The sequence below is a fragment of the Cellulomonas sp. JZ18 genome (genome assembly GCF_009720485.1).
In the GTDB taxonomy this organism is placed as follows: domain Bacteria; phylum Actinomycetota; class Actinomycetes; order Actinomycetales; family Cellulomonadaceae; genus Cellulomonas.
In genome coordinates this window covers 3,735,122-3,848,451 of the sequence record NZ_CP045245.1, presented here as the reverse complement: position 1 = coordinate 3,848,451, position 113,330 = coordinate 3,735,122, and the positions used below count along the sequence as shown (strand labels likewise).

The window sequence follows — 113,330 nt, the reverse complement described above, 5'->3', positions numbered from 1 at the left end:
GGGCCCGCGCGACGTCACCGCGAACGTGGTCGCCCCCGGGTACGTGGAGGGGACGGACCTGTTCGGCGGTCCCCTCACCGAGGAGCGCCGCGCGAGCCTGGTGGCGCGCACGCACCTCGGACGCGTGAGCCGTCCGGAGGACGTCGCCGCCCTCGTCGCGTTCCTCGCCTCACCGGCGGCGCGCAACGTCACGGGCCAGACCCTGCACGTCGACGCCGGGGCGCACACGACCCGGTGACGCCACGGCACGAGGGGCGACGGGGCGCGACACCCGCACGGAAAGCCCTCGTCGCCGCGCCGCACGGCCGTGATAGACCGGTCCGGTGAGCGAACCCACCACCCCCGACGTCCCCGCGACGCCGTTCCACGACCTGGACGCGTACATCGCCCTGCCGCGCCTCGGCGGCCTGCGCCTCTCGCCCGACGGCACGCGCCTCGTCACGGCCGTGCAGACCCTCGACCGCAAGCGCACCGCGTGGGTGACCGCGCTGTGGGAGGTCGACCCGGCCGGTGAGAAGCCCGCGCGGCGCCTGACCCGCAGCGCGAAGAGCGAGTCGTCCGCGGCGTTCACGCCGTCCGGCGACCTGCTGTTCACCAGCGCGCGCCCCGACCCCGACGCCGAGGACCCGGACGCGGACCCGAAGGCCGCGCTGTGGCTGCTGCCGGCCGACGGCGCGGAGGCCCGCGTCGTGGCGTCCCGCGCGTCCGGCGTGGGCGGCGTGCAGGTCGCGACGGACGCCCCGACCGTGCTGGTCGTCTCCGACGTGCTGCCGTCCGCCGCCGACGACGAGGCCGACGCGCGCATCGCCAAGGAGCGCAAGGACAAGAAGGTCGCGGCGATCCTGCACGACTCGTACCCGATCCGGTACTGGGACCACGACCTCGGCCCGGCCACGCCGCACGCGTTCGTCGCCACGGTCTCGGACGAGGTCGCCGCGCCGGTCGCCGGCGAGCGGGACCCGCGCCTGGAGCTGCGCGACGTCACGCCCGACGCCGCGGGGGCGCTGCGCGAGCAGCACCCCGTCCTCACGCCCGACGGCCGCACGGTCGTCACGTCCTGGGGCCGCAACGTCGCGCGCGGGAACGTGCGCACCGACCTCGTGACGATCGACGTCGCCACGGGGGAGCGGGCCGTGCTGGTGTCCGACCCCGACGCCGACCTCGGCGACCCGCTCGTCTCGCCCGACGGCCGCTGGGTCGCGTACTCCCGCGAGACGCTGTCCACGCCGCACGACGCCCCGCGTTACGAGCTCTGGGTCGTCGCGCTCACCGGCGGCGAGCCGCGCCGCCTGGGTGCCGACTGGGACCGGTGGCCGGGTGCGAAGGTGTGGCTCCCGACGTCCGACGGCCTGGTCGTCGTGGCGGACGACGACGGCCGCGCGCCGATGTTCCACGTGGAACTGAGCTCGGGCGCCGTGACGCGCCTCACCAGCGACGACGCCGCCTTCGCCGACGTGCAGGTCGCTCCCGACGGCCGCACCGCGTACGCCCTGCGGACGTCCTACGAGGCGCCCGCGCACCCCGTCCGCATCGACCTCGCCGCCGCGCTCGAGGGCGGCGCCCCCGTCGCCGCGACGCCGCTGCCCGCCCCGGCCCCGCTGCCCGCCCTGCCGGGCCGGCTCGAGGAGGTCGAGACGACGGCGGAGGACGGCTCGCGCGTGCGCGCGTGGCTCGCGCTGCCCGAGGGCGCGTCGGCCGACGACCCCGCACCGTTCCTGCTGTGGATCCACGGCGGCCCCCTCGGGTCGTGGAACGCGTGGTCCTGGCGGTGGAACCCGTGGCTGCTGGTCGCGCAGGGCTACGCCGTCCTGCTGCCCGACCCGGCGCTGTCGACCGGGTACGGGCAGGAGTTCATCCAGCGCGGCTGGGGCGCGTGGGGCAAGGCCCCGTACACCGACCTCATGGCGGTCACCGACGCCGCGCTGCAGCGTCCGGACCTCGACGAGACCCGCACCGCCGCGATGGGCGGCTCGTTCGGCGGCTACATGGCCAACTGGGTCGCCGGGCACACCGACCGGTTCCGGGCGATCGTCACGCACGCGAGCCTGTGGGCCCTCGACCAGTTCGGGCCGACGACCGACGCGTCGTACTACTGGCAGCGCGAGATGACGCCCGAGATGGCGCTCGAGAACTCGCCGCACCGGTTCGTGGGCGACATCGTCACGCCGATGCTCGTCATCCACGGCGACAAGGACTACCGCGTGCCGATCGGCGAGGGCCTGCGCCTGTGGTACGAGCTGCTCGCCGACTCCGGCCTGCCCGCGGACGACGAGGGCCGCACCCCCCACCGGTTCCTGTACTTCCCGGACGAGAACCACTGGATCCTGACCCCGCAGCACGCGAAGGTCTGGTACCAGACCGTCGAGGCGTTCCTCGCGACGCACGTGCTCGGACGGACGGGGGACGACGCCGTCGCCTACCCGGAGGTCCTCGGCTGACGCCGTCGGCCGACCCACGACGCCCCGTCGCCCGCCGTGCGCGGACGGCGGGGCGTCGTCGTCCCGCCGCCGGGCCCCGCCGCCGGCGTCAGTGCGCGGCGCCCTCCAGCACCCGCTTCAGCAGCTCGAGGTCGGCCCGGACGAGCCCTGCGTCCCGGGCGAGGTCGGCGTCGGTCATCCCCGGCGCCCGGCGCAGCGTGAACACGACGTCGCACGCGGTGGCGCCGTCGGCGACGGCACGCAGCGGCACGTGGACGGTCTCGCCCGACGGCGTGAGCACCTCGTGGTCCAGCACCCCGAACGGGTTCGGCGGGGCGAAGCGCACCCGCGCGGGCCCCTCCGGCGTGCCGACCCACCAGTCCCCGTCGCGGTGGACGACGGACGAGCCGAGGCCCGGCGCCCAGCGCGGCAGGTTCGCCGGGTCCGCGGCGAACGCACGGACGTCCTCGGCCGACCGCTCGATGCGCACGGACAGGTGCAGCGTCCCGGTGTCCACGCCGACCAGCATGCCCGGCACGTCCGACACGCCGCCACGGCGGAGCGGACGTCCGGCGGGGTCTGGCGGGAACCGGGCGAAAGCGGACAGTATCGACGTGTCCGTCCGTCCAGCAGGGGGAGGAACGACATGCCGTACGTCACCGCGCACGACGGGGCGCAGATCTTCTACAAGGACTGGGGCGACGGGCCGCCGGTGGTGCTGAGCCACGGGTGGCCGCTCAACGCGGACGCGTGGGACGCCGCGGCGCTCTTCCTCGCCGAGCACGGCCACCGCGCGGTCGCGCACGACCGACGCGGCCACGGCCGCTCGACCCAGACCTGGCACGGCAACGAGATGGACACGTACGCCGACGACCTCGCCTGCCTGCTCGACCAGCTCGACCTCACGGACGTCACGCTCGTCGGCCACTCGACCGGCGGCGGCGAGGTCGTCCGCTACGTCGGCCGCCACGGCACCGCCCGGGTCGCCCGCGTCGTGCTGGTCAGCGCCGTGCCACCGCTCATGGTCCGCACCGACGACAACCCCGAGGGCCTGCCCCTCGCCGTGTTCGACGGGCTGCGCGCGGGCGAGCGGGCGAACCGGTCGCAGCTGTACCGCGACCTGGCGGACGGTCCGTTCTTCGGCCACAACCGCACCCACGACGTGCCCCAGGGCTTCCGCGACGCGTTCTGGCTGCAGGGCATGGCGTGCGGCCACCGGGCGGCGTACGAGTGCATCGCGGCGTTCTCCGCGACGGACTTCCGCCCGGACCTCGCCAAGGTCGACGTCCCGACGCTCGTGATCCACGGCGACGACGACCAGATCGTGCCCTTCGAGGTCGGCGGGAAGCGCACCGTCGACCTCGTCGAGGGCGCCACGCTGACTGTCTACGAGGGGAGCGGGCACGCGCTGCCCGACACCGACCGCGACCGCCTGCACGCCGACCTGCTCGCGTTCGTCGACGGCTGAGGGAGCACCGCCATGTCCGACCCGACCGGCACCACGGCACCTGACACGATCGTCCTCGTCCACGGCCTGTGGATGACACCCCGCAGCTGGGAGCACTGGGTCCCGTACTACGAGGCCAAGGGGTTCACCGTCCTCACGCCCGGCTACCCCGGGTTCGAGGTCGAGGTGGAAGGGCTCCGGGAGGACCCCGAGCGCATCGCCCGCCTCACGGTCCCCGAGGTGGTGGACCACCTCGCCCGGGTGGTGGAGTCCACCCCGACACCGCCGGTCGTCATCGGCCACTCGTTCGGCGGGACCCTCACGCAGCTCCTGCTGGCCCGAGGGCTCGGCTCGGTGGGTGTCGCGATCGACTCCGCGCCGACCGAGGGCGTCCGCGTGAGCCCGCTGTCGCAGGCGCGCTCGCTGCTGCCCGCCCTGCGCAACCCCGCCAACCGGCACCGCGCGGTCGCGTTCACCCCGGAGGAGTTCCGCTACGCCTTCACCAACACCCTGTCGGAGGAGGAGTCGCTGCGGGTGTGGGAGCGGTACGCGATCGGCGCCCCCGGGCACTGGATCTTCGAGTACGGCCTGTTCGCGAACGTGAAGCCCGGCCGGCAGGAGACCTGGGTCGACTACGACGCCGACCGCGCGCCGCTGCTGTTCGTGGCGGGGGAGAAGGACCACATCATGCCGCCGTCGGTGAACCGGTCGAACGCCCGGCACTACCACCGGTCACCGGCCGTCACGGACTACGTCGAGCTGCCCGGCCGGGACCACTGGACGTGCGGTGCACCCGGCTGGGAGGAGGTCGCGGACCTCGCGCTCGAGTGGGCCCTGGACCACGCACGCGTCGACCGTCCCTGGGCGACCGTCTGACTCTCGACGTGCGGGCCGCCCCGGTCGCCGCAAGACTTCCCGCACCACGACCGGGGCGCCGTCCCGGTCCGAGCTGAAGGAGCGGACATGGGCATCGGAGGCGGCATCGCACTCCTGGTCATCGGCGCGATCCTCTCGTTCGGTGTCGCCGACCGGATCGACGGCGTCGACCTGACGGTGATCGGGTACATCCTCATGGGCGGCGGCCTGATCTGGCTGATCGCGGCGATCGCCCTGAACGCGCAGCGCAGCAACACGACGCACCGCGAGGTCGTCGAGCGGCACGACAACCCGCCGGCGCCGCGCGCCTGAGCCGACCCGGCACGCCACCCGACGGCGCGCAGCCGTGACACCGACGCCGGTCGGGAGCGCCCGCAGGGGTGCCGTCCCGACCGGCGTCGTCGTGCCGTGGCCGGGCGGCGCGCCCGGTGCGTCCGAGCGGTGGGACGCACCGCGGCAGCGCGCGCGGCTGTCGGTGGGCGCCGCCACACTGACGACCCGACGGGACGGACCCGACGGACCGGACCGGGGCGACGCGACGCGGTGAGCGCGCGGCGGCCGCGGACGGCGTACGACGCAGGGGGCAGCGGATGAGGATGGACCACGGGGAGGCCAGGCAGGCCAAGGCGCACGCGGCGACGGTGGCCCGCGAGCTCGCGGAGCGCCGCGTCCGGGTCTCGGACGCCGGGCCCGCCGAGGCGCCGCTGGCGATCGGCGTCGCCGTCGACGGGCACGGCGGCTACGGCGTCGCCGTCCGCTACCGGCTCGGGCTGCCCGGCATCCGGTCCATCGCCCGCCGGCTGGTGGACGAGATCGGGCCGCCCGTCGACGTCCGGCGGACGGGGCGCATCCGCCCGATCGCGGCGGGCGACCGGCCCGTGCGCCCCCGCCCTCCCGTGGTCACCGCCCAGGCGCTCGGCGAGACGGGCCGCGTGCGGCCCCTGCGGCCCGGGGCCTCCGTCGCGCACGTCGGTGTCAGCGCGGGCACCCTCGGCGCGTTCGTGCTGGTCGACGGGCGCCTGCACGCGCTGTCCAACCACCACGTCCTCGCCGGCGCGCCGGGTGCGCAGGTCGGCGACGTCGTCGTGCAGCCGGGACCGGCCGACGGCGGCGTCGCGTCCCGGGACCGGATCGGCACGCTCGCGGCGAGCGTGCCGCTCAAGCGCGGTGCCACGGCGTACGTCGACGCGGCCGTCGCGCTGCTCGACGAGCAGGAGGTCGACCCGACGTACCCGGTCGGGCGGGTGACGACCACCGCGCGGGCCGTCGGCGGGGAGCAGGTGGGCAAGGTCGGACGGACCACCGCCGTGACGACCGGGCGCGTCACCGCCATCGAGCTCGACGACGTCGTCGTCGGGTACGGGGACGAGCTGGGGGAGCTCGCGTTCGACGACCAGATCGAGGTGGAGAGCACCGGGTCCGCGCCCTTCTCGCGCGGCGGCGACTCCGGCTCGCTCGTCTACCGCGAGGACGGCGTCGCGCTCGGACTTCTCTTTGCCGGGTCGGAGTCCGGGGGTCAGAATGGAGTTGGACTGACGTACGTCAACCCGATCGACGCCGTTCTCGGCGCGCTGGACGCCACGCTGCTCGCCTGACGCGGGTCCGTGCCCGCCGCCGGGGACCGGAAGGTGGACCCGTGGCGGACCTGGGCGAAGCACGCCGCGCGAAGGACGAGCTCAAGGCGGCCCTGGCAGGACGGCAGGACGTGACGGCGGTGGGCATCGCTCCGGACGAGGACGGCTACGGGCTGCTCGTCCGCCTGCGCGGCGACACCGTGGCGGCGCAGGCCGACGGCGTGCCGCGTGAGGTGCGGGGCGTGCACGTCCGGGTCAGTCCGGGCGGCACGGTGCACGCCCAGCGCCGCCAGGGCTGAGCCCGCAGCCGCCGCTGCACCGGGCGCCCACGCGCTCGCGGCGCGGGCGGCGACCCGTGCGCGCACGACGACGCCCGGCACCCCTGGTCGTGGGTGCCGGGCGTCGTCCGGCGGGCCGTGCCGGTGTCGTCAGCGGACGATGCAGGGCGAGCCGTTCAGCGTCACCGCCGTGGCCGCCTTCGGCGTGCCGGAGCCGATGAACCCGAACGACACCGCGTTGTGGTGCCCGATCGTCGCGTTCCAGGCGGCGTTCCGCACCGTCACCGTGTCACCGGTCTGCGTCGCGGTCGAGCTCCACGACTGCGTGACCTTCTCGCCGTTCGTGAAGCGCCACGTGAGCTCCCACCCGTTGACCGGCTCCATCGTCGCGTTGAACACCGTGACGTCGCCCTGGAACCCGCCCTGCCACGCGTTGGTGACGTCGATCTCGACCTCGCAGCGGGCGTCGGCCGGGACGGTCGGGGTCGCGGTGGGCGTGGGCGTGGGCGTGGGCGTGGGCGTCGGGGTGGCGGTGCGCGTGGGCGTGGGGGTCGGCGTGGGGGTGCGCGTCGCCGTCGGGGTCGGCGTGGGCGTCCGCGTCGCCGTCGGCGTCGGGTTCGGCGTGCTGCCGCCGCCGCCGAAGTCCACGTCCGAGCAGTTGTAGAACGACTCGGGGCTGTCGGTGCGCTCCCAGATCGAGAAGATCACGTGCTTGCCGGACTTGTTCGGCAGGGTCGCGTCCCAGGCGTACTCGGGGCCGGTGGGGCCGCCGTTGCGCAGCGGGGGGTTCAGGACGCGGTCGAACGGCACGGGCTCGAGGTCGTCCCAGCCGATCGGCTCGTCCTGGTTCCAGCCGTCCTTGGTGATGTACTGCGTCCACCAGCCCGGGTGCGGCACGGTCGCCGCGTACTGGAACGTGATCCGCTGGCCCGGCTGCACGCGCGTGGTCGGCCACGACGAGCTCGGCGTGTTGAACGCGTCGAAGCGCGAGTCCGGGCCGCAGAGCTTGCCGTCGGGGATCGTCTCGTGCCGGCCGTCGATGGTGCCGAGCAGGTTGCCGAACCAGTTGTAGAAGCCGTAGCTGTTCGACGCGAGGGCGTTCTTGCACGCCGGGTTCGTCGGCAGCATGTTGCCCGCCTGCCCGGCGGCCTGGCCGCCGGCGAGGCCGTCGACGTAGCACTGGTACGTCCGGGTGGCGGGGTAGGTCAGGCCGCCGTGGGCCTGGGCGGCCGTCGGCAGGGCGACGAGCGCCCCCGCCAGCACGGTCGTCGCCGCGAGCCCGGCCAGGGCTCGGCGGGCGAGGCGGTGTCGGGTGGTCATGGGTGTCCCTCTCGCAGGGGCGGCGTCGTCGCCGCGGTCGGGGGTGGGCCACGGCCTCCGGACGGGGGAGACGTGTGCCGACAGGCTCATGAGCGCACCCGTGGCCGACAAGCCTCCGAAACGTTTCCCGCTGCAGGAGCGTCCCGCGTTCGCGCACGAGGGTGATCTCACCGACCTCTCACGGGTCGGTCTCGGCGTCCGGTGCCCGGAGGGTCGATGATGTCCCGGTGACGCGTCGGGGCACGACTGCCAAGGGTGCGCACCGGGGCGGGCTCTCGGCTGCGGACCTCGGTGGCGTGCGCGGGCTGGCGGTCGCCGCGCACCGCTTCGACGCGTGCCGGGACGTCGACTCGGTGCTGGAGGCGGCGGCGACGATCGCCCTCGACGTGCTCGCGGCGGACACCGCGGCGCTGTGCCGCATCTCCCAGGACACGTGCCGCATCGTGCGGGTCGAGCCGCCTCCGGAGGACCCGCGCTCCCTCGCGTTCGTCGCCGCGACGTACCGCGCGGAGGACAGGCCCGCGCTGCGCGGCCTGATCCGCGACCGCGCGAGCTGGGTCGCGCACGCCTTCGACGAGCGCGGCCGCTCGGTCCTGCCCGGCGACGAGTCCGCGGGCGACCGGGTCGAGGTCGAGGCGCTGCGCGAGCTCGGGGCGGCCTCCGCCCTCAGCTCGCCGATCGTCGTCAACGACTCGGTGTGGGGGCAGATCACGGTCGTGCGCTCCGTCGAGGCGCCGCGCTTCGACGTCGACGACGTGGCGACCGCGGAGGTGCTCGCCGCGCTCACGGCCGGCGCGATCGCCCGCGTCGACCTCGAGCACCAGGTCCGGCACATGATCGCCGACGACCCGCTGACGGGGCTCGCCAACCGGCGCGTCGCCGACCAGGCCGCCGACGCCGCGCTCGCCTCGGGCCGCGAGGTCTGCATCGTCATGTGCGACGTCGACGGCCTCAAGCGGGTCAACGACGAGCTGGGCCACGACGCGGGCGACGACCTGCTGCGCGCCGTCGCCGACGTGCTGCGACGGGCGTCCGACGCCCTGCCGGGCACGACCGCCGCCCGCATCGGCGGCGACGAGTTCTGCCTCGTGACGGTCGGGCAGCCGCGCGCCGCCGTCACCGAGACCATGGCGGCGACCGTCGCGAAGTTCCCGCTGCCGCACGGCGCCGCGATCTCCTACGGCATCGCCTCCACGGCCGTCATGGGCGCGGTCGGCGCCCGCTCGCTGTTCCGCCGTGCCGACCAGGCCCAGTACCAGGCGAAGCGCCGCCGTGCCCGCGCCCGCGCCCGCACGCTGCCGGCGGTCGCCGACCCGACCGTCGCCGTGGAGCGCCTGGTCGCCACCGGGGCCGTCGCCATCGGCGCCGCCCAGCCGGGCGTCGTGCCGCGGCTGCTCGCGCTCGCCGGTGCCGCGACCGAGACGCTCGGCGGCGACGAGTGGGCGGTGCTGCGCCGCGCCGGCGAGGGGGAGCCCGCGACGGTCGCGCGCGGCGGCAGCCCCGCCGACGCGGGCGAGACGCAGTCCCTGACCGTCGAGCGCGGCGAGTGGGTCGTCGAGATCGCCGCGTCGAGCGCCGCGTCGGCGGGCCCGCAGGTCCGCACCGCGCTGTCGGTGCTCATGGCGATCGCCGTCGGCGACGCGCACTGACGCAGGCCGGCCCGTCCTCGGGCCGGCCTGCGCGCGTCAGCCCAGCAGCGGCAGCGTGAGCACGTCCGGCGCGCCGTCGACGACGCGCACCGGCACGCCCCAGTCCTGCGCCGCCAGGTGGCAGGCCGGGTGCTCGATCGACTCGTCCGCGTCGCAGCTCGCCGCGCGGGCGGTGACGTGCAGGACGCCCTCGCCGACGGCCGGGTCGATGCGCAGCGTGCGCGTCAGGTCCACGTCGTCGCCCGCGCCGTCGAGCAGCAGCCCCGGCGGGGTCGACGAGACGCGCAGCGACGTCGACGGGCCCCACCGCGTGTCGAGCTTCTGCCCGGGCGCCGGCGTGAACACGACCTCGAGCGTGAGCGCGCCGCCGGGCACCTCCGTCACCGGGCGCTGCGTGCGGTGCGCGCCGCCGTCGACCTGCTCGCCGGCGGCACCCGCGGGCAGCGGGACGCGCGTCAGGCGGTGCGCGGCCGACTCGACGACCAGCACGTGCCCGCCGTCGGCCGGCAGCACCAGGCCGCTCGGCTCGGCGAGGCCGGTCGCGAGCGTGCTGACCTCACCGGGGCCGCCGCCGTCGGCGCCGGGCGTCCAGCGGCGCAGCGCGCCGTTGTAGGTGTCGGCGACGAGCACCGAGCCGTCCGGCAGGGCGGCCACACCCAGCGGGTGCTGGAAGAGCGCCTGGTCGGCCGAGCCGTCGCGGTGGCCGAAGTCGAACAGGCCCGTCCCGGCGGCGCTGTGCACGAACCCGTCCTGCGGGTCGAACCACCGCACTGCCGACGTCTCCGCGTCGGCCAGCCAGAGCCTGCCGTCGGCACCGCGGGACAGGCCGGAGGGCTGGGCGAACCACGCCTCGTCGGGGTGCCCGTCGACGAGGCCCTCGTTCATCGTGCCCGCCATGCGCGCGACGACCGCGAGCTCGGGGTCGAACGACCACAGCGTGTGGTTCCCGGCCATCGCGACCACGAACGCCCGCAGCTCGGGCGACCACGCCACGTCCCACGGGGACGACAGCTTGACGCGGGTCGCCGCGAAGCGGTCGCCGGACTGCGGCTCGGCCGGGTCCGCCGTCGCCCCGTCCTCGGGCGGGAGGACGTTGTCGACCGCGCCGACCATGTACTGCTGGCCCGTGCCCGCGACCGTCGTCACGTGCCCGTCCGTCAGCCGCACCCCGCGCAGCGCGTGGTTGACGGTGTCCGCGACGAGCACGTCGTACCCGAGCCGCTCGCGCAGGTCCTCCGGCACGAGGCACAGCCCGTTCGGCTCGCTGAACCGCGCCTCGTCCGGGCCGCCGTCCACGAGCCCGCGCTCGCCGGACCCGATGCGCCGCACGAGCGTCTCGCCGTCCGCGGCGAGCTCGGTGAGCGCGTGGTGCCCGGCGTCGGCCACGAGGAGGTTCCCGCCCGGCAGCTCGACGGCCTTGGCGGGGAACCGCAGCGTCGAGGGCTGCGGCTGCGGCGGCACGTACGGGCCGGACCCGCGGTGCAGCGTGCCCTTCGCCTCGTGCTCCGCGACGAGCTCCTCGACGAGCGCCTCGACGGCGTGCGCGTGCCCCTCGCCGGCCATCTGCGCGACGACGTAGCCCTCGGGGTCGATCACGACGAGCGTCGGCCACGCGCGCGCGGTGTACGCCTGCCACGTCACGAGCTCGGGGTCGTCGAGCACCGGGTGGTGCACCTCGTACCGCTCGACGGCCGCCGCGAGCGCCACCGGGTCGGCCTCGTGCACGAACTTCGGCGAGTGCACGCCGACGATGACGAGCACGTCGCGGTGCCGCTCCTCGATCTCGCGCAGCTCGTCGAGCACGTGCAGGCAGTTGATGCAGCAGAACGTCCAGAAGTCGAGGACGACGACCTTGCCGCGCAGGTCGGCCAGCGTCACGGTCTCGCCGCCGGTGTTGAGCCAGCCGCGCCCGACGAGCTCGGACGCGCGGACGCGGGGCAGGCGGGTGGTCGTCTCGGTCACGCCCGTAGTCTCCCACCGGTTCACCCCCTGCCGGGTGCCGGGACCACTGCCGGTCGCCCGATATGTCCGGTACGGTGACGGCGCTGCGGCGCAGGTCACGACCCGCGGCGTCCGCACGACCCCGGGGGAGGACGTCGGTCATGGCCGATCCGCGCGCGCTCACGGTCTCCGCGGCCGTCACGTCCACGAACGCGGTCCGCTACCTCGGCGACCAGATCGACTCGATCCTCGCCCAGACCCGCCTGCCCGACCAGGTCGTCGTGGCGGACGCGGGGTCGACGGACGGGTCGCAGGAGCTGGTCCGCGCGTACGTCGAGCGCACGCGGGCCGCGGGCCTGCCCGTCGAGTGGACGATCCTGCCGTCGCAGCCGACGCCGCTCGACGCCAACATGGCGCGGACGTACGCGGCGTGCACCGGGGACGTCGTCGTGGTGTGCGACCACGACGACGTGTGCCTGCCGGACCGGTTCGCCCACGCCGTCGAGATGTTCGCGGCCCGCCCGGAGCTGCTGCTCGTGCACTGCGAGGCGGAGATCGTCGACAGCGACGGCGCGACGGTCTCGACGTCGATGCTGCGCACGGAGGGCGTGACCGCGGACGAGCTCGCGCAGTACCGGGCGGGCGAGGGGTTCCGGGTGCTCGTGCGGCGGTTCCTCGCGCACGGCGCCACCGCCGCGCTGCGCCGGGACCTGCTCGACCTGGTCCCGCCCGTCCCGCACGGCTTCCGCACCGACGCCTGGCTGGCGCTGCTCGCGGCCGCGACCGGTGGCGTGGCGCTCGACGAGCGCCCCGGGCTGCGCTACCGCACGCACCCGACGAACACCTCCGGGGGCGTGCGCCGGCGCGGCGTGGGGGAGAAGCTGCGGATGCTGCGCGAGCCGGGCGGTGAGCGCAACGCGCGGCTGCTGGCACGGGCCGAGGCGCTGGTCGCCGGCCTCGACGCCATCCGCCCGCACGTGCAGGACTGGGCCTACGAGCTCGCGGTCGACAACCTGCGGCACGAGCGGGTGCGCTCGCGGTACCCGCGCAACCGGCTGCTGCGTGCGCCGCACGTGCTGCGCACCGCGTCGGGCGGCGCCTACGACCGGCTCGCCCGCGGGCGCAAGGACGTGCTGCTCGACCTGCTGCAGCCCATCGGCTGAGCGCCCGCCGCCGCGGCGGGACGCGCACGCGACGGGCGGCGGGACGCGCACGCGACGGGGCCCGGGTGCAGCGGAGAGGTGCTGCACCCGGGCCCCGGGTGGTGCGTGACCTGGCGTCCGGCTCGTGCCGCCGGACGGTCAGGCCGTCAGGGTCACGCCGCCGAGCAGGTGGCCGTCAGGCCGGACGGCGAGCCCGAGCCGATGAAGCCGAAGCTCGTCGACGCGTTCGCCGCCAGCGTGCCGTTCCAGCCGACGTTGCTCAGGACGTTCCCGGACGCCGTCGCGTTCCACGACTGCGTGATGGTGGCGCCGTTGACCGTCACCTTCCAGCCGCGGACACCGGACGTGCCGGCCGTCACCCGGACGTCGGCCTGGTAGCCGCCGCCCCACGAGTTGGTCACCGAGACCGTGGCCGTGCAGGCGCCCGTGGGCTGCTGCGTGGGCTGCTGGGTGGGCTGCTGGGTCGGCTGCTGGGTGGGCTGCTGGGTGGGCTGCTGGGTGGGCTGCTGGGTGGGCTGCTGCGTCGGCTGCTGCGTCGGCGCGGTGCCGCCGATGTTGATGTCCGAGCAGATGTAGTACGGCTGGTCGAGGTGGCTGGCCTGCCAGATCGTGAAGAGCACCGCGCGGCCCGAGCGGCCCGCGAGGTTCACGTCGGTCTGGTACAGGCCCGTGGTGCCGTAGCGGCCGGTCTCCTTGACCAGGGTGATGTCGTCCCAGCCGAGCGCCTCGCGGGTCGGGTCGAAGCCCGGCTTGGAGACGTAGATGCGCATGTAGTCGGCACCGTGCTTGGCGCCGTCGGTCAGCGTCAGCTGGAAGCTGGTCGGGACGGTCTTCATCGTCCACGCGCCCGGGGTGTCGAGCGACGCGTACAGGCCGTTCTGCGTCCGGCCGCCGGAGCAGAGCTGGCCGTTCGGGATGACCTGCTCGTGCCGGCCGCCGACGCCCTCACGGAAGAGGCCGTTCCAGTTCCACATCGTGTTCGGGTTGGCCTGGAACGCCTGCCAGCACATCGGGTCCTGGGTGGCCATGGCGGGGTTCAGGTGGTCGTCGCCCCAGCGCTCCCAGCAGCCGTAGTTGCGGCTGGGCGGGTCGGTCACGGAGCCGTGGGCGGCGGCAGGGGTGGCGGCGAGGGTCATGCCGAGGCCGGCCGCCAGCATGGCGGCGGGCAGGGCGAGGGCGATCCGGCGCAGCCGGTCACGCACACGGGTGGACATGCAGGTTCTCCTGTCCGCAGGGGGATCGGGGCCCGTCGTGACGATTCGACATCGATGTCGAAGCCGCGGCGGACGTCCGGGGGTCCGCATTACCGTGCGGGAGCGATCCCGCGTGCGGGAGGGGTCGAACCGTTTCAGGAGCGCGCGACCGTCGAGTCGGTGCCCGGGGGAGCGGCGTGTCGCGGACCTCGGCCCGCCGGACGGGCAGGGGGCGCGGTGTCGACGGGGGGACGGCGCGCCCACAGCGGCACGCGCTCCGGACGCGGCCCCACCCCGATCGCCAGGGCCGGCAGCGCCGTCAGCACCGGCACGCGCCGCACGAGCGCGAGCAGCCACGGCGGCGGCCCGCTCGCCCGGCCCTCGACCGCGGGCACCAGCAGCCGCGCGTGCACGGCCCGCTGCACGGCCTGCACCACGACGGTGGGCAGCAGCCGCCGACGCCGCACCCGGGCGAGCACGCGGTCGCCGGCCGGACCGCGCAGCGTGCCGCGGCGCAGCGGGCCCGCGAGCAGCCGCGCCGCCGCCACCGCGTCCTGCACCGCGAGGTTGATGCCGACCCCGCCGGCCGGGGACATCGCGTGCGCCGCGTCCCCGATGCACAGCACACCCGGCGCGTGCCACCGGCGCAGCACGTCCATCCGCACGTCCAGGTGCTTGACGTCGTCCATCGAGGCGATCGCGCCGACGTCGTCCGTGACCTCGGGCACGAGCGCGGCCACCTCGGCGCGGAACGCGTCGAGGCCGCGGGCCCGCAGCGCGGCGTCGGTGCCCTTGGGGCCGAGGTACGCGAGCTGCAGGTACCCCTCGCGCGGGATCGCCACGGCCGCGCGCCCGCGCGTCAGGCGCGGCAGCAGCGACTCGCCCACGTCGCGGCGGGTCGGCACGCGCACCCACCACACGTCGAAGCCGACCCGGTGGCGCCGCGCGGGCAGCCCGACCGACCGGCGCACCACGGACCAGCGGCCGTCGCACGCGACGACGAGGTCCGCGCGCAGCCGTCGCGGGCCGTCGGGCGTGCGCAGCTCGACACCGGTCACACGGTCGCCCTCGCGCAGCACACCCGTCACCTCGTGGCGCACCCGCAGGTCGAAGGTCGGCTCCTGCGCGGCGGCCTCCGCGAGCAGGGTGAGCAGGTCCCACTGCGGGACCATCGCGACGTACGGGTGCCGCAGCGGCAGCCGGTCGAAGTCGGCGAGGACGGCCTCGCCGCTGCCCGTCGGCACGGTCACGCGCGCCACGCGCGAGTGCGGCAGCGCGGCGAACCGCTCGCCCAGGCCGAGGTCGTCGAGCATCGCCAGCGTCGTCGGGTGCACCGTGTCGCCACGGAAGTCGCGCAGGAAGTCGGCGTGCTTCTCGAGCACGGTCACGTGCACGCCGGCGCGCGCGAGGAGCAGGCCGAGGACCAGCCCGGCGGGCCCCGCGCCGACCACGACGCACGTGGTCCTGCTCGTGTCGTCGCTGGACGTCATCGCGCCGCCTCCCGTCGCCGGACCCCTGGGGGCCAGCCTGCCGCGCCACCGTGCGCGGCGCGAGGGGCGCGGCCGCCACGCCGGTGCGAGGTCGCGGGTCCCGGCCCGTCACGGGTGCCGGACCCGCGACCTGGCGCACGACCCGCGACCTCGCACCGGCGGACGCGGTCAGGCCGGGGTCACGCCCCCGTGCACGTCGCCGTCGGTGTGCCCGCGGAGCCCGACGCGAGGAAGCCCGCCGTCGTCGAGGCCCCTGGGGCGAGCGTGCCGTTCCACGCCGCGTTCGTCAGCGCGCCGCCCGACGCCGACGCGTTCCACGCCTGCGTGACGGTGGCGCCGGCGACGGTGGCCCGCCACCCGGTCGTGCCGGACGCGCCCGCGGTGACGGTCAGCTCGCCCTGCCAGCCGCCCGGCCACGAGTTCACGACGCGCACGGCCGCGGTGCACGCGCCCGTGCCGGGCGTCGGGGTGGGGGTGGGCGTGGCGGTCGGGGTGACGGTCGGCGTGGGAGTCGGCGTCGGCGTGGGGGTCGGCGTGCGGGTCGGCGTGGCCGTCGGCGTCGGGGTCGGCGTCGGCGTGACGGTCGGGGTGGGCGCCGGACCGCCCACGCTGATGTCGCTGCACAGGTAGTAGGGCTGGTCGCTGTGGCTGGCCTGCCAGATCGTGTAGAGGATCGCGCGTCCCGACCGACCGGTGAGGTCGACGTCCGTGCGGTACTCGCCGGCGGGCGCGTAGCGGCCCGTGACCTTCAGCAGCTGCATGTCGTCCCACGCGGGCGCCTCGCGGGTGGGGTCGAAGCCCGGCTTCGTCACGTACACGCGCAGGTAGTCCGCGCCGTGCTTCGCCTGGTCGGTGAGCGTGAGCGTGAAGCGCTGCGGCACGGTGGTCGCGACCCACGGGCCCGGGACGTCCATCGCGTCGTAGCGGCCGCCCTCGGTGCGGCCGCCCGAGCACAGCTGCCCGTCCGGGATGAGCTCCTCGTGCCGGCCGCCGATGCCCTCGTGGTAGAGGCCGTTCCAGTTCCACATCGCGTTGGTGTCCGCCTGCCAGGCCTGCCAGCACATCGGGTCCTGCGTCTGCATGGCGGGGTCCTGGAAGCGGCCGCCCCACACGTCCCAGCAGCGGTAGTTGCGGGTGGGCGGGTCCGTCACCGAGCCGTGCGCCGCCGCCGGGGCGGCGGCGACCACGGTCGTCGCGGCGACGGCCAGCGGCACGGCGAGCGCGAGCGTGCGCAGCCGGTTCCTGCGGTGCATGCGGGTCTCCCGTCGGTCGGGACGCGCGGGGCGGCGCCGGGAGGCCGGGTGCGGCGACGGTGCCGACCCGTCGGCTGCGGGCGCGTCGGGCCCCCACGGTCCCGGTGCGGCCGGGCGGGCGGGAAGGCCCTGAAGCGTTTCGTGCGCAAGCGGTTCGACGGGCGTGACGTGGGGTGACGGCGCGACGCCGCGGTCGCGCGCGCTCGAGCCTCAGACCCGCCGCAGCACGTGCACGCGCGGGTGGTGCCCCTTCGCGAAGACGCGCGTGACGGACACCGGCCGCCACAGGTCCGCCGCGTCGCGCACGACCCGCTCCATGACCTTCACCTCGTGCGTGAGCACCACCAGCCGGGCGCCGGGCGCCGACACGGCGTGCGCCACCCGCAGCAGGTCGGCGTGCAGCGCGGGGCTCGCCGCGTGCGAGCCGTGCAGCGTCCCCCACGGCGGGTCGGCCAGGACGACGTCGGCGGCCGCGGGCCGGTCGCCCACCGCGAGGTGCGCGGCCACCGCGGCACCGACCGCGTCCGCGTCGGTGGCGTCGCCGCGCACGAGCGACGTGCGCGACGCCCGCCCCAGCAGCCCCGCCGCCTCGAGGTTCGCGCGCGCGGCGTCGAGCGCCGGCTCGGCGAGGTCCACGCCCAGCGCGGCCGCGGCCGGACCGGCCAGGAGCCGCTCGGCCAGCAGCGTGCCGGACCCGCACATGAGGTTGAGCACGCGGTCGTCGTCGTGCACCCCCGCGAGCCGGGCCATCGCCGCGGCGATCGTGGCGTTCGCGGCCCCGGGGAAGTCGGCGACGCGCCACGTGCGCGCGGAGAGCGGCCGGGGGCCGACCCGCACGAGCACGTCCCACCCGGGGTCCACGTCGGGCGCCTCGCCGGTCCGGGGGCCGCGGCGCACCCGCAGCACGAGGTCGCCGTGCTCCGGCTCGTGCCGCAGCCCCGTGGCCTCGTGCAGCAGCTCCCCGAGCCTGCGGAACGCCGCGGAGTCGCTGCCGGCCGCCTCGAACCGGAAGGTCGACGAGCCGGCCACCCGCAGGGACGCGTACACGGCGTCGACGACCCGCTGGAGGTGCTCCGGGCTCGTGATCGAGCGGGGGCGCGGCACGTCGAGGTGCACGACGACCCACGCGGCCACCGCGGTGCGCAGCCGGGCGACGGGGGCGAGCGCGCCGGGCAGGCGCAGCTCGAGCGCGTCGTCACGCCCCGGCACGTCGCGCAGCCCGCGGGCGCCGGGCAGCGCCTCGCCGACCTCCGCGGCGAGCACGTCGCGCAGGCCGGGCAGGAAGGTCAGCTCGACGGCCGCGGGGACGGGCGCACGGTGGACGGAGCGCGTCGTCGTCGCGCGCGGGGAGCGGGCGGGGCGGGCGTCACCCGCGGACCGGCCGCCGCGCTGGGGTCGGCCGCCGCGTTCCGACCGCCCGGCCTGCTCGGACCGGCGGCCGCGCTCGGACCGTCCACCCTGCTCGGGCCGGCCGCCGCGCTCGGACCGTCCACCCTGATCGGACGGCCCGCCCTGGCCCGGTCGTCCGCCCTGGCCCGGTCGTCCGCCCTGGCCCGGTCGACCGCCGCGCTCGGGACGGCCACCCTGCCCCGGGCGGGGGCGGCGGCCGCCCTGCCCGGCGCTCAGGCCGGCACCGGCACGCCTGCGCCCACCGCGCGCAGGACGAAGGCCTCGGTCTGGGCGACGGCGTGGTCGCGCTCGGGGCCGTCGACGTCCGGCAGGTTGCGGCCCGTGAGGCACGCGTTCACGAGGGGCACGGTGGTCGCGAGGTCCTGCTCGGGGAACGCGCCGGAGGCGATGCCGGCCTCGAGGATGCGCCGCAGGATCTGCTCGACCACCACGACGTGCTCGCGCACCCGCTGCTGGGCGCCGCGGGAGAGGACGGACCGCAGCTCGGGCCCGGGGGCCACGTGGTAGACCCGGGTCAGCGACGCCTGCGCGCGGACGTAGGCGCGCAGCTGCTCCACCGGGTCCTCGATGTCGTCCAGGGACGACTGCAGCGTGACGGCGTACTGCTCGGTCTCGTGCGTGATGAACCCGAGCAGGAGCGCCTCCTTGTCGGGGAAGTGGTTGTAGACGGCGGTGCGTCCCACGCCCGCGGCGGCGGCGATGTCGGCGAGCGTGATGCCGTCGAACCCGCGCTCGGCCATGAGCGTCGACAGCGCGGCGAACAGCCGCAGCCGGGTCTGCTCGCGGTGCTCGTGCAGCGACGCGCCGATGATCTTGGGCATGCTGACAGTCTCGCACATCGTGTCAGGAAAAGCCGCCACGCCGGTGGTCGTGCGTCCGTTGGTGTGATGTCCCTCACGTCCGGGCTGTCGCATTCGCGTACGATGCGAGGGCGACACACGCACCGTCCCCGCCCGCCGTCGTCCCTCGGCCGCCGTCCACCCCCGTGGCGGTCGACGCCGGGCCCGCACCAGCACGGAAGTCACCCATGAGCCGACACGTCCGGGTCGCCACCGGCGGCGCCGACCGGGCCTCCGAACCCGCCCCGCGCGGCTTCGGCCCCGGCATGGTGGGGCGTGTCCGCGAGGCGCACGAGCGCTTCGTGCTGGCCGGGGGCGAACCGGGGCACGGCGTGCGGCCGGTCGTCGCGGAGTCGTGGCGCCGCAGCCGGCGGGTCGGCGTGGACCCGGAGCTGCCGAACCCGCCCGTCGACCTGTCCGACCCCGAGCTGCACCGCCTGCGCGCGGCGCACCCGATCTCGGGTGCGGTGCCGGTGGTGCGCCGCCTGCTCGTGGAGCCGGCGTCCGGCTGGGTCGCCACGTTCGCCGACGAGACGGGCCGGATCCTGTGGGTGGACGGCGACCGCGACCTGCGCCGTCCCCTCGACCAGGTCGGTCTCGTCGAGGGCGCCGCGTGGCGCGAGGACGCCGTCGGCACCAACGGCATCGGCACGGCGCTGCAGACCCGCCGGCCGCTGCAGGTGCTGAGCACCGAGCACTGGGCGCGCGTGGTGCACCCGTGGAACTGCGCGGCCGCACCCGTGCGGGACCCGTCCGGCCGGCTCGTCGGCGTGCTCGACGTGACGGGCCGCGAGGAGACCGCGTCGTGGATGGCGCTCGCGCTCGTGCGGGCCACGGTCGCCGCCGTCGAGGCGACCATCGCCTCCACCGTGCCGCAGCCGCCCGTGACCCGCCTCGAGGTGCTCGGGACGCACGGCGGCACGCTGCACACGCCCCAGGGCCGGCGCCGCCTCACGTGCCGCCACGCCGAGATCCTCCTGCTGCTCGCCGAGCACCCCGGCGGCCTCACGGGCGACGAGCTCACGGTGCTCCTCTCCGAGGCCGAGCTGTCCGAGGTCACCGTCCGCGCCGAGATCTCCCGCCTGCGCCGCCTGGTCGGCCCGCTGCTGTCGGAGTCGCGCCCCTACCGCCTCACGTCGCCGCTGCAGACCGACGTCGACCACGTGCGCGACGCGCTCGCCGTCGGGGACGTGTCCGGCGCGCTCGCGGCCTACCCCGGACCGGTGCTGCCGCGCTCGAGCGCGCCGGGCGTGCAGCGCGTGCGGGACGCGCTGGTCGGCTGGCTGCGGGCGTCCACGCTCGCGTCCCGGGACGTCGACCTCGTCGCCCGATGGACGGGCGGCGACGAGGGCGCCGACGACTGGGAGGCGTGGCAGACGCTCGCCCGCATCGCCCCCATCGGGTCCGCGGCCCACCTGCGCGCGCACACCCGCCTCGCGCAGCTCGACCGCACGCTGCGCTGACCGCACGTCGCGTCCCCGCGAGCGGGCGAAGCGGTTGCGCGAAAACGCACAGACGGGTGCATACGCCGTGCAACGGTCGTGCAACGGTCCGCTGGCTAGCGTTCCGCGCAGTGGCACCACCGCACCGGACCTGAGGGGGTTCCGGGGCACCGGTGCCCGGTCGGGCGGCGCGCGGGAGGGGGCGCGTCGCCCGACCCTCTTTCCCCGGCCCGGCGGGCGTCGTCGTCGACGACCGCCGACGGCCCGGCACCTCTGCCGACGCCGCGGCCCCTGCCGCTACCGTGACGGCGTGGACACGCCCGCGCCAGCCGCCCAGACCCCCGAGCCGCCCGCGATCGCGCCCGACGACAAGGACTGGACCTGGGTCGTCGAGCAGCGCTGCCCCGAGTGCGGCTTCGCCGCGTCGGACGTCCCGCCGGAGGCCGTCGCCGGCACGGTCCGCGACCTCGTGCCGCGCTGGGTCTCCGCGCTGCACCGTGACGACGCGCGCGAGCGCCCCGAGCCCACGACGTGGTCGACGCTGGAGTACGGCGCGCACGTGCGGGACGTCATGCGCATCTTCGGCGAGCGCGTGCAGCTCATGCTGGACGAGGACGACCCGCTGTTCGCCAACTGGGACCAGGACGCCACCGCGCGAGAGGACCGCTACGACCTGCAGGACCCGCAGGTCGTCGCCGGCGAGCTCGCGGCCGCGGCGGACGTCACGGCGGCACGCTTCGAGGCCGTGACGGACGGGCAGTGGGACCGCCCGGGTCGGCGCAGCAACGGGTCGCGGTTCACGGTGCGCACGCTCGGGCAGTACTTCCTGCACGACGTCGTCCACCACCTGCACGACGTCCGGGCCTGACGACCCGCGGCCGACCGGCCCGCGACCGACCGATCCGGGCCGCCCGCCACCGACCGCTGCGCGGACGCCGGCGGACGCGCGACCGGCGCGTCGTCGGCGCGTCGCCCGATCGGCCGTGCGGGGAAACACCGGCGTGACGATCGCCCGCTAGCGTCCGCGCATGACGCCGCCGGCCCCGGTCCCGCCCGCGCTCGACGGGCTGCACGTGCTCGCGCTGCCCGCCGGCACGGACGTCGTCGGCCTCGCGCGCGCGTGGTTCGCCGACGCCCGCTGGGAGCGTGAGCCGGGGCTCGCGCAGCCGGCCGCACGCCCCACCGGCGCGCGCTTCCGCGGCATCGCCGTCGAGGCGGCACCCGTGGTCGGCGCGCTCGCCGTCGCGCCCGGGGTCGTGCTCGTGGGCCCGCACCCGTGCGACGCGGCGACGGCGCGGGCGCTGGGCCTGCCCGCCCGGGACGCGGACCTCTACGGCCTGCCGGTGCGCACGCCGGCGGAGGCGCAGGTCCCCGCCGGGCTGCTCGCGGGGTGGGCGACCGCCGCGGCGCGCCGCACGGGCGGCGGCATCCTGCCGGCCGACCGCGCGTCCGTCGTCGTGCCGGACCCCGCGGCGGCGCTCGACCTGACGCTGTGGTCGGCCGTGCCGGTCGCCGCGCAGGACGTCGTGCCCCTCGTGCGGCCCGCGCTGTCGGGCAGCCGCCTCGGTCCCGCGTCGGTCCCCGCGGACGGCGCCCCCGGCTTCACCCTGACGGCGACGTTCCCGTACGACGGCGCGGTCGTGGTGCGCCTCGCGCGCGCCGCGCAGGTGCCGCTGGTGCTCTCGGGGCTGGACTGGCGGGAGCACGGACCGTGGGGGTACCACGTGACCTGGGAGCCACCGGACCCGCTGCAGCTCCAGGCGGAGCCCCCGTCGCAGCAGCACGTGGTCGCGCGCACGCGGGTGGCCCCGGCCGTCGCACGCGTCGTCGGCACGCTGTGGCGGGCCGCGGGCGGGACGGTCGTCGACGCGGGCGGGTTCGTCGTGGGGCGCGCGGAGCTGGACGAGCGGGCGGGCGCGGCCCTGCGCTGAGCCGGGCGGTCGCGGGAGCCGGGCGGACGTGCGGCCCCGTCGTCAGAGGAAGGGGTCGGAGCCCGCCGGCACCAGGTCGACCTCGACGCGCGGCGACGCCCCGCCGCCCTCGGTGAAGATGACCCCGCGCAGCGGCGGGACGTCGTGGTAGTCCCGCCCCCAGCCCAGCACGACGTACCGGTCGTCGACGAGCTGGTCGTTCGTCGGGTCGGCCTCCAGCCAGCCGTGCCCGGGCAGCCACACGGACACCCAGGCGTGCGACGCGTCGGCGCCCCGCAGCTTGGCCCGGCCCGGCCGCGGCCGCGTCTCGATGTACCCGGACGCGTACCGCGCGGGGACGCCGTGCAGGCGCAGCGCCGCGATGACGAGGTGCGCGAAGTCCTGGCAGACGCCCGTGCCCTGGGCCAGCAGCTGCGCCTGCGTCGTGTGCACGGTCGTGGAGCCGGAGCGGTAGGTCAGCTCCGTGCGGACGCGGTGCAGGAGGTCCAGGACGACGTCGGCGAGGGGCCGGTCCTCGGCGAACGACGGCGCCGCCCACGCACGCATCTCGTCGACGAACGTCACGTGCACCGACGGCAGGACCGCCTCGCGCAGCGCGACCAGGCCGGACGCGTCGGTGTGCAGCGTGCCGAGGTCGCCCGCCGCGACCGCCCGCGCCACGCCGCGCCAGCGCACGTCGGGCAGGTCCGCGCGTGCGGGCGCCACGCGGCTGACCTCGAGCGTCGAGCGGGACGTGACCACGAGCCGCGTGTGCGGCGCGGTGACACCGAAGTACGTCGTCGTGCTGCCGAACCAGTCGACGTGCGTCTGGGTGTCCGCCGGCACGGGGTCCACGGTCAGCGACGTGGTGACCAGGCGCTGGTCGGGCAGGTCGCGCGGCGTCATGGTGGTGCGCCCGTAGGAGTCCGTGACCGGCGCGGGGTACTCGTACGTCGTGCGGTGCACGAGGTCGTAGGCGCGGCCCGCCGGGCGGGCGGCGTCGTCGGTCGTCGTCACGCCCGTCCTCCCGCGTCGTCGTGCTCGTGCAGGTTCGTCGCACCCCACAGGTCGACGAGGGCGCGGCTCGCGGCCGGCCGCACGAAGTGCACGCGCTCGATCTCGTCGGACGCGGCCCGCAGCCGCCACAGCATCGACTCGAGCGCCTCCGCGAGCCGGACCCGGCGGCCGTCGTCCGACACGACCTGACCCACGACCACCGTGTCGAGCTCGGCGACGAGCTCCGCGACGCCGTGCAGCAGGTGGTCGCGCTGCCCGGCCGACCGCCACGGCGCGGGCACGGCCTCGAGGTCCTCGAGGAGGCGGTCGAGCTGGAACGCGAGCGAGCGGGGGTTCGTGCGGTCGTGCACCAGCAGGTCCAGGACGCTGGCGACGCCCGGTGCGCCCTGGTGCCGCCGGCGGTACGTGATGCCCGACTCGTTGGCGAGCAGCACCGACTCCAGCAGGAGGTCCTCGACGTCGGCCGAGCGGCGCACGACGAGCGTGGCGGCGAGCATGTCGACGAGGTTCTGCGCCCGCTCGATGCGCCGGCCCGCGTCGAGCAGGTACCAGCCGACGTCGCGCGTCAGGCCCTCGGCCGCCACGCCGGACAGCGCGAGCAGGTCGGTCAGCACGCGGTCGAGCGTCGGGCGCAGGCCGGCCGTGACGGCGGCGGCCTGCTGCGCGGCCCGGTCCTGGGCCTGCTCCGTGGCGTGGTCCGTGACCCGGCCCGTGACCCGGCCCGTGGCGTGGTCCGTGGCCTGGTCCGCGGTCGGTGCCGTGGTCTGCTCCGGGACCAGGCCGAGCGCGTCCGCGGGGCGCGGGCGGGAGCGGCCCCGCTCGTCGCGCAGCGCCCGCTCGATGCGGGCGATCGGCTCGAACGTGTCGGTCGAGAGCTGGTCCCGCACGGCGGCCGCGGCGCCCGCGAGCCGGTGCACGGCCCCCGCGACGCTGCCCGGCGTCGCGCGGTCGACGAGCAGGTCGCGCAGCGCCGGGACGCCTGCCCCGATGCGCTCGTCGTCGGCGACGTCCGGGTGCCCGGCGGCGCCGGCCGTCCCGGCGGCGTCCGGCAGCGCCGCGGGCGTGAGCGCCTGCAGCAGCACCGCGAGCGCGCGTCCTCCCGCCGACCCCGGCGTCCGGTGGTAGTCGTCCCACCGGTCCGCGACCGCGCGCAGCACGCGCACCCCGCCCTCGGCCCGCTCGGCGTAGCGGCCCACCCAGTACAGGTTCTCCGCGCTGCGCGGCGAGATGCCGGCGCCCACGGCGCGGCCGACCGCGGCGACGGCGTCCTCGCGGACCGCCACGTCCGGCGGCGCCGTCGGCTGGCTCGCGAGCACCCAGACGTCCTTGGCCGTCGCGCCCCGCGACGACGAGACGACGGGTGCGTCGGCCACGCGGGCCAGCCCACCCGCCATGACGGTGTACGTGCCGGCGTGCGCGACCGCGTACGCGCGCAGCACGGCGGCGCGCGGGCCGAGGTCGGCCGGTCCGACGCCCGCCGCGCCGGGACGGTCCGACCCGACGCCCCCGTGCGGGCCCACGGTCGGGCCGACCGGCTCCTGGCCGACCCACGCCCACGGCTCCGCCCGGATCCGGGCGGCCAGTGCGTCCCGCTCCGCCGCCGAGAGCGACCAGCCGAGCACGGTCGTCACGTCCGACCCCTGCGCGGTGGGCTTCACGACGAGCCGGTCGAGGTACGCGAGGACGTGCCGCAGGGCGGGCTCCTCACCGCACCACCACGTCGGTGCCGACGGCAGCGCGAGGTCCTGGTCCAGCACGGCGCGCGCCAGGCGCGGCAGGTACGCCAGGAGCGCGGGACTCTCCAGCACGGACGCACCGAGCGGGTTGACGACGCTGACGGACCCGCCGCGCACCGCCCGCACGAGGCCCGGCACGCCCAGGCGCGACCCGGCGCGCAGGTCGAGGGGGTCGCACCAGTCGGCGTCGACGCGGCGCAGGATGACGTCGACCGGCTCGAGCCCGTCGATGCCCTCGAGGTGGACGCGCCCCTCGCGCACGAGCAGGTCGCGTCCCTCGACGAGGGGGAGCCCCAGCATGGACGCGAGGTACGCCTGGTCGAACGCGGTCTCGCTGCCCGGGCCGGGAGAGAGCAGGACGATGCGGGGGTCGTCGGACGCCGTGCGCGGCGCGACGTCCCGCAGCGCGCGTCGCAGCGCGTGGAAGAACGGCCCGAGGCGCGCGATCGGCGCCTGCCGGTACACGCCGGCGAGCACCTGCGCGGTGACGCGGCGGTCCTCCATGGCGTACCCCGCACCGGACGGTGCCTGCGTGCGGTCGGCGACGGCGCACCAGCCGCCGGACGCGTCCCGGACGAGGTCGGTCGCGGTGAGCACGAGCTCACGCCCGCCGGGCGTGCGCAGGCCGTCGACCGCGCGCAGGAACCCGGGGTGGGCGAGCACCGCGGTCGGGGGGAGCAGACGGTCGTCGAGCAGGCGGCGCGGTCCGTACAGGTCGTGCAGGACGGCGTCGAGCAGCTCGGCGCGCTGCACCAGCGCCGCGTCGAGGGCGGCCCACTCGGTCTCGTCGACGACCACGGGCAGGGGGTCGAGACGCCACCGCCCCTGCCCGCCGGGCAGGTCGGCACCGTAGGTGACGCCGCGCTCCGCGAGGATCTGCTCGGCCTCGCGGCCGGCCCGCGCGAGGTCGTCCGCGCTCGGTGCGTCGACCGGGTCGGGCAGCCACGTCCAGTCCGGGGCGTGCGCGACCGCCGGTCCGTCGCCCACCAGGCGCGGCGACGAGAGCAGGTCGGTCACGCGGGCAGTCTGACGCACGCGCACCGGGACCGTCGCCCCCACCCGCCGCCCCGCCCGATCCGCCCGATCCGCGCCCCGCCCCGACCACCCCCACCCCCACCCCCTTCTCGCCCCCCACCCGCCCCTCCACGCCGAGTTCGGCAGTTCTGTGCCGAGTCAGCGACCTCTGGGTCGCGAAGTCGACGTGGAACTGCCGAACTCGGCGGGGGAGGAGGGGGGCTGGGGTGGGGAGGGGGGCTGGGGTGAGGGGCTGTGGGGGCTGGTGCGGGGGTCACGGCGCGTCCCGTGCTCGGCGGGTGGGGGTGCGGCTCATGCTGGAGCGTGCACGTCCACGCCCCGACCTCGTCCGCCGGCTCGTCCGCCGCGACGGCCGCCGCCGTCCCGCGCGCCCGCGTGCTGCTCACGGTCCTCCTGCTCGCGTCCCTCGCCGCCGCGCTCGCAGGCGCGTGGTGGCTGTGGCCCGACCCGGACGCCGCCCCGCCGCGCATCGACACCGCCGGCCCGGGCGTGACCTACGTGCGCGCGGACGTCGTGGAGGTCCACCCCGACGCGACGGGCATGGACCAGGCGACGATCCGGCTCGCCGACGGCGAGGAGGTCGACGCGCACGTGCCCCCGAGTACGTGCCCGAGCTCGCCGCCGGCGACACGCTGCGGGTCGCGCGGATGGAGGTGCCGGAGACGGCGCTGGACCCGCTCGGCGACCCCGACGTCATGACGACGTCGTACGTCTTCGTCGACTTCGTGCGCGGACCGCCCATCGCGCTGCTCGCCGGGGTCTTCGCGGTGCTCGTGGTGCTCGTCGCGCGCTGGCGTGGGCTCGCGGCGCTCGCGGGCGTCGTCGTGGGGCTCGGCGTGGTCGCGTTCTTCACGCTGCCCGCGCTGCTGCAGGGCCGGCCGGCGGTGCCCGTCGCGCTCGTCACCAGCGTCGTCATCATGTTCGCGGTGCTGTACCTGGCGCACGGGGTGTCGGTGCGCACGTCGACGGCGCTGCTCGGCACGCTCGTCGGGCTGGCCGCGACCTGCGCCATCGCGGCGTGGGCCGGCGGGGCCGCGCACCTGACCGGGCTGTCGGGGGAGTACGCGCTCGACCTGCTGGCGTCCGCGCCCGAGGTGCGGCTGCGCGCGGTGCTGGTGTGCGGGATGGTGCTCGCGGGGCTCGGCGTCCTCAACGACGTCACGATCACCCAGGCGTCCGCGGTGTGGGAGCTGCACGCGGCGCGTCCGACCGCGTCGGCGCGCGACCTGTTCGGGCAGGGGATGCGGATCGGCCGCGACCACATCGCGTCGACCGTCTACACGATCGTCTTCGCCTACGTCGGCGCGGCCCTGCCGATGGTGCTGCTGGTGAGCCTGGCGGACCGGTCGTTCCTGGAGCTGCTCACGGCGGGGGAGATCGCCGAGGAGGTCGTGCGCACGCTCGTCGGCTCCATCGGCCTCGTCCTCGCCATCCCCGCGACGACGGCCCTGGCGGCCCTCCTCGTCCGCCTCGCCGCCCGAGGCGCGACCGCGACCCCGCCCGACGCGGTCCCCGCCGCAGCCCCCACCGCCCGCTGACTCACCCCTCCCGCAGGACGACCCCGTGGTCGTGCAGCGGTCCGGCGTCGGATCCGTGCACGACCACGGGGTCGCGGGGTGGGGGGCTCGTCAGCGGGGGTGGTCCGGCAGGGTCGTGACGTCGACGAGGCCTCGGCGGACCGCGCCCACCAGGCGGCGCGGGACGGCGACCGTGCGGCCGTCGACCGTGAGCGGCACCAGGTCGACCGGCGTCGCGACCCACTGCGCCCGGCGTGAGCGCGTGCGCGAGCGGGACGTCCTCCGCTTGGGGACCGCCATCAGCCCTGCCTCGCCTTCCACCGCGGGTTGCGCTTGTTGATCACGTAGGTCTTGCCGCGGCGGCGCACGACGATGGACCCGTCCTTCTTCTTCAGCGACGCGAGCGACGCGCGGACCTTCATCGCGTGCCCCCCGTCCCACGGCCGTAGCGGCGCTGGAACTTCTCGACGCGGCCGGCGGTGTCCATGACGCGCGCGCTGCCGGTCCAGAACGGGTGGCTCGCGCTCGAGATCTCGACGTCGATGACGGGGTACGTGTTCCCGTCCTCCCACTCGACGGTCGTCGACGACGTGGCGGTCGACCGCGTGAGGAACGCGAAGTCGGCCGACTTGTCGCGGAACACGACGGGCCGGTAGTCGGGGTGGATGCCCTTCTTCACGGGTGGCTCCTGGGGCTCGGGGCGACGGCGGGCGCCGTCACCAGCTCGACTTGGTGACGCCGGGCAGCTCGCCGCGCAGCGCCATCTGGCGGAAGCGCACGCGGGACAGGCCGAACGTGCGGAGGTGGCCGCGCGGGCGGCCGTCGGCGAGGTCGCGGTTGCGCAGGCGGACGGGGGAGGCGTCGCGCGGCTGGCGGTGCAGCTCGGCGCGGGCGGCCCGGCGCTGGTCCTCCGTCAGGTGCGGGTTCACCGACGCGGCCCGCAGCTCGGCGCGACGGGCGGCGTACCGGGCGACGACCTCGCGGCGCTGCGCGTCGCGGGCGATCTTGCTCTTCTTGGCCACCTCAGCGCTCCTCGCGGAAGTCGACGTGCCGGCGCACGACCGGGTCGTACTTGCTCAGCACGAGGCGGTCGGGGGTGTTCCGGCGGTTCTTGCGCGTCACGTAGGTGAACCCGGTGCCCGCGGTGGACCGGAGCTTGACGACCGGCCGCAGGTCGGCCCGCTTCCCGGCCATCAGAGCTTCTCCCCGCGGCGCAGGATCTCGGCGACGACGGCGTCGATGCCCCGGCGGTCGATGACCTTGATGCCGTCGGTCGAGACGCGCAGGCGCACGTGCCGACCGAGCGAGGGCACCCAGTACCGCTTGCGCTGGACGTTCGGGTCGAAGCGACGGGACGTGCGGCGGTGCGAGTGCGAGACGGCGTTGCCGAAGGACGGCACCTTCCCGAGCACCTGGCAGTGACGGCTCATGGACGACGACAGTAGTTATTGATTATCGTTCGCGTCAACGTCACCCGCTCGCCACCCAGGAGGAGGCCCGCCGTGGGTCCTGTCCGCACGCCCGTCGTCGTCCTGTCCTCGATCGACCCCGTCGAGCGCGACGCCGTCGTCCTCGGCCTGCTGGTCGACTCCCCGCGCGTCGTCGCGCTGCGCCACGACATCCACGACGACGAGGACGGCGGGAGCCTGCGCCGCGTCGTCGCGGACGCGTCCGGGGTCGTCGAGGACGAGACCGTGCCGCTCGAGCACGCCTGCCTGTCCTGCGCGGTGCGCGAGGACGCCGTGCCGACGCTCGCGCGTCTCGCCGCCGACGGCCGGTGGGACGCGATCGTCCTGGCGCTGCCCGTGAGCGCCGAGTCGCTGCCCGTCGTCCGCGCGCTCGGGTGGGCGATGCGACCCGGCGAGCCGCTCGCGCGCCTGCGCCTCGCCGACGCCGTCGCCACCGTCGACCTCGCCACGTTCGAGGACGACCTGCTCGGCGACGACCTGCTCGTCGAGCGCGGCCACGCCCTCACCGAGGACGACCGCCGCGCCGTCGGCGAGGCGCTCGCCGCGCAGGTCGCGCACGCCGACCTCGTGCTCGTCACGGGGGACCGGCGCGACCACCCCGTCGCCTCCGACCTGCTGGACCACGTCCGCGCGGCCGACGGGCGCCGGCAGGACGGACGCTACGGCGCCGGTCTCGCGGACCTCGTCGCCCACGAGCACCGCCCGGCGCGGGCCGAGCGCCGCCTGGACCCGGCGTACGCCGCGCCCGTCGCCGGTGCCCCCACCGACCACGGCGTGTGGTCCCTGGACCTGCGCACGCCCCACCCGTTCCACCCCGAGCGGCTGCTGCACGGCGTGCACCGGCTGGGCGACGGGCGGCTGCGCAGCCGCGGGAGGTTCTGGGTGCCCAGCCGCCCGGACACGCTGTGCGCGTGGGACGGCGCCGGTGGTCAGCTGAGCGTCGGCGCGGCGGGGCCGTGGGGCGGGCGGCGCCCGGACACGCGGATCGTCGTCGTCGGCACGGGGGACGAGGCGCCCGCCCTGCGCGACGCCTTCGAGGACCTCGTCCTCAGCGCGGCCGAGATGCGCGCCGGCCTCACCCCGTGGCTCGGCCGCCCCGACGTGCTGGAGCCCTGGCTCGGGGCCCGCACCTCGGCGTGAGCCCGGGGTGCGCGGAGGTGGGCCGCCGCGCCGGCGGCCCACCGTGTCCGCGTCAGTCGGTCGTGACGACCAGCGGCTCGTACCCGCCGAGCGCGGGCGCGACCGTCACCGTGACGTCGTCGGGGTCCGCGACAGCGAACGCGAGGTCGAAGCTCACGGTCTGGCCGGGGTCGAGCGTCACGTAGGGGCCGGCGGCGTCGATCTCGCGCGTCAGGTCGACGACCTGGGTGGCCTGCGCACCCCCCGACATGGCCGTGGCCTCGAGCGTGCTGGGCGTGTACGACCGGCGCGTGCCGTTGGTGACCTGGACGCGCACCCGCACCGGCACGCCCTCGTCGACGCCCTGCGCCTCGCGGGACGGCTCGAACTCCTGCGGCTCCTTCACGAGGACGAACAGGCCGTCGCCGTACTGGTAGGGGCGCCCGAACGGGACGGTCGAGCCCGCCTGCGTGACCTCGGCGGTCGGGGTGGCGGCCTCGCCGGCCTCGGCGCTGGAGGTGCACGCCGCGGTGCCGGTCAGCAGGGCCACCAGGAGCGCGGCCGCCGCGGCGCGCGCAGGCCGCGGCGCGCGCGGGGAGAGGGGGCGGTGCGGGGTGCGCGCGCGGTGCGCACGGCGGGAAGGTGGGTCACGGGGATCTCCTCGGAACGTGTCCGCCGGTGAACGCGGGCAGTCCGGGGAAAAGGCCGTCCTTTTTCCGGCCCCCGCCGGTCGGCGCGAATGTAGCAGCGCCGTCCGGGGCGGCGGCCGGCCCGTCCACGCCGCGGCACGGGGCTCCGTCGGGGCCCCGATGCCCCAGATCACGGCCGCGCAGCGCGCAACCGACGATCGGGTGAACAGGTGCAGGGGAATGGTCCGGAATGCAACTGTGCGATGCGTCGGGGAAATGCGCCGGAAACAATGGCGCCCCTGCTGCGGACCCCCGGAGACGTTCGTCACACGTCCGCGACGACGAGCGGTGCGTAGCCGTAGATGGCCGGGATGACCGTCAGGCGCAGATCGTCCGGGCGGTCCACCGCAAAGCCGAGGCGGAACGACACCTCACCGCCCGGCGGCACCGCGAAGGCGGGCCCGGATAGCTCGACCGCGTGCTGCGGGTCCGCGACCTGCGGTGCCTGCGTGCTCCCCGAGGACGCGGTGACGGCGAGCGTGCTGGCGCGGTAGGTCCTCTCGGTCCCGTTGGTGACCGTGACCTCGACGAGGACGGTGGTCCGGCCGGGGTCCGCGCCGGACGCGAGGGGCGACGGCGTGAACGGCTGCGGTGCGCCGACCTCGACCTCGAGGCCGTCCGCGTACGCGAACGCCGTCCCGAACGTCGTGTGGCCCGCGTCGAGCACCTCGGGAGAGGCCGCACCGGCGGGTGCGGCCGCCGTGCCGGCGGTCGAGCCCAGCCCGGACCGCACGACGAGGACGACGGCGAGCACGGCCACGACGAGGCCGACCGCGCCCCACACCCGGGCACGGCCCGTCCCGGTGCCGGTGCCCTCGGGGTCGTCGGGCCCGGCCGGTCGGGCCGGCGCGACGGGCGTCGCGCCGGTCGCGGGGTGCGCTGCCGGGCTGTGGGCGCGGGACGTGGTCACGACGGTGTGCCTCCTGGACGACGGCGCGCCGCCGCCGCCGGGCTGGCCGGCGGCGGCGGTCACGGGGCGGGCACCGGCCGGTGCGTCGGCGGGTGCGCACGACGCCGCGGCACCCGGTCCGGCTGGGCGTCCCGGGGCGACGTCGGCGACGACCGTAGCGACGCCCGTGGAGGCCTAAACGTTTGCGGGGACGCCCCTCTCACGCACGTCTCAGGAGCCGGGCGCGACCGGGCCCGTCAGGCGGCGAGGTCGCGACGGCGGTGGACGGCCAGGGCCGCGGCCGACAGCAGCACGGCGACCGCGCTCACGGCCAGCACCGCACCCGCGTCGAACGCCTCGGCCGGTGCGGCCGGGACCAGGGCGAACGGCACCGCGTCGAGCACCGCGCGCGGCAGCCCCAGCAGCCCGCCGTACAGGCCGGCGACGACGCTCGCGACGACGACCAGCCACAGCGTCCACGTCGGCGCGCGCAGCGCGTGCACGAGCGCCGCGAGCGCGGCGAACCCGGCGACGACGGGCAGGTGCACCAGCGAGGCCAGGGCGAGGTCGCCGACCAGGCCGGCGTCGTCGGTGACGGCGACCGCCCCCGCGCCGAGCGCCGTGCCGGACAGCACCAGCAGGACCGCGGCCGCGGCGACCGCCACCACCAGGTGCGCGCCGAGCCAGGCCGGCCGGCTGACCGCGGCCGCCAGCACGGTCGCGGCCCGCCCGCGCGCCTCCTCGCGGCCCGCGCGCAGGACGGCCACGACCGCGAACACGGTGACGGCCATCGCGAGGAAGCCCAGGAAGGCCGACAGCATGCCGAGCACCACGTCGTCGCCGGTGGCGCCGAACACGTCCGCGAGGGCGGGGTCGGCCTCGAGGCCGTCCACCACGCCCTCGACGAGCGACCCCGTGAGCACGGCCATGACGGCGAGGCCGACCGCCCAGCCGACGAGCGCGCCGCGCTCCAGGCGGGCCACGAGCGCGAGCGGGCTGCGCAGGGCCGCCGACGCCCGCGCGCGCCCCCGGCGCTCGGGCAGCAGGCCCGCGCCGACGTCGCGCCGACGCCCCAGCACGAGAGCGACGGCGACGAGCGCGGCGGCCAGCGCGAGCACGAGCAGCAGCGGCCACCAGCGCTCGTCGACGAACGCGCGCGTCTGCTGCGCCCAGCCGATCGGTGACGCCCACGACAGCGCGCTGCCGCCCTGCTGCCGGGCGTCGCCGACGCCGCGCAGCACGTAGGCCAGCGCGACGGCGGCGGACGCCAGCCCGTTGGCGGTCCGCGCGCGCCAGGTCAGCTGCGCCGTCACGGCCGCGAGCCCGGCGCCGACGAGCCCGACCGCGCCCACGCCGGCGCCGACGGCGAGCGACCCGGCGAGGGGCAGGCCCGCCGCGAGCATCCCGGCCACCAGGGCCACCGCGACGGCGGCGTCCGCGACCACCGCGAGCACCAGCGCCGCCACGAGCGGCGCACGCCGCCCGACCACGCCCGCGAGGACGAGGTCGAGCCGGCCCTGCTCCTCCTCGGCGCGGGTGTGCCGCACGACGAGGAAGGACGACATGAGCGCGACCGCGACGGCCAGCATGCCGAGCATCTCGTTGGCGACCATCGGACCGACCGTGTAGTCGTCCAGGCCGTAGCCGGGTCCGCTCAGCAGCGCACCGGACGGCTCCCGCATGATCGCGGCGCGTCCCTGCCACGCGGCCGGGTTCGGGTACACCTCCTGGAGCGACGTGGCGACGAGCGTGAGGAACCCGCCGAGGGCGGCGACCCACACGGCGAGGCGGACCCGCTCGCGGCGCAGCCCGACCCGCACGAGCGTGCCGACGCCGGTGAGGTCGTGCGTGCGCTCGGCGACCGGGGCGGGTCGCTGCAGCACGGCGGTCACCGCGCCACCCCCGCGTACTGCTGCACGAACAGCTCCTCGAGCGACGGCGGCGTCGCGACGAGCCCGCGCGCACCCGCCCGGGCCAGCGCTGCCAGGAGCTGCGGGAGCGCGTCGTCGTCGACCGCGAGCTGCACGCGCCCGCCGTCGCGGCGCACGTCGTGCACGCCGGGCAGGGCGGCGAGGGCGGCTGGGTCGGCGTCGGTCGTCGCGCTGACGCTCGTGCGGTGCAGCGCGCGCAGCTCGGCGAGGGAGCCCGTGAGGACCGTGCGGCCCTCGCGGACGATGGTCACGCGCTCGCACAGCCGCTCGACCTCGGCGAGCACGTGGCTGGACAGCAGCACGGTCCGCCCGGCGGCGGCCGCCTCCGCGACGCACTCCTGGAACACGAGCTCCATGAGCGGGTCGAGGCCCGACGTCGGCTCGTCGAGCACGAGCAGCTCGGCGTCGCTCGCGAGCGCCGCGACGAGGGCGACCTTCTGCCGGTTCCCCTTGGAGTAGGTGCGTGCCTTCTTGGTGGGGTCGAGGGCGAAGCGCTCGAGCAGCTCGTCGCGCCGACGGCGGTCGTGCCGGCCGTGCAGGCGCAGCAGCAGGTCGACCGTCTCGCCGCCGGTGAGCTGCGGCCACAGCGTGACGTCGCCCGGGACGTACGCGGTGCGGCGGTGCAGGGCGACGGCGTCGGCCCAGGGGTCCGCGCCGAGGACGCGGGCGCTGCCGGAGTCGGCGCGGATGAGCCCGAGCAGCACGCGCAGGGTGGTGGTCTTCCCGGCGCCGTTGGGGCCGAGGAAGCCGTGCACCTCGCCGGCCTCGACCGTGAGGTCGAGGTGGTCGAGGGCGCGGACGGTGCCGAAGGACTTGGTCAGGTCGTGCACGTCGACGACGGGCATGGCGGGTCTTCTCTCAGGACGACGGGGTGGGGTCGGGGGCGGGCGTGCCCCCGGGCGGGTCCGTCACGTACATGAGGTAGGCGTCGAGCATGCGCCGGTCGGTCATGAGGCCCTCGGTGTAGAGCTCGAGGGCGGGCAGCGCGACGGCGTCCATGTGGGCGCGCAGGCGGGCGCCGAGCTGCGTGGGGTCCTGCGCGGGCTCGAGCGTGAGCGCGACGAGCAGGCCGCCCATCGCCTGCTGCGTGAGGAACCGGGCGCGGGCGCGCTCGTCGCGGCTGGGGCGGACGGTGCCGGCCGCGACGCCGGCGCGCAGGTACTCCTCCGCGTCCGCGACGAAGGCGTCGACGAACGTGCGGGCGAGCTCGCCGCCGTGCTGCACGCTGCGCAGGACGTACGCGACCAGCGGCGCGAACGACTCGACCTGCGCCAGGTCGACGAGCAGGTGGTCGGGACCCGACGGGCCGACCGCGTCCGCCTTGTGCGAGGCGATCGTCGCGAGCACGTGCGCGTCGCACTCCGCGCGCAGGCGGTCCTTGGAGCCGAAGTGGTGGAGCACGAGGGGTGCGCTGACGCCGGCGTCCTGCGCGATGGCCCGCAGGCTGACGCCGAACCCGTCGCGGCCGAACCGCGCGATCGCGGCGTCGCGGATGCGCGCGCGGGCGGTGAGGTCGTCGGACGGGGTGGCTGACCGCATGTTCAGTAGGCTAACCACGCGTTCAGCCCGGTGGCAAGGGGGTGGTGCTCAGGCGCTCCTCAGCGCGTCGCCGGGGGAGTGGCGGGCGTCGCCGTCAGCGGTCCTGCTCGCGGGCCTTCCGCGAGCGCCGGTCGTTCTCCTTGCCGATCGCCTCGACGAGCTCGTCCTTGGTCATGCGCGAGCGGCCGCTGATCTCGAGGCGCGACGCGACGTCGTAGAGGTGCTTCTTGCTCGCGTTCGCGTCGACGCCGCCCGCGGTCGGGGCGTCGCCGTCCGGGCCGCCGCCCTCCGCGCGGGAGTCGGAGGGACCGTTCTCCTCCTTGGGCTCCCAGTGGTCGCCCACCTTCTCGTGCGTGTGCTTGAGCGACGCGTAGGCGGCGCGCGCGGCCCGCTGCTCGTCGCCGTCGTACGACTCCATCGCCGAGTCGTACGTCTTCGCGAACGTGCGCTGCGCCTTCTCGTCCGAGCGCTGCAGCGTCGACGGGATCTCGTCCTGCTTCGCCTTCCCGGAACGTGCGGTCTTCGGCATGGTCGCCTCCTCGGGTCGCACCGACCCGACGATCGTCCCGCCGTCCGTCGGGCTCCGCACCCGGACATGCGTCAGGGCCAGGTCGGACGACGTCCTGACCTGGCCCTGGAGGGAGCGGGTGACGGGAATCGAACCCGCGCTGTCAGCTTGGGAAGCTGAAGTTCTACCATTGAACTACACCCGCGCGACGGCCCCGAGGGGACGTGCGCCGACGATCCTACCCAATCCACGGCGCCGGTCGCGACGCGCGTGGCAGGCTCGTCGCGTGCCCGCCGTCCTGCGCCCCTACCACCCGTCCGACCAGCCCGGCCTGTACCGGGTGTGCCTGCGCACGGGCGACGCGGGGCGCGACGCGACGCCCCTGTACCGCGACCCGGACCTGCTCGGGCACCTCTACGCCGGGCCGTACCCGCTGGCCGACCCCGGGCTGACGTTCGTGGTGACGGACGAGCAGGGGGTCGGCGGGTACGTCGTCGGCACCGCCGACACCGCGGCGTTCGAGGCGTGGACCGCGACGCACTGGTGGCCCGGCCTGCGCGCGCGCTACCCGGAGCGCCCCGACCCGCACGACGGCAGCGAGGACCACGTGCTCGTCCGCCAGCTGCACCACCGTGAGCCGCCCGACGTGCCCGACGGGTTCCCCGCGCACCTGCACGTCGACCTGCTGCCGCACCTGCAGGGGCAGGGCTGGGGGCGCCGGCTCCTCGGCACGCTCGCCGACGCGCTGCGCGAGCGCGGCGTGCCGGGCCTGCACCTCGGCGTGGCGGCGCGCAACACCGGCGCGATCGCGTTCTACGAGCGGATCGGGATGCGGCGGCACGCGTCGCACGGCTGGGGGCACCGGATGGTCCTGCCGCTGCGCTGACGGGTCCCGACGGCCCGCGCGCTCACGCGGCCACCCCGGCGGTGCGGTCCGGATGGCGGGACCGGCCGTCGCCGACCCCGTCATCAGCGGCGTCGACGGCGTCGGTCCGTCGCACGACCACGGGGTCGTGACGGCGCTCGTCCACCACGTGGACGAGGGGCTCCCGGTGTCAGAGGCCCGTGCGCTGCCAGGCCGCCGCGACGCCGGCCTGCCGGAAGCCGAGGGCGACGTTGATCGCGAGCATGTGGTCGTTCTCCTGCGCGTTCCACGTGTGGATTCGCCGCTCGCCGGGCCGCCACGCGGTGAACGCGTCGAGGTTGACGGCCTTGACGAGCATCCCGAGCCGGTGGCCGCGGTGCTCGCGCAGCACGAGCGTGTCCTGCTGGAACGCGAACGGCACGTCCGGCCGCGGCACCTGGAGCCAGGTGAAGGCGGCGAGCCGGCCCGACGGCACGTGCTCCGCCGCCGTGAGCAGCACGTGCTGGTGCCGCTGGGCCATGCGGTCGAGCAGCGTCCGCACCCGCTCGGCGTCCCAGCGGTCCTCCTGCAGGTCGAGCCCGCCCAGCGGGACGTCGGTGCTCATGCGGGTCCAGAGCTCGGCGAGGTCGCCGAGGCGGTCCGCCGGCAGCTCGTCGTGCCACGTGTGCGTCCGGTAGTCGTCGCCGGCGTGCGCGCGGGCGTCCGCGAGGAGCGCGGCCCGGTGCCCCGGGTCGCCGGGGAGCTCGAGGACGGAGTACCGCTCGACCTGCTCCAGCACGTAGCCGCGCGCGAGCGCGAACCGCACGGCGCGCGCGTCGGCCGGGGCGCGGCCCGTGCCGGTCGGTGCGGTCAGGGCGCCCGGTCCCGGCTCCGGCTCCGGGCTGTGGCCCGACCACGTGTGCAGGGTCGTGCGACCGCCGGCGCGCGCGTGCTCCTCCACGGCGGCGAGCAGCGCCGAGCCGACGCCGCGCCCCTGGTGCTCGGGGAGCACGCACACCTCGACCTCCGCCGTGTGCGTGTTCGCCGTGCGGGGCAGCAGCGCGCGGGCGAAGCCGACGACGTCGTCCGCGCCCGGCGCGTCGGGACCGTCGAGCACCGCGACCCACACGGCGACGTCGCGGTACGGGTTGGGCCGGAGCGTGGGCAGCAGCACGGGGACGGGGGAGTGCAGGTCGTCCCAGCCCCACGTCGCGAGCTCGACGCGGCGGGACACCTCGGCGACGCCCGCGTAGGGCCACGCGTCGGCGTCGTCGGGCGACGCGGGTGCGGGCGGCGCGGGCAGGACGCGCCAGGGCCGTGCGACGACGTCGGTGCCGGTGGTGCTCATCCCGCCAGCGTGGCCCGCGGACCGGGTGCCCGACGAGCTGTTTTCGCCGACCCGGCACGGGCGGCGCGCCCTGTGGTCCGCGGCCCGTGCACGCTGCCGGTCAGCGACGGACGCCGCCCGTCAGCCGCGGACGGTGATCGTGAACGCGCCCGTGCGCTCCTCGCCCGGCTCGAGCTCGAAGACGCCCGTGCCCGGCACGCCCGCGTCGTGCAGCGTGAACCCGTCGTTGACGTTCGTCGCGGGCTCGACGGCGAAGTAGCAGCGGCGCCGCGGCGCGTACAGGACGAGGTGCTCGTACACGGGGTCCATGCCGATCTCGACGGTGACGCCGTCGTCCTCGTAGTCGACGCGGACCGGTGCGCCGGGCACGAGCCCGGTCACGACGTCGTCGACGAACGCGGTCCCGAGCGGGCGCGGCGTCCGGTAGTCGGCGCGCAGCGGCAGCTCGCCGGCCGCTCCGGTGGCCATCGCCGCCGAGAGCCGGTACCCCGCCGACGCGGGCACGTGCACGACCGGACCCGCCGTCAGCGGGTACTCCGCGGCCGGGGCGCCGACGGGCAGCAGCGTGCGCCGCAGGTACGGGTGGTGGCCGAAGCCGGCCGGGAACGGCTCGGTGTCGGCGTTGCGCACGGTCGTCGTCACCGTGAGCGTCGGCCCGAGCAGGGCGTACGTCACGGAGGCGACGAAGCGCCACGGGAAGTTCACGCCGACGAGCTCGGAGGAGTCCAGGCGGAGCGCCACCGCGCCGTCGGTCCGCCCGACCACGTCCCACGCGGCGTACCGGGACGCGCCGTGGATCGCCGTGCCGTCCGCCGCGTTGCGCTGCAGCTGCCACCTGCGGCCGCGGTACGGCAGCACGCCGCCGCGGATCCGGTTGGACCAGGGCACCATCGGGAAGCTCGCGGTCTTCTCCGGGTCGCCCAGGTGCGTGCGCCGGGTCGGGCGCAGCAGGTCCTTCCAGACGCCGTCCGCCGTGCGCACCCGCCCCGCCGCCAGGCACGCACCGGTCGCGGGGAGCACGTCGAGCTCCCACACGTCGCTGCGCACCGTGACGACCCGCGGGTCCGGCGGGACCAGCGGGGACGGCCCCCCGCCCGCCCGCGGCTGCGGGCGGACGAGGGGTGCGTCGAGCGTGTCGATCGCTTCGATCAGCGTCATGTCGGTGCCCCCGGGCGGCGTGACGGTCGGTGTGGACCGCGTCAGAGCGTGACCTCGACGCGGACGGTGCTGCCGGCCGGCGCGTAGGGCACGAGGTTGCCGTCGACGGGTGCGCCGTCGACCACGAGCCGCCCGCGCGAGCCGCGCGCACCGGAGTTCGTCACCGTGATCTCGTACGTCGCGCCGCGGGCGACGCGCGTGACCGTGAACGACGGCACGTCGGGGCCGATCTGCGGGTCGACGACCAGGCCCTCGTAGTCCGGGCGCACCCCGAGCAGGTGCTGCGAGACCGCGACGAAGTTCCACGCCGCCGTGCCCGTGAGCCAGGAGTTCTTGGCCTCACCGGCGCGGGGCGCCTCCTTGCCCGCGATCATCTGCGCGTACACGTACGGCTCGAGCCGGTGCACGTCGCTGATCTCCTCGCGGTATGCCGGGGTGATGCGCCGGTAGTAGTCGAAGGCGCGGTCGCCGCGGCCCAGCACGGTCTCGGCGATGATCACCCACGGGTTGTTGTGGCAGAAGATGCCGCCGTTCTCCTTGTACCCCGGCGGGTACGTGGAGACCTCGCCCAGCTCGATCTGGTACGTCGTGTACGCGGGGTACTGCAGCACCAGGCCGTGCGGCGTGCCGAGCATCTCGCCGACCGCGTCGAGCGCCTGCACGGCCGGGGCGTCGGCGTCGTCCGGGCCGTCGCCGACGCCGATGCCCGCCATGACGGCGAAGCCCTGCGGCTCGATCCAGATCTTGCCCTCGGGCTTGGCGTCGGTGCCGACGGGGTTGCCGAAGTAGTCGTACGCGCGCAGGAACCAGCGGCCGTCCCAGCCGTGCTCGAGGACCGCCTGGCGGACCTCGTCGACGACCTTGCGGGCCTGCGACGCGACCTCGGTCAGCCCGCGGCGCTCGGCCAGCTCGGCGTACTCGGCGCCGTAGAGCACGAACTGCGCGGCGATGAACACGGACTCGGCGACCCCGCCGCCCTTGTTCTCGGTGGTCTGGAACGACTCGCCCGGCTCCGTGGAGAAGCAGTTGAGGTTCAGGCAGTCGTTCCAGTCGGCGCGCCCGATGAGGGGCAGGCCGTGCGGGCCGCGGTGGGTGACCGTGAACTCGAAGGAGCGCGTGAGGTGCTCGAACAGCGGCACCTCCGAGCCCGGCTCGTTGTCGAACGGCACCGGCTCGTCGAGGATCGAGAAGTCGCCCGTCTCCTTGACGTACGCCGCCGTGCCGGCGATGAGCCACAGCGGGTCGTCGTTGAAGCCCGAGCCGATGTCGTTGTTCCCGCGCTTCGTCAGCGGCTGGTACTGGTGGTACGCGGAGCCGTCGGGGAACTGCGTCGACGCGATGTCGATGATGCGCTCGCGCGCGCGCTCGGGCACCAGGTGGACGAAGCCGAGCAGGTCCTGGTTCGAGTCGCGGAAGCCCATGCCGCGGCCGATGCCGGTCTCGAAGAACGACGCCGAGCGCGACATGTTGAACGTGACCATGCACTGGTACTGGTTCCAGATGTTGACCATCCGGTCGAGCTTCTCGTCGGTCGAGCGCACCGAGTACGTCGAGAGCAGGTCCGTCCAGTAGCTGCGCAGCGCCTCGAACGCGGCGTCCGTCTGCTCGGTGGTCGCGAAGCGGCCCAGCAGCGCGTGCGCGCGCTCCTTGTTCACGACCTGGTGGGCGTCGTCCGCCCACTTCGCGTCCTGCGGGTTCTCCAGGTAGCCGAGCACGTAGACGAGGTCGCGGGACTCGCCCGGGGCCAGCGTGACGCGCACCGAGTGCGAGCCGATCGGGTACCAGCCCGACGCCACCGAGCTCGCCGACGCCCCGGCGCGCGGCACGGCGGCCTCCCCCAGCCCGTTGTACGCGCCGACGAACGTGTCGCGGTCCGTGTCGAAGCCGTCGGCGCGCGTGTTCACGCCGAACACGGCGTAGTGGTCGCGGCGCTCGCGGTACTCGGTCTTGTGGTAGATCGCCGACCCGTGCGGGCCGTCCTGCTCGACCTCGACCTCGCCGATCGAGAGGTTGCGCTGGTAGTTCGTCTGGTCGTCCTGGGCGTTCCACAGGCAGAACTCGACGAACGAGAAGAGCGTGACCGTCTTCTCGGCGTCGGACGTGTTGGTGACGGTGACTTTGTGCACCTCGGCGTCCTCGCCGAGCGGCACGAAGAACAGCGTCGAGACGCGCAGGCCGCCGCGCTCACCGGTGATCCGGGAGTACCCGAGGCCGTGGCGCGTCTCGAAGTGGTCGAGGTCCGCCTTGACCGGCAGCCACGACGGGGTCCAGACGTCGCCCTCGTCGTGCACGTACAGGTAGCGGCCGCCCGCGTCGGCGGGGATGTTGTTGTAGCGGTACCGCGTGAGGCGGCGCATCTTCGCGTCGCGGTAGAACGCGTACCCGCCGGCCTGGTGCGACAGCAGCGAGAAGAACCGCTCCGACCCCAGGTAGTTGATCCAGGGGTAGGGCGTGTGGGGCGTCGTGATGACGTACTCGCGGGCCTCGTCGTCGAAGTGGCCGAAACGCATGGCATGCCTCTCGCGTGCGCCGTCGCACGTGGCCGTCGGCACGGGTCGGCACCGAGCGGTGCGGCCCAGGTCAGCGGCCCTGCTCGGGTACCTGGTCGTGATGTCTGTTCTGGTCCTGCGCCGGTGCGCGAGAGCGCTCCCACGCGTGTCGTCCGACAGCATAGCCGCCGGTGCCCCGGCCCGGAACGGGTCGGCAGGTTTCACAGCCGGGGGCGACGGGGACGCGCGGCGCCGGCCCGGGGGCGCGACCGGCCCGGCCGAGCCGGTGCACGTCACGCGCGGAGCGCCGCTGACCTGCGCAGACGGACGATCCGGACGTACCGGGAGGGGTCCGGCGGGGCCGGTGTGAAGTCGGGTGTGAAAAGGGTCCGGGACGGCACGGGAGGCGCTCTCCGCAGCCCGAGCATCGAACGAGCGCCCGCCCCCGGACCCACGAGCGTCCGGACCGCCGCCCGCCGTCGCGGTGCCGCGGGAGAGGGCGCGCCCACCCGAACCTGGAGGACCACGTGCCCAAGAGGCTGCCCGCGTCACGTGCGCGGACCACCCGACGCCCGAGCGGGGCCGCACACGCGGCCCGCACCGGCGCCGCCACGCTGACGACCCTCGGACTCGCGCTCGCGTCCGTCGTCGCGGTCCCCGCGGCGGCGCTCGCCGCGCCCGCGCCGGCCGCGCCCGACCGGGTCTTCGCCGTCGGCGACACGGTCGCCGGCACGGTGCCCGACGGCGTCTGCGCCGTCACGACGACCGTCACGGGCGGCGCCGGCGGCCGCGGCGCCGCGGGTGCCGACGGCCGCGGCTCCAACGGTGGGGCCGCCCGCATCACCGCGACGTTCGACGTCCTGCCCGGCACGCCCTACAGCGGCACGGTCGGCGGCGGCGGGCAGCAGTACCGCGGCCGGATCGGCGGCGACGGCGGCGTGAACGGCGGAGGTGCGGGCGGCACGGCCGCGTCCGACCACGGCGGCGCCGGGGGCGGCGGCTACTCGGTCCTCTTCCTCGGCACGCCCGACCCCCAGGCGCCGGCCGTCCTCGCGGGCGGTGGCGGCGGCAGCGGCGGCGGGCACTCGGTGACCCAGGACGGCTTCGGCGGCGACGCCGGCCTGCCGTCCGCCGCGGGCACGGTCGTCGCGGGTACCGCGGGCACGGCCGGGTACGAGGGCCCGGGCATCGTCGTCGGCGGCGGCGAGGGCGGCGGCACCACCGGCCCGGGCGCCGGGGGCGCGCACAGCACGGACGCCTCGCTCGACGGCCTGCCGGGAGTGGGCCGCACCGGCGGCGCCGGCGCGTACGACCCGAACTTCGACGCCGGCGGCGGTGGCGGCGGCGGCTTCTTCGGCGCCGGCGGCGGTGCCTCGACCGTCATCCAGAACAGCCAGAACGGCATCAACACCGTCGCGGGCGGTGGCGGCGGTGGCGGGTCCAGCGCGGTCGGCGCCGGCGCGCGCGACGTCTCCTCCACGGCCGTCGGGCGGGTCACCGGCGTCGGCGCGGGGGCGAACGGCTCCATCGTGCTCGACTGGGTCGAGTGCGCGTACGACCTCGCGGTGACCAAGCAGGTGGCCGTCGAGGGCGCCCCCGCCGGCTCCACGCGCGCACCGGTCGGGTCCACGCTCGTGTGGACGGTCACGGTGCGCAACGCCGGCCCGGCGGCCATGACGCGCGGCGACGTCGTCACGCTCGCCGACACGGTGCCGGGCGCGGGCCGCACGAGCATCCGCTCGATCGCCGTCAGCGGCGGCGCCAACGACGCGCTCGAGCGCGGTCCGGTCACCTGCGACGCGGGGGTCGGCGACCCGATGCCCGACGCCCTGGTGTGCGCGCGCCCCTACGCCCCGAGGGCGGTGACGCGGACGGCGTGCGCGGCCTCGACGTCGGCGAGACGCTCACGGTCGTCTACGCCCAGCAGGTCACCGACGCGCCCAACACGGTCCTGACGAACACGGCCTCCGTGACGGACCGCGGCGACGACGCGGACGACGCCGCGACCGCCTCGGTCACGGTCGTCGGCCCGCCGGTGGCGCAGGACGACGAGGACCTCGAGAACGCGATCGGCTCCGTCGTCCGCGTCCCGGTCCTCGACAACGACCGCGCGGTGAGCGGCGCGCTCGTGCCGTCGTCGGTCGTGCTGTGGGACGCGGCGGCGGGCGAGCCCGCCGGCACGGAGCTGGTCGTCGAGGGCGAGGGCACCTGGCGGGTCGACACGACCACCGGTGAGATCACGTTCACGCCGCAGGACGGGTTCGAGGTCGACCCGGCGCCGGTGACGTACCGCGTGAGCGACGAGGACGGGCTCACCGCCACCGCGACGGTGACCGTGGGCTACGTGCCCGAGGCCGTCGCCGACGAGGACCTCGGCAACGCCATCGGGGACGTCGTGACGGTGGACGTGCTCGCCAACGACCGCGGCGACCTGGACCCGACGTCCGTCGTCCTGGTGCGCGGCACCCAGCGCGTGACCGAGCTCGTCGTCGAGGGCGAGGGCCGCTGGACGGTCGACCCGCGCACGGGCGCCGTGACGTTCACGCCCGAGCCGGACTTTCTCACCGACCCCGCTCCCGTGACCTACGAGGTCACCGACAGCACCGGTGACACCGTCTCCGCCACCGTCACGGTCGGCTACGTGCCGGACGCGACGGACGACACCGACCTCGGCAACACGATCGGCGAGACCGTCACGGTCGACGTCCTGGCGAACGACGCCGGCGACATGGACCCGACGTCCGTCGTCCTGGTGGACGGCGCCTACCGCGTCACCACGCTCGTCGTCGAGGGCGAGGGCACGTGGACGGTCGACCCGGCGACGGGTGCGGTGACGTTCACGCCCGAGGACGGGTTCACGGGCAACCCCGCGCCGGTCGGCTACGAGGTCACGGACACCACGGGCGACACCGTCGCCGCGACCGTCACGGTCACGTACCAGCCGGTCGCCGACCCCGACGAGAGCCGCGGCAACGAGCTCGGCACGCCGGTGACCGTCGACGTGCTGCCGAACGACGCGGGCGCGCTGCTCGCCTCGACCCTGCGCCTCGTCGACCCCGCCACGGACGAGCGCGTCACGACGCTGCGCGTGCCCGGCGAGGGCGTGTGGACCGTCGACACGACGGCCGGCACGGCGACGTTCACCCCGAGGACGGCTTCTGGGGCAACCCGACGCCCGTGCGCTACGAGGCGCAGGACGCCGCGGGCGGCACGGCCGGTGCGCAGGTCGTCGTGACCTACCTGCCGCGCGCGCTCGACGACGTCCGCGAGGGCGTGCCCGCCGGCACCCCCGCCACGGTGGACGTCGTCGGCAACGACCGCGGCGCGCTCGACCCGACGTCGGTGCGGCTGCTCGACGCGTCGGGCGCCGAGGTGCTGACGCTCACGGTGCCCGGCGAGGGCACGTGGACCGTCGACGCGCGGACCGGGGCGCTCACGTTCACGCCGGCCGCGGGCTTCACCGGCGACCCGTCGCCCGTGCGCTACCGGGTCAGCGACGTCGAGGGGAACCCGACCGAGGCCGTCGCGCGCGTCGCGTACGCCGCGGCGACCCCCGCGCCGACGCCCGGCGCGACGCCGGCGGCGGCACCGACGTCCCCGCTGGCCGTGACCGGTGGGGCGGGCCTCGGGCTCGCGGCGCTCGCCGCGCTGCTCGTGCTCGGCGGCGCCGGGGCCCTGGTGCTGCGGCGCCGGGGCGCGGAGGGCTGACGTCCTGACCGCCTGACGCGCGGGCCCCGGTGTCGAGCAGCGGCACCGGGGCCCGCGTGCGTCCGGCGTGGCGCGGTGGCGGGCGGTGGGTGCGGCGACCGGGTCCCCGCGCCGGGCCGGCCGCCGTGGGGCTCAGCCGCCGTGCGGTGCCCCGTCGGCGGCGTCCGCGTCGAGCAGCCCGTGCGCGCGGGCGGCCGCGAGCGCGGAGGACCGGGACGTCGCGTCGAGCTTGCGGTACAGCGTGCGCAGCTGGGACTTCACGGTGTGCGGGCTCACGACGAGCTCCGTCGCGATCTGCGACGTCGAGCCCGTACGGGCGAGCGCGCGCAGCACGACCTCCTCGCGCGGCGTGAGCTCCGGGGCGGCGGCGGCGTCCGGCAGCACCGCCGGCAGCGCGGCGGCGAGGACGTCGGCGTGCGGCAGGCCGTGCGCGGCCGCGAGGGCGGCCAGCCGCGACCGGTCGCGTGCCGGCAGGAGCACGAGCGGCAGGCGCAGGTGGTGCACCCGCAGCAGCGCGAGCGCGCGCGCCAGCGCCGGGACGGCCTGCTCCTCGGGGCCCTCCGCCGCGAGCGCCGCCGCCTCGAGCAGCGCGTGCTCGGTCTGCGTGCGCAGCGACGCACCGCCGGTCGCCCCCGCGGCGGCCAGCGACACCACCGCCTGCGCGGGCCGCCCCGCGACCAGCTCCGCGCGGGCCTGCGCGACGGCGAGGGCGGGGGTGACCGGACGTGCGTCGGGCAGCGCCGCCAGGGCCGCCAGCGGACGTCCCGCGGCCGTCAGGAGCAGCGCGTGCGTCGCGTCGAGCAGGGCACCGGTCGCCCGGTGCGTCGACTGGCGGCGGGCCTGCGTGCGCCGTGTCGCGGCGAGCCGCTCGAGCGCCGTCTCCGCGCCGGACGTCAGCAGGTCGACGTGCGCCTGGACGTGCGCGAGGAGCGGCCAGTGCTCGATCGTCTCGCGGTGCGGCGCCAGCCGGTCGAGGTGCGCCTGCGCGCGGGCCGGGTCGAGCGCCTCGAGCGCCAGGACGGCCTCGGCGACCTGGTGCAGGGCACCGGTGTAGCCGTCCACGGCGCCCTCCGGCCAGCGGCGCGCCCGCACGTCGGCCGCGTACCCCTCGGCCGCCTCGAGCGACCCCGTGAGCGCGTGCACCCCGCCGAGCAGCGACAGCGCACCCAGGTGCCCGAGGTCGTGCCGGGCCTCGGCGAGGGCGCGCTCGGCCGCCGCCACCGCGTCGTCGGGGCGCCCGTCGTACAGGTACGCCATCGCGGTGTGCAGGTACGCGGTGTTCAGCAGGTCCTCGACCTCGGTGCGGTCCGCCGGGGCCAGGTCGTCGAGGAGGGCGAGCAGGTCGTCCCCGGCGTGCGCGGCGGCGCCCGCGCGGCCGGTCACCCGCAGCGCGACGGTCTCGATGAGCCGCATCGCGACCCGGTCGGGCGCGCTCGCCCGGCGGCGCTGCGCGCGTGCCGTCGCCGTCGCGAGGCCGAACAGCGCCACCGCACGCGCCCGCGACCGGCGGTCGGCGTTGTGCCCGAGCGCGAGCAGGAACAGGATCACCGGGTGGCGGCGCAGCCGCACGAGGCCCAGCGGGGCGACCGTGCGCCGCACCGTGCCGGCGTGCTCGGCGAGGAACGCGCGCCAGTGGTGGCGCAGCACCGCGGTCACCAGGTCCAGGTCCTCGGCGTCGACGGCCGCCTCGACCGCCTCCACGGGGCGCGCGTGCGCGTCGGCCCACACCGCGACCGCGCGCCGCAGGGCCCGGAAGCGGGTGGGGTCCTCGCGGCGCAGCCGGGCGCGCAGCGCGTGCCGCACGACCGAGGTGTACGTGAGGGCGCGGCCGCCGGGCACGTGCGTCCACGTGCCGAGGCCGAGGTGCGCGACGCGCTCGAGCAGGGCGTCGGCGTCGTCCGTGCCGGTGAGCGTGCGCGCGAGGTCCGGCGGGACGACGTCGGCCGTCGCGGTCGTGGCCGCGAACTCCCGCGTGGGCGCGTCGAGCGCGTCGACGGCGGACGTGACGAGCTGCTCGAGCGCCTGCCGCGGGTCCACCTCCGTGCCCGCCTCGCGCTCCAGCAGCACCGCGCGGACGGCCAGCGGGGAGCCGTCGGTGGCCTGCCGCACCGCCGCCGCCCGGTCGGCGTCGACCCCGAGGACCTGGGCCGTCTCCTCGACCGTGAGGGCGAGCGCGGCCCCGTCGAGCACGAGCGTGTCGAGCACCAGGCGCACCTGCGCGGACTCGAAGGCCGTCACCGAGCGGCACGCGACGACGACGCGCACGTCCGGCACGCCCGCGACGACGTGCACGAGGTCGTCGACGACGTCCTCGTCCAGCCGGTCGGCGTCGTCGACGACGAGCGTCACCGGTCCGAGCCGCGTGAACGCGCGCGTGAGGAAGCCGCGCAGGTCCGTGACCTCCGCGAGCGACGCCACCGCGTCGCCGAGCGGGCCGTCGGACGCGACGAGCCCGGCGTCGACGAGCGTCGCCGCGACCTGGCCCCAGAAGGCCAGCCGCCCGGGCGAGGGCGCCGCGACCGGCACCCAGGCGCCGCGCAGCCCGGGGTCGGCGGACGCACGCGCCCACTCGGCGAGCAGCACCGTCTTGCCGCCGCCCGCAGGGGCGCGCACGACGGTCAGCGGTGCGCCCCGGTCGAGCGCGGCGACCAGCCGGGGGCGCGGCACGGCCCAGGACGGCAGGCGCGGTGCGCCGTGCAGCGCCGGCACGTCGCGCGCCGGCCCCGGGGGCACGTCGCTCATGCGCGCCCCCGCCCGGCGGCGACCGGCCGCTCCCGGGTCGCGTCGCCGGGGCCGGGGCCGGGGCCGGGCCGGGGACCGTGCCGCGCCGTGCGAGCCGCACGCCGACGAGCAGCGCGAGCACGGCGACACCGGCGGCCGTGACGAACAGGGCCGGGTAGCCGCCGAGGTGCGCCACGACCGTCGCCGCGACCGCCGGTGCGAGGGTCTGCGGCAGGTTCGTCGCCACGTTGTACAGGCCGAGGTCCTTGCCCGCGCTCGCACCGCCCGCCGGCAGCACCTCCGTGACGAGGGCCGTCCCGGACGCCATGTGCGCGCCGAACGCCAGCCCCTTGAGCACCGCGAAGACGGCCATCCCGCCCGTCGTCGGCACCGCGAGCGGCACGAGCAGCGCGACCGCGAGCAGGCCGCACGCGCCGACCATGAACGGGGTGCGCGTGCCGGCCCGGTCGCTCCACCAGCCGGTCACGACGACCGCGACGAGCACGGCCACGAGCGTCGTGGCGGTGAGCACGCCCGTGAGCGCGGTGGCCGCCTCGGGCGGCACGCCCACGTGGTCCGTGAGCACGTACAGCTGGAACGCGTAGACGAGCTGGTACGCCAGGACGAACAGCAGCCGGGAGACGAACGCGTCGGTGAACCGCCGCTCGGTGCGCGGGTCGACGAGCAGACCGCGCCAGAACGGCCCGCGGACGGGGTCGGGCGGGCGCGCGGACGGGTCGGCGACGGCGAGCCGGCGGCGGCGCGCGTCGACGACCACGAACACGGACGTCGCGACGAGGACCGCGACGGCCAGCCCTGCCCACACCGGTGCCGGACGCCCCGCGGACGCCCCCGCCGCGAGCACCGCGACGGCGCCGCCCGTGACCGCACCGAACCCGATGAGCGCGACGGCGCGGCCGCGTCGCTGCGGGGGACCTCGTCGGGGACGACGGCCGAGGTGGCGACGTCGAGCCCGTTGAGCGCCACCTGCGCGACCACCCAGAGCACCGTGACCGCGGCGAGCGTCGTCGCACCGCCCAGCGCGAGCAGCCCGGCCGCCGCGACGAGCGCCCCGGCGACCGCCCACGGCACGCGCCGCCCCCACCGCCCGCGCGTGCGGTCGCTGAGCGCCCCCACGAGCGGCTGCGCCGCGATGGTGCACGCGAACGACACGGTGCTGACGAGGGCGAGGTTGCCGACCTTCGCGGCCGGGTCGAGCGCGGCGACCTGCGCCGGCAGCAGCACCGCGACGACCGCGCCGTAGCAGGCGGCGAGCGCGGCGGCGACGAGCGCGAGGGATCCGACGAGGGGGACCCGCTGCGCGGCCTCCCGGCCGTCGGTCCCCACCACGCCGCCACGGTAGCAACCGGTTCGACGGGCACCGCGCGGCGTCCCCGGGGTGTCGGCACGCCCGATCGGGTGGCGTCGCGGGTCCGCACCCGGGGGACGCGGACGGCCGCGCACGGGGACGCGGACGGCCGCGCACGGTGGGCGGGCGGGGCCACTACCGTGGGCGCGTGCTGCTCTCCGACCGCGACATCCGCGCCGAGCTCGAGTCCGGGCGCGTGGCCCTCGACCCGTACGAGCCGGCGATGATCCAGCCGTCCAGCATCGACGTGCGGCTCGACCGGTACTTCCGGCTGTTCGACAACCACAAGTACCCGGTGATCGACCCCGCGGCGGAGCAGCCCGACCTGACGCGGCTGGTCGAGGTCGAGCCGGGGGAGCCGTTCGTGCTGCACCCGGGGGAGTTCGTGCTCGGCTCGACGTTCGAGCGCGTGACCCTGCCGGACGACGTCGCGGCCCGCCTCGAGGGCAAGTCGTCGCTCGGGCGCCTCGGCCTGCTCACGCACTCGACGGCCGGGTTCATCGACCCCGGCTTCTCCGGGCACGTGACCCTCGAGCTGTCGAACGTCGCGACGCTGCCGATCCAGCTGTGGCCCGGCATGAAGATCGGCCAGCTCTGCTTCTTCCGCCTGTCGTCCGCGGCGGAGAACCCCTACGGGTCGCCGGCCTACGGCTCGCGCTACCAGGGGCAGCGGGGGCCGACGGCCTCGCGGTCCTGGCAGGGGTTCCACCGGACGGAGGTCTGACGCGTGGCCGACCTGCCGCCGCTGCCCGTCCAGGACCCGACGCTCGCCGAGCGGCACCTGCTCGCGCTGCCCGACGGGGTCGAGCCCGACGAGGTCGAGGTGCTCGCCTCCAGCCGGTTCCGCAACGTGCGCTGGGAGGACGCCCCCGCGCCCGAGGCGTCCGCGCGCACCGGTGTGCTGCCCGCGGTGACCGCCGCGCTCGGCATCCGGGCCGTGCCCCGCGGCGCCGCTCCCGCGGCCGTGCGGGCGCTGCGGCTCGCGCGGCTCTCGTCGCTCGCCGGTCCCTACGCGGTGGGCGTCGAGGACGCGGTCGCGCTGGGGCTGCCCGGCACGACGCGGACCGTGTGGGTGCTCTCCGCACCCCGCGAGCGCGGCGACCGGCCGTGGCCGGGTGGCGACCGGGACGGCCTGAAGCGCGCCTTCCCCGACGGGCTGCCGGTGCGGGAGGAGGAGCGCGTCGTGCAGTGGCTCGTGGCCGCGGCGCGCCGGCTCGGCGGCGCCGTGCGCACCCAGACCGGCGCGATCCTCACCCCCGACCCCGACGCGTCGACCGACCTGACCGTCCTGACGCCGCGCTGGCTCGAGCCGGACGAGGTGCTGGGCGTCGTGCAGCGCGTGCAGCCGCGCGCGTACCTGTCGGTGCCGACGCCGGGTGCGTGGCAGGGACCGGCGTCGCGCACCGGGCGCGGTTCGCAGGGGGCCGTGGGCGGCTCGCCCGAGGCGGGCGGGTCGGGCCTGCGCGCCGCGCTGGAGCGGTACGGCGTCGCGGACGAGGCCGAGCGGCACCGGCTCATGGCGGAGGCCGACGCGTACGACGAGCTCATGCTCGCGGCACCCCCGCCGTCGGAGGCGTTCGGGGTGCTCGTCGACCTGGGCGTCGACGGCATGCTCGCGGTCGAGGTGGCCGCCACCGAGCAGCTGCCGCCGCTGCTGGAGGGCCTGCCGTGGGTGGCGGACGGGGTGGTCGCGTACCGCGTCCGCTGGGAGCCGCGCGAGATCGAGCAGCTGGAGCAGGAGCGCCCCACGCTGGAGCACCGGGTCGCGCGCAGCCGGTCCGCGCCGCTCGTGTCGGCCATCGCGCGCGTGCTGCACGCCGAGCTCGGCGGCGAGATCGCCGACGAGGCCGACTTCCTGGTGGACCCGGCGGACCTCTGACGCCGGCGGGTCCGGGTCGCACGTCCGGGAGGGCGCGCCCTCGGGATGCCGCCTCGCTCGCGCGCCGGTAGACACGAGGCATGGGAGCTCTCGTGCGTTCTGCAGCGCTCGGTCTGGCCGCCGGCGGACGGGCGGCCGTCGGGGTGGCGGTGCCCGTGCTCGCCGCGACGGAGGGCAGGCGGGGCGTCGGTCCCGCGCTCGCGCGCACGCTGGCGCGGGCCGCGCTCGTCGGGGAGACCGTCACGGACAAGCTGCCCGGCCTGCCGAGCCGGCTGGTCCCGCCGATGCTGACCGGCCGGCTGCTGTCCGGCGCCGGCGGTGCCGTCGCGCTCGCGCTCGTCGAGCGACGCCGCGTCCCGGCCGTCGTGCTCGCCGGCCTGGCGGGCGCGGCCGGCGCCTTCGCGGGCGCCGTCGGGGGCGCGTCGTGGCGGGAGTGGGCGGCCGACCACGGCCCGTCCTTCCTGAGCGGCCGCGCCGCGGGCTTCGCCGAGGACGCCGTCGTGCTGTCGACCGCGAACAAGCTCGTCGCCACGTCGCGCTGACGCCCGGCTCGCCCCGAGCCGACCCCAGCCCGGCACCCGCGCACGCCGGTCCACGGCCGGGAGGAAGGGCCGTCCGGGGTCGACCGGCCCAGGGCAGGGTGCGTGCCGGCGCCCGTCCGACCCCGTCCCGATCCCGCCCCACCCACCCCGCACGCGAGGACAGGAGGCCCACCATGGCCGACCAGTACACGATGACGGACCCGATCTCGCAGTACCCGCAGCCGGAGATCCCGGAGCAGACGCTGGACGGCCCGGGGCTCGACGCCGACCTGACGCCGACCGCCGACCACGGCTTCGACACCTACCGCGGCAGCGGGCGGCTCGAGGGACGCAGGGCGCTGGTGACCGGCGGGGACTCGGGCATCGGGCGGGCGGTCGCCGTGGCGTTCGCCCGCGAGGGCGCGGACGTCGTGCTGTCGTACCTGCCGCAGGAGCAGGAGGACGCGGACGTCGTGCGCCGGCTCGTCGAGGAGGCCGGGCGCCGGTGCGTCCTGGCGCCCGGCGACGTGTCGGACGAGCAGGTGGCCCGCGGGCTGGTGCGCACGACCGTCGACGAGCTCGGCGGCATCGACGTCATCGCGAACATCGCGGGCCGCCAGCAGCACGTCGAGGACCTCGCCGACCTGACGAGCGAGAGCTTCGACCAGACGTTCCGCACCAACGTGCACGCGCTGTTCTGGATCGTGCAGGAGGCGCTGCCGCACCTGCCCAAGGGTGCGTCGATCATCAACACGAGCTCCATCCAGGCGTACCAGCCGTCGCCCAACCTCGTGGACTACGCGACGACGAAGGCCGCGATCAACACGATCTCCAAGGCCCTCGCCGGCCAGCTCGCGCCGAAGGGGATCCGCGTCAACGTCGTGGCGCCGGGGCCGGTGTGGACGCCGCTGCAGGCCGCGGGCGGTCAGCCGCCCGAGGCGCTGCCGGAGTTCGGTGAGCAGACGCCGTACGGCCGCGCGGGTCAGCCGGCCGAGCTCGCACCCGCGTACGTGTTCCTCGCGTCGCAGGAGTCGAGCTACGTCAGCGGCGCGACGATCGCGGTGACGGGCGGGATGCCGACCCCGTGACCGACGACCCGGCGCTGCCGGACTCGCTCACCGCGGACGAGGGCATCCCGGGGTCCGGCCGACGCGACGCCGACGACCCGCGGCCGCCCACGCCCCGCACGGACGGGTACGTGCCGCTGCGCGCGTACGCGGCGATCGGGGACGGCCGGACGGTCGCCCTGGTGGCGGACGACGGCCGCATCGACTGGTTCCCCGTGCCCGTGCTCGACACGCAGCCGGCGTTCGCGGCGGTCCTCGACCCGGTCGGCGGCGGGTACGTCGAGCTCGCCCCGACCGTGCCGTTCGAGGTCGCCCGCGCCTACGTGCCGGGCACGAACGTGCTGGTCACCCGGTTCGTGACGGCCACGGGCGAGGCGCGCGTGACCGACGCGACGACCACCGGCGTGGCCGGCCGGCTGCCGTGGTGCGAGCTGGTGCGACGCGTCGAGGGCGTCACGGGGAGCGTCCCGATGGCGTGGCGCGTCGTGCCCGGGACCATGCTCGGCACGGCGTCCCCGTGGGTGCGGCGCACGCGGCGGGGGCCGGTCATCACGCTGGACGGGGTCTCCGTGGTCGTCGCGACCCTGGGGGAGATGACGACGCACGTGGACGACCGGGAGGTCGCCGGCGTGCTCACCACCGCGCCGGGGTCCCGGCACGTGCTCGGCCTCGCGGGCACGCAGGACGAGCCGGTGTACGTGCCCGACCCGGAGGAGATGGACCGCGGCATCGAGCGGACCGTCGAGAACTGGCGCACCTGGACCCGCGAGTTCCACTACGGCGGGCCCTGGGCGCAGGCGGTGCAGCGCAGCGCGCTCGCGCTCAAGCTGCTCATCCACTCCCCGACGGGCGCCGTCGCGGCCGCCGGCACGACCGCGCTGCCGGAGTCCTGGGACGGCGGCAAGAACTGGGACTACCGGTACGCGTGGGTCCGGGACGTCGCGTACGTCGTCGACGCGCTCACGCGGTTCGGGCTGCGTGAGGAGACGCACGCGGCGATGGCCTGGACGCTGCGGACCGTCGCCAAGCACCCCCCGACGGTGTTCTTCACGCTCGACGGGGAGCTCGCGCACGGGCGCGCCGAGCGGGACGTGCCCGGGTGGCGCGGCATCGGCCCCGTCGTCGACGGGAACCGGGCCTCGCGTCAGCTCCAGCTCGGCACCTACGGGGACCTCATGGGCGTGGTGCGCACCTACGTCGACGCGGGCAACCTGCTCGACGCCGAGACGTCCCGCGTGCTCACCGGCGTCGCGGACCGCGCCTGCGACGCCTGGCGCCGGCCGGACGCCGGCATCTGGGAGCTCACCGACGAGCACCGGTACACGTCCTCCGCCCTGGGCTGCCGGCACGCGCTGCTGTGCGCGGCGCACCTCGCGGAGGAGGGGCACCTGCCCGGCGACGCGGAGCGCTGGCGCTCCGAGGCGGAGGCGATCGCCGCGTGGGTGCGCGCCGAGTGCTGGTCGGACGCGAAGCAGGCCTACGTCATGCACCCGGGCACGGACGCGCTCGACGCGTCGGTGCTGCTCTTCGTCGACCAGGAGTTCGACACCCCCGAGCGGCTGTCCTCGACGCTCGACGCGATCCGCCGCGAGCTCGGCGCCGGGGCGCTGCTCTGGCGGTACTCCGGCATGCAGGACGAGGAGGGCACGTTCGTCGCGTGCGCGTTCTGGGGCGTGCGCGCGGCCGCGCTGCTGGGCCGCGTCGACGAGGCGCGCGCGTGGATGGACGACCTGCTGGAGCAGGCCAACGACGTCGGCATCTGGTCGGAGATGATCGACGCCCGTACGGGCGAGTTCCTCGGCAACCTGCCGCAGGCCCTCTCGCACCTGGCCCTCGTGCACGCGGCGCTCGCGGTCGGCGGCGACACCGACGCGCACGTCGTCGACGCGCAGGACGAGCGCGCCTACCCGTCGCCGGGCGACCCGCCGTCGCGACCGCACACGCACGGGCAGGACCGGTGGTCCTCGGCGTCACCGGCGTCGGCGTCGTGACGCCGGCGCTCGGCCCCTCGGCGTCGGTGAGCACCGCCGACGGCCTACCGTCGGGGCATGACCTGGCAGACCGTCTCCTCCCGCGTCGTGTACGAGAACCCGTGGATCGTCGTGCGGGAGGACGACGCGGTCGCCCCTGACGGCAGCCCCGCGCTGTACGGCTGGGTGGAGCTGCGCCCGTCGGTGTTCGTCGTCGCGCTGACCGACGACGACGAGGTCGTGCTCGTCACGACCGACCGGTACACGACCGGTCCCGCGTCGGTCGAGGTGCCGGCGGGCGGCACCGACGGGCAGGAGCCGCTGGTGGCCGCGCAGCGCGAGCTCGCGGAGGAGGCGGGGCTCCTCGCACGCGAGTGGGTGCACGTCGGGACGACCGAGGCGCTGAACGGGATCGCGCGCGCACCCGAGCACGTGTTCGTCGCGCGCGGGCTCTCCCCCGTGGGGGACGCGGACGCCACCGCCCAGGAGCAGGCGCACGAGGGCATCAGCGAGGTCCGGACCGTGCCCTTCGCCGAGGTCCTCGCGATGGTCCGCGACGGCCGCGTCCGCGACGGGGAGACGGTGACGGCCCTCGCGCTCGCGGCCCTCCACCTGGGCCGCCTGACCTGACGGCCGCGGCCCCGCCCGTGGCGTCGCGTCAGACCCGCTGCGCGCGTTCCAGGCGGGCGTAGCGGCCGCCGGCGGCCATGAGCTCCTCGTGCCGGCCGGTCTCGACGATCCGGCCCTGGTCGAGCACGACGATCCGGTCGGCGTCGCGGATGGTGGACAGGCGGTGCGCCACCACGAGCGTGGTGCGCCCGCGCATGAGGCGGGCGAGCGCGTCGCGGACGAGCGCCTCCGACTCCGGGTCGAGCGCGGACGTGGCCTCGTCGAGCAGCAGCACGCGGGGGTCGCGCACGAGCGCGCGGGCGATGGCGATGCGCTGGCGCTGCCCCCCGGACAGACGCGCGCCGCGCTCGCCGACCACGGTGTGCCAGCCGTCGGGCAGGGCGTCGACGATCTCGGCGGCGTTGGCGTCCTCGAGGGCGGCTCGGACCCGCTCGTCGGGCACGGGCCCGAGCCCGTACGTGACGTTGTCGCGGATCGACCCCTCGAACAGCACGGACTCCTGCGGCACCACGGACACGTACCGGCGGAACGTGCGCAGGTCGAGCGTCGCGGCGTCGACGCCGTCGAGCAGCAGCCGCCCGGACGTCGGCCGCAGGAACCCGAGCGCCAGGTTCAGCACGGTGGACTTGCCCGACCCGGACGGCCCGACGAACGCGACCGTCTCGCCCGGGTGCACGTCGAGGTCGACGCCGTCGAGCGCGTGCCCGTCGGCGTCGTCGTAGCGGAAGTGCACCGCGTCGAACGTGAGCCGCCCCTGGACCGCGGTGACCGGCGCCTTGCCCTCGTTCTGCTCGACGTCGGGCTCCGCGAGCACCTCGGCGATCGACCGCACGGACTCGGTGCCCTTGGCCGCCACCGGCAGGAGCATGAGCAGCTGCGTGACGCCGCCGGTGATGAGCGTGAAGTTCGACGACAGCAGCACGACCTGCCCGGCCGTCACCGGGAACCAGCCGGTCAGGGCCGCCGTCGCGGCGAGCACGAGGCAGCCGACGCCGAGCAGCTGCAGCCCGACCCAGGACAGCGACGCGAACCGGCCGTTGAGCACGTCGAGCTCGTACCCGGACGTGCGCACGCCCTCCGCGCCCTCCGCGACCCGCTCCTGCGCCGTCGCCTCCAGCCCGTGCGCGCGGGTGATCGGCATGAGCGTCGCCATCTCGCCGACGCGCGCGGAGAACCGCTCGACCTGCTTGCGGAAGGCCTCGTTGCGCTCGCGGGAGCGGCGCGCGAGCCCGTACCGCAGCAGCACGGCGAGCGGGATGGTCAGCGCGTACACGGGCAGGAACTGCGGCACGGAGGTCGCCGTGGTGACGACGGCGCCCATGACGACCATCGACGACGACAGCAGCGGGTGCGTGACCTGCTGGAGCATGAGCTCGACGTTCTCGACGTCGCGCACGACCTTCGTCTGCACGATCGAGGCGGACGTGCGCGTGTGGAAGCCGATCGACAGGCTCTGCAGCCGTGCGGCGAGCGCGTTGCGCAGGTCGGCGCCGATCTGCCGGACCGCGCCCATGAACAGCTTCGTGTACATGACGTGGTTCGGGTAGTTCTGCAGCAGCGCGACGAACGCCACCGTGGCCCACAGCCACAGCTCGTGCAGCGGCCGGCGGTCGACGACGACGTCGATGACGCGCGCCGTGATGAACGGCATCAGCCACAGCGGCGTGTCCTTGAGCGCGAAGAAGAACACCGCCGTGGCGATGCGCCGGCGGTGCATGCCCAGGAGGTGGAAGACGGACCGGACGGGGTGCTGGCCGTCGACGTCGACGGGGGAGTGCCGCGAGGCGGGGGACGTCACCGCCTCATGGTCACCCGGCGGACGACTGATGGAAAGCGGTATCCACCGATCGGTGCCGACGACGTGTCCGTCGAGCGCACCCCGTGTCCCGCGAGCGCGCCCGTCGTGAGGGGCGCGCTCGACGGGGAACGGGCGCGCTCGACGGGTGGGGGCGGGAGGGCGGGCGCGGCGGGGAGCGCGGTCAGGCGTCGGCGACCGTGGCCGTGGTGCGCAGGGCGCGGTCCCGGCCGGGGTGGCGGCGGGGGCCGGTCAGCTCGACCTCGGCGCGCAGCACGTCGCCCTCGCTGGAGCCGCCCACCTGCACGACGACCGTCCCGGGGTCGACGACGCGCACCAGGTCCGTGCCCGTGTAGGAGGTCAGGTCGGCGGGCACCGTGAACGTGACGCGGCGGGACTGCCCGGGGCCAGCGGGACGCGCACGTACCCGGCGAGCTGCTTGACCGGCCGCGCCACGTCGGCGACGGGGTCGGACAGGTAGAGCTGGACGACCTCCGTGCCCGCGCGCCCGCCCGTGCACGTCACCGTCACGGCGACCTCGAAGGCGCCGTCCGTCGGCACGTCGCCCGGCGTCACCGTCAGGTCGCCGTACGCGAACGACGTGTAGGACAGCCCGTGCCCGAACGGGAACGCCGGGCTCGGGTCGAGGTTGCTGATCCGGTCGAGACGCCGCGTGAGCGCCGGGCCGAGGTACGTCTGCGGGCCGCCCCCGGCGTGCCGGGGGACCTGCACGGGCAGCTTCCCGCTGGGGTCCACCCGCCCGCTCAGCACCCCCGCGACGGCGCCGGCCCCCTCCTCGCCGGGCATGAACGCCTGCACGACCGCGGCCGCACGGCCGACGTACGCACCCAGCGCGTAGGGGCGCCCGGACACCACGACGAGCACGACCGGCGTCCCCGCCGCGAGCACCGCATCGACCAGCTCGTGCTGCACGCCCGGCAGGCGCAGGTCCGCGGCGTCGCAGCCCTCGCCGGACGTGCCGCGGCCGAACATGCCGGCACGGTCGCCGACGGTCAGCACGCACACGTCGGCGTCCCGGGCGGCGGCCACGGCGGCGTCGAACCCGCTGCGGTCGTCGTCGACGACGTCGCACCCGCGCTCGTGCACGACCTCGACCCCGTCGAGCTCGGCGTGCAGCGCGTCGAGCAGGGACGGCACCTCGATGCCCCAGCCCAGCTCCGGGTGCCGCGGCAGCACGTGGATCGGGTAGGAGTAGCAGCCCAGCAGCACGCCGGGGTCGGCGGCCGAGGGGCCGACCACGGCGACCCGCCGCAGCCCACCGCCGGACCCGAGCGGCAGCACGCCGCGCGGGTTGTCGAGCAGCACCACCGACTCCTCCGCGAGCCGCCGCGCCAGGTCGCGGTTGGCCGGCGGGTCCAGGTCGACGGGGTCGGCGTCGGGGCGCCGCCCGGGGCGTGCCGTCGGCGGCGGGCGCGTCGAGCAGGCCGAGCTGGGCCTTCTGCAGCAGCACGCGGCGCACGGCCCGGTCGACGTGCGCCTCGTCCAGGCGTCCGTCCCGCACGAGCGGTGCGAGCTCGCCGAAGCACATCGTGTTCGGCAGCTCGACGTCCATGCCGGCGCGCAGCGACCGCGCCCCCGCGTCCGCGGCGTCCGCCGCGACCCCGTGCGCCGTCACGAGGAACGCCACCGCCCAGTAGTCCGAGACGACCGTCCCCTCGAACCCCCAGGAGTCGCGCAGCACGCCGGTCAGCAGGGACGACGACGCGGCGACGGGCTCGCCGTCGAGGTCGGTGTAGGAGTTCATGACCGAGCGGGCGCCGCCCTCGCGGACGGCCGTCTCGAACGGCGGCAGCAGCACGTCCGCGACCTCGCGCGGGCCCACCGAGACGGGCGCGTGGTTGCGGCCGCCGCGCGACGCCGAGTACCCGACGAAGTGCTTGAGCGTCGCGACGACGCCCTGCTCCTCCATGCCGCGCACGTACTCGGTCGCGATCGTGGCGACCACGTACGGGTCCTCGCCGAGGGTCTCCTCGACCCGGCCCCACCGGTAGTCGCGCACGACGTCGAGCACCGGGGCGAGGCCCTGGTGCACGCCGAGCCGCCGCAGGTCCCGCCCGATCGCCGACCCGACCTCGTGCACGAGGTCCGGGTCGAACGCGGCACCCCACGCGAGCGGCGTCGGGTAGACGGTCGCGCCGTACGACGTCACGCCCGTGAGGCACTCCTCGTGCGCGATCGCCGGCAGCCCCAGCCGGTGGTTCGCGACGAGCTCGCGCTGCGTGCGGGCGAGCTTCGCCCGACCCTCGTCCGCCGGCACCGGGTCCGTGCCGAGCACGCGCGTCAGGTGCCCCAGCCCGTGCCGGGACGCGGTCGCGAAGTCCGGGCGGCGGGCGCCGAACGTGTCCTGCATCGGCGCCACCACCTCGCCCGCGCCCCGGCGGTCGAACCAGTAGGAGCCGAGCTGCGCGAGCTTCTCCTCGAGCGTCATCGCGTCGAGCAGCAGGGCCACGCGCTCGTCGGCGGGCAGCGTGGCGTCCTGCCAGGGGCGGTCGTCGGGGAGCGGGGTGGGAGAGGTCACCGGTGTCCTTCCGTGGTGCCGGCGCACGCGCCGGTCGTGCCCGGGGCGGTCGGGTCGCGCACCACGGGGGACGTGGCGGGTGCGGCGGCGCACCGGGCGACCCCGACGACGCTAGCCGCGGTGCCGCGGCGCCCGCGACGGTCGGCGTCCCGGCGTGTCCGCCGGTGGGTGGCCGACCCCACCACGGCTGCCGCTGCCCGGCCGTGCCCCGACGTGCCCTTGCGTGCCACCATGGCTGCGGGACCGCGCCCCACCTCATGTCGTCGCGGTCCCCCGGACGAGCGGCGCCGTACCCGGAGAGCGACAAGACGGCAGCCACGGAGGTCCACCATGTCCTGGCTCGTGCTCGTCGTCTCCGGGGTCCTCGAGGCCGTGTGGGCGACCGCCCTCGGCCGCTCCGAGGGCTTCACCAGGCTCGGCCCGACCGTGCTGTTCGGCGTCGCGCTGCTCGCCTCCATGGGCGGGCTCGCCTACGCCATGCGGGAGCTGCCGACCGGCACCGCGTACGCGGTCTGGGTCGGCATCGGCGCCTCGCTCACCGTGGCGTACGGCATGGTGACCGGCACCGAGACGGTGTCGCTCGTGAAGATCCTGCTCATCCTCGGCATCGTCGCCTGCGTGATCGGTCTCAAGCTGGCCCACTGACGGGCGCGGCAGGGGGTGGGGCGATGAGCGGCCGGCTCCCCGACGCCCCCGTGCGCGTGCCCGTCGAGCACGCGCCGTGGCCCTGCACGCCGCCGCCGTCCCGTTCGCAGGTCGGGGCGCCGCACGGGGTCGCGCGCCGCTGACCTGCGCCGCGGCGCGCACGCGCGACCGCGCCCCCGGGCTGCGCGGCCGCGACGGATGGGCGAGGGTCGTGGCAGCACCCGCTCCCGCCGGAAGGAGACGATCGTGGCGTTCCCCCGTCCTCACGCCCGACGCGACGCGGAGCGCACCGCACCGGAGCTGTGAACGTGGCCGGCCACCGCCGGCGTGACCGCCGTCGTCGTCGGGGTGGCGCTCTCCCACGTCCGCCCGCCCGCGGACTCCGGCCTCGTGCGGGTGCTCTGGCCGGGCGACGTGGCCGCGGCGACGGCGGCCGTGCAGACGGTCGCGACCGCGACCATGGCGACGCTCACGACCGCGTTCTCGATCACGGTCGTCGCGCTCCAGCTCGCGTCGCAGCAGTTCTCGCCGCGGCTGCTGCGCGACTTCCTGCGCGACCGCACCATCAAGACCGTGCTGGCCGTCCTCGTCGGGACGATCGCCCTGTCGCTCACGGTGGTCCGGACCCTCCACGAGGACGAGCCGGTGCCGGTGGTGGCGCTGGCGCTCGTGCTCGTCCTGGCGGCCGCGAGCGTGACCGCCGTCGTCGCGTTCGTCCACCACATCACGGGGATGCTGCGGATCGACTCGATGATGGCCAAGGTGCACGACGAGTCGCAGCGCGCGATCGCGATGTTCCTGCCCGAGCGCGGCGACGGTCCCGCGCAGGTCCCCGAGAGGCTCGGGCCGGACGTCCCGGGGACCGTCGTCGACGCGCCGCGCGGCGGGTTCGTCCAGCGGGTCGACGTCGAGCCACTCGTGCAGCGAGCCCGGGCGGCCGACGTGGTCGTGCGGGTCGAGGCCCGCCCGGGGGACCTGGTCGTGAGCGGGACGCCCCTGCTGACGCTGTGGACCGGCGACGGGCGCGACGCCGCGAGGGTGCCGGACGACGTCGTCGCCGGGCTCCTCGCGGCGGTCGCCCTCGGGCGGGAGCGGACGGTCGAGCAGGACGCCGCGTTCGGCTTCCGGCAGCTCGAGGGCATCGCCGTCAAGGCGCTCTCGCCCAGCATCAACGACCCCGTGACGGCCGCGCACGCGGTCGGGCACATGTCGGAGCTGCTGGTGAGCCTCACGGGGCGGCGGCTCGGCGGCACGATGCACACCGACGACGACGGCGTCGGCCGCGCCGTCGTCATGGACCGCGACCTGCGCTACTACCTCGACCTGGCGTGCGGGCAGGTGCGGCGCTACGGGCGGCGCGAGCCGACGGTGCTCGTCGCGCTCCTGCGCCTGTGCCGGGACGTCGGCGTGCACGCGGACCCTGACGCGCACGCGCCCGAGCTGCGGCGGCAGGTCGACCTCGTCCTCCGGGAGATGGCGGACGACCTGCTCGACGACGACCGGGCGGCCGTCCGCGACCTCGCCGAGCGGGTGCGCCTCGTCCTCGACGGTCGCGTCGCGGAGGCGTACGCGGACCGCAGCGGGGAGACGCGGTCGATCTGACCCGTCAGGCGGCCGCGGCCTTCTCCGCGAACTGGGTGCGGTACAGGTCCGCGTACAGCCCGCCGCGCGCGAGCAGGTCGGCGTGCGTGCCCTGCTCGACGACCCGCCCGGCCTCGACGACGACGATGAGGTCGGCCTGCCGGACGGTCGACAGGCGGTGCGCGATGACGAGCGACGTGCGCCCGGTGAGCGCCTCGTCGAGGGCGGCCTGCACGGCGGCCTCCGACTCCGAGTCCAGGTGGGCCGTGGCCTCGTCGAGCACGACGACGTCGGGGGCCTTGAGCAGCAGCCGCGCGATCGCGAGGCGCTGGCGCTCGCCGCCGGAGAGGCGGTAGCCGCGGTCGCCGACGACGGTCTCGATGCCGTCGGGCAGCGACGCGACGAGGTCCCACACGTGCGCGGCGCGCAGGGCGCGCTCGATGTCGGCGTCGGTGGCGTCGGGGCGGGCGAAGCGCAGGTTGCCCGCGATGGTGTCGTGGAAGAGGTGCGCCTCCTGGCTGACGACGCCGACGGTCGCACGCAGCGAGTCGGCGGTGACGTCGCGCAGGTCCTGCCCGGCGATCCGGACGGCCCCGCGCGTGGGGTCGTACATCCGCGTGACGAGCTGCGAGATGGTCGTCTTGCCGGCGCCCGACGGGCCGACGAGGGCCACCATGGCGCCGGCCGGCACGGAGAACGTGACGTCGGTGAGCGTGTCCGCGACCGGGTCGTGGCTGAGCGTCGCGACGGACTCGAGGGACGCGAGCGACACCTCTCCGGCCGCGGGGTAGCGGAAGCCGACGTGGTCGAGCTCGACGCTCGCGCCCCGTGCCGCGACGGCGTCGCGCAGGTCGGAGGCGCCGGGCCTCTCCGCGACCGTCGGCTCCAGGTCGAGCACCTCGAGCACGCGCTCGAACGAGACGAGCGCCGTCATGACGTCGACCTGCACGTTCGACATCGCCGTCAGCGGGCCGTAGAGGCGGCCGAGGTAGGCGGCGAGGGCGACGACGACGCCGACGGTCAGCTCGTCGCGGATCGCCAGCAGACCGCCCAGCCCGTAGACGATCGCCGTCGCGACGGACGCGACGGTGGTCAGGCCGATGCGGAACCACGTCGAGTACAGCGCGCGCTTGACGCCGATGTCGCGCACGCGCGCGGTCTGCTCGGCGTAGGCGGCGGACTCGCGCGCCGGGTCGCCGAACACCTTGACCAGGTGCGCGCCGGCGACGTTGAACCGCTCGGTCATCGTCTGCGACGCCTCGGCGCCGAGCTCGTAGGACTCGCGCGTGATCGCGGCGATCTTGCGCCCGAACCAGCGGGCGGGCAGCACGAAGACGGGCAGCAGGACGAGCGAGAGCAGCGTGAGCTGCCACGACATCGACAGCATCGCGGCCAGCACGAAGGCGACCGTGAGCGAGTTGCTCACGACGTTGGACAGCGTGGACGTGAACGCCTGCTGCGCGCCGAGGACGTCGCCGTTGAGACGCTGGACGAGGGCGCCCGTGCGGGCGCGGGAGAAGAAGGCGAGGGGCATGCGCTGCACGTGGTCGAACACGGCGGTGCGCAGGTCGTGGATGAGGCCCTCGCCGATGCGCGCGGACACCCACCGCTCGGCCACGCCGAGGACCGCGGAGACCACCGCGAGGCCGGCGACCGCGCCGGCGATCCCGACGACGACGCCGGTGTCGCCGCGGGTGATGCCGTCGTCGATGAGCCGCTGCAGCAGCCACGGGGTGAGGGCGCCGGCGCCGGCGCCGAGCGCGATGAGGACGAGGAAGACCGCGAGCTGGGCGCGGTAGGGGCGCGCGAACGCGAGGATCCGGCGCAGCGAGCCGCGCTGCAGGCGCTGGGCCTTGACGGACGGGTCGCGCGTGAAGCCGCGGACGGCGGGGTTGCCGCCTCCGCCGGGCATCGAGGGGGAGTCATGGGGCCTCCTGGGTCCGGAGGTGTCGCGGCCGGGGCGGTCGCGATGCTGAGGTTACCTCACCATGAGCGTGATTCACCGCGGTTTCATTCCCCGCTAGCCTCGGTCCGTGGACGCGCACCTGCACGACGACACCCCCGCGGTGCCCCCGACGGCCGGCGCGGGCGGGCCGGCGAGCCCGTCGGAGGAGTTCCTCGAGCTGCTGCACGACGTGCTGCGCAGCGTCCGCCGGGAGGCGTCCACGGTGCTCGGGCACGACATCACGCCGGGCCAGCTGCGCCTGCTGCGCACGCTGGACCGCTGCGACCGGCCGCGCCGCCTCGGCGAGCTCGCCGACGTGCTGGACGTCGCGCCGCGGTCGATCACGTCCAAGGTGGACCAGGCCGAGGAGGACGGCTGGGTGCGCCGCGTGCCCGACCCCGCGGACCGCCGGGCGACCCTCGTCGAGCTCACGGACGCGGGCCGCGAGCAGCTCGCGCGGCTCTCGGACCGGCGGCAGGAGGGTGCCCGGGCCCGGCTCGACGTCCTGACGCCCGACGAGCAGGAGCAGCTGCTGGGGCTGCTGCGCCGGGTGGCCCGCGGATGACCGCCGCCACCGTCCCTCCCCGTCACCGCCTGGCCGTGCCGGACCCGGCCGGTCCGCCCCGCCGGTGGTGGTCGCGCGGCTGGTGTCCGGCACGGCGCCGGCCCGCCGGGTGCGTGCGGCGCACCGGGCCCGGCGCGGTCCACGGGGCCCGACGACCTCGGGCGGGCAGGAGCGTGCGATGACGGACCGTCCCGAGCTGGACCTCCGCGGGTTCGCGGAGCTCACCGAGCTGCTGGACGACGCGCACCCGCAGGACCCGCGCCCGTTCATCGGCGTGCACGGCTCCGCGGGGACGATCGCCGCGGTCATGGCCCTCCTGGCACCCCCGTTCGTCGAGCACCGGGGCGCGGTGCTGCGCGGGTTCCGCACCGACCTCGCCGTCGTGGACGACTGGTTCGACCGCCTGGGCGACGTCGCGGCCGTCGAGAAGGTGGTCAACCACGTCCACGTCTGGGACCTGCTCCCCAGCAGGGGCTTCGACGCGCGCGAGGCGGAGCTCCTCGTGGAGCCGATGGCCTGGTTCTGGCACGCGGCCCTCGACCGCGCCTTCCCCGGTCGCCGGTTCGTCGTCGACGCGGTCCGCGACGGGGACTACGGGCCCGAGCTGACGTTCTTCACGGCAGGACCGGCCGTGCGTCCCGTCAGCCCGGCAGCGGCGCCCGGAGGGTGACGGCGCCGACGACCGTCGCCGTGGTGACCAGCGCGCCCGCGGCCTCCCACACGCGCTCCAGCACCCGGTCGGCGTCGTACCCCAGCGCCGTGAGCGACCCGCCGACCACCGCCGCGCCCACCCCGTACGCCGCGTAGGCCGTCAGCGGCGCGACCAGCAGCCGCTCCCGCCAGGACCCCGTGGTGCCCAGCAGCGGCAGCGCGAGGTTGCCCCCGGCGGTCCAGACGTCGTTGAGCACCGGGGTGCGGCGCCACCAGCGCGGCGGTCGCGGCTCCCAGGGCCACAGCAGGGGGACGCCGCTGCCCGTCAGCATGTCGCCCGCGACGTGCACCGCCGCGCCCAGCCCGACGGCCACGGGCAGCCAGTCCCACTCCGTGGGGGCCGCCACGGTGACGAAGGCCGCGAGCGCGAGCGCGAGCGCCCACGCGTCCAGCCGCCGCCGGGCGAGGCCGAGGGCGCGTGCCGCGAACGCCACGAGCAGCAGCGACAGGACCCCGGCCCCGAGCGCGAGCTCCCCGAGGCGCTCGGTGGTGATGGTGACCTGCCCCGCCCCCACGCGAGCGCGGTGAGCACGCCGACGCCCAACACCGAGTGCGTCCCGTTGCGGTGCCCGCCCGCGAGGCGCCCCACGACGTCGCACACCCACTCGGACACCGGCGGCAGGGAGTGCGCGATCGTCGCGTCGTGGTGGTCCGCGTCGGGGGCGAGCGCGGCGCCCGCGCAGACGAACGCACCGGCGACGACGCCGAGCGGCGAGACCGGGTACCAGCCGAGCGTGTACGGCGCGGTCGAGGCGACGGCCACCCACGCGGCGGCGCCGCAGAGCGCGTGGTGGGCGCCCTTCACGACGCCGCCGGCTCCGGTCCGCTGCGGCGCACGGTCACCTCCGGTGCAGGTCAGGGGCGTGGACGGCGTTCACCCCAGCCGCCCGGCCGGCCTGCGTCAAGCGCCCGGTGTGTCCCGGTCCGGGCGTGTCGGCTCCGGGCGCGACGCCGGGCCGGCCCCGACGCCGGCTCCGCGCGCGACCCCGTGGTCGTGCACCGACGCGGGCCGCGACCGGTGCACGATCACGGTCTCGTCGCACCGCCCGGAGGGCGCGGGTCGTCGCGTCGGCGGGAGAGAGAGGCGGCTGGTGGTCGGGGCGGGGTCGGGCGTGCGTGACGGAGGGCGGGTCCGGTGCCAGCATCGGGGCATGAGCGACGACGACGTCCGCGCCGGCGGGCCCCGGCTGCGCGCCACGTCGATCACGATCAGCACCGCGCGCCCCCACGAGCAGGCGCACGTTCCCGCGCGGCTGCTGGGCGGACGCGTCACGGTCGAGGACCTGCCCGAGCCGGGCGACCCTGGCCGGCCGAGCTCGACCTCATGGCCCGGATCGCCGGCCTGCGCCTGACCGAGAGGTACGAGGACTGGCTCGGTACGGTCTTCCAGCAGCGTTCCGGACGTCACATCTCGGTGTACGAGCCGGCGCTCGACTGAACCGCCACGCACGGCCTGAGGAGCTGAGATGGAGCCCGTGATCGGAGTGACCGTCGTCGCCGTCGGAATCGCGCTCTCGGCGGTGGCGTCGGCACTGCACTCGAAGCGCGTGGTCGCCTCGCGCCGGGACGGCTCGGCTGCCGTCGGGGGCGACGACCACGGCGACGGCGGCGGGGACGGTGGCGCGGACGGCGGTGGCGGCGGCGACTGAGGGCGTGCCGAGGTCGGCGGTCGGACCCCGACGTGCGGCCGCCGACCTCTCGCCCGGGCCCCGAGCCGGTCCGCCTCGCCGGTGTCGCACCGCACCGCTAGCGTCGACGACGGACCCCACCGGAAGGACGCCGCGATGGCGCTGCTGACCTGCCACTTCTTCTCCGAGGCGCTGCAGACCAGCACGGCGGCGACCGTGCTGCTGCCGGAGGCCGCCCGCGGTCAGATCGGGATGGGCGGCGCGGACCTGGCCGGTCCGCCGCCCGTGCTGTACCTGCTGCACGGGCTGAGCGACGACGAGTCGATCTGGCTGCGCCGCACGTCGATCGAGCGCTACGTCGCGGACCGCGGCCTGGCCGTCGTCATGCCGCGCGGCGGGCGGTCGTTCTACACCGACGAGGCGTACGGCGGGGCGTACTGGACGTTCCTGTCCGAGGAGCTGCCGCGGGTGGTGCAGCACTTCTTCCGGGTGTCGGACCGCCGGGAGGACACGTTCGTCGCGGGGCTGTCGATGGGCGGGTACGGGGCGTTCAAGTGGGCGCTGCGGCAGCCGGAGCGGTTCGCGGCGGCGGCGAGCCTGTCGGGCGCGCTCGTGGTCGGCGGGCCACGCGCGACCGAGCTGCACGTGCGGGTGCCGCACGTGTGGGCGGGCAGCGACCCGGCCGGCACGGACGACGACCTGCTCGCCCTGCTGGAGCGCGCGGACCCCGCGACGCTGCCCGCGCTGTACGCGACGTGCGGTGCGCAGGACTTCCTCGTCGACGCGCAGCACCTGTTCGTCGAGCAGGCGACGGCCCGGGGCGTGCCCGTCGAGGCGCACGTCCACCCGGGCGACCACGAGTGGGGCTACTGGGACCGGCACATCCGGGACGTCCTCGACTGGCTGCCGCTGCGGCGCTCCTGACCTGCACGTCCGCGCTCGGCGCCCGCGCCGCCGCGCCGCCGTGGTCCGCGCTCCGTGCGTGGACGGACCTTGACGGATCGCCCGCTTCGCGTATGTTAGGCCCGCCTTACTGAGGCAGACCTCACTACGCGCGTCCCGGCAGCGGGGCGTGCCCGCCGCAGGGGAGATCCACGCGTGCACGAGCTGCTGTCCGCCGCGAGCGCCGACGCCTACGTCGACGCGATGCGCGGCACCGTCGACCGGGTCGCGTCCCGGTTCCGCACCACCACCCAGCCGTTCTCGGGCGCGAGCCGCGAGCACCTGCAGGCCCTCGTCGACGCGGTCGACCTCGACGCGCCGGGCCGGGGCACGGCGGCCGCGATGCGCGAGGTCGACGAGCTGTTCGCCCAGCACGCCGTCTGGTTCCACGACCCCGCGTACACGGCCCACCTCAACTGCCCCGTCGCCGTGCCGGCCGTCGCGGCGGAGGCCGTGCTCGCGGCGATCAACCCGAGCGTCGACACCTACGACCAGTCGACGGTCGGCACGCTGATGGAGCGCCGGCTCGTGGCGTGGACGGCGCAGCGCATCGGCTTCCTCGCGGGCGGCGGCGTCTTCACGTCCGGCGGCACGCAGTCGAACCTGCAGGCGCTGCTCGTGGCGCGCGAGCACGCGCTCGCCACGGCTCCCGGCGTCGGCATCCGCGACCTCGTCGTGCTCGCGACGGCCTCGAGCCACTTCTCGGTGCAGAAGTCCGCGCGCCTGCTCGGCCTCGCACCCGACGCCGTCCGCCTCGTCCCCGTGGACGAGCAGGGGCGCATGCGGCCCGACGCGCTGGCGATCGCGCTGCGGCACGTCGAGCAGGACGGCCGCCTCGCGATGGCCGTCGTCGCGACCGCCGGCACGACCGACCGCGGCTGCATCGACCCGCTCGCACCGATCGCGGACGCGTGCGACGCCGCGGACGTCTGGCTGCACGTCGACGCGGCGTACGGCTGCGGGCTGCTCGTCAGCCGCACGCGCCGGCACCTGCTCGACGGCATCGAGCGCGCCCGCTCGGTGACGGTCGACTTCCACAAGGCGTTCTTCCAGCCGGTGTCGTCCTCGGCGCTGGTCGTGCGGCACGCGGCCGACCTGCGGCTCGTCGCGCACCACGCGGACTACCTCAACCCCGAGCACGAGGACGAGCCGAACCAGGTCGACGTGTCCCTGCAGACGACGCGCCGGTTCGACGCGCTCAAGCTCTGGGCGACGCTGCGCGCCCTCGGCGCCGACCGGATCGGCGAGATGGTCGACGCGACGATCGACCTGGCCGCGGCCGTGCACCGGGTGGTCGACGCCGACCCTGACCTCCGGCTGCTCTCGCCGACGGACCTGTCGACCGTCATGTTCCGCTACCAGCCGGACGGCTTGGACGACGCCCGTGCGGACGCGCTGGTCGGGCAGGTGCGGCGCGTGCTGTTCGACTCCGGGCGCGCGCTCGTCGCCCGCACCACGGTGGACGGGCGCCCGTGCCTCAAGCTCACGCTGCTCAACCCCGAGACGACCGTCGCGGACGTGCGGCACGTGCTGGAGCTGGTCCGGCAGGCGGCGGCCGCGCTGCTCGAGGGCGACGACCTGCTCGCGGCGGACCCGGCGGTGGCGCGATGACGGCGGACGGCACGACCGCCGTCGTGCCCGACGCGCGCGTCCACGACCTCGTCGGCGTGGGCATCGGCCCCTTCAACCTGGGGCTCGCGGCGCTCGCGGACCCGCTCGACCTCGACACCGTCTTCCTCGACCGCGCCGAGGAGTTCCGCTGGCACCCGGGGATGATGCTCGAGGGCGCGACGATCCAGGTCCCGTTCCTCGCGGACCTCGTGACGATGGCCGACCCGACCAGCCCGTACTCGTTCCTCGCGTGGCTCAAGGCGACGGGCCGGCTGTACGCGTTCTACATCCGCGAGAGCTTCTACCCGCTGCGCGCGGAGTACGACGCGTACTGCCGGTGGGTGGCGGCGCAGCTGCCCGCGCTGCGCTGGGGGCGCACCGTGACGGCGGTCGAGGTCGACCCGCACGACGAGGACCTGTACGTCGTGCACGCGCGCCGGGCGGACGGCTCCGTCGAGTCGTACCGGACGCGTCACGTCGTGCTGGGCGTCGGCACGCAGCCCGTCGTCCCCGCGGCGCTGCGCGGGCTCGACGGGCCGGTCGTGCACTCGTCGGACTACCTGCCGCACCGCGACCGGCTGCGGTCGGCGGCCTCGGTCACGGTCGTCGGCTCGGGCCAGTCCGCGGCGGAGGTGTACCGCGACCTGCTGGAGGGCACGGGCCCGGGCGGGCAGCGCGTGGACTGGGTGACGCGCTCGCCCCGGTTCTTCCCGATGGAGTACACGAAGCTGACGCTGGAGATGACGTCGCCGGAGTACACCGACCACTTCCACGCGCTGCCGGCCGACCTGCGCGACCGCCTCACCCGCGAGCAGCGCGGCCTCTACAAGGGGATCAGCGCCGACCTCGTCGACGACATCTACGACGCCCTCTACCGCAAGAGCGCCACCGGCCCCGTGCCGACGACGCTGCTGACGGACACCGAGGTCACGGGCGCCGCGTGGGACGGTGAGCGGTACACGCTGCGGCTGCGGCACGCGCAGCTCGGCACCGAGCACGAGCGCACCACCGAGGCGCTCGTGCTCGCCACGGGCTACGTCGCGCAGGTGCCGGACGTGGTCCTCGGCATCGCGCACCGGCTGGAGTGGGACGAGCGCGGGCGGCTGGCCGTGGCGCGCGACTACTCGGTCGACGGCGGTCGCGGGCGCGTGTTCGTGCAGAACGGCGAGGAGCACACGCACGGCCTCACCGCGCCGGACCTCGGCTTCGGGCCGTGGCGGTCGTCGACGATCCTCGCGGCCGTGTGCGGGCGCGAGGTGTACCCGCGCGAGCGGCGCATCGCGTTCCAGGAGTTCGGCGTGCCGACGGGTGCAGAGCCGGCGCCGGCGGGGACGGTCGTCCCCGCCGCACCCGCGGCTTCGGTCGCCCCCGTCGCCCACGGCGGCGAGGCAGCGCGGTGACGGGCTGGCGCTCGCAGGCCACCGAGCCGCTGTCCGCGCAGGTCGTGCGCGACGAGGCGTGGAAGCGCATCGGGCCGGTCCGCCTGGACCGCGTCGTCCCCGAGCGCGACGCGCAGGTGCTGCACCACTGGCTCACGCACCCGGCGTCCGCGTTCTGGCAGATGCAGGACCTGGGCCTGGACGAGGTCCTCGCGTACGAGCAGCGGCTCGCGGAGTCCACCGACGAGCACGCGTGGATCGGCCGCGTCGCGGGCCGGCCGACGTTCATGGTGGAGACGTACGACCCGTCGCGCGTCCTGCTCAAGGGCGTGTACCGCGCCCGCACGGGCGACGTCGGCATGCACCTGCTCGTCGCCCCGCCGCAGGGTCCGCGCCTGCACGGGCTCACCGACGCCGTCATGGCCGCCACCATGCGGTTCTGCTTCGGCACGCTGCGCGCCCAGCGCGTCGTCGTCGAGCCGGACGTGCGCAACACCGCCATCGCCGCCAAGAACGCCGCCGCGGGCTTCCGCGTCGTGCGCGAGGTCGACCTGCCCGGCAAGCGTGCGGCGCTGTCCGTGTGCACGCGCGAGGACTTCGCCGCGAGCCGGCTCGGCGCCACCACGACCCACGAGGACCCCCGATGACGCTGACCGACCTCCCGCCCGTCGCCCTCGGCGGCCCGGCCCGGCCTCCCCACCCGGCGGACCACCTGACGCCCGAGCACCTCGCGGCGGCGCAGCGTCACCTCGTGGCGAAGGCGCTGGCGGAGTTCGCGCACGAGCGGCTCCTGGCTCCCGCGCTGGACCGGTCCGCCGCGCCCGGCCCCGGCGAGGCACGCGCGTACGTCGTCGCGCTCGACGCCCCGGACGGGCACCGCGCCGTCTACCGGTTCCGCGCCCGGCGTCTCGCACTGGAGCACTGGGCGGTCGACCGGTCCACGCTGACCCGCGAGGTCGACGGCGAGCCCGCCCCGCTCGACGTGCTCGACCTCGTGCTGGAGCTGCAGCCGCTGCTGCGCATCCCCGACGACCTGCTCGCGCTGTACCTCGAGGAGCTGTCGTCCACCCTGGCGAGCGCGGCGTACCGGCGCGCCCGCCCGCAGCCGACGGTCGCCGAGCTGCTGGACGCCGACCTGGCCACGGTCGAGCAGGCGATGACCGAGGGGCACCCGTCGTTCGTCGCGAACAACGGGCGCATCGGGTACGGGGTCAGCGAGCACGACGCCTACAGCCCCGAGGCGGGCCGGCCCGTGCGGCTCGTGTGGCTCGCCGCCCGCCGCGCCGTCAGCCACGTCGCCACCGGCGCGGGCCTCACCGAGGACGCCCTGTACCGGCACGAGCTGGACCCTGCCACGCTCGCCCGCTTCGAGGCGCGGCTGCGCGACCTCGGCCTCGACCCCGCGGACTACCGCTACCTGCCCGTGCACCCGTGGCAGTGGGAGCACCGCGTCGCGGTGACGTTCGCCCCCGACGTCGCGCGCCGCGACCTCGTCCTCCTCGGCGAGTCGGACGACGAGTACCGCGCGCAGCAGTCCGTGCGCACGTTCCTCAACGTCAGCCGGCCGGACCGGCACTACGTCAAGACGGCCGTCGCGATCCAGAACATGGGGTTCCTGCGCGGCCTGTCGCCCGCGTACATGCGGGCCACGCCCGCGATCAACGACTGGGTCGCGGACCTCGTCGACTCCGACCCCGAGCTCGCCGCGTGCGGCGTGCGGGTGCTGCGCGAGCGCGCGTCCATCGGCTACACGGGCGACGTCTACCACCGCACGCCCCGCCCCAACGCGCACCGCAAGATGCTCGCGGCGCTGTGGCGCGAGCAGCCGCACACGCTGCTCGCGCCCGGGCATCGCGCGACGACGATGGCCGCCCTGCTGCACCGTGACGCCGCCGGCGACGCGTACGCCACCGCGGCGGTCCGCGCGTCCGGCCTGGACCCGGCCGACTGGCTGCGCGCCTACCTGCGCGTCTACCTGCGCCCGCTCGTGCACTGCCTGCGCGCGCACGACCTCGCGTTCATGCCGCACGGCGAGAACGTCATCCTGGTGTGGTCCGACCACGTGCCCGTCGGCGCGTTCCTCAAGGACATCGGCGAGGAGGTCGCCGTCCTGTCCGACCGCCCGCTGCCGCCCGAGGTCGAGCGCATCCGCGCCGTCGTCGACGACGACGAGAAGGCGCTCGCGATCTTCACCGACGTGCTCGACGGCGTGCTGCGGCACCTCGCCGCGGTGCTCGTCACCGACGGCGTGCTCACCGAGGGGGCGTTCTGGGGCGTCGTCGCGGAGACGGTCGACGGGCACCTCGCCGACCACCCCGACCTGCCGTCCGGCGTCGACCTGCGCGCGCCGCGCTTCGCGCACTCGTGCCTCAACCGGCTGCAGCTGCGCAACACGCTGCAGATGGTCGACCTGGCCGACCAGTCGTCGTCCCTCATCTACGCGGGCACCCTCGCCAACCCGGTCGCGCGCGGCGCCGTCGCCGGGCAGGAGGACGACCGGGCGGGTGACGTGCCGGCGGCGGACGCCCCGCGCCGGGCCGCCGGCCACCCCGCGGACGAGACTGCCTGACATGGGCTTCGAGGTCTTCCGGGACGCGTGCGGCGTCCCGCACGTGCGCGCGTCCGACGAGCTCGCACTGGCCTACGGCCAGGGCTGGGTGACGGCGCGCGACCGCGCGTGGCAGGTGCAGACCGACCGCTGGCGCGCCGAGGGGCGGCTCGCGGAGCACATCGGCGAGGCCGGCGTCGCGTGGGACGTCGTCGCGCACCGGCTGCGCCTGCCGGACACGGCGCAGCGTGCGTACGCGGCGCTGGGGGACGACGACCGCGCGTGGGTGGACGCCTACACGGCGGGCGTGAACGCGGGGCTGGCGTCGGCGGAGCGGCCCGTGGAGGTCGACGAGCTCGACCGCGTCCTCGGCGGCAGCACGCCCGACGACCCGTGGCCCGCGTGGGCGCCGCTCGGCGTGTTCCTCGTCAACCACGCGCTGTTCTCGACGTTCCCGCGCGTGCTGTGGCACGACCACGTCGTGCGGGCCGCCCGCGCGTCCGGTCACCCGGGTCTCGCGGCCGTCGACCCGCTCGACCTCGTGCGGCTGTTCGACCCCGCGTCCGACGGGCCCTCCAGCGGGTCCAACGCGTGGGCGCTGCACGGGTCGCGCACCGCGTCGGGACGCCCGCTGCTCGCGGGCGACCCGCACCGCGTCCTCGAGCTGCCCGGCGTCTACCAGCAGATCCGCCTCGCGTGCCCCGAGTACGACGTGCTCGGGCTCGCGTTCCCGGGCGTGCCGGGGCTGCCGCACTTCGGGCACGCGGGGACAGCCGCCTGGGGCATCACGAACGCCGTCGCGCACGCCGCCGAGGTGTTCCGTGAGCGGCTGCGCCGCACGGGGGCCGGTGCCTGGGAGGCGCTCGGGCCGGACGGGTGGGAGCCGGTCGAGCGGACGACGGCGCACGTGCGCGTGCGCGGCGGGGAGCCGCTGACGGTCGACGTGCTGGAGACCGCGCGCGGGCCGGTCGTGGTCCGCGGGATCCCGTCGGAGCAGGACGGCCGCGCGCCCGGCACGTCCGGAGCGCCCGGCGCCCCGACGTCGACGCAGGACGCGCAGGACGCCGTCGCGGCCGGGGTGCTCGCCGTGGACGAGGGCACGCCCGCCGCACCCGACGAGGACGTCGCCGCACCGCAGGACGACGTGCCGACCGGCGCCGTCCCCGTCACCGGCGAGGAGGCCCGGTCGGTGCGCCTGCAGCCGCGGGTCGACGACGACCTGGGGTTCGCCTGCCTGCGCCCGCTGCTGCGCGCCCGCACCGCGCACGACGTCGCGGCCGCGCTCGCGGGCTGGGTCGACCCCGTCAACCGCGTGCTCGCCGCCGACGCCGACGGCACCGTCCTGTCCTTCGACGCCGGCCGCGTCGCGGACCGCGACCCCGACGACCGGCTGCTGCCCCTGCGCGCCTGGGACCCGGCGCACGCGCCGCGCCCCTGGCGGACCCTGCCCGCACCGCGGGTCGTCACCGACACCGCGGCGGACGCGAACGAGTGGCCACCCGCACCCGAGCGGCACCACGGCGCCGTCTACAGCCCGGACCGTGCGACCCGCCTGCGCGCGCTGCTCGACGAGCGCCGGGACCGGGCCCTCGGCCCGTCGGACATGGCGGAGATCCACGCCGACACGCACTGGGCCGGCGCCGGCCGGCTGCTGCGGCACGTCGCGGCGGCCGACGGGCTGAGCCCCGCGGCGGCCGCCGTCCGCGACCGCCTGCTCGCGTGGGACCTGCACATGGACGCCGGCTCGCACGAGGCTGCGCTGCTCGCCGACCTGCGGGGTGCGCTCGTCGCCCGGCTCGTCGCGGAGCCGGCGCTGGTCGCGCTCGCCGCGCCCCACCGGGCCGGGCCCGCGTTCGACGCGTGGTTCGGCCTGCGCGGACGCGTCGGCCAGGCGCTCGGTGCGCTGCTCGACCGTGCCGACCTCGGCATCGACGGACCCGCCCACGTGCGCGCGGCCCTCGAGGAGGTCGCCGCCGGCGCGTCGCCGGACGAGACGTGGGGCGCCCGGCACACCGTGCTGCCGGCGCACGTGCTCGCGGACGTCCCCGGGGCGACCGTGCCGGCCGTGCCCGCGCTGCCGCTCGCGGGCGACCAGGACACGCTGCGCTGCACGGGCACCGTGCCGGGCGTCACGGACCGTGCGTTCCGCGGCTCGGTGGCGCGCTGGGTCTGGGACCTGGCCGACCGGGACCGCAGCCGGTGGGGCGTGCCGTTCGGCACGAGCGGCGACCCGCGCAGCCCGCACTTCGCGGACCAGCACGCCGCGTGGGCGGTCGCGCGGACGGCGCGCGTGGTGACCGACTGGGAGCGGCTCGCGCGCGAGCCGCTGCCCGACGGGGTGGGGGAGTGACGGCGGCGGGCCGCGGGCTGACGTCCGCGTGGGCCGGGCTGCCGGGCGGCACGGTCGTCGACGAGCGCACGGTGGACGGTCTGGGCGTCCTGACCACGTCGGTCCTCGACCTCGACGGGGACGTGCCGACCCTGCACGCCTGGTGCACCGCGCGCGGCACGGAGTTCTGGGGGCTGGGGCACCTGACGACGGACGAGCTGCGCGAGACGTACGCGTTCGTCGACGGGCTGGAGCACCACCACGCCCTGCTGTCCCGCGTGGACGGCGTCCCGGTCGCCCTGGTGCAGGTCTACGAGCCGGCGCACGACCCGGTGGGCGAGGTGTACGACGTGCAGCCGGGCGACCTGGGCGTGCACGTGCTGGTCGGCGCCCGTCCGCCCGGGCGCGAGCGGGGCTTCTCCCAGCGCCTGCTCCTCGCGCTGGTGCGCGTCGCGGCCGAGACGACCGGTGCCACGCGGATCGTCGGCGAGCCCGACGCCCGCAACACGGCGATGCTGCGCCGTGCCGAGCAGCTGGGCGCCGTCCTCGGCCCCGAGGTCGAGCTGCCGACCAAGCGTGCGCGCCTGACGTTCCTGGAGGTCGCGTCCGCCGTCGGCCGACGAGGGGTGCCCGCTCAGTCCAGGTGACCGACGATGCCGCCCGCACCGCCGGCCTTGGCGGCCCGCAGGACGCCGTAGGTCAGCAGCGCGGCCAGGGGGGAGGTGCGCGCGGTCCCGCCGCCGGCCACGTGATCGGCCTGCTCGCGCAGCTGTCGCACGACGGCGCGCGTCGCCGGGCCGCAGAAGCGCTCGAGCGTGTCGGCCAGGCCGCGCAGCAGCTCCGGCGGCTGCGACGCCTCGACGTAGTCCGTCATCGAGAGGATCAGCAGGTACGTGCGCCGGCGGGCACCGGGCGGGCGGAGTGCGAGCAGGAGGGCGCCGGCGCCGTTGGGCACGAGGGCGACCTCGGTGCCCGGGACGAGCCGGAGCTCCCGGGAGACGCCGACCACGGTGCGTGTCACGACGCCGGTCCCCGGGTCGAAGGTGACGGACCGCCGGACCAGGAACGTCACCCAGAGCCCCATGAGCGGCAGCGTGACCGCCACCCACACGCGGTTCTCCGGCTGGGTGACCGCCACCCACGCCATCATCACGAGGACGGCCACGAAGGTCGCCGTGACCCAGCGGTACCAGCTGCGCGAGCGCAGCTCCGGGACGCGCACCGGTCCACCGGTCACGGTCGTCCTCCGTCCTGTCGGGTCGAGGTGGGGGCCGAGGGGCGGGAGGTGGTCACGGCGACGGCAGGCTCAGCAGGTCGAGCAGCACGTTCTCCCGCGGCAGCGCCTTCAGGGGGGAGCCGCGCAGGTCGCCCCCGTCCTCCAGCCACCGGGCCTGGTCGCGGAGCCGGCGCACGACGTGGGGGACGTCCCGCACCCCCCGCCGCTCCAGCTCGTCGGCGAGCGCGAGCAGGAGCTCGGGGGACTGGCTCGCCTCGTACCGGCGGCGCACGCGCACCAGGGGCACGGTCGCGCGCCGCAGGCCCTTGTACCGCTCGAGGGAGAGGTCGACCCCGCGACGCCGGACGGCGAACCAGACGTGGGCCCGGCCGTCCGCGACGACGGGCCGGGTGCGCCAGGTGCGCCGCGCGGGCGTCAGCAGGCCGGACGTGGTGTCGAGCGTCGCGGCCAGGCGGCCGCGGGCTGCCCGGTCGAGAGCCGGGAGCACGAGCGCGGCTCGACCGTCGGCGGTCTGCGACATGGGGGTCCTTCCTCCGAGCCGCCCGGCGACGGCGTGGCCGTCGCAACCTACCCGAGCCGGCACGCCGGCGGCGCGGGCGTCGCCCGTCCGCCCGGGCGTCGCGGCGCTCAGCGGGACGCCGCGACGAGCGCCGCGACGGACGCCGCCACGACCGGGGCCGCGAGCAGCAGTCCCTGGCGCACGACCACCCCCGCGGGCACGTGCAGCAGCAGCGCCCGGCAGCGCTGCCACCACAGCACGGTCGCGAGCGAGCCCCACGGCGTGAGGACCGCCCCGGCCCCGGTGCCGACCAGCAGCGCCGCGAGCCGCAGCGGTTCGCCGGCGGCGGCCGGCTCCAGCGCGAGGTACGCGGGCAGGTTGTTGACGACGTTCGACGCGAGCGCGGCCGTCGCGGCCAGGCGCAGCAGGTCGCCGATCCCGTGCCCGTCCCCGGCGGCCCCCGCCGCGAGCGCGGCCCCGCCGTGCACCCGCAGCGTCTCGACGACGACGAACAGCCCGGCGACGACGAGCAGCGTGCGCCACGGCACGAGGTCGGCCGGGGGAGCGGGCCACGGTCGGCGGCGCACCGCGGTGGCGACCGCCAGCACGGCCGCGGCCGCGGCACCGGCGACCACGGGCTCGACGCCGGCCACGAACGCGGCCGCCATGAGCACCGTCGTCACGGCCGCGACGACCAGCAGCGGCCGGTCCGGCACCGGGCGTCCCGGCGCGGCGCCGTACCGACCGCGGACGGACCGGCGGTCCCGCAGCGCCAGCAGGGCCACCGTGACGACGACCGCGGTCAGCGCGGGCGCCCACATGAGGGCGAGGTAGTCGGCGCCGGTCGCGCGCAGCGCGCGGTCGGCGAGCAGGTTCGTCAGGTTGGAGACCGGCAGGACGAGCGACGCCGTGTTCGCGAGGGCGACGACGACGAGCGCGAACCGCAGCGGGTCCGAGCCGGTGCGCCGGGCGAGCGCGACGACGACGGGCGTCAGCAGCACGGCCGTCGTGTCGAGGGAGAGCACCGCGGTGGACACGGTCGCGAGCACGACGACGAGCAGCCACAGCACGGGGCGTCGGCCGCGGGCGAGCCGGGACGTCGCCGCCGCCGCGGCGTCGAAGAGCCCGGCGCCGGAGCAGAGCTCGGCGACGACCGTGAGCGCGGCCAGGAACAGCAGCACCGGGCCGGTGCGCTCGACAAGGTCGTGCGCGTCGGCCGCCGGCAGCGCGCCGGTCGCGACGAGCGCGGCGCCGACGACGACGGCCACCAGCCACCAGGGCACCCGACGGACCGCACGCACAGGCGGACGCTACGGCAGGCGGCCGCCGGGCGCCCCGACGCCGGCGCCGTCCGCGGCGCTCGCACCCTGAGCAACAAGCGTTGACAAGCGCGTGTTGAGCAACCTAGGTTGACACGCGTGGACCAGCCCGACGTGGCGGTCGCCGCGAGCGACACGTCCGACCCGCTCACCGGCCTGCGGGCCGTGTCCTCGCTGCGGGTGCTCGTCGAGTCCTACGAGCTGCGCCAGGTCGAGGCCGCGCTGCGCGCCGGCATGAGCTGGCAGGAGGTCGCCGACGCCCTCGGCGTCACGCGGCAGGCCGTGCACAAGAAGTACGCCAGGCGCATCGACCCGACCATCGCCGTCCCCCGGAGGAACCGCACATGAGCCGCCTGACGGACGCCGTCGTCCTCTCGCAGCAGATCGTCGTCACGGCCACCGAGGAGGCCTACCGCGTCGGGCACGCCGAGCTCGAGCTCGACGACCTGCTCGTCGCGCTCACGGCCGTCGGCGGCCCGGCGGGCGACGTGCTGCGCTCGCTCGGCGTCACGGTCGACCGCGCGCGGTCCGCCGTCGCGCAGGTCCACGCCGACCGGCTCGCCCGCGCCGGCGTGCCCGCGCCGCCGGCCCAGCCGCGCACGCTGCCCCGCACGGGAGGCGGGCTGCCGTGGTCGCCGCGCGCCGACCGCGTGCTCACGGCGGGCCAGTGGGACGTGCGCCTGGCCGACGACCGCCGGATCCTGCAGGACCTCGTGCGCGAGCCCAGCGGGTTCGTGGTGGAGGTGCTCGCCGTGCTCGGGCTCGACGCGGAGCGCGTCCTGACCGCGCTCGACGCGTGGGTCCCCACGGCGACCGCGCCCGCCGGTGCCCTGTTCAGCCCGGACCCGCGCCCGTGGCGCACCGTGACCCGCCGCGGCTGGGTCCCGGCGTCGCCCGCCGAGGTCTGGTCGCTGGTGACCGACCCGGCGCGCCGCACCGCGTGGGACCCGTGGTACGCGTCCGTCGAGGAGCGGGCCGACGGCGTCCTGGTCGCGACGCTGGTCGGCGAGGCGGAGGGCGCCAAGCCCGTGCCGCCCGGGTTCGAGCGGCAGGAGGTCGTCCCCGTCGCGCGGGAGGAAGGGCGCCTGGTCGAGTGGGAGCTGCGCCGTCCGGACCGGCCCGGCGGCGAGCCTGTGCAGCGCCTGGCGGTCGCGCTCACCTCGTCCGGGGGCGGCACGCGCGTGGACCTCACCGTCCGCTGGCTCGGGACGGGCGGCTGGCGCGCGGCCGTGGGGCTGCTGCTGCGTCCCGTCGCCCGGCTGGCCTGGGGCCAGATGCTGCTGGCCAAGCACGCGGGGATCGCCCGGGCGCTGCGCTGACACCGCAGCGGCGGGTGCAACGCCCCGGGCGGTGCCGGACACGTGCAAGGTGACCGTCCTCCCTCCGGAAGGAGCGCCGTGAGCACCGACCCGTCCGGCCCCCCGCGCACCGGGCCGCCCGACCCCGCGACGGCCGACGACCCGCACCGCGCCCGGTTCGTCCGCCTGTTCGAGGCCCACCAGCACGCGCTGCTCGCCTACGCCGTGCGGCGCGTCGCGGACCCGGCGGACGCCGCCGACGTCGTCGCCGAGACCTACCTGGTGGCCTGGCGCCGGCTCGACGACGTCCCGCGCGACGCGCAGGCGCGCCCGTGGCTGTTCGGCGTGGCGCGCCGCGTGCTGGCCAACCACTACCGGGGCGAGCGGCGCAGGCTCGCGCTCGCGGACCGGCTGCGGTCCTCGCTCGAGGAGGTCGCGCCGCCGCCCGAGCCGGCCGACCCCGTGCTGCTCACGGCCCTGGACCGGCTCGCACCCGACGACCGCGAGCTGCTGCGCCTCGTGGCCTGGGAGGAGCTCGCGCGCGACGAGATCGCGCTGGTGCTCGGTGTGCCGCGTGCGACCGTGCGGGTGCGGCTGCACCGCGCGCGACGACGTCTGCTCGCCCAGCTCGCGGCGCTCGAGGCGGAGGGCGACGCACCGCAGGCAGTGCGACGCGACGCGAGGACCGGACACGTCCTGTCCGGACGGGCGGTCGCCCGTCCGGTGACCGAGGAGGCGCGATGAGCGACGACCTGATCGGCCGGCTGAGGGCCGCCGACCCGGCGGGCCGGGACGCCCTGCGGCACGCGGACACGCGCGGGATGAGCGAGGCGATCATGGCGACGGACGGGACGACGACGGCCGCACGGCCGGCGGGGCGGCGCGGGCTGCGGCGCGGGCTGCTGGCCGCGGTGCTGGCGACCGGGCTCGTGGGAGCCGGGGCGGCGTGGGCGGGCTACCAGCAGTGGTACGTCCAGAGCAGCCAGGGGGTCTCCGACGGCGTCAAGTGCGCGACGACGTGGGTGGGCCCGACGCAGGACGAGCCGGTCGCGAGCGGACCGCTCCTCACGGGCGACCCCGTGCCGGACTGCCAGGAGTACCAGCGCCTGAACGGGCTCCCGGCGATCACCGACCCGGTGGCGTTCTGGTACGCCGACCAGCTGTGGGTCGCCCCCGCCGGGCAGGTCCCGGACGGGGCGCGCGTCCAGGACGACTGGTCGGAGAGCGTCGCGCTGCGCGAGCTCCAGGCGCGGGCGAACGACGTGGTCGACGGGCTCGGGGCCGGGTGCACGAGCGTCGAGGACGCGACGGCGCTGGTGCGGGCCGACGCGCAGCGGCTGGGCGTGGACTGGGAGGTCGCGCCGGTCACGGCGAGCGGGGGCGCGCCCGAGGCCTGCGCCGGCGTCCTCGTCGAGCCGGCGACCCGGACCGTCCGCGTCGTCACGGGCCCGTCGGCGTCGTCGTCCGAGGGGGGTGCGACGCCGGGAGGCCCGGTGGCCACCGTCCGGGACGCCCTGCGCGCCGGCGTCGCGCAGCGGTGCCTCGACCTCGACGCGGCCGTCGCCGTCGCCGACGAGGCGCTCGGCTTCGAGCACCACTGGCCGACGACCGCGATCGAGGACCCGGACGCCGACTGCACGACCGTCGACATGGAGGTGGGCGGCAGCATCCTGGTGACGCTGCGGGGTCCCCGGCCGTGACGCCGCCGGGCGCGGCGCCCACCGCGGCGCCGCGCCCGCGCACGGCCGACCCGGCCGCGCCCGCGTCAGGACCCCAGGAGCCCCAGCTCCAGCGCCCGCAGCACCGCGCGCGTGCGGTCCCGCACGCCGAGCTTGAGCAGCACGGCGGACACGTGGTTCTTCACCGTGCCGGGCGCGAGGTGCAGGGAGTCCGCGATCTCGCGGTTCGACCAGCCCGCCGCGAGCAGCCGCAGCACGTCGAGCTCGCGCGCGGTGAGCGGGTCGGGACGGTCGATGCCGTCGACGGCGGCCGGTCGGTCGAGCAGCGCGCGCAGCAGCCGGTCGGTGACCGCCGGCTGCCACAGGCGCTCGCCGCCCGCGACGCGCCGCACCGCGTCGACGAGCTGGTCGAGCGTGACGTCCTTGAGCAGGTAGCCGCGCGCGCCAGCCCCGAGCGCCCGCGCGACGAGCGCGTCGTCGTCGAAGGTCGTCAGCACGAGCACGGGCGTCGGGTCGTCCGCCTCCCGCAGCGCCTCCAGCACCGCGATCCCGTCCCGGCGCGGCATCTGCAGGTCGAGCAGCAGGACGTCCGGACGGTGCTCGGCGACCAGGGCGAGCGCCTCGTCGCCGTCGGCCCCCTCGGCCACGACGTCGACCGCGTCGGTCAGCGCGAGCAGCCCCCGCACCCCCTGGCGGACCAGCGTCTGGTCGTCGACCAGCACGACCCGGATCACGCCGGCACCCGCGCGGTGACCCGGAACCCCCGGCCCGGGCCGGGGTCGACGGCGAGCGTCCCGCCGAGCGCGGCGACGCGCTCCTGCATCCCCCGCAGCCCGTGCCCGGGCTCCCACGCGAGCGCGCCGGGGCCGTCGTCGTGCACGTCGACCTCGACGTCGTCGCCCTCCCGCCGCACCCGCACGGCGAGCCGTGTCGCGCCCGGCGCGTGCCGCAGGGCGTTGGTGCCCGCCTCCTGCACGCACCGCACGATCGCGACGAGGCGCGCGTCGTCGAGCCGCAGGGCCGGGTCGACGGACAGCGCGACCGTCAGGCCGGGCAGGTCGAGCACCTCGCGCAGGGTCGGCTCCAGGCCCCCGGCGCCGCCGCGCAGCTCGCCGACCACCGTCCGGACGTCCCGCAGCAGGTCCTTGGCGACGGCGCGGGCGCGCGCGACGTGCTCCGCGGCCTCCCCGTCGACGCGGTGGGAGGCGATCTCGAGCTCCAGCGCGAGCGCGGTGAGCTGGTGGCCGACCACGTCGTGCAGGTCCCGCGCGATGCGCAGCCGCTCGGCGTCCCGGCTCGACGCCCCCAGCAGCGCGCTGGTCGCCCGCAGGTCGGCGTGCGCGGCGGCGAGGTCGGCGTGCACGGCCGCGAGCGCGGCGTGGGCCGCGTCGGCCTCCTCGCGGGCCTGCGCCTCGCGCATGGCCGTCCGCACGACGATCGCCGCGAACGCCTGGAACGACGCGTAGATCGCCACCGTGAAGGGCACGCCGATGGTCCCCCGCCCGTCGAGCGCCGCGCCCACGGCCGTCACCAGGGACTGCAGGGTGACCAGACCGACGACGCCGGACGGGCTGAGCAGCGCGGTCGCCGCCGCCGCGGTGACCACGAACAGCACCGGCGTCCAGTCGGCGGAGGGGTTCGCGACCCAGGCGACCGAGGCGGCGACGACGAGCACGACGACGAGCACGCGCTCGGGCGGCTGGCGGCGCAGCGGCACGAGCTCGGCGTCGAGGGCGAACGCGACCGCGTACACCGCGAACGCGGCCCACCACACGGCCCGGGCCGCCGCCGGGGCGTCGCTGAAGGTCAGGTCGGTGACGACCTGGGCGACCCCGACCGCGACGACGGCGAGCATGCCGGCGCCCGCGCCCAGCCGGTCGGCGGGCTGCGTGGGGGCGGGCGGCCGGGGAGCCGCGCGGGGCGGGTCGGCCGCGCGGGAGCCCGCAGGGGTGGGGCTCCCGACGGCGTCCACCCGGCGACCGTAGCGCGGGCCCCGCGGCGCCCGGGAGTGCCGGAGGTCATGGGTGCGTCCGGTGACCGCCGGCACGTCCGCCGCCCCCGGTTCCGTCCCTAGCGTCGAGGACGCCGGACAGCCGCCCGACGGGGGTGGCGACGGACGAGGGAAGGGGGCCGCCGTGGCCGCGGTGCTGGAGCTGGACGACGTGCACAAGGAGTACGCGGGCGTCCCGGCGCTCGACGGCCTCGACCTGGTGGTCGAGGAGGGGGAGCTGGTCGCCGTGCTCGGCCCGAACGGGGCGGGCAAGACGACGACGTTCGAGCTGCTGCTCGGGCTCGCGCGGCCGACGCAGGGACGCGTGCGCGTGCTCGGGGGACGGCCGGGGACGCAACGGGGGCGCGTCGGCGCGATGCTGCAGGGCGCGGGCCTGCCCGACCAGGTGACCGTGCGTGAGCTGGTGGGGCTGGTCGGCCGGGCGTACCCGCGCGCGCACCGGACCGACGACGTGCTGGCCCGCACCGCGTTGACGAGGCACGCGGACAAGGTCGTCACCGCCCTGTCCGGCGGGGAGCGGCAGCGCCTGCTGCTCGCGATGGCCCTGGTCGGCGCCCCCGACCTGCTGCTGCTCGACGAGCCCACCGCCGCGATGGACGTCGCCTCGCGCCGCGCCTTCTGGGAGCGGGCCCGCGAGAGCGTCGCCGACGGCGCGACCGTCGTCTTCGCGACCCACGACCTCGCCGAGGCGCAGGGCGTCGCGGACCGCGTCGTCGTGCTCGCGGACGGTCGCGTGCGGGCCGACGCGAGCCCCGACGAGCTGACGCACCACGGGCGGGACGACCTCGAGGAGGTCTTCCTCACCCTCACGCAGGAGCGCACGAGCGCCGGACCGGACGGAGAGGACCGATGACGACGACACCCCGCACCTCCGCGACGCACGGCACGGCACGGCCCGCCGCGCCCGCCGCCCCCGCACCGCGCGCGGCGGCCCCGCGGCCCACCGGCGGACGGGCCGGGCTGCTGGCCGCCGCCGTCGTGGTCGACCTGCGCTCGTCGTTCCGCAACGCCGAGTTCGCGGTGGGCGCCGTGGCCGTGCCCGTGCTGCTCTACGCGATGTTCGGGCTGCCGAACGCGTCGTCGACGCTGCCGGGCGGCACCCGCGTCGGTCTGGCGATGCTCGTCTCCCTCACCGCCTACGGCGTCGTCTCGCTCGCGCTGTTCACGTTCGGCGAGAACGTCGCCAAGGACCGCGGCCGCGGGTGGTTCCGGACGCTGCGCGCGACGCCGTTCCCCACGGGCGTGTACCTGGCGGGCACGTCGCTGACCGCGGCGGTGCACGCGCTGCTCATCGTGCTCAGCACCGGCCTGCTGGCGGCGCTCGCGGGCGGGGTGCGGCTCGACGCGGGGGAGTGGGCGGCGTTCGCGGCGTTCATGACGGCGGGCGTGCTGCTGTTCAGCACCCTGGGGTTCGCGATCGCGTACCTGGCGCGGCCGCGCGCGGCGACCGTCGTCGCGAACCTGCTGTTCCTGCCCCTCGCGTTCGCCTCGGGGTTCTTCATGCCGCTCTCGGAGCTGCCGGACGTCATGGGCGACATCGCGCCGTACCTGCCGACGTTCCACTTCGGGCAGCTCGCGTACCGGCTCGTCATGCCCGACGCGGACGTGGCCGCGTTCACGGGGGCGGCCACGCAGCCGGTGGCGGTGCACGTCGCCTGGGTGCTCGGCAGCGCCGTGCTGCTCGGCGCGGTCGCGCTGCTCGCGGCGCGCCGTGAGGCGGTGACCCGCCGGGGCTGACGGCGCGGGCACCGGGGCGCACCGGCGCGGCGCGGTCGGCCGGACCGTCCGGCGCTCAGCGCGTCGGGCGGTCCGCGACGCGGTCGAGCAGGAGCACCGCGATGTCGGCGACCTCCGGCACCCCCGGCCGCGCGACGGGTGCGCCGGGCGCTGCCGTGCCGCGCGGGCCGCCCGCCGCCGGCGCCGGCGCCGGCTCGCCCGCCTCCGCGGCCCGTGCCGCGGCGGCGACGCCGTCGCTGAGCATCACGGTGCAGAACGGGCAGGCGGTCGCGATCGCGTCGGCACCGGTCGCGACCGCCTCGGCCGCGCGGACGGTGCCGATGCGCTCGCCGATGCTCTCCTCCATCCACATCCGCGCACCGCCGGCGCCGCAGCAGAACGACGTCTCGCGGTTGCGCGGCATCTCGGCCAGCTCCACGCCCGGGATCGCGGCGACGAGGTCGCGCGGGGGCGTGTAGACCTCGTTGTGCCGGCCCAGGTAGCAGGGGTCGTGGTAGGTCACGGTCCGGCCCGTGCCGTCGTCGCCGGTGCCGGGGGCGAAGCGCAGGCGTCCCTCGGCGACGAGCCGGTCGAGCAGCTGCGTGTGGTGCACGACCTCGAACCGCCCGCCCATCGCCGGGTACTCGCGCGAGATCGTGTTGAAGCAGTGCGCGCACGTCACGACGACCCGCTGCGCACCGGCCTCGGTGAGGGTCTCGACGTTCTGCGTCGCGAGCGTCTGGTAGAGCAGCTCGTTGCCGGCACGGCGGGCGGGGTCGCCGCTGCAGGTCTCGCCGTCGCCGAGGACGGCGAACGAGACGCCCGCGACGTGCAGCAGCTCGGCGACCGCCCGCGTCGTGCGCTTCGCCCGGTCCTCGAAGGCCCCGGCGCAGCCGACCCAGAACAGGTAGTCGACGTCGGCGGCCGACTCCACGTCGGCGCCGACGACCGGCACGTCGAACGGCAGCCCCTTCGCCCAGTCGAGCCGCTGCCGCGCCGGCAGGCCCCACGGGTTCCCGCGGCGCTCCATCTTCGTGAACGTGCCGCCGAGCTCGGCGGGGAACGCCGACTCCATGAGCACCTGGTAGCGCCGGACGTCCACGAGCGTGTCGACGTGCTCGATGTCGACCGGGCACTGCTGGACGCACGCGCCGCACGTCGTGCAGGACCACAGCACGTCCGGGTCGATCACGCCGGCGCCCACGAGGTCCAGGCCCAGGTGCGGGTCGGCCGCGGCCTCGGCGGACGCCCCCGCGGCCCGCGCCGCCGTCACGTAGGGCGCGGTGGCGGCGGCGTGGTCGCGCAGCGCCGTCATGACGAGCTTGGGGTTGAGCGGCTTCCCGGTCGCCCAGGCCGGGCACTGCTCCTGGCAGCGGCCGCACTCGGTGCAGGTGGCGGTGTCGAGCAGCTGCTTCCACGTGAGGTCCTCGACGGCGCCGGCGCCGAGCCGCACGTCGTCCGGCAGGTCCTCGGCGGCCGTGAGGTCGAGCGCCTCCCCGTCCGGGCCGCGCAGCGGGGCCAGCGGGCCGAGCGCCGGGGCGCCGTCCGGCTCGCGGCGCGCGTACACGTTGACCACCGCGAGGAACCGGTGCCAGGCGATGCCGGCCGTCGGTGACAGGCCGACGAACACGAACCAGCCCATCGAGACGAGGATCTTCACGGTCGCGACGACGAGCACGGCGGCCTCGAGCGTCGCGGCCGACGCCCCGGTCCACGCCGCCCCGAACCACGCGGTCAGCGGGAAGTGCAGCGCCGACGCCCACGGCTCCCCGTCCTGCACCCCGAGCGCGTACTCGAGCCCCCGCAGGGCCAGCACGGCGAGCACGACGAGCCAGATGGTCGCCTCGACGACGTACGCCCAGCGCATGTTCGACCGGAAGAACCGGGAGCGCCGCTGCTGCGCGGTCACGGGCTGCGGCTCGCCACCCGCGTGGGGGACCGCGTCCGCACCCTCCTCGGCCCGTGCGCCCGTCGTCACGGGCACCGCGGGTCGCGGACGCGCCCGCAGGCGCACCGACGTCAGGTACGCGATGCCGACGAGCCCGAGCCACGCGAACGCCTCGACGGCCCACTCGAGCGGTGCCCAGTGCCCGAGCACCGGCAGCCCGTACCGCGGGTCGACGAGCTGCCCGTACCCCGTCAGCAGCGTCACGACCAGGACGGGGAACGACACCATGACCACCCAGTGCGCCGCGCGCACCGCGGGCCGCTGCTGGAAGCGCCCGTGCCCCACCACCTCGCGCAGCAGCGTGCGCAGCCGCACGCCCGCCGGTCCGGACCGCCCGGGCGCGGCGCGTCCGATCCGCACCGTCCGCACGATCACCACGACGCCGCGCGCGAACGCGGCCACGCCGACGACCGTCGCGACGGACGCCAGCACGACGCACACGACCTGCAGGGGGCTCACGGCGCTCACGCTAACGGCCGGCGCCGACGGGCAGGCCGGACGTTCGGCTCCGTCCACCTGCCCGGCACGCCCCCGCGCCTCCCGGTCGCGCCGGCTGCGACGTCCTGTGCCCGGCCCGCGTCCGGTACCTTTCGGCGCGGACGGTCCGGTGCCGGACCCGCGAGGGAGGACGTGCGTGCCCGCGACCACCGACGACGACGACGTGCTCGTCCTCCGGGCGCTCCACCCCGGTGCGAGCGACCCGGTCGCCGGGACGTTCGACCGGGTCACGGGCCTGCTGACGCCCACCCGGCGCACGTGGCGGATCCGCCCCGTGCTCGCGGACGACCGCGCCTACGTCACGTTCGTCGTCCACCGCCGCGGCGTCGACCTCGCGCTGGACCGGTTCAACGGCTGGCGTCGTGCGCGCGTGCCACTCGTCCGCGTGCACCGGCAGCACCAGGCGTCGCAGTCCGCCGAGGTCGTCCGCGAGCTGGCGGCCGACCTGCGGTGGCGCCGTGTCCGCGACCACGGCAGCGCCCTCGAGCTGCTCGCGGACCAGGCGCGCTGGCTGGAGGACGGCCGCGAGGTCCGGACGTCGCCGCTGACCGCCCTGCCCCGCGGCGGCGGGTTCGGCAACCTGCCGATCACCTGGCCCTGACGGCCGGGCGGGCCGCTCACGGCGACCGAGGAGCCGCCGCGGGTTGCCGTCGCGACCACGGCACGGAGCATGGACGGATGGAGACCTTCGTCATCCCCGTCACGTTCCCCGACCTCGACACCGCCAAGCGGGACGGCAGCACGTTCCTGGACCGGCTGCGGACCTCCGGCCTGGCGGCCGAGATGCCGGACGCCCCCGTCGACGACGGGGAGGCGGACGCCGGCCGCCCCGACCCCGGCCCGACCACCCTCGAGCTGCAGGTGCACGCGGAGAGCGGCGAGGAGGCGCGGCGGCAGGTCGAGACCGTCATGGACGGGCAGTTCCCGCCGGGGATGGTGCTCCTCGGCGAGCCGATCCGGCTCTGAACCGCGGGGGCGGTACGACCCGTCCACAGCCCCCACCAGCGCGAACGCGTCCACCCGGGCGGGTGAGCGCAGGACCGGCGGCACGACGAGCGCTTGATAGAGTGCTGGTGCTCCCTTGCCCATCACGACGGCGCTCCCGCGTCGCCGCGCATGGCCGCACCTTCGACCACCCGGCCGCCCGGCTCCCCCCGGGGCGGTCCCCGGACGCCCGTGCCCCTGGCGCGGTCCGGGTCGGGCCACATCGACACCTGCCGCCCACCGCCCCCGACCAGGACGGAGAGCCGGACGTTGCTGCTGCTGCTGACCGTGCACCTCGCAGCGGCCCTCGTCGCGCCCGCGCTCGTCGCGTGGCTCGGTCGCCGGGCGTTCTGGATCCTCGCCCTGGCCCCCGCCTCGGCGGCCGCGTGGGCGCTCGCGCAGACCGTGGCCGTGCGGGACGGGCGCGGCCCGGTCGAGGTGGTCGAGTGGATCCCGACGCTGGGTCTGGAGCTGTCGTTCCGGCTGGACACGCTGTCGTGGCTGATGACGGTCGTCGTGGGCGGCGTCGGTGCGCTGGTGCTCGTCTACTGCTCGGCCTACTTCACGCCGACCGCGTCCGGCCTGGGCCGCTTCGGCGGCGTCTTCACGGCCTTCGCGGGCTCGATGCTCGGCCTGGTCACGGCCGACGACATGCTCCTGCTGTTCGTGTTCTGGGAGCTGACGACGGTGACGTCGTACCTGCTCATCGGCCACTACGCGGACCGCAAGGCCAGCCGCCGCGCGGCGATGCAGGCCATCGTGGTGACCACCGCCGGTGGTCTGGCGATGCTCGTCGGCGTCGTCCTGCTCGCGCACGAGGCCGGGTCCTACTCGCTGTCCGCGCTGCTCGCGGACCCGCCGACGCAGGGGCCGCTCGTCGTCGCGGGCGTCGCGTGCCTGCTCGCCGGCGCGGTGACGAAGTCGGCGCTCGTCCCCTTCCACTTCTGGCTGCCCGCCGCGATGGCGGCGCCGACGCCCGTGAGCGCGTACCTGCACGCGGCGGCGATGGTGAAGGCGGGCGTGTACCTGGTCGCCCGCTTCGCCCCCGCGTACGCGGACCAGCCGGTGTGGCAGTGGTCGGTCGTCGTCCTCGGCGCGGGCACGCTGCTCGTGGGCGGCTACCGGGCGCTGCGCCAGCACGACCTCAAGCTCGTCCTCGCCTTCGGCACGGTCAGCCAGCTCGGCCTCATCGTCCTGCTCGTCGGCCAGGGGACCCAGGGGGCGGCGCTCGCCGGCCTCGCGATGCTCGGCGCGCACGCCATGTTCAAGGCGTCGCTGTTCCTCGTCGTGGGCATCGTCGACGCCGCCTGCGGCACACGTGACCTGCGGCGCCTGTCGGGCGTGGGCCGCGAGCTGCCGTGGACGGCCGCGGCCGGCGCGCTCGCGACCGCGTCGATGATCGGCCTGCCGCCGTTCGCGGGCTACGTCGCCAAGGAGGCGGGGCTCGAGGCGCTGCTGCACGCGGAGGGCGACCCGCTCGGGTGGGTCGTGCTCGTCGCGGTCGTCGTCGGCTCGGCGCTCACCGTCGCGTACGGGCTGCGCCTGTGGTGGGGCGCGTTCGCGACCAAGAAGGCGGTGCTGACGAAGGCGCAGACGGACGACGGCGAGGGTGGCACGACCACGACGTCGCTCGCCGAGGGCGGGCAGGAGTCCGCGGCCCCCGCCTCGATCACCCACCCGTCGCTGCTGCTCGTGTGGCCCGCGCTGGTGCTGGCCCTGCTCGGTGTGGCGGTCGCGCTGCTGCCGGGCCTCGGTGAGGACCTGCTGCTGCCGCACGCGTCGACGTACCCCACGGGTGAGCCCGGGCACCTGGTGCTGTGGGCGGGGATCACGCCGGCCTTCTGGCTCACGGTCGCGATCCTCGGCGTCGGCGCGCTGCTGTTCGTCGCCCGGGACCGGGTGGAGCGCTGGCAGGCACGCGCGCCGCGCGCGCTCGAGGCCGACCGCGTCTACCGCCGGTCCATGCGCCGCCTGGACGACCTCGCGGCCGACGTCACCGCGATCACCCAGCGCGGTTCGCTGCCCGTCTACCTCGGCATCATCCTGGTCGCGTGGTGCACGGCCGTCGGGACGGCCGTCGCGTCCGGCACGTCGTGGCCCGACGCCGTGCGGCCCTGGGACTACGCCGCCCAGGCCGTGTTCGGCGCGGTGGTCGTCGTGTCCGCGGTCCTCGCCGCGCGCGCCCGGCGCCGGCTCAAGGCGATCATCCTGCTGGGCATCGGCGGGTACGCGATCGCGGGGCTGTTCCTGCTGCACGGTGCCCCCGACCTCGCGCTCACCCAGGTGCTCGTCGAGACGATCTCGCTGGTCGTCTTCGTGCTCGTGCTGCGGCGCCTGCCCCCCTACTTCTCCGACCGCCCGCTCGCGCTGTCGCGGTACGTGCGGCTCGCGATCGGCGTCGCCGTGGGCGTCGTCGTCGCGGGGATCGCCCTCGTCGCGCCGTCCGCGCGCGTGCACGCGCCGGTGTCCGCCGACTTCGCCGAGGAGGCGTACGAGTTCGGCGGCGGCAAGAACATCGTCAACGTCACGCTCGTCGACATCCGGGCGTGGGACACCATGGGCGAGATCTCGGTGCTGCTGGTCGCCGCGACCGGCGTCGCCTCGCTCGTCTTCCTGTCCGCGCGGTCCGGCCGCATCTTCCGCGAGCGGGAGGCTCCGGCCGACCGGGCGGTGTGGGGCGGGGTGCCCGACCCGATGGCGGCGATCCGCCGTCCCGCGGGCTCCGTCGAGGTGCCGGCGGACGCCGAGCCGGGCCCCCCGGGCACCCGCCGGGCGGGCGTCGGCACGGGCGCGCGCGCCCGGGAGTGGCTGCGCGCCGGGCGCACGCTCGCACCCCAGCGCCGCTCCGTCATCTTCGAGGTCGTCGTGCGGCTCCTCTTCCACACGATGATCGTGTACTCGGTGTACCTGCTGTTCAGCGGCCACAACCAGCCCGGCGGGGGGTTCGCCGCGGGTCTGGTCACGGGCATCGCGCTCGCGGTCCGGTACCTGGCGGGCGGGCGCTACGAGCTCGGCGAGGCCGCACCGGTGCAGCCGGGCGTGCTGCTGGGCCTGGGGCTGTTCCTGTCGGCCGGCGTCGGCCTGGGGGCGCTCGTGTTCGGCGGCACGGTGCTGCAGTCGTGGATCCTCGAGTTCACGCTGCCGGTCTGGGGCGAGGTGAAGCTCGTGACCAGCCTGTTCTTCGACGTGGGTGTGTACCTCGTGGTCGTCGGGCTCGTGCTCGACGTGCTGCGCAGCCTCGGCGCCGAGATCGACCGCCGCGCCGAGTCCGGCGAGGACGAGGTCGCCGCCGACGCGGTCGGCGGCGACGACCTGGCGCGGCTGGCGGCCGGCGAGACGGTCCCGGCGCGCGCGGCGGGGCACGCCGTCGAGCGCGGGTCCGGCCAGGGGCCGGAGGTGGTCCCGTGATCGACATGAGCCCGAACCTGACGCTCGTCGTCGTGATCGGCGTCCTGTTCGCCGCCGGCACGTACCTCGTGCTCGAGCGCAGCCTGACGCGCGTGCTCGTCGGGGTCGCCCTGCTCAGCAACGGCGCCAACCTGCTCATCCTCGTGGCCGGCGGCGCCGCGGGCGGACCGCCGCTGATCGGCGTGACCGCGGAGGGGGAGATGTCCGACCCCCTGCCGCAGGCGCTCGTGCTGACCGCCATCGTCATCACGCTCGGCCTCACCGCGTTCCTGCTGGCCATGGCGTACCGCTCGTGGCAGCTGCACCGGCACGACGAGGTGCAGGACGACGTCGAGGACCGCCGCATCGCCCGGCTCGCGGCGCGCGACGAGCGCGCCTTCGAGGACACGGACACCGAGGGCGACGGCGAGACCCTCGCCGAGGAGGCGGCGATCGCACGCGACGAGACCGACCGCGGCGGGCCGGGGTCCGGTGCCGTCGACCACGGGCCGGCGCAGGACGACGAGGACAGCACGGCGGGGGTGACGCGATGACCACGGACTGGACGTGGCTCGTCCCGCTGCCGGTCGTGCTGCCGCTCTCGGCCGCCGGGCTGACGCTGGCGCTCGCGCGACGCCCGCGCCTGCAGCGGATCGTGACGGTCGTCGCGCTCTCGGCCGTGCTCGTGGTGTCGGCGGGGCTGCTCGTGCTGGCCGACGGCGGACCGGTGGTCGTCGACGTCGGCGGGTGGGCCGCGCCGGTCGGCATCGACCTCGTCGCGGACCGGCTCTCCGCGCTCATGCTGACCGTCTCGTCGGCGGTGACGCTGTGCGTCCTGCTGTACTCGCTCGCGCAGGGTCAGCAGGACGGGGAGAGCGGGGCACCCGTCTCGATCTACCACCCGACGTACCTCGTGCTGTCCGCGGGGGTCGCGAACGCGTTCCTCTCGGGCGACCTGTTCAACATCTACGTCGGCTTCGAGATCCTGCTCGCGGCGTCGTACGTGCTGATCTCGCTCAGCGGCACCGGCGAGCGCATCCGGGCCGGCACGGTCTACGTCGTCGTGTCGATCCTGTCGTCGATCCTCTTCCTGGTCGCCATCGGCGCCGTGTACGCCGCGACCGGGACGCTCAACCTCGCGCAGCTCGCGCTCCGGCTGCCGGAGGTCGACCCGGGCGTGCGGCTCGTGCTGCAGGTCGCCCTGCTGCTGGCGTTCGGCATCAAGGCCGCCGTCTTCCCGCTGTCGGCGTGGCTGCCGGACTCGTACCCGACGGCGCCCGCGCCGGTCACCGCGGTGTTCGCGGGCCTGCTCACCAAGGTCGGCGTGTACGCGATCATCCGCACGCAGAGCCTGCTGTTCCCCGAGGGGCGCGTCGACGACGTGCTCATGGTGCTCGCCCTCGCGACGATGCTCGTCGGCATCCTCGGCGCGGTCGCGCAGGACGACGTGAAGCGACTCCTGTCCTTCACGCTCGTCAGCCACATCGGGTACATGGTGTTCGGCATCGCGCTCGGCACCGAGACCGGCTGGACCGCGGCGATCTACTACGTGGTGCACCACATCACCGTCCAGACGGCGCTGTTCCTCGTGGTCGGGCTCGTCGAGCGGTACGGCGGGACGACGTCGCTGGACCGGCTCGGCGGGCTCGCGAAGCTCGCCCCCGTGCTGGCGGTCCTGTTCTTCGTGCCCGCGATGAACCTCGCCGGCATCCCGCCGCTCTCGGGCTTCCTCGGCAAGGTCGGCCTGCTGGAGGCGGGCGTCGCCGTGGGCACGCCGCTGGCGTACACGCTGGTCGTCGGGTCCGTGGTCACGTCGCTGCTCACCCTGTACGCACTCGTGAAGGCGTGGAACAAGGCGTTCTGGCAGACGCCGCCCGAGGAGCTGCCGCGCACCCGGGTGCCCGCGACGATGGCCGTCCCCGCCGGCGCGCTGGTCACCGTCGGCCTCGCGCTGACGGTCTTCGCCGGTCCGCTGTACTCGTACACCGAGCGCGCCGCCGAGACGCTCATCGAGCGCACGCCCTACGTCGAGGCGGTCCTGCCCGACGGCCGCCGTGGGCTGGGCGAGTCGGCCGACGTGGCCGAGACCGACGACGAGCCCGGCTCCGACGACGCGGTGGAGGTGGAGCCGTGAGCCTGCACCCCCGTCGCGGCTCGCTGCGCACGCAGTGGCCCACCGTCCTGTGGCTGACCGCCGTGTGGGTCCTGCTGTGGGGCGACGTGACCCTCGGGAACGTCGTCAACGGCGCGCTGCTGGGCGTCGTGGTGACGGTGGGCCTGCGCATGACGCCGATCGACCTGCGCGGGCGTGTGCGGCCGGGTGCGCTGGCGGTGCTGGTCGGGCGCTTCCTCGTCGACCTCGTGCGCGCGTCGTTCGAGGTCAGCTGGGTGGCGCTGCGGCCGCGGCACACCCCGCGGGGCGCGGTCGTGTGCGTGCAGCTGCGCAGCCACTCCGACCTGTACCTCACGCTGACCGCCGAGCTGGTGTCCCTCGTGCCGGGCTCGCTCGTCGTCGAGGCGCACCGGCTCACGGGCCGGCTGTACATCCACGTGCTCGACGTCGAGACGTCGGGCGGGGTCGAGGCGGCGCGGCGCTCGGTGCTGGAGCAGGAGGAGCGGCTGCTGCGCGCGCTCGCGTCGGACGAGGAGCTCGCCGAGGCCGGGTTGGCACCGGGTCGGGGGCGCAACCGGGCGGAGGTGGCGCGGTGACCGCGATGGACGTGGTGGTCGGCGTCAGCGCCGTGCTGCTCACCCTCGGTGCGACCTTCGCGGTCGTGCGCGCGGAGAAGGGCCCGTCGATGCTCGACCGCACGGTCGCGCTCGACATCGTCGTCACGGCGATGGTCGCCGCCGTCGCGCTGTACGCGGCCGCGCGCCGCCGGGCCGACGTCGTGCCGATCCTCGTCGTGCTGTCCCTCGTCGGGTTCGTCGGGTCGGTGACCATCGCGCGCTTCGCGTCCGTCGAGCCCGAGGGCGAGGGGCGCGTGCGCACGCGCGAGGAGGTCGCCGCCGAGGAGGCCGAGCGCCGCCGCCGCGAGCAGGAGGAGGAGGCGCGGCGCCGCCGCCGGCACGTGCCCGAGAGCACGCAGGACACGGTCGAGGACGAGCCGGACGCCGAGTCGCACGGCGGCGGGGCCGAGGGGGAGGTCCGATGACGGGGGCGACCCGGGGGAGGGGGCGCGCATGAGCGAGGAGCAGTGGACCCTCGTCGCGGACGTCGTGTCGGTCGTCTGCCTGCTGGGCGGCGCGTTCTTCGTGCTCGCGGCGGGCGCCGGCGCCCTGCGGTTCCCCGACCTGCTGTCGCGCATGCACGCGGGCACCAAGCCGCAGACGCTCGGGCTGATCCTCGTGCTGGTCGGGCTCGCGCTGCGGCTGCGCGAGGGCGGCGCGGTGTGGGCGCTCGTCCTCGTCGCGGTCTTCCAGATGCTCACCGCCCCGGTCGCCGCGCACATGGTCGGACGCGCCGGCTACCGCACCGGCAAGGTGCGGCACGACCTGCTGGTCGTCGACGAGCTCACGCGGGACCTGCGGGCCGCGGGCAACGACGCGACCGACGACCCGGAGTCCGGGGAGGCGACGGGACCGGACGCGCCCGAGCCGGACGGGGTCGTCGGCCCTCGCTGACCGGCCTCGACGCGGCCGCCGGGGCGCCGTGCGGTCAGCGCGCCTCGAGCAGGGCGATGAACTCGTCGGCCATCGCGAGGCGGCGCGCGAGGTCGGCGCGTCGCTCCCGGGCGGCGGCGAGGTGGCCCGCGAGCTGCGCGCGCACGCCCTCGTCCACGTCGCCTGCCGCGATCCGGTCGGTGACGGCGAGCAGGTCCGCCATCTCCTCGAGCGTGAAGCCGAGCGGCTTCATGCGGCGGATGAGCAGCAGGCGCTCGACGTCGGCGTCGGTGTAGAGGCGGAACCCGCCGTCGGTGCGGGCGGACGGGCGCAGCAGGCCGACCTCGTCGTAGTGGCGCAGGGTGCGCAGCGACAGTCCGGTGCGCTCGGCGACCGCGCCGATGTGCATGGTCGTCGGGGGCTCGTCCGTCATGGGCACCATCCTGCCGGTCGCCGCGGCCTCGCCCCGCGGACGCCCGACCCTACCCTCACGTGAGGGTAGAGTTGTTCTCGCCCCAGGGCGCCTCGCCCTGCCGTGCCCGACGCCGCGCGCGGTCCCGACACCCCTCGTCACCCCGGAAGGGGACAGCCGTGCCCGCCGACACGCCCCCCGACGCCACGTCCGCGTCCGCCGTCCCGCTGCCCGACCCCGCCGCCGCACCCGTGCCCGTGGACGGGCCCCCGGAGGCCGACCGGGCCTGGTCCGTCCGCGCGGCGCTGCGCTCGCCGGCGCGCCTGCGGACCGAGGTGCTCGCGGGCCTCGTCGTGGCCCTCGCGCTCATCCCCGAGGCGATCGCGTTCTCGATCATCGCGGGCGTCGACCCGCGCGTGGGTCTGTTCGCGTCGTTCACGATGGCGGTGACGATCGCGGTCGTCGGCGGGCGGCCGGCCATGATCTCCGCCGCGACCGGCGCGGTCGCCCTCGTCGTGGCGCCCGTCGTGCGCGAGCACGGCGTCGAGTACCTGCTCGCGACCGTGGTGCTGGCGGGCGTGCTGCAGGTCGTGCTCGGGCTGGCGGGCGTCGCCCGGCTGATGCGCTTCATCCCGCGCTCGGTGATGGTCGGCTTCGTCAACGCGCTCGCGATCCTCATCTTCACGTCGCAGCTCACGCACCTCGTCGACGTGCCGTGGGTCGTCTACGCGCTCGTCGCCGCCGGCATCGCGATCATGGTGCTGCTGCCGCGGTTCACGACCGTGGTCCCCGCGCCCCTCGTCGCGATCGTCCTGCTGACGGTCCTCGTCGTGGCCGCCGGGATCGTCGTGCCGACCGTCGGTGACGAGGGCGCGCTGCCGGAGAGCCTGCCCACGCTGCTCGTCCCGGACGTGCCGTTCACCCTCGAGACGCTGCAGATCGTGCTCCCGTACGCGCTCGCCATGGCCGTCGTGGGCCTGCTCGAGTCGCTCATGACCGCCAAGCTCGTCGACGAGGTCACGGACACCCACTCCGACAAGACGCGCGAGTCGTGGGGGCAGGGCGTCGCGAACGTCGTCACCGGCTTCTTCGGCGGCATGGGCGGCTGCGCGATGATCGGCCAGACGATGATCAACGTGAAGGTCTCCGGCGCCCGCACGCGGATCTCCACGTTCCTCGCCGGCGTGTTCCTGCTGGCGCTGTGCGTCGGGCTCGGCGACGTCGTCGCGATCATGCCGATGGCGGCTCTCGTGGCCGTGATGGTCATGGTCGCGGTCGGCACGTTCGACTGGCACTCGCTGCGCACGCTGCGCCGCATGCCGCTGTCCGAGACGGCCGTGATGGTCTCGACCGTCGCGGTCACCGTGGCGACCCACAACCTCGCCTACGGCGTGGGCGTCGGCGTGCTGGTGGCGACGGTCCTGTTCGCGCGGCGCGTCGCGCACCTGACGAGCGTGACGCGGCTCGACGCGTCCGACGACGACGGGACGCGCGTCTACGCCGTCGAGGGCGCGCTGTTCTTCGCGTCGTCGAACGACCTCGTGCACCGCTTCGACTACGCGGGCGACCCGGCGCGCGTCGTCATCGACCTGTCCCGTGCGCACGTGTGGGACGCGTCCACGGTCGCGGCGCTCGACGCGATCCGCACCCGCTACGCCGCCCGCGGCACCCAGGTGGAGTTCGTCGGCGTCAACGCGGACAGCAGGGCCCGCCTGGACCGCCTCGCCGGCACCCTGGGCGCCGGCCACTGAGGCGCCGCGGGCCGCGCGTCAGCGGGCGATGAGCTTGGCCGCGCCGCGCGTGGCGAGCACGCGCGAGAGGGCCACCACGGCGCCCGTGATCACCGCGGCCAGCGCCACCTCCGAGAACTTGATGTCCTCGTCCGTCGAGTCCGCGGCCGGCGGCTTGTGCCCCTTCGTCTTCTCCCACGCGGTGTCGACGACCTTGTTCGCGACCCACACGGCGCCGAGCGTCACGCCCATCCCGACGATCTTCGCCACCATCGACTTGTCGTTGTCCGCCACGCGTCCTCCCAGGTCGTGCGTCATGTCCGCTACCAGGGACGACGCTATCGGCGCACGCCGTGCTCCGCAGTCCGGTGCGGGCGCCGACGGCCCCGGACGGGCGTCCGGACCACCCGCGCGACAGGACTAGGATCGGCCGTGAACGACAGGGGAGCGTCGAGCGCCGCACGGGCGCCCGGGCGCTGAGAGTGCGGACCACCGCAGACCCTCGAACCTGATCCGGGTGATACCGGCGTAGGGAGTCGGGCAGCTCTTTCCCCGCCGGTCGTCGTGCCCGCGGGTGCGTCGTCGGCGGGGACCCCTCCGCACGACGACGGAGGACACGATGACCCCCCGCACGACCCGGCGCGCGCTCGCGCTCACGAGCCTGACCGGCGCCGCCGCGCTCGCCCTGACCGCCTGCTCGGCCGTCGGCTCCGGCGGCGGCGCGAGCGACGACGCGACCGGCACCGCCGACGCCGGCACCGTCACGCTCGTGACGCACGAGTCCTTCGCGCTGTCCGAGGGGCTGCTCGAGCAGTTCGAGGAGGAGTCCGGGCTGACCGTCGAGGTCGTGCAGCAGGCGGACGCCGGCGCCCTGGCGAACCAGCTCGTGCTGACCAAGGACGCGCCCCTCGGCGACGTCGTCTACGGCCTCGACAACGCGTTCGCGACGCGTGCGCTCGACGAGGGCGTCGTCGTCCCGGCCGACGTCACGGCCCCGGCGGCGCAGGACGCGGCGCAGTACGCGGTCGAGGGCGACGACGAGGGCGCGCTGACCGCGATCGACTACTCCGACGTCTGCGTCAACGTCGACACCGCCTGGTTCGCCGAGCACGGCGTGCCCGAGCCGACGACGCTCGAGAGCCTGCTCGACCCGGCCTACCGCGACCTGCTCGTCGTGCCCGACCCCGTCACCTCGTCGCCGGGACTGGCGTTCGTCCTCGCCACGATCGGCGCGTTCGGCGAGGACGGCTGGGTCGACTACTGGGCGGGCCTGCGCGACAACGGCCTGAAGGTCGCCGACGGCTGGAGCGAGGCGTACTACACGGACTTCACCGCGGGCGGCGGCGACGGGCCGCGGCCGATCGTGCTGTCGTACGCGTCCTCCCCGCCGGCCACCGTCCCCGAGGGCGGCACCGAGCCGACGACCCGCGCGCTGCTGGACACGTGCTTCCGCCAGGTCGAGTACGCGGGCGTGCTCGCGGGCGCCGACAACCCCGAGGGTGGGGCGCAGCTGATCGACTTCCTGCTCTCCGACGCCGTCCAGGCCGACCTGCCCGGGTCGATGTACGTCTACCCGGTCAGCACCGCCGTCGAGCTGCCGGAGGAGTGGGCCCGCTGGGCGCCGCTCGCGGAGCAGCCGTTCGAGGTCGCCCCGGCGGACGTCGACGCGCACCGCGAGGAGTGGCTGACGACCTGGTCCGACACGGTCGTCGGCTGACCGACCCGGGGACGACATGACGACGACGCTCGAGCGGGCACGCCCCGCCGCACCGGCTTCCGGGCCGCGCGGCGGCGGCGTGCCGCCCGGGCGCGTCCTGTTCTGGGGCGGCGCGGTCGTCGTGCCGCTGGTGTTCCTCGGGGTGTTCTTCGCCTGGCCGGTCGCGGCGATCGTCGGCCGCGGGTTCGTCACCGACGGCGGGCTCGACCTGGGCGGGTTCGCGGACGTGCTGGGGCGGCCGCGCACGTGGCGGATCGTCGGGCAGACGCTCACGCAGGCGACGCTCGGCACGCTCGGGTCGGTGCTGCTCGGGGTCCCCGCCGCGTACCTGCTGCACCGGTGCACGTTCCCCGGGCGCGGTGCGGTGCGGGCGTTCGTCACCGTGCCGTTCGTGCTGCCGACCGTCGTGGTCGGCGTCGCGTTCCGCTCGCTGCTGGTCGAGAACGGCCTGCTGGGCGGGCTCGGCCTCGACGGCACGATGACGGCGATCGTGCTGGCGCTCGTCTTCTTCAACACCGCCGTCGTCGTCCGCACGGTCGGCGGCCTGTGGGAGCGGCTGGACCCGCGCGCCGAGCAGGCCGCGCGCTCGCTGGGCGCCTCGCCGTGGCGCGCGTTCCGCACGGTGACGCTGCCGGCCCTGGCCCCGGCGATCGCGTCGGCCGCGTCCCTCACCTTCCTCTTCTGCGCGACGGCGTTCGGCACGGTCCTCGTGCTCGGCGGCCGGCAGTTCGGGACCGTCGAGACCGAGATCTGGGTGCAGACGACGCAGTTCCTCGACCTGCGCGCCGCCGCGGTGCTGTCGGTCGTGCAGCTCGTCGTCGTGGTCGCCGCGCTCGCGCTCGCCGGTCGCGCCCGCGCCCGCACCGAGCGGGCGCTGCACCTGACCGAGCCCGTCGACGCCGCGCACCCCGTGCGCCTGCGCGACCCGTTCGACCTGGTCGCCGTCGTCGTCACCGCCGTCACCGTCGCCGGCCTGATCGCGCTGCCGCTCGTGAACCTCGTGGTCCGCTCGCTGCGCACGCCGGACGGGTGGGGGCTGGGCAACTACGCCCGGCTGGCCGAGCCGGCCGACGTGCTGCGCGTGACGCCGTGGGAGGCGGCGGTGACGTCGCTGCGGGTCGCGCTCGACGCCACCGTGCTCGCGCTCGTCGTCGGCGGGCTGGTCGCGCTCGTGGTGTCGCGCCGCCCGCGCGCGGCCGCCGGGCGGCGGGCCGTCGCGGGCCTCGACGCGCTGTTCATGCTGCCGCTCGGGGTGTCGGCGGTGACCGTGGGGTTCGGGTTCCTGGTCTCGATGGACCGGCCGTTCGGGCTGCCGCTCGACCTGCGGACGTCGGGCGTGCTGGTGCCGGTCGCGCAGGCGGTCGTCGCGGTGCCGCTCGTGGTGCGCACGGTGCTGCCCGTGCTGCGCGCGGTCGACCCGCGCCTGCGGGAGGCGGCGGCGACGCTCGGCGCGTCCCCGGCCCGCGTGCTGCGGACCGTCGACCTGGCCGTCGCGCTGCGCTCCCTCGGCCTCGCGCTGGGGTTCGCGTTCGCGGCCTCGCTCGGGGAGTTCGGGGCGACGTCGTTCCTGGCCCGGCCGGAGAACCCGACGCTGCCGGTCGTGATCTTCCGGCTGCTCGGGCGGCCCGGGGTGGAGAACTACGGCACGGCGCTGGCGGCGTCCGTGCTGCTCGCGGCGCTGACCGCGGGGATCGTGGCGGTGTGCGAGCGGCTGCGCTCGCCCGGTGCGGGGAGCAGCTGGTGAGCGACGGGCTGGGTGTGCGGGACGTGGTGGTGCGGTACCCCGGTGCGGCGCGGGCGGCCGTCGACGGGGTGTCGCTCGACGTGCCCGTGGGCGAGGTCGTCGCGCTGCTGGGCCCCTCCGGGTGCGGCAAGTCGTCCCTGCTGCGGGCCGTCGCCGGCCTCGAGCCGCTCGCCGGTGGCGACGTCGCCTGGGACGGCGTCGGCGTCAGCGGCGTGCCCGTGCACCGGCGCGGGTTCGGCCTGCTGTTCCAGGACGGGCAGCTGTTCGGGCACCTCGACGTCGCGGGCAACGTCGCGTACGGCCTCGCGAGCCGGCCCCGGGCGGAGCGCTCGGCGCGCGTCGCCGAGCTGCTCGACCTCGTCGGGCTGCCCGGCACGCAGCGCCGCGACGTCGCGACGCTCTCGGGCGGTGAGCGTCAGCGGGTCGCCCTCGCCCGGGCCCTCGCCCCGCGCCCGCGCCTGCTGCTGCTCGACGAGCCGCTGTCCGCGCTCGACCGGTCCCTGCGCGAGCGGCTCGCGCTCGACCTGCGCGACGTCCTCGTCACCACCGGCACCACCGCGCTGTTCGTCACGCACGACCACGACGAGGCGTTCGCGGTCGCCGACCGCGTCGCCGTCATGGACGCCGGACGCCTGCTGCAGGTCGCCGCGCCCGCGGCGCTGTGGTCGCGGCCGGCGTCGCGGCGGGTCGCGGAGTTCCTCGGGTACGAGGCGTTCGTCGACGTGCCCGCCGACGTCGACGCCGCACCCGCGGCGGTGCGGGCCCTCGTCACGGCGACGGCCGCTGCGAGGGCCACGGCGACGGCCACGGCGACGGCGACGGCGACGGCGACGGCGCCCGCCACGGGGACGGCCACCGCCGCGTCCACCGGGTCGGGGGCCGCACGCCCGAGCGCCGGCACGACGCTCGCCCTCGCCGCCGGCGCGTTCGTCGTCGCGGAGGACCCGGCTGGGGCACCGCTGACGGCCCCGTGCCTCCTCCTGCGCTCGCGGCGCGGGCGGACCGAGGTCGTCGCGGACGTGCCGGGGGTGGGACGCGTCACCGCGCTGGCGCCCGCCGGGTGGTCCTGCACGCCGGGCGACGACGTCCCGCTGCGCGTCGACGCCGCCGCCGTCGCGCCGTTGCCCGGCGCGTGGGTCGCCCCGGAGCCGGCCGCAGAGGGCTGAGGCGCGCGTGCCGCGCGGCCGAGGAGGTGTCGCGGCGGAGGAGGGTCCCGGCGGAGGGCGTGCCGCGCGGCCGAGGAGGTGGTCCTCTGCGCGTGTGCGCACACGGTGCGTACGCCCGTGCGCGACACCTTCCCTCGCCGCCCCGACGCGCCCGAGGTCCCGCACGCGGGCCCTTCCCCGCGCCCCTCCTGCCGCCCTCGCCGTGCCGCCCGGGCGTGGGTAACGTCGTCAGCAGCACACCGGTCCGTGGCCCGCGACGGAAGTGAGCAGCGATGACGCTGGAAACCCGGGAGATCGTGTCGGTGGACGTCGCCGCCCCCGTGGCGGACGTGTGGGCGCACCTGCGCGACCCGCGCCTCGTCCGGCGCTGGTTCGGCTGGGACCACCCGGACCTCGACGCCGAGATCCGCCAGATCTTCGTCGACGGCCCGCGCGAGCACCACGCGCACGCGGACGGGCGCACCACGCGCGCCCTGACGTGGCCCCACCACGACGTCCTCACGGTCACCGCGCGGGACGACGAGCCGCGGCGCACGCACGTGACGATCACCCGCCGCAGCCACGACGGACTCGCCCCTTCGACGGTGTCTACGACGAGATCGACGAGGGCTGGATCGCGTTCGTGCAGCAGCTGCGGTTCGCGCTCGAGCACCACCCGGGGGAGGACCGCGTGACGCTCGCGGTGCTGGGGCTCGACGCGGGGGACCGGCGCGACCCGCTGCTGTACCGGGCGGGTCTGCACGGGGTCCGGGGACTGCCCGTCGGTGCGCACGTCGACGTGACGCGGCCCGACGGGTCACGCGTCGGCGGGACGCTCGTGCACCGCACCGCGCACCAGGTGGGCATCCACCTGCACGGCATCGCCGAGTCGCTGCTGGTGCTCATGCTCGAGCCGGCGGGGCACCACCCGCCGCACGGCCGCATCTCGGCGGTCCTGTCGACGTACGGCCTCGACGAGGCGACGCTCGCCGAGGCGCGGCGGCGCTGGGCCGGCTGGTGGGGTGCCGTCGCGGCGACGGCGTCCTGACCGGTCAGCCGCGGCGCGCGCCGCAGCCGAACACGATCGCGTACCCGTCGGGGTCCCGCACGGTGACGTTGCGGAAGGTCGTGCCGTCGCTGTGCGTGGCCTCGACGGGCCCCGCGCCCAGGTCGGCACCCCGCTCGCGCAGCTCGGCGACGAGCGCCCCGAAGTCGTCGAACTCGACGAAGACGTAGGAGTCCCAGCCCTCCTGCGGACCACGCCAGTCCGTGGGGTAGGTGTCGCGCGGTGCGGCGACCGCGTTCGGGCGCACGTGCGCGGGGTCGGCCGCCTGCTGGAGCACGAGCTGGAAGGCGTCGCGCAGCGCGTGCCCCCACGCGTCGACCTCGCAGCCGAGCACGTCGCGGTACCAGGCCCGCGAGGCGTCGAGGTCCGTCACGAGCCGCACCTGGCGGCTCCCCGTCAGGGGCACGGTCGTCGTCATGGTGTCCTTCCGGCGGAGCGAGCGGGGGGTGCCTGCACGCCGCACCGTAGCGGGCCCCGCCGACAGGACGACCGGTCCTCCACCCCCGGGCGTGATCGGCGGGCGGGCGGGCGGTGCCGTCCGCCCCGCACAGACTGGACGGGGGCGAGCCGGAGGAGGAGCCGTGCGTCGAGCGGGTGTGGTGGTCGTGCTGGCGGGAGGGCTGCTGCTCACCGGCTGCGCCGGGGGAGAGCCGGACGCCGTCCCGTCGACCGTGTCCACGGAGCCGAGCGAGGACCAGGTGCGCGCCGACGCCTTCGAGGAGCGCCTCGACGGTCTCGAGGGCCGGCTCCAGGACGCCGACGAGGGCGTGCGCGAGCAGGCCGGTGCCGCGCTGGACGAGGCCCGCGGTGCCGTGGACGAGGCCGTCTCGCTGCGTGACCGGGGCACGGAGGAGGGACGGACGGCCGCGGCGGAACGTCTCGAGGCGGCGGTCGACGAGCTGGAGGCGACCGCGGAGGGGGCGCCGGACGGGTACGCCGAGGAGCTCGACCGGCTCACCGGCGAGCTGCGCACCCTCGCCGAGAGCCTGCGCGCCCCCGAGGACGACGACCGCTGACCCACCGTCGCGCTCGCCGCGCGGCGGGGCCGGTCCCGGGTGACGCTGGGCGGGTCAGACGAGCCCCGAGCCCCAGGAGGGACCCATGCCCACGTTCCGCGTGTCCGGCACCGCCCTGCCCACCGCCGAGGCCGGCGACGTCGCGTCGATCGACGACGCCGTCGCGGGCGAGGACGCCGTGCAGGTCGAGGAGGCGGTCCGTCAGGACGACGGCAGCGTGCAGTTCACGCTGCACGTCGACGCGGCGGACGCCGCGGCCGCCGCCGAGGTCGGCTGGCGGGTCGCGGACCGGATGAGCCCGGGCTCGACGGTCACCGTGCTCGCCTGAACCGCCGTCAGAGCTCGACCTGCCACTCCCCGACGCAGCCCTCGGGCCGGAACCCGAGCGCCACGTTGATGGCGAGCATCCAGCTGTTCTCCTCGGCGTTCCACGTGCTGATGCGGCGCACCGTCGGCCGCACGCGGGCGAGCAGGTCGAGCTGCGCGACCTTGACGAGCATCCCGAGGCGCCGTCCGCGGTGCTCCTTCAGCACCAGCGTGTCGCCCTGCCACACGAACTCGTCGCTGTGCCCGGGCACCTGGAACGACGAGAACGCGACCAGCGTGCCCGTGGGCACGTGCTCGACGGCCGACGTGAGCAGGTGCTCACCGCGCCCGAGGACCTGCTCCTCGGTCGTGCGGACGCGGGCCGCGTCCCACACGTCCTCCTCGAGGTCGAGGCCCCCGAGCGGGACGTCGGTGCTCATGCGGGTGTTGAGCAGGGCGAACTGGTCGACCCAGGCGTCCGGGCAGGCGTCCTCCCACTGCACGACGCGGTAGTCGTCACCGGCGCGCTCGTGCGACTCCCGCCGGTAGCGGTCCAGCAGGTCGGGCGCGACCGGCAGGTGCAGGCGCGAGTGGCGCACGACCTGCTCGAGCCGCCACCCGTGCCGCTGCGCGAACCGCACGGACGGCGCGTCGGCCGGGACCCGCCCCGAGCCGGTGGGCGCCGACAGGGCGCCGGGACCCTCGGCAGGCTCGACGGCGTGGTCCGTCTCGACCATGAGCTTGGCGCGTCCGTCGCCGCGTGCGAGGTCCAGCGCCGCGGCGTGCAGCGCCGTGCCGATGCCGCGGCCGCGGTGCGAGGGCAGGACGCCGACGTCGGCGTACCCGGTGTGCGTGTTCTCCTGCAGGGGCAGGTCGAGCCGCGCGTACCCGACGACGCGGTCGGGGTCGCCGTCGGCACCGTCGACGAGCGCGACGACGCGGCGGCGGCGCGTGTACCGCTGGTGCCGCAGGTCGGAGAACGTCTCCTGCTCCGTGGAGGCGAAGTCGTCGTGGTCCCAGTCGGCGCGGATCACCGCGTTGCGGGCCCGCACCATGCCGACGACCAGCCAGGCGTCGGGGTCCTCCGGCGTGACGACGAGCGGCAGCTCGTGCAGCGTCCAGGTGGCGGTCGTGCTCTCCATGGGTGCCACTGTCCTCGCGGCGCCGCCGCGCCGTCGACGCCTTTACCGGGCGGGAGCCGAACCTCACCCGCCCCGGCCACCCGCCCTTCCCGGTGCCCCGGGCCCACGGGAGGCCGGGAACGGCGAGCGGGTGGCATACGCTCCCGCGGTGGTGTGGCTCGAGGTCGTCGGGTGGGCCGGCTCCGTGCTGGTCGTGGTGTCCCTCATGCAGGCGCGCGTGTGGCGGTTCCGGGTCATGAACCTGGTGGGCTCGCTGCTCGCGACCGCGTACAACGCCGTGTTCGGCATCTGGGCGTTCGCGGCGATGAACGGCGCGATCTCGCTCATCAACGTCTACTGGCTGTGGCGGCTGCGCCGGGAGCGGGACGACGCGCGCGTGTACGCGGTGGTCGAGGTCGCGCCCGACGACGCGTACCTGCGGCACGTGCTGGCGGTGCACGCCGACGACGTCGCCCGGCACCGGACCGCCCCCGCGCGGGACGTGGCCGCCGGCGAGGGGGACGAGCTCGCGTTCCTCGTGGTGCGCGGCGACGAGACGGTGGGCGTGGTGCTGGTCCGCGACGCGGGTGACGGCACGGGCCTCGTCCTGCTCGACTGGGTGACGCCGCGCTTCCGCGACTTCACGCCCGGGGAGTTCGTGTACCGGGACAGCGACGTGTTCGCCGCGCACGGGCTGCGCCGGCTCGTCGTGCCGACGGCGCCCCCGGGGTCGGCGCCCTACCTCGAGCGGGTCGGCTTCCGCCGCACGTCCGGCGAGGCGTGGGAGCGGGCGGTCGTCGCGGCGTGAGCCGGTGGCCGGCGCGTGCCCTGGTGGCGTCCCGTCACGCGTCGTCGCGGCCCACGGCCTCCCGGGCGGCCGCGAGCCGCTCCGTCAGGTGCACCCGCTCGGCGGGTGCGGGCACGAGCGCGAGCGCCCGTTCGAACGCCGCGACGGCCTCGGGTGCGCGTCCCGCACGCAGCAGCAGCTCGCCGCGCACGGCCGGCAGGCGGTGGTGGTGCGCCAGGACGTCGTCCAGCCCGTCGAGCAGCGCCAGACCCGCAGCGGGCCCGGCCGCCTCCGCCACCGCGACCGCGCGGGCCAGCCGCACCACCGGCGAGCCGGTGCGCTGCTCGAGCGCGGCGTACAGGCCCGCGACGACGTCCCAGCGGGTCTCTCGCGGGGTACGGGCCGCGGCGTGCTCGGCCGCGACGAGGGCCTGCAGCCGGTGGTCCTCCGCGAGCCCCGCGAGCGGGGGCAGCGCACGGACGAGCGCGAGCCCCTCCGTGATCTCGTCCGCGTGCCAGCGCGTGCGGTCCTGGTCGGGCAGCAGGACGATCCGCCCGTCCGCGTCCACGCGCGCGTCCCGGCGGGAGTGCTGCAGCAGCATGAGCGCGAGCAGCGCCCGCAGGCCGGGCCGCCCGCCGACGAGCCGGTCGAGCTCACGCGTCAGCCGGACCGCCTCGTCCGCGAGGTCGATGCGCAGGCCGCCCGGCACGTCCGCCGGCTGGTAGCCCGCGGTGAACACGAGGTAGAGGACGGTGGCGACCGCGTCGAGGCGCTCGTCGAGCCGGTCCGGCGGCGGGACGGCGAACGCGATGCCCGACGTCGCGAGCCGCTTCTTCGCCCGCGTGAGCCGCGCCGACATGGCGGTGTGCTGCACGAGCTGCAGGCGCGCGATGTCGGCCGTGGTCAGGCCGACGACGAACCGCAGCGTCAGCGCCACGCGGTCCGCGGGCGCGAGCGCGGGGTGGCAGCACGCCAGCACGAGCCGCAGCTGCTCGTCCGCGACGTGCGCGCCCGGGTCGACCGCCGCGGCCGCGAGCGCACGCATCTGCGCGTCGACGACCATCAGCGGCTCCTTGCGCAGGTGCACGGCGCGGGCCCGCAGCCGGTCGAGCACCCGGCGCCGGGCCGCGGTGAGCAGCCAGGCGCCGGGGCTCGACGGGACGCCGTCGACGGGCCAGGTGCGGGCGGCCGCCTCGAACGCGTCCGCAGCGCCGTCCTCGGCCAGGTCGGGGCTCGCGAACTGCGCGACGAGCAGGGCCACGACGCGCGACCAGTGGGTGCGCCAGGCGTCCGCCAGGGCCGCGTCGACGTCCGTCGTCATACCTCGGCGACCGGCCGGACCTCGAGGGTGTACTCCGGCAGGGTCCCGAGCGTGCCGGTGACGGCGGCGAGGTCCGGGGCGTCCAGCAGGTAGAACCCGCCCAGCTGCTCGGCCGTCTCCGCGAACGGCCCGTCCACGAGCGTCTCGTCCTCGCCGCGGCGCCGGAACGTCACCGCGGACCGGACGCCCGCGAGCGCCTCGGCCGCGACGACGGTGACGCCCGCCTCGCGCAGCGCGACGTCGAACGCCGCGTGCTGCGCGTAGTACCGCGCGCGCTCCGCCTCGTCGGCCTCGGCCCAGACCCGCTCGTCCTGGTAGAGCAGGACGAGGACCCTCACGAGGTCGCCCCGGAGTGGTCGACGATCGGACGGATCTCGACCGTGCCGCCGTCCATGATCATCGGCACCAGCGACTGCAGGCCCGCGAGGTCCGCGGTGCGGATCAGGTAGTACCCGCCCAGCTGCTCCACGGTCTCCGTGTACGGCCCGTCGACGACCTCGTACCCGTCCGCGGCGGGACGCACGAGCGTCGCGCTGCGCGCGCCCTGCAGCTCCTCGCCGCCGACGATCTCGTGCCCCGCCTCGGCGCACGCCTTCGAGAAGCGGTCGTGGTCGGCGTACGCCGCCGCCATCTGCTCCGGCGTCGCGTCCGCCCACGGCGCCTCGTCGCCCCACAGCATCACCAGGTACGTCTGTGCCTCGGCCATGGCCGGTCTCCTCTCGTCCGGGGCACCCACTGTGCCCGTCACGGGACAGGACGCGCGAGGGTCCCGGATTTCGACAGGGCGTCCTCGTCCTGCGGCGCGACCGGGCCCGACCTAGCGTGGCAGGGACATCGCACCCGACCCGAAGGAGCGAAGCCATGCCCGCCACCGACCTCACCGGCCGCCGCGTGCTCGCCGTCGTCACGAACTACGGCGTGGAGCAGGACGAGCTCGTCGTCCCCGTCGAGCACCTGCGCGAAGCAGGCGCCCAGGTCGACGTCGCCGCCGTCGAGGAGTCCCCGATCCAGACGCTCGTCGGCGACAAGGACCCGGGCCGCACCGTCGACCCGGACACGACGATCTCCGCCGTCGACGGCCAGGGGTACGACCTCCTGCTCGTGCCCGGCGGCACGATCAACGCCGACAACCTGCGCCTGCAGGACGACGCGATCGCGATCGTCACGGAGTTCGCCAGGTCCGGCCGGCCCGTCGCGGCGATCTGCCACGGCCCCTGGTCGCTCGTCGAGGCGGGCCTGCTGCAGGGCAAGACGCTCACGTCGTACCCGTCGCTCGCCACCGACGTGCGCAACGCCGGCGGCGAGTGGGTCGACAAGTCCGTGGTGAGCGACGACGCCGGCGGCTTCACGCTCGTCACGTCGCGCACCCCGGACGACCTCGACGACTTCCTCGGCGCGGTCGACGCGGCGCTGGGCGGGCCGGCCTGACGGACGCGTGCCCACCTGCTGACCTGGGGTGATGCGTCGCGACATTCCGGGCAAGCGCGACTCCTGGCGGGTGGCGGCGTGGGCGGCGGGGTTAGCGTCGTCGCATGGGGAGCACCGACGGCGCGCGCGCCACCGAGGAGGAGCGGCTCGCCGCGGTGCACCGGCTCGACCTGCTCGACACCCCGCCGGAGGAGCGCTTCGACCGGGCGCAGGAGGCGGTCGACCGGGTGCTCGCGCTCGCCGCCGGCAGCGGTACCCGGCCGGACGACGTCACGGTCGTGGCCGTGCGGCGCGGGGCCGCCACGTGAGGCGCCTGGTCGCGCTCCGCGTCGTCGTCACGCTCACCCTCGTGCTGGGCGTGAACTACATCGTGTGGCGCTGGCTGGAGTCGGTGAACTGGTCGGCGTGGTGGATCGCGGTGCCGCTCGTGGTCGCCGAGACGTACTCGCTGGTCGACGTCACGCTCTTCGGCATCACGATGTGGAGGGCGAAGCCGCGTGAGGACCCCGGCCCCGCCCCGGAGGGCGTCACGGTCGACGTCTTCATCACGACGTACGACGAGCCCGTCGAGCTCGTCGCCCGGACCGCGCAGGCCGCGCGGGACATCCGCTACCCGCACCGCACGTGGGTGCTCGACGACGGCGCGCGGCCCGAGATGCGGGCCGAGGCCGAGCGGCTGGGCGTCGGCTACATCGTCCGCGGGGCCGACTGGGCGGACCGGCCGAAGCACGCCAAGGCCGGCAACCTCAACAACGCGCTGGGCCTGACGGACGGCGAGCTGATCCTCGTCCTCGACGCCGACCAGATCCCCTCCCCGCAGATCCTCGACCGCACGGTCGCCTACTTCGAGGACCCCGCGGTCGCGCTCGTCCAGACGCCGCAGTTCTTCACGAACGTCCCCGAGGCGGACCCGCTCGGCAGCCAGGCCCCGCTCTTCTACGGGCCCATCCAGCAGGGCAAGGACGGGTGGAACGCGGCGTTCTTCTGCGGGTCGAACGCCATCCTGCGCCGGGACGCGCTCATGCAGCTCGGCCTCGTCGGGTACGTGCGGGAGACCGAGCGCGCCGTGCGCGCGGCGCTGCACACGAGCCGCCGCGTGCTGCAACGGGCGCGCCGGCAGGCGGAGGACCCGCGGGTCGCGGCGGCGCTCGACGAGATCGCCCGGGCCGCGACGCACGCGCTGCGCCGGCTCGACGCGGACGAGCCGCTCGCCGACGTCACGTACGCGTTCCAGCGGCGCGTGGACGAGGTGTCGTCGTCCGTCGTCGCGGCCGACATGGCGGCGATCCGCGCGGACCTCGAGGCGCTGGGCGAGCTGGCGCCGGCCCTGGCGGCGGCCCCCGCCGACGTCGGTGCCGGGCCGGGCACCGCGCAGGCTCCCGGGGAGGACGTCGGGGAGGGGGCCGCCGGCGACGCGCGGCCCGACCCGGTCCGGGCCGAGGCCCTGGCCGCGCTCGACGCGCGCGAGTGGTCCCCGCTCGGCGCGCTCGCGTCGGTGCGCACGCTCGTGCGCGCGGTCGACGTGGACCGCGGCGACGAGGCGATGCCCGTCATGCCCGTCGCCACCCTCTCGGTGACCGAGGACATGGCGACCGCCATGCGCCTGCACGCGCTCGGGTGGAAGACCGTCTACCACCACGAGAGCCTCGCCCACGGCCTCGCCCCGAGGACCTGGGCACGATGATCACGCAGCGGCTGCGCTGGGCGCAGGGCACGCTGCAGGTCTTCCTGCAGGAGAACCCGCTCACCGTGAAGGGCCTGCGGCTGGGGCAGCGCCTCATGTACGGCGCGACGATGTGGAGCTACCTGTCCGGGTTCACGGCGGTGGTCTACCTCGCGGCGCCCGTGATCTTCCTGTGCTTCGGGGTCCTGCCGGTCACCGCGTGGAGCGTCGACTTCTTCGCACGGTTCGTGCCGTTCCAGGTCGCGAGCCAGCTGCTGTTCCTCGTGGCGGCCCGCGGGCTGCGCACGTGGCGGGGGCAGCAGTACGCGCTCGCGCTGTTCCCCGTGTGGATCAAGGCGACGTGGACCGCGGCGGCCAACGTGTGGTGGGGGCGCCCGCTCGGCTTCGCCGTGACCCCGAAGGTGCGGCAGTCGTCGACCGGGGCGTGGCGGATCGTCCTGCCGCAGCTGACGGCGATGGCGGTGCTCGTGGTCGCGGCGGTCGTCGGCGTCGTGCGGTGGTCCCTGGGGTACGCACCGTGGGTCGGGACGTTCGTGAACCTCGCCTGGGTCGCCTACGACCTGGTCGTGCTCAGCGTGATCGTGCAGGCGCTGCGGTACCGCGGGTACCAGGGCGCCGAGGAGGAGGTCTGATGGAGATCGCGAAGGACGTGCGGGCCGGCGGGGTCGCCGTGCTGCGGCCGCAGGGCAGGCTGACGATGGTGACCGCCGGTGAGCTCAAGGCGGAGGTCGACCGCGTGGTCGACGCCGGCAGCGCCGTCGTCGTCGTCGACCTGGAGGAGACCGCGTTCATGGACTCCTCGGGCCTCGGCGCCCTGGTGGGCGGTCTGCGTCGTGCCCGGGCGGCGGGCGGCGACCTGCGCATCGCCCGCGTCAACGGCCAGGTGCTCACCGTGCTGCGCCTGACCACCATGGACCGCGTGCTCACGCCGTACGACACGGTCGAGGACGCCGCCGGTGCCGCCTGACGCCCACCTCGACCTCCCGCTGGAGGGCGAGGACGCCGCCGGTGTGCTCGACCGGGTCCACCACGCCCTGGAGGAGCTGTGGCGGGCGGCGGGCGACGTCGGCGAGACCGACCGGGTCGCGGTCGAGACCGCGCTCGTCGAGGTCGCCGGCAACGTCGTGCGGCACGGCCCCGACGGGACGTGGCACGGCGCGGGCGTGCACGTCACGGTGCGGCCGGACGTCGTCGTCGCGGTGGCCGAGCAGGCAGGCCCCCGCCGATGCTCGACCTCGCCCCGGCGATGCCGGACGCGCAGGCCGAGTCCGGTCGCGGCCTGGCCATCGTGGCGGCGCTCGTCGACGTCGCGTGCACCGCCGAGGGCGACGGCACGCGCTGGACGCTCACCCGGCGTCGGACCGGCTGACCGCGAGCGCGTCGTCCGCGTCCCGTCCGACCACCTCCGCCTCCGCCTCGCGCAGGTGCCGCTCGCGCAGCACCGGCAGGCACAGCAGCAGGAGCAGGTCGAGCACGGTCGCGACGACGAACACCTGCGCGAGGCCGACGTGCTCGCCGACGAGCCCGCCGAGCAGGGCGCCGACCGGCATCGTCCCCCACGCCAGGAGCCGGTACGCGGACGTGAGCCGACCCAGCAGGTGGTCGGGCGTGAGGCGCTGGCGCAGCGAGACCGTGACGACGTTCCACACGGCGATGCCCGCGCCGGCGGCGGCCCACACGGCGGCGACGACGAGCACCTGCGTGGTGAGCACCGGGACGGCGTGCGACGCCGCGGCGACCACGACGCACAGGGCGAGGCTCAGCGTGCGCCCGAGGCGTGCGGCGACCCGCTCGGCGCCGAGCGAGCCGAGCACCGCACCCACGGCGGCGGCGGTCGCGAGCGCCCCGTAGCCCGGCTCGCTGAGGCCGAGCACCGAGTCCGGCCCGACGGCCCACAGCACGAAGACCGACATCATCGCGAACTCGGCGAGGTTGGAGACGCCGACCATGAGGGCGAGCGTGCGCAGCACCGGCCGCCGCCACAGGAAGCGCAGGCCCTCGGCGACGTCGGCGCGCATCGTGGTCCGGGCGGCGGCACGCGTGGGCCGGAACGACCCGCGCACCATGAGGAGCGCGAGGACCGCGAGCACCCACAGCAGCG

At 76.2% G+C, this 113,330-nt stretch carries 108 protein-coding genes, 1 tRNA gene, 6 pseudogenes and 2 riboswitches (2 of these 117 running past the window's edge); of the genes and pseudogenes, 66 read left to right on the top strand and 49 right to left on the bottom strand.

Annotated features, from left to right (window positions below; genetic code table 11):
• Positions 1-238 carry the final stretch of an SDR family NAD(P)-dependent oxidoreductase gene (locus GC089_RS17380; protein WP_230684928.1) on the top strand. Its footprint begins 467 nt before the window's first position, so only the last 238 of its 705 coding nucleotides appear in the window; its start codon lies beyond the left edge, outside the window; it ends in the stop codon at positions 236-238.
• Positions 239-323: 85 nt separating this feature from the next.
• On the top strand, positions 324-2,438 hold the full coding sequence (locus GC089_RS17375) for a prolyl oligopeptidase family serine peptidase (protein WP_155378688.1): 2,115 nt from the start codon (positions 324-326) through the stop codon (positions 2,436-2,438).
• An 88-nt stretch (positions 2,439-2,526) separates the two neighbouring features.
• Here GC089_RS17375 and GC089_RS17370 read toward each other — a convergent pair whose 3' ends face one another.
• On the bottom strand, positions 2,527-2,946 hold the full coding sequence (locus GC089_RS17370) for an SRPBCC family protein (protein ID WP_196250752.1): 420 nt from the start codon (positions 2,944-2,946) through the stop codon (positions 2,527-2,529).
• Positions 2,947-3,063: 117 nt separating this feature from the next.
• Here GC089_RS17370 and GC089_RS17365 point away from each other — a divergent pair, with 117 nt between their 5' ends.
• From GC089_RS17365 to GC089_RS17345, 5 genes are all read left to right on the top strand, one after another.
• The gene (locus GC089_RS17365; protein ID WP_155378687.1) at positions 3,064-3,885 is read left to right on the top strand and encodes an alpha/beta fold hydrolase; all 822 of its coding nucleotides are present in this window, start codon (positions 3,064-3,066) and stop codon (positions 3,883-3,885) included.
• Positions 3,886-3,897: 12 nt separating this feature from the next.
• Positions 3,898-4,740, top strand: coding sequence for an alpha/beta hydrolase (locus GC089_RS17360; protein WP_155378686.1), 843 nt, complete (start codon positions 3,898-3,900; stop codon positions 4,738-4,740).
• An 87-nt stretch (positions 4,741-4,827) separates the two neighbouring features.
• Positions 4,828-5,052 (top strand): DUF6458 family protein, encoded by a 225-nt coding sequence (locus GC089_RS17355; protein WP_155378685.1) that lies wholly within the window; start codon positions 4,828-4,830, stop codon positions 5,050-5,052.
• A gap of 278 nt (positions 5,053-5,330) precedes the next feature.
• Positions 5,331-6,335 carry a hypothetical protein gene (locus tag GC089_RS17350; protein WP_370514032.1) on the top strand — a complete coding sequence of 335 codons (1,005 nt, stop codon included), beginning with the start codon at positions 5,331-5,333 and terminating at the stop codon, positions 6,333-6,335.
• A gap of 41 nt (positions 6,336-6,376) precedes the next feature.
• Positions 6,377-6,613, top strand: coding sequence for a hypothetical protein (locus GC089_RS17345; RefSeq protein ID WP_155378684.1), 237 nt, complete (start codon positions 6,377-6,379; stop codon positions 6,611-6,613).
• Positions 6,614-6,742: 129 nt separating this feature from the next.
• Here the strand turns inward: GC089_RS17345 and GC089_RS17340 are convergent, their stop codons facing one another.
• Positions 6,743-7,912 (bottom strand): lytic polysaccharide monooxygenase, encoded by a 1,170-nt coding sequence (locus GC089_RS17340; protein ID WP_196250751.1) that lies wholly within the window; start codon positions 7,910-7,912, stop codon positions 6,743-6,745.
• A 227-nt stretch (positions 7,913-8,139) separates the two neighbouring features.
• Between GC089_RS17340 and GC089_RS17335 the strand changes: the two genes are divergently transcribed.
• Positions 8,140-9,561 carry a diguanylate cyclase gene (locus GC089_RS17335; RefSeq protein ID WP_155378682.1) on the top strand — a complete coding sequence of 474 codons (1,422 nt, stop codon included), beginning with the start codon at positions 8,140-8,142 and terminating at the stop codon, positions 9,559-9,561.
• Positions 9,562-9,597: 36 nt separating this feature from the next.
• On the opposite strand, the gene GC089_RS17330 is transcribed toward GC089_RS17335, so the two are convergent.
• A complete protein-coding gene (locus GC089_RS17330) occupies positions 9,598-11,523 on the bottom strand; it encodes an NHL domain-containing thioredoxin family protein (protein WP_155378681.1) in 1,926 nt (641 codons plus the stop codon).
• Between the two features lie 140 nt (positions 11,524-11,663).
• Here GC089_RS17330 and GC089_RS17325 point away from each other — a divergent pair, with 140 nt between their 5' ends.
• Positions 11,664-12,665, top strand: coding sequence for a glycosyltransferase (locus tag GC089_RS17325; RefSeq protein WP_196250750.1), 1,002 nt, complete (start codon positions 11,664-11,666; stop codon positions 12,663-12,665).
• Between the two features lie 152 nt (positions 12,666-12,817).
• On the opposite strand, the gene GC089_RS17320 is transcribed toward GC089_RS17325, so the two are convergent.
• The 5 genes from GC089_RS17320 to GC089_RS17300 form a co-directional block, all read right to left on the bottom strand.
• Complete coding sequence (locus tag GC089_RS17320) at positions 12,818-13,879, bottom strand: lytic polysaccharide monooxygenase (RefSeq protein ID WP_230684927.1); 1,062 nt, start codon at positions 13,877-13,879, stop codon at positions 12,818-12,820.
• 134 nt (positions 13,880-14,013) lie between these two features.
• Positions 14,014-15,348 carry an FAD-dependent oxidoreductase gene (locus tag GC089_RS17315; protein ID WP_155378679.1) on the bottom strand — a complete coding sequence of 445 codons (1,335 nt, stop codon included), beginning with the start codon at positions 15,346-15,348 and terminating at the stop codon, positions 14,014-14,016.
• Positions 15,349-15,527: 179 nt separating this feature from the next.
• Positions 15,528-16,601 (bottom strand): lytic polysaccharide monooxygenase, encoded by a 1,074-nt coding sequence (locus GC089_RS17310; protein WP_155378678.1) that lies wholly within the window; start codon positions 16,599-16,601, stop codon positions 15,528-15,530.
• A gap of 210 nt (positions 16,602-16,811) precedes the next feature.
• Positions 16,812-17,864, bottom strand: coding sequence for an RNA methyltransferase (locus tag GC089_RS17305; RefSeq protein ID WP_230684926.1), 1,053 nt, complete (start codon positions 17,862-17,864; stop codon positions 16,812-16,814).
• A gap of 359 nt (positions 17,865-18,223) precedes the next feature.
• Complete coding sequence (locus GC089_RS17300; protein WP_155378677.1) at positions 18,224-18,832, bottom strand: TetR/AcrR family transcriptional regulator; 609 nt, start codon at positions 18,830-18,832, stop codon at positions 18,224-18,226.
• A 206-nt stretch (positions 18,833-19,038) separates the two neighbouring features.
• Between GC089_RS17300 and GC089_RS17295 the strand changes: the two genes are divergently transcribed.
• The 3 genes from GC089_RS17295 to GC089_RS17285 all read left to right on the top strand — a co-directional run bounded on the left by GC089_RS17295 (position 19,039) and on the right by GC089_RS17285 (position 22,223).
• Positions 19,039-20,313 (top strand): helix-turn-helix domain-containing protein, encoded by a 1,275-nt coding sequence (locus GC089_RS17295; protein WP_155378676.1) that lies wholly within the window; start codon positions 19,039-19,041, stop codon positions 20,311-20,313.
• 289 nt (positions 20,314-20,602) lie between these two features.
• Positions 20,603-21,160, top strand: coding sequence for a DinB family protein (locus GC089_RS17290; protein WP_155378675.1), 558 nt, complete (start codon positions 20,603-20,605; stop codon positions 21,158-21,160).
• Between the two features lie 160 nt (positions 21,161-21,320).
• Positions 21,321-22,223, top strand: a complete 903-nt coding sequence (locus tag GC089_RS17285) for a hypothetical protein (RefSeq protein ID WP_155378674.1) — start codon at positions 21,321-21,323, stop codon at positions 22,221-22,223.
• 42 nt (positions 22,224-22,265) lie between these two features.
• Here GC089_RS17285 and GC089_RS17280 read toward each other — a convergent pair whose 3' ends face one another.
• Positions 22,266-23,219: a transglutaminase family protein gene (locus GC089_RS17280; RefSeq protein WP_155378673.1), complete on the bottom strand. Its 954-nt coding sequence runs from the start codon at positions 23,217-23,219 to the stop codon at positions 22,266-22,268.
• A complete protein-coding gene (locus tag GC089_RS17275) occupies positions 23,216-25,972 on the bottom strand; it encodes a circularly permuted type 2 ATP-grasp protein (protein ID WP_155378672.1) in 2,757 nt (918 codons plus the stop codon). Before GC089_RS17275 ends, GC089_RS17280 begins: the two co-directional genes overlap by 4 nt.
• Positions 25,973-26,293: 321 nt before the next feature.
• Between GC089_RS17275 and GC089_RS19495 the strand changes: the two genes are divergently transcribed.
• Positions 26,294-26,689 (top strand): hypothetical protein, encoded by a 396-nt coding sequence (locus GC089_RS19495; RefSeq protein WP_230684925.1) that lies wholly within the window; start codon positions 26,294-26,296, stop codon positions 26,687-26,689.
• Positions 26,596-27,528 (top strand): YibE/F family protein, encoded by a 933-nt coding sequence (locus GC089_RS17270; RefSeq protein ID WP_230684924.1) that lies wholly within the window; start codon positions 26,596-26,598, stop codon positions 27,526-27,528. Before GC089_RS19495 ends, GC089_RS17270 begins: the two co-directional genes overlap by 94 nt.
• A 90-nt stretch (positions 27,529-27,618) precedes the next feature.
• Here the strand turns inward: GC089_RS17270 and rpmF are convergent, their stop codons facing one another.
• From rpmF to rpmB, 6 genes are read right to left on the bottom strand one after another with little or no spacing between them, the layout of a single operon-like run.
• Positions 27,619-27,807, bottom strand: coding sequence for a 50S ribosomal protein L32 (rpmF, locus tag GC089_RS17265; protein WP_136517487.1), 189 nt, complete (start codon positions 27,805-27,807; stop codon positions 27,619-27,621).
• Positions 27,807-27,929 carry a type B 50S ribosomal protein L36 gene (ykgO, locus tag GC089_RS17260; RefSeq protein ID WP_034625243.1) on the bottom strand — a complete coding sequence of 41 codons (123 nt, stop codon included), beginning with the start codon at positions 27,927-27,929 and terminating at the stop codon, positions 27,807-27,809. Before ykgO ends, rpmF begins: the two co-directional genes overlap by 1 nt.
• Positions 27,926-28,186, bottom strand: coding sequence for a type B 50S ribosomal protein L31 (locus tag GC089_RS17255; protein WP_155378671.1), 261 nt, complete (start codon positions 28,184-28,186; stop codon positions 27,926-27,928). The genes ykgO and GC089_RS17255 overlap by 4 nt, the downstream gene beginning before the upstream one ends.
• A gap of 37 nt (positions 28,187-28,223) precedes the next feature.
• A complete protein-coding gene (gene rpsN, locus GC089_RS17250; RefSeq protein ID WP_155378670.1) occupies positions 28,224-28,529 on the bottom strand; it encodes a 30S ribosomal protein S14 in 306 nt (101 codons plus the stop codon).
• Position 28,530: 1 nt separating this feature from the next.
• Entirely contained in the window at positions 28,531-28,701 is a 171-nt protein-coding gene (gene rpmG / locus GC089_RS17245) for a 50S ribosomal protein L33 (RefSeq protein WP_155378669.1), read from the bottom strand.
• Positions 28,701-28,937: a 50S ribosomal protein L28 gene (rpmB, locus tag GC089_RS17240; protein ID WP_136517483.1), complete on the bottom strand. Its 237-nt coding sequence runs from the start codon at positions 28,935-28,937 to the stop codon at positions 28,701-28,703. Before rpmB ends, rpmG begins: the two co-directional genes overlap by 1 nt.
• Before the next feature lie 72 nt (positions 28,938-29,009).
• Between rpmB and GC089_RS17235 the strand changes: the two genes are divergently transcribed.
• Positions 29,010-30,116: a GTP-binding protein gene (locus tag GC089_RS17235; protein WP_155378668.1), complete on the top strand. Its 1,107-nt coding sequence runs from the start codon at positions 29,010-29,012 to the stop codon at positions 30,114-30,116.
• A gap of 52 nt (positions 30,117-30,168) precedes the next feature.
• Here GC089_RS17235 and GC089_RS17230 read toward each other — a convergent pair whose 3' ends face one another.
• The 7 genes from GC089_RS17230 to GC089_RS17200 all read right to left on the bottom strand — a co-directional run bounded on the left by GC089_RS17230 (position 30,169) and on the right by GC089_RS17200 (position 35,856).
• Complete coding sequence (locus GC089_RS17230) at positions 30,169-30,645, bottom strand: hypothetical protein (RefSeq protein WP_155378667.1); 477 nt, start codon at positions 30,643-30,645, stop codon at positions 30,169-30,171.
• 404 nt (positions 30,646-31,049) lie between these two features.
• Entirely contained in the window at positions 31,050-31,694 is a 645-nt protein-coding gene (locus GC089_RS17225; RefSeq protein WP_155378666.1) for a hypothetical protein, read from the bottom strand.
• A gap of 236 nt (positions 31,695-31,930) precedes the next feature.
• Positions 31,931-33,565 carry an ABC transporter permease gene (locus GC089_RS17220; RefSeq protein ID WP_155378665.1) on the bottom strand — a complete coding sequence of 545 codons (1,635 nt, stop codon included), beginning with the start codon at positions 33,563-33,565 and terminating at the stop codon, positions 31,931-31,933.
• The gene (locus GC089_RS17215) at positions 33,562-34,449 is read right to left on the bottom strand and encodes an ABC transporter ATP-binding protein (protein WP_155378664.1); all 888 of its coding nucleotides are present in this window, start codon (positions 34,447-34,449) and stop codon (positions 33,562-33,564) included. Before GC089_RS17215 ends, GC089_RS17220 begins: the two co-directional genes overlap by 4 nt.
• 13 nt (positions 34,450-34,462) lie before the next feature.
• Positions 34,463-35,143 (bottom strand): TetR/AcrR family transcriptional regulator, encoded by a 681-nt coding sequence (locus tag GC089_RS17210; protein WP_155378663.1) that lies wholly within the window; start codon positions 35,141-35,143, stop codon positions 34,463-34,465.
• Between the two features lie 94 nt (positions 35,144-35,237).
• Entirely contained in the window at positions 35,238-35,672 is a 435-nt protein-coding gene (locus GC089_RS17205; protein WP_155378662.1) for a ChaB family protein, read from the bottom strand.
• 113 nt (positions 35,673-35,785) lie between these two features.
• Positions 35,786-35,856, bottom strand: a tRNA-Gly gene (locus tag GC089_RS17200).
• Between the two features lie 81 nt (positions 35,857-35,937).
• On the opposite strand from GC089_RS17200, the gene GC089_RS17195 reads away from it, so the two are divergent.
• Complete coding sequence (locus GC089_RS17195; protein ID WP_155378661.1) at positions 35,938-36,537, top strand: GNAT family N-acetyltransferase; 600 nt, start codon at positions 35,938-35,940, stop codon at positions 36,535-36,537.
• Positions 36,538-36,706: 169 nt separating this feature from the next.
• Here GC089_RS17195 and GC089_RS17190 read toward each other — a convergent pair whose 3' ends face one another.
• From GC089_RS17190 to GC089_RS17180, 3 genes are all read right to left on the bottom strand, one after another.
• A complete protein-coding gene (locus GC089_RS17190) occupies positions 36,707-37,843 on the bottom strand; it encodes a GNAT family N-acetyltransferase (protein ID WP_155378660.1) in 1,137 nt (378 codons plus the stop codon).
• Between the two features lie 120 nt (positions 37,844-37,963).
• On the bottom strand, positions 37,964-39,001 hold the full coding sequence (locus GC089_RS17185) for an aldose epimerase (protein ID WP_155378659.1): 1,038 nt from the start codon (positions 38,999-39,001) through the stop codon (positions 37,964-37,966).
• A gap of 41 nt (positions 39,002-39,042) precedes the next feature.
• Positions 39,043-41,511 (bottom strand): GH36-type glycosyl hydrolase domain-containing protein, encoded by a 2,469-nt coding sequence (locus GC089_RS17180; protein ID WP_155378658.1) that lies wholly within the window; start codon positions 41,509-41,511, stop codon positions 39,043-39,045.
• Between the two features lie 506 nt (positions 41,512-42,017).
• On the opposite strand from GC089_RS17180, the gene GC089_RS17175 reads away from it, so the two are divergent.
• Genes GC089_RS17175 through GC089_RS17165 form a run of 3 tightly spaced genes read left to right on the top strand, consistent with a single transcriptional unit; the run spans position 42,018 to position 45,198 of the window.
• Positions 42,018-43,445, top strand: a complete 1,428-nt coding sequence (locus GC089_RS17175; RefSeq protein ID WP_155378657.1) for a hypothetical protein — start codon at positions 42,018-42,020, stop codon at positions 43,443-43,445.
• Complete coding sequence (locus GC089_RS17170) at positions 43,367-44,725, top strand: hypothetical protein (RefSeq protein WP_196250749.1); 1,359 nt, start codon at positions 43,367-43,369, stop codon at positions 44,723-44,725. Before GC089_RS17175 ends, GC089_RS17170 begins: the two co-directional genes overlap by 79 nt.
• A complete protein-coding gene (locus GC089_RS17165) occupies positions 44,668-45,198 on the top strand; it encodes an Ig-like domain-containing protein (RefSeq protein WP_196250748.1) in 531 nt (176 codons plus the stop codon). The genes GC089_RS17170 and GC089_RS17165 overlap by 58 nt, the downstream gene beginning before the upstream one ends.
• Positions 45,199-45,330: 132 nt before the next feature.
• On the opposite strand, the gene GC089_RS17160 is transcribed toward GC089_RS17165, so the two are convergent.
• The 3 genes and pseudogenes from GC089_RS17160 to GC089_RS20270 all read right to left on the bottom strand — a co-directional run.
• Entirely contained in the window at positions 45,331-47,940 is a 2,610-nt protein-coding gene (locus tag GC089_RS17160; RefSeq protein WP_155378654.1) for a LuxR C-terminal-related transcriptional regulator, read from the bottom strand.
• Between the two features lie 103 nt (positions 47,941-48,043).
• Positions 48,044-48,784: pseudogene (locus tag GC089_RS20275) on the bottom strand (MFS transporter); the annotation flags it as partial.
• A 149-nt stretch (positions 48,785-48,933) separates the two neighbouring features.
• Positions 48,934-49,056, bottom strand: a pseudogene (locus tag GC089_RS20270) (hypothetical protein); the annotation flags it as partial.
• Between the two features lie 380 nt (positions 49,057-49,436).
• Between GC089_RS20270 and dcd the strand changes: the two are divergent.
• From dcd to GC089_RS17120, 6 genes are all read left to right on the top strand, one after another.
• On the top strand, positions 49,437-50,012 hold the full coding sequence (gene dcd, locus GC089_RS17145; RefSeq protein ID WP_155378652.1) for a dCTP deaminase: 576 nt from the start codon (positions 49,437-49,439) through the stop codon (positions 50,010-50,012).
• Between the two features lie 3 nt (positions 50,013-50,015).
• Positions 50,016-51,167 carry a hypothetical protein gene (locus tag GC089_RS17140; RefSeq protein ID WP_155378651.1) on the top strand — a complete coding sequence of 384 codons (1,152 nt, stop codon included), beginning with the start codon at positions 50,016-50,018 and terminating at the stop codon, positions 51,165-51,167.
• An 80-nt stretch (positions 51,168-51,247) separates the two neighbouring features.
• Entirely contained in the window at positions 51,248-51,709 is a 462-nt protein-coding gene (locus GC089_RS17135) for a hypothetical protein (RefSeq protein WP_155378650.1), read from the top strand.
• A gap of 173 nt (positions 51,710-51,882) precedes the next feature.
• A complete protein-coding gene (locus GC089_RS17130; RefSeq protein ID WP_155378649.1) occupies positions 51,883-52,776 on the top strand; it encodes an SDR family oxidoreductase in 894 nt (297 codons plus the stop codon).
• Positions 52,773-54,746: a glycoside hydrolase family 15 protein gene (locus GC089_RS17125; protein WP_155378648.1), complete on the top strand. Its 1,974-nt coding sequence runs from the start codon at positions 52,773-52,775 to the stop codon at positions 54,744-54,746. Before GC089_RS17130 ends, GC089_RS17125 begins: the two co-directional genes overlap by 4 nt.
• Before the next feature lie 57 nt (positions 54,747-54,803).
• Positions 54,804-55,355, top strand: a complete 552-nt coding sequence (locus GC089_RS17120) for an NUDIX domain-containing protein (RefSeq protein ID WP_155378647.1) — start codon at positions 54,804-54,806, stop codon at positions 55,353-55,355.
• Between the two features lie 28 nt (positions 55,356-55,383).
• Here the strand turns inward: GC089_RS17120 and GC089_RS17115 are convergent, their stop codons facing one another.
• From GC089_RS17115 to GC089_RS19475, 3 genes and pseudogenes are all read right to left on the bottom strand, one after another.
• Positions 55,384-57,153 (bottom strand): ABC transporter ATP-binding protein, encoded by a 1,770-nt coding sequence (locus GC089_RS17115; RefSeq protein WP_230684922.1) that lies wholly within the window; start codon positions 57,151-57,153, stop codon positions 55,384-55,386.
• A 181-nt stretch (positions 57,154-57,334) separates the two neighbouring features.
• Positions 57,335-58,452 (bottom strand): annotated as a pseudogene (locus tag GC089_RS19480) (glycoside hydrolase family 3 C-terminal domain-containing protein).
• A gap of 223 nt (positions 58,453-58,675) precedes the next feature.
• Positions 58,676-59,599, bottom strand: a pseudogene (locus GC089_RS19475) (glycoside hydrolase family 3 protein); the annotation flags it as partial.
• 337 nt (positions 59,600-59,936) lie between these two features.
• Positions 59,937-60,008: riboswitch (guanidine-III (ykkC-III) riboswitch) on the top strand.
• Between the two features lie 11 nt (positions 60,009-60,019).
• On the opposite strand from GC089_RS19475, the gene GC089_RS17105 reads away from it, so the two are divergent.
• The gene (locus GC089_RS17105; RefSeq protein ID WP_155378646.1) at positions 60,020-60,334 is read left to right on the top strand and encodes a multidrug efflux SMR transporter; all 315 of its coding nucleotides are present in this window, start codon (positions 60,020-60,022) and stop codon (positions 60,332-60,334) included.
• 327 nt (positions 60,335-60,661) lie between these two features.
• Positions 60,662-61,936, top strand: coding sequence for a DUF2254 domain-containing protein (locus GC089_RS17100; protein ID WP_155378645.1), 1,275 nt, complete (start codon positions 60,662-60,664; stop codon positions 61,934-61,936).
• A gap of 4 nt (positions 61,937-61,940) precedes the next feature.
• Here the strand turns inward: GC089_RS17100 and GC089_RS17095 are convergent, their stop codons facing one another.
• Positions 61,941-63,827 carry an ABC transporter ATP-binding protein gene (locus GC089_RS17095; RefSeq protein ID WP_155378644.1) on the bottom strand — a complete coding sequence of 629 codons (1,887 nt, stop codon included), beginning with the start codon at positions 63,825-63,827 and terminating at the stop codon, positions 61,941-61,943.
• Between the two features lie 121 nt (positions 63,828-63,948).
• Here GC089_RS17095 and GC089_RS17090 point away from each other — a divergent pair, with 121 nt between their 5' ends.
• Together GC089_RS17090 and GC089_RS17085 are read left to right on the top strand one after the other, a co-directional pair.
• Positions 63,949-64,425, top strand: a complete 477-nt coding sequence (locus GC089_RS17090) for a MarR family winged helix-turn-helix transcriptional regulator (RefSeq protein ID WP_155378643.1) — start codon at positions 63,949-63,951, stop codon at positions 64,423-64,425.
• A 178-nt stretch (positions 64,426-64,603) separates the two neighbouring features.
• Entirely contained in the window at positions 64,604-65,095 is a 492-nt protein-coding gene (locus tag GC089_RS17085; protein ID WP_155378642.1) for a hypothetical protein, read from the top strand.
• On the opposite strand, the gene GC089_RS17080 is transcribed toward GC089_RS17085, so the two are convergent.
• Together GC089_RS17080 and GC089_RS19470 are read right to left on the bottom strand one after the other, a co-directional pair.
• The gene (locus GC089_RS17080) at positions 65,067-65,651 is read right to left on the bottom strand and encodes a metal-dependent hydrolase (protein WP_230684920.1); all 585 of its coding nucleotides are present in this window, start codon (positions 65,649-65,651) and stop codon (positions 65,067-65,069) included. The genes GC089_RS17085 and GC089_RS17080 overlap by 29 nt on opposite strands.
• 50 nt (positions 65,652-65,701) lie before the next feature.
• A pseudogene (locus GC089_RS19470) lies at positions 65,702-65,899 on the bottom strand (metal-dependent hydrolase); the annotation flags it as partial.
• Between the two features lie 388 nt (positions 65,900-66,287).
• Between GC089_RS19470 and GC089_RS18560 the strand changes: the two are divergent.
• The 9 genes from GC089_RS18560 to GC089_RS17035 all read left to right on the top strand — a co-directional run bounded on the left by GC089_RS18560 (position 66,288) and on the right by GC089_RS17035 (position 76,220).
• Complete coding sequence (locus GC089_RS18560; protein WP_196250747.1) at positions 66,288-66,488, top strand: hypothetical protein; 201 nt, start codon at positions 66,288-66,290, stop codon at positions 66,486-66,488.
• A 123-nt stretch (positions 66,489-66,611) separates the two neighbouring features.
• The gene (locus GC089_RS17070) at positions 66,612-66,785 is read left to right on the top strand and encodes a hypothetical protein (RefSeq protein WP_155378641.1); all 174 of its coding nucleotides are present in this window, start codon (positions 66,612-66,614) and stop codon (positions 66,783-66,785) included.
• Positions 66,786-66,920: 135 nt separating this feature from the next.
• Entirely contained in the window at positions 66,921-67,688 is a 768-nt protein-coding gene (locus GC089_RS17065) for an alpha/beta hydrolase family protein (protein WP_155378640.1), read from the top strand.
• A 174-nt stretch (positions 67,689-67,862) separates the two neighbouring features.
• On the top strand, positions 67,863-69,317 hold the full coding sequence (locus GC089_RS17060) for a pyridoxal-dependent decarboxylase (protein WP_155378639.1): 1,455 nt from the start codon (positions 67,863-67,865) through the stop codon (positions 69,315-69,317).
• Positions 69,314-70,717: a lysine N(6)-hydroxylase/L-ornithine N(5)-oxygenase family protein gene (locus tag GC089_RS17055; RefSeq protein WP_155378638.1), complete on the top strand. Its 1,404-nt coding sequence runs from the start codon at positions 69,314-69,316 to the stop codon at positions 70,715-70,717. Before GC089_RS17060 ends, GC089_RS17055 begins: the two co-directional genes overlap by 4 nt.
• Positions 70,714-71,343 (top strand): GNAT family N-acetyltransferase, encoded by a 630-nt coding sequence (locus GC089_RS17050; protein WP_136517451.1) that lies wholly within the window; start codon positions 70,714-70,716, stop codon positions 71,341-71,343. The genes GC089_RS17055 and GC089_RS17050 overlap by 4 nt, the downstream gene beginning before the upstream one ends.
• Complete coding sequence (locus GC089_RS17045) at positions 71,340-73,265, top strand: IucA/IucC family siderophore biosynthesis protein (protein WP_155378637.1); 1,926 nt, start codon at positions 71,340-71,342, stop codon at positions 73,263-73,265. The genes GC089_RS17050 and GC089_RS17045 overlap by 4 nt, the downstream gene beginning before the upstream one ends.
• Before the next feature lies 1 nt (position 73,266).
• Positions 73,267-75,594 (top strand): penicillin acylase family protein, encoded by a 2,328-nt coding sequence (locus tag GC089_RS17040; RefSeq protein WP_155378636.1) that lies wholly within the window; start codon positions 73,267-73,269, stop codon positions 75,592-75,594.
• A complete protein-coding gene (locus GC089_RS17035; RefSeq protein ID WP_196250746.1) occupies positions 75,591-76,220 on the top strand; it encodes a GNAT family N-acetyltransferase in 630 nt (209 codons plus the stop codon). Before GC089_RS17040 ends, GC089_RS17035 begins: the two co-directional genes overlap by 4 nt.
• On the opposite strand, the gene GC089_RS17030 is transcribed toward GC089_RS17035, so the two are convergent.
• The 3 genes from GC089_RS17030 to GC089_RS17020 all read right to left on the bottom strand — a co-directional run bounded on the left by GC089_RS17030 (position 76,208) and on the right by GC089_RS17020 (position 78,592).
• Entirely contained in the window at positions 76,208-76,810 is a 603-nt protein-coding gene (locus tag GC089_RS17030; RefSeq protein WP_155378634.1) for a hypothetical protein, read from the bottom strand. The two genes, GC089_RS17035 and GC089_RS17030, sit on opposite strands and share 13 nt — an antisense overlap.
• Positions 76,811-76,862: 52 nt before the next feature.
• On the bottom strand, positions 76,863-77,330 hold the full coding sequence (locus tag GC089_RS17025; RefSeq protein WP_155378633.1) for a hypothetical protein: 468 nt from the start codon (positions 77,328-77,330) through the stop codon (positions 76,863-76,865).
• 107 nt (positions 77,331-77,437) lie between these two features.
• Positions 77,438-78,592 (bottom strand): SLC13 family permease, encoded by a 1,155-nt coding sequence (locus GC089_RS17020; protein ID WP_230684919.1) that lies wholly within the window; start codon positions 78,590-78,592, stop codon positions 77,438-77,440.
• A gap of 135 nt (positions 78,593-78,727) precedes the next feature.
• Between GC089_RS17020 and GC089_RS17015 the strand changes: the two genes are divergently transcribed.
• From GC089_RS17015 to GC089_RS17000, 4 genes are all read left to right on the top strand, one after another.
• The gene (locus tag GC089_RS17015; RefSeq protein ID WP_155378631.1) at positions 78,728-78,976 is read left to right on the top strand and encodes a hypothetical protein; all 249 of its coding nucleotides are present in this window, start codon (positions 78,728-78,730) and stop codon (positions 78,974-78,976) included.
• The gene (locus tag GC089_RS17010) at positions 78,973-79,947 is read left to right on the top strand and encodes an SRPBCC family protein (RefSeq protein ID WP_155378630.1); all 975 of its coding nucleotides are present in this window, start codon (positions 78,973-78,975) and stop codon (positions 79,945-79,947) included. Before GC089_RS17015 ends, GC089_RS17010 begins: the two co-directional genes overlap by 4 nt.
• 78 nt (positions 79,948-80,025) lie before the next feature.
• A complete protein-coding gene (locus tag GC089_RS17005) occupies positions 80,026-80,670 on the top strand; it encodes an RNA polymerase sigma factor (protein ID WP_230684918.1) in 645 nt (214 codons plus the stop codon).
• Positions 80,667-81,626 (top strand): hypothetical protein, encoded by a 960-nt coding sequence (locus GC089_RS17000; protein ID WP_155378629.1) that lies wholly within the window; start codon positions 80,667-80,669, stop codon positions 81,624-81,626. Before GC089_RS17005 ends, GC089_RS17000 begins: the two co-directional genes overlap by 4 nt.
• A 65-nt stretch (positions 81,627-81,691) precedes the next feature.
• Here GC089_RS17000 and GC089_RS16995 read toward each other — a convergent pair whose 3' ends face one another.
• Together GC089_RS16995 and GC089_RS16990 are read right to left on the bottom strand one after the other, a co-directional pair.
• Positions 81,692-82,339 (bottom strand): response regulator transcription factor, encoded by a 648-nt coding sequence (locus GC089_RS16995; protein ID WP_155378628.1) that lies wholly within the window; start codon positions 82,337-82,339, stop codon positions 81,692-81,694.
• Positions 82,336-83,577 carry a sensor histidine kinase gene (locus tag GC089_RS16990; protein WP_155378627.1) on the bottom strand — a complete coding sequence of 414 codons (1,242 nt, stop codon included), beginning with the start codon at positions 83,575-83,577 and terminating at the stop codon, positions 82,336-82,338. The genes GC089_RS16995 and GC089_RS16990 overlap by 4 nt, the downstream gene beginning before the upstream one ends.
• Before the next feature lie 163 nt (positions 83,578-83,740).
• On the opposite strand from GC089_RS16990, the gene GC089_RS16985 reads away from it, so the two are divergent.
• Both GC089_RS16985 and GC089_RS16980 read left to right on the top strand, forming a co-directional pair.
• Positions 83,741-84,469 (top strand): ABC transporter ATP-binding protein, encoded by a 729-nt coding sequence (locus GC089_RS16985; RefSeq protein WP_196250745.1) that lies wholly within the window; start codon positions 83,741-83,743, stop codon positions 84,467-84,469.
• On the top strand, positions 84,466-85,353 hold the full coding sequence (locus GC089_RS16980; protein WP_155378625.1) for an ABC transporter permease: 888 nt from the start codon (positions 84,466-84,468) through the stop codon (positions 85,351-85,353). The genes GC089_RS16985 and GC089_RS16980 overlap by 4 nt, the downstream gene beginning before the upstream one ends.
• Positions 85,354-85,408: 55 nt before the next feature.
• On the opposite strand, the gene GC089_RS16975 is transcribed toward GC089_RS16980, so the two are convergent.
• Positions 85,409-87,739: a (Fe-S)-binding protein gene (locus GC089_RS16975; RefSeq protein WP_155378624.1), complete on the bottom strand. Its 2,331-nt coding sequence runs from the start codon at positions 87,737-87,739 to the stop codon at positions 85,409-85,411.
• 175 nt (positions 87,740-87,914) lie between these two features.
• On the opposite strand from GC089_RS16975, the gene GC089_RS16970 reads away from it, so the two are divergent.
• The 8 genes from GC089_RS16970 (at position 87,915) to mnhG (ending at position 95,773) form a co-directional block, all read left to right on the top strand.
• The gene (locus tag GC089_RS16970) at positions 87,915-88,379 is read left to right on the top strand and encodes a hypothetical protein (RefSeq protein WP_155378623.1); all 465 of its coding nucleotides are present in this window, start codon (positions 87,915-87,917) and stop codon (positions 88,377-88,379) included.
• Positions 88,380-88,456: 77 nt separating this feature from the next.
• The gene (locus GC089_RS16965) at positions 88,457-88,744 is read left to right on the top strand and encodes a hypothetical protein (protein ID WP_155378622.1); all 288 of its coding nucleotides are present in this window, start codon (positions 88,457-88,459) and stop codon (positions 88,742-88,744) included.
• 288 nt (positions 88,745-89,032) lie between these two features.
• A complete protein-coding gene (locus tag GC089_RS16960) occupies positions 89,033-92,170 on the top strand; it encodes a Na+/H+ antiporter subunit A (RefSeq protein ID WP_155378621.1) in 3,138 nt (1,045 codons plus the stop codon).
• 5 nt (positions 92,171-92,175) lie between these two features.
• On the top strand, positions 92,176-92,703 hold the full coding sequence (locus tag GC089_RS16955; protein ID WP_155379309.1) for a Na(+)/H(+) antiporter subunit C: 528 nt from the start codon (positions 92,176-92,178) through the stop codon (positions 92,701-92,703).
• Positions 92,700-94,283, top strand: a complete 1,584-nt coding sequence (locus GC089_RS16950) for a Na+/H+ antiporter subunit D (RefSeq protein ID WP_155378620.1) — start codon at positions 92,700-92,702, stop codon at positions 94,281-94,283. Before GC089_RS16955 ends, GC089_RS16950 begins: the two co-directional genes overlap by 4 nt.
• Positions 94,280-94,858 (top strand): Na+/H+ antiporter subunit E, encoded by a 579-nt coding sequence (locus GC089_RS16945; RefSeq protein ID WP_155378619.1) that lies wholly within the window; start codon positions 94,280-94,282, stop codon positions 94,856-94,858. The genes GC089_RS16950 and GC089_RS16945 overlap by 4 nt, the downstream gene beginning before the upstream one ends.
• Before the next feature lie 5 nt (positions 94,859-94,863).
• Positions 94,864-95,304, top strand: coding sequence for a monovalent cation/H+ antiporter complex subunit F (locus tag GC089_RS16940; protein ID WP_155379308.1), 441 nt, complete (start codon positions 94,864-94,866; stop codon positions 95,302-95,304).
• Between the two features lie 28 nt (positions 95,305-95,332).
• A complete protein-coding gene (mnhG, locus tag GC089_RS16935; protein WP_155378618.1) occupies positions 95,333-95,773 on the top strand; it encodes a monovalent cation/H(+) antiporter subunit G in 441 nt (146 codons plus the stop codon).
• A 34-nt stretch (positions 95,774-95,807) separates the two neighbouring features.
• On the opposite strand, the gene GC089_RS16930 is transcribed toward mnhG, so the two are convergent.
• Positions 95,808-96,185, bottom strand: coding sequence for a MerR family transcriptional regulator (locus GC089_RS16930; RefSeq protein ID WP_155378617.1), 378 nt, complete (start codon positions 96,183-96,185; stop codon positions 95,808-95,810).
• A gap of 158 nt (positions 96,186-96,343) precedes the next feature.
• Here GC089_RS16930 and GC089_RS16925 point away from each other — a divergent pair, with 158 nt between their 5' ends.
• Positions 96,344-97,915 (top strand): SulP family inorganic anion transporter, encoded by a 1,572-nt coding sequence (locus tag GC089_RS16925; protein ID WP_370514031.1) that lies wholly within the window; start codon positions 96,344-96,346, stop codon positions 97,913-97,915.
• Positions 97,916-97,933: 18 nt separating this feature from the next.
• On the opposite strand, the gene GC089_RS16920 is transcribed toward GC089_RS16925, so the two are convergent.
• Positions 97,934-98,212, bottom strand: coding sequence for a DUF4235 domain-containing protein (locus tag GC089_RS16920; protein WP_155378616.1), 279 nt, complete (start codon positions 98,210-98,212; stop codon positions 97,934-97,936).
• A gap of 113 nt (positions 98,213-98,325) precedes the next feature.
• A riboswitch (TPP riboswitch) is annotated at positions 98,326-98,446 on the top strand.
• A 67-nt stretch (positions 98,447-98,513) separates the two neighbouring features.
• Here GC089_RS16920 and GC089_RS16915 point away from each other — a divergent pair.
• From GC089_RS16915 to GC089_RS19460, 5 genes are all read left to right on the top strand, one after another.
• A complete protein-coding gene (locus GC089_RS16915; RefSeq protein ID WP_155378615.1) occupies positions 98,514-99,611 on the top strand; it encodes a thiamine ABC transporter substrate binding subunit in 1,098 nt (365 codons plus the stop codon).
• 16 nt (positions 99,612-99,627) lie between these two features.
• Entirely contained in the window at positions 99,628-101,355 is a 1,728-nt protein-coding gene (locus GC089_RS16910) for an iron ABC transporter permease (RefSeq protein WP_155378614.1), read from the top strand.
• Positions 101,352-102,521 (top strand): ABC transporter ATP-binding protein, encoded by a 1,170-nt coding sequence (locus GC089_RS16905; protein ID WP_155378613.1) that lies wholly within the window; start codon positions 101,352-101,354, stop codon positions 102,519-102,521. The genes GC089_RS16910 and GC089_RS16905 overlap by 4 nt, the downstream gene beginning before the upstream one ends.
• A 272-nt stretch (positions 102,522-102,793) precedes the next feature.
• Positions 102,794-103,195, top strand: coding sequence for an SRPBCC family protein (locus GC089_RS19465; RefSeq protein ID WP_230684917.1), 402 nt, complete (start codon positions 102,794-102,796; stop codon positions 103,193-103,195).
• Positions 103,144-103,548, top strand: a complete 405-nt coding sequence (locus GC089_RS19460; protein WP_230684916.1) for a hypothetical protein — start codon at positions 103,144-103,146, stop codon at positions 103,546-103,548. The genes GC089_RS19465 and GC089_RS19460 overlap by 52 nt, the downstream gene beginning before the upstream one ends.
• A 4-nt stretch (positions 103,549-103,552) precedes the next feature.
• On the opposite strand, the gene GC089_RS16895 is transcribed toward GC089_RS19460, so the two are convergent.
• Complete coding sequence (locus GC089_RS16895) at positions 103,553-103,984, bottom strand: VOC family protein (RefSeq protein ID WP_155378612.1); 432 nt, start codon at positions 103,982-103,984, stop codon at positions 103,553-103,555.
• 163 nt (positions 103,985-104,147) lie between these two features.
• On the opposite strand from GC089_RS16895, the gene GC089_RS16890 reads away from it, so the two are divergent.
• Both GC089_RS16890 and GC089_RS16885 read left to right on the top strand, forming a co-directional pair.
• The gene (locus tag GC089_RS16890) at positions 104,148-104,582 is read left to right on the top strand and encodes a hypothetical protein (protein WP_155378611.1); all 435 of its coding nucleotides are present in this window, start codon (positions 104,148-104,150) and stop codon (positions 104,580-104,582) included.
• An 85-nt stretch (positions 104,583-104,667) separates the two neighbouring features.
• On the top strand, positions 104,668-104,910 hold the full coding sequence (locus GC089_RS16885; protein WP_155378610.1) for a hypothetical protein: 243 nt from the start codon (positions 104,668-104,670) through the stop codon (positions 104,908-104,910).
• 7 nt (positions 104,911-104,917) lie between these two features.
• Here GC089_RS16885 and GC089_RS16880 read toward each other — a convergent pair whose 3' ends face one another.
• A complete protein-coding gene (locus tag GC089_RS16880; RefSeq protein WP_155378609.1) occupies positions 104,918-106,030 on the bottom strand; it encodes a GNAT family N-acetyltransferase in 1,113 nt (370 codons plus the stop codon).
• A gap of 148 nt (positions 106,031-106,178) precedes the next feature.
• Between GC089_RS16880 and GC089_RS16875 the strand changes: the two genes are divergently transcribed.
• Entirely contained in the window at positions 106,179-106,817 is a 639-nt protein-coding gene (locus tag GC089_RS16875; protein WP_155378608.1) for a hypothetical protein, read from the top strand.
• A gap of 34 nt (positions 106,818-106,851) precedes the next feature.
• On the opposite strand, the gene GC089_RS16870 is transcribed toward GC089_RS16875, so the two are convergent.
• From GC089_RS16870 to GC089_RS16860, 3 genes are read right to left on the bottom strand one after another with little or no spacing between them, the layout of a single operon-like run.
• Entirely contained in the window at positions 106,852-108,117 is a 1,266-nt protein-coding gene (locus tag GC089_RS16870; RefSeq protein WP_155378607.1) for an RNA polymerase sigma factor, read from the bottom strand.
• Positions 108,114-108,455: a YciI family protein gene (locus GC089_RS16865; RefSeq protein ID WP_155378606.1), complete on the bottom strand. Its 342-nt coding sequence runs from the start codon at positions 108,453-108,455 to the stop codon at positions 108,114-108,116. Before GC089_RS16865 ends, GC089_RS16870 begins: the two co-directional genes overlap by 4 nt.
• Positions 108,452-108,823, bottom strand: coding sequence for a YciI family protein (locus GC089_RS16860; protein WP_155378605.1), 372 nt, complete (start codon positions 108,821-108,823; stop codon positions 108,452-108,454). Before GC089_RS16860 ends, GC089_RS16865 begins: the two co-directional genes overlap by 4 nt.
• A 155-nt stretch (positions 108,824-108,978) precedes the next feature.
• Here GC089_RS16860 and GC089_RS16855 point away from each other — a divergent pair, with 155 nt between their 5' ends.
• From GC089_RS16855 to GC089_RS19455, 5 genes and pseudogenes are all read left to right on the top strand, one after another.
• Positions 108,979-109,545 (top strand): type 1 glutamine amidotransferase domain-containing protein, encoded by a 567-nt coding sequence (locus GC089_RS16855; protein ID WP_155378604.1) that lies wholly within the window; start codon positions 108,979-108,981, stop codon positions 109,543-109,545.
• 104 nt (positions 109,546-109,649) lie between these two features.
• Positions 109,650-109,853 carry a SpoIIE family protein phosphatase gene (locus tag GC089_RS16850; RefSeq protein WP_155378603.1) on the top strand — a complete coding sequence of 68 codons (204 nt, stop codon included), beginning with the start codon at positions 109,650-109,652 and terminating at the stop codon, positions 109,851-109,853.
• Positions 109,850-111,861, top strand: a pseudogene (locus tag GC089_RS16845) (glycosyltransferase family 2 protein). Before GC089_RS16850 ends, GC089_RS16845 begins: the two are co-directional and overlap by 4 nt.
• Positions 111,861-112,196 carry an STAS domain-containing protein gene (locus GC089_RS16840; RefSeq protein WP_155378602.1) on the top strand — a complete coding sequence of 112 codons (336 nt, stop codon included), beginning with the start codon at positions 111,861-111,863 and terminating at the stop codon, positions 112,194-112,196. Before GC089_RS16845 ends, GC089_RS16840 begins: the two are co-directional and overlap by 1 nt.
• Before the next feature lie 258 nt (positions 112,197-112,454).
• Positions 112,455-112,598: a hypothetical protein gene (locus GC089_RS19455; RefSeq protein WP_230684915.1), complete on the top strand. Its 144-nt coding sequence runs from the start codon at positions 112,455-112,457 to the stop codon at positions 112,596-112,598.
• On the opposite strand, the gene GC089_RS16830 is transcribed toward GC089_RS19455, so the two are convergent.
• A protein-coding gene (locus GC089_RS16830; protein ID WP_155378601.1) for an MFS transporter crosses the window boundary here: on the bottom strand, positions 112,576-113,330 show its 3' portion. 520 nt of this gene lie beyond the right edge of the window; 755 of the gene's 1,275 nt are visible here — the last part of the coding sequence; its start codon lies beyond the right edge, outside the window; it ends in the stop codon at positions 112,576-112,578. The two genes, GC089_RS19455 and GC089_RS16830, sit on opposite strands and share 23 nt — an antisense overlap.

Coding starts and splice junctions, on each gene's coding strand:
- GC089_RS19455 (WP_230684915.1), top strand. CDS start 112,455: ATGCTCGACCTCGCCCCGGCGATGCCGGACGCGCAGGCCGAGTCCGGT.
- GC089_RS17190 (WP_155378660.1), bottom strand. CDS start 37,843: ATGAGCACCACCGGCACCGACGTCGTCGCACGGCCCTGGCGCGTCCTG.
- GC089_RS17010 (WP_155378630.1), top strand. CDS start 78,973: ATGAGCCGCCTGACGGACGCCGTCGTCCTCTCGCAGCAGATCGTCGTC.
- GC089_RS17185 (WP_155378659.1), bottom strand. CDS start 39,001: ATGACGCTGATCGAAGCGATCGACACGCTCGACGCACCCCTCGTCCGC.
- ykgO (WP_034625243.1), bottom strand. CDS start 27,929: ATGAAGGTCCGCGCGTCGCTCGCGTCGCTGAAGAAGAAGGACGGGTCC.
- GC089_RS17130 (WP_155378649.1), top strand. CDS start 51,883: ATGGCCGACCAGTACACGATGACGGACCCGATCTCGCAGTACCCGCAG.
- GC089_RS17025 (WP_155378633.1), bottom strand. CDS start 77,330: ATGTCGCAGACCGCCGACGGTCGAGCCGCGCTCGTGCTCCCGGCTCTC.
- GC089_RS17055 (WP_155378638.1), top strand. CDS start 69,314: ATGACGGCGGACGGCACGACCGCCGTCGTGCCCGACGCGCGCGTCCAC.
- GC089_RS17180 (WP_155378658.1), bottom strand. CDS start 41,511: ATGCGTTTCGGCCACTTCGACGACGAGGCCCGCGAGTACGTCATCACG.
- GC089_RS16920 (WP_155378616.1), bottom strand. CDS start 98,212: ATGACGCACGACCTGGGAGGACGCGTGGCGGACAACGACAAGTCGATG.
- GC089_RS17210 (WP_155378663.1), bottom strand. CDS start 35,143: ATGCGGTCAGCCACCCCGTCCGACGACCTCACCGCCCGCGCGCGCATC.
- GC089_RS17135 (WP_155378650.1), top strand. CDS start 51,248: ATGGGAGCTCTCGTGCGTTCTGCAGCGCTCGGTCTGGCCGCCGGCGGA.
- GC089_RS16840 (WP_155378602.1), top strand. CDS start 111,861: ATGGAGATCGCGAAGGACGTGCGGGCCGGCGGGGTCGCCGTGCTGCGG.
- GC089_RS16955 (WP_155379309.1), top strand. CDS start 92,176: ATGAGCCCGAACCTGACGCTCGTCGTCGTGATCGGCGTCCTGTTCGCC.
- GC089_RS17205 (WP_155378662.1), bottom strand. CDS start 35,672: ATGCCGAAGACCGCACGTTCCGGGAAGGCGAAGCAGGACGAGATCCCG.
- GC089_RS16965 (WP_155378622.1), top strand. CDS start 88,457: ATGGAGACCTTCGTCATCCCCGTCACGTTCCCCGACCTCGACACCGCC.
- GC089_RS17350 (WP_370514032.1), top strand. CDS start 5,331: ATGAGGATGGACCACGGGGAGGCCAGGCAGGCCAAGGCGCACGCGGCG.
- GC089_RS17365 (WP_155378687.1), top strand. CDS start 3,064: ATGCCGTACGTCACCGCGCACGACGGGGCGCAGATCTTCTACAAGGAC.
- GC089_RS17065 (WP_155378640.1), top strand. CDS start 66,921: ATGGCGCTGCTGACCTGCCACTTCTTCTCCGAGGCGCTGCAGACCAGC.
- GC089_RS17320 (WP_230684927.1), bottom strand. CDS start 13,879: ATGTCCACCCGTGTGCGTGACCGGCTGCGCCGGATCGCCCTCGCCCTG.
- mnhG (WP_155378618.1), top strand. CDS start 95,333: ATGAGCGAGGAGCAGTGGACCCTCGTCGCGGACGTCGTGTCGGTCGTC.
- GC089_RS19465 (WP_230684917.1), top strand. CDS start 102,794: ATGACGCTGGAAACCCGGGAGATCGTGTCGGTGGACGTCGCCGCCCCC.
- GC089_RS17215 (WP_155378664.1), bottom strand. CDS start 34,449: ATGCCCGTCGTCGACGTGCACGACCTGACCAAGTCCTTCGGCACCGTC.
- GC089_RS16950 (WP_155378620.1), top strand. CDS start 92,700: ATGACCACGGACTGGACGTGGCTCGTCCCGCTGCCGGTCGTGCTGCCG.
- GC089_RS17370 (WP_196250752.1), bottom strand. CDS start 2,946: ATGCTGGTCGGCGTGGACACCGGGACGCTGCACCTGTCCGTGCGCATC.
- GC089_RS17315 (WP_155378679.1), bottom strand. CDS start 15,348: ATGACGTCCAGCGACGACACGAGCAGGACCACGTGCGTCGTGGTCGGC.
- GC089_RS17325 (WP_196250750.1), top strand. CDS start 11,664: ATGGCCGATCCGCGCGCGCTCACGGTCTCCGCGGCCGTCACGTCCACG.
- GC089_RS17360 (WP_155378686.1), top strand. CDS start 3,898: ATGTCCGACCCGACCGGCACCACGGCACCTGACACGATCGTCCTCGTC.
- GC089_RS16870 (WP_155378607.1), bottom strand. CDS start 108,117: ATGACGACGGACGTCGACGCGGCCCTGGCGGACGCCTGGCGCACCCAC.
- GC089_RS16940 (WP_155379308.1), top strand. CDS start 94,864: ATGGACGTGGTGGTCGGCGTCAGCGCCGTGCTGCTCACCCTCGGTGCG.
- GC089_RS16855 (WP_155378604.1), top strand. CDS start 108,979: ATGCCCGCCACCGACCTCACCGGCCGCCGCGTGCTCGCCGTCGTCACG.
- GC089_RS16885 (WP_155378610.1), top strand. CDS start 104,668: ATGCCCACGTTCCGCGTGTCCGGCACCGCCCTGCCCACCGCCGAGGCC.
- GC089_RS16980 (WP_155378625.1), top strand. CDS start 84,466: ATGACGACGACACCCCGCACCTCCGCGACGCACGGCACGGCACGGCCC.
- rpmB (WP_136517483.1), bottom strand. CDS start 28,937: ATGAGCCGTCACTGCCAGGTGCTCGGGAAGGTGCCGTCCTTCGGCAAC.
- rpmF (WP_136517487.1), bottom strand. CDS start 27,807: ATGGCGGTCCCCAAGCGGAGGACGTCCCGCTCGCGCACGCGCTCACGC.
- GC089_RS16910 (WP_155378614.1), top strand. CDS start 99,628: ATGACGACGACGCTCGAGCGGGCACGCCCCGCCGCACCGGCTTCCGGG.
- GC089_RS16895 (WP_155378612.1), bottom strand. CDS start 103,984: ATGACGACGACCGTGCCCCTGACGGGGAGCCGCCAGGTGCGGCTCGTG.
- GC089_RS17340 (WP_196250751.1), bottom strand. CDS start 7,912: ATGACCACCCGACACCGCCTCGCCCGCCGAGCCCTGGCCGGGCTCGCG.
- GC089_RS17355 (WP_155378685.1), top strand. CDS start 4,828: ATGGGCATCGGAGGCGGCATCGCACTCCTGGTCATCGGCGCGATCCTC.
- GC089_RS16880 (WP_155378609.1), bottom strand. CDS start 106,030: ATGGAGAGCACGACCGCCACCTGGACGCTGCACGAGCTGCCGCTCGTC.
- GC089_RS17095 (WP_155378644.1), bottom strand. CDS start 63,827: ATGCCCGGCGGAGGCGGCAACCCCGCCGTCCGCGGCTTCACGCGCGAC.
- GC089_RS17085 (WP_155378642.1), top strand. CDS start 64,604: ATGACGGACCGTCCCGAGCTGGACCTCCGCGGGTTCGCGGAGCTCACC.
- GC089_RS17295 (WP_155378676.1), top strand. CDS start 19,039: ATGAGCCGACACGTCCGGGTCGCCACCGGCGGCGCCGACCGGGCCTCC.
- GC089_RS16850 (WP_155378603.1), top strand. CDS start 109,650: ATGGGGAGCACCGACGGCGCGCGCGCCACCGAGGAGGAGCGGCTCGCC.
- GC089_RS17000 (WP_155378629.1), top strand. CDS start 80,667: ATGAGCGACGACCTGATCGGCCGGCTGAGGGCCGCCGACCCGGCGGGC.
- GC089_RS17105 (WP_155378646.1), top strand. CDS start 60,020: ATGTCCTGGCTCGTGCTCGTCGTCTCCGGGGTCCTCGAGGCCGTGTGG.
- GC089_RS17120 (WP_155378647.1), top strand. CDS start 54,804: ATGACCTGGCAGACCGTCTCCTCCCGCGTCGTGTACGAGAACCCGTGG.
- GC089_RS16915 (WP_155378615.1), top strand. CDS start 98,514: ATGACCCCCCGCACGACCCGGCGCGCGCTCGCGCTCACGAGCCTGACC.
- GC089_RS17285 (WP_155378674.1), top strand. CDS start 21,321: ATGACGCCGCCGGCCCCGGTCCCGCCCGCGCTCGACGGGCTGCACGTG.
- GC089_RS17160 (WP_155378654.1), bottom strand. CDS start 47,940: ATGAGCGACGTGCCCCCGGGGCCGGCGCGCGACGTGCCGGCGCTGCAC.
- GC089_RS17045 (WP_155378637.1), top strand. CDS start 71,340: ATGACGCTGACCGACCTCCCGCCCGTCGCCCTCGGCGGCCCGGCCCGG.
- rpmG (WP_155378669.1), bottom strand. CDS start 28,701: ATGGCCGGGAAGCGGGCCGACCTGCGGCCGGTCGTCAAGCTCCGGTCC.
- GC089_RS17310 (WP_155378678.1), bottom strand. CDS start 16,601: ATGCACCGCAGGAACCGGCTGCGCACGCTCGCGCTCGCCGTGCCGCTG.
- GC089_RS17040 (WP_155378636.1), top strand. CDS start 73,267: ATGGGCTTCGAGGTCTTCCGGGACGCGTGCGGCGTCCCGCACGTGCGC.
- GC089_RS17300 (WP_155378677.1), bottom strand. CDS start 18,832: ATGCCCAAGATCATCGGCGCGTCGCTGCACGAGCACCGCGAGCAGACC.
- GC089_RS18560 (WP_196250747.1), top strand. CDS start 66,288: ATGAGCGACGACGACGTCCGCGCCGGCGGGCCCCGGCTGCGCGCCACG.
- GC089_RS16860 (WP_155378605.1), bottom strand. CDS start 108,823: ATGGCCGAGGCACAGACGTACCTGGTGATGCTGTGGGGCGACGAGGCG.
- GC089_RS16930 (WP_155378617.1), bottom strand. CDS start 96,185: ATGACGGACGAGCCCCCGACGACCATGCACATCGGCGCGGTCGCCGAG.